Annotated in this window: 81 protein-coding genes, 1 tRNA gene and 1 pseudogene (1 of these 83 only partly in view); 39 read left to right on the forward strand and 44 right to left on the reverse strand. The window is 71.1% G+C overall.

What is annotated here, in order from left to right:
* The 3 genes from ddaH to M1L60_RS16455 all read right to left on the reverse strand — a co-directional run.
* Positions 1-463: the 5' portion of a dimethylargininase gene (gene ddaH / locus M1L60_RS16445; protein WP_253238291.1), read on the reverse strand. 344 nt of this gene lie to the left of the window's left edge; 463 of the gene's 807 nt are visible here — the first part of the coding sequence; its start codon is at positions 461-463; its stop codon lies beyond the left edge, outside the window.
* A gap of 257 nt (positions 464-720) precedes the next feature.
* A complete protein-coding gene (locus tag M1L60_RS16450; RefSeq protein ID WP_253238292.1) occupies positions 721-1389 on the reverse strand; it encodes a hypothetical protein in 669 nt (222 codons plus the stop codon).
* 119 nt (positions 1390-1508) lie between these two features.
* Entirely contained in the window at positions 1509-2117 is a 609-nt protein-coding gene (locus M1L60_RS16455; RefSeq protein WP_253238293.1) for an ATP-dependent Clp protease proteolytic subunit, read from the reverse strand.
* Between the two features lie 473 nt (positions 2118-2590).
* Here M1L60_RS16455 and M1L60_RS16460 point away from each other — a divergent pair, with 473 nt between their 5' ends.
* Positions 2591-2989 (forward strand): hypothetical protein, encoded by a 399-nt coding sequence (locus M1L60_RS16460; RefSeq protein ID WP_253238294.1) that lies wholly within the window; start codon positions 2591-2593, stop codon positions 2987-2989.
* A gap of 547 nt (positions 2990-3536) precedes the next feature.
* Here the strand turns inward: M1L60_RS16460 and M1L60_RS16465 are convergent.
* The 9 genes from M1L60_RS16465 to M1L60_RS16505 form a co-directional block, all read right to left on the reverse strand.
* The gene (locus M1L60_RS16465; RefSeq protein WP_253238365.1) at positions 3537-4931 is read right to left on the reverse strand and encodes a chitinase; all 1395 of its coding nucleotides are present in this window, start codon (positions 4929-4931) and stop codon (positions 3537-3539) included.
* Positions 4932-4978: 47 nt separating this feature from the next.
* Positions 4979-5458, reverse strand: coding sequence for a hypothetical protein (locus tag M1L60_RS16470; RefSeq protein ID WP_253238295.1), 480 nt, complete (start codon positions 5456-5458; stop codon positions 4979-4981).
* An 18-nt stretch (positions 5459-5476) separates the two neighbouring features.
* Positions 5477-5692 carry a hypothetical protein gene (locus tag M1L60_RS16475; protein WP_184955172.1) on the reverse strand — a complete coding sequence of 72 codons (216 nt, stop codon included), beginning with the start codon at positions 5690-5692 and terminating at the stop codon, positions 5477-5479.
* A 39-nt stretch (positions 5693-5731) separates the two neighbouring features.
* Positions 5732-8908, reverse strand: coding sequence for a cyclic nucleotide-binding protein (locus M1L60_RS16480; RefSeq protein ID WP_253238296.1), 3177 nt, complete (start codon positions 8906-8908; stop codon positions 5732-5734).
* 192 nt (positions 8909-9100) lie between these two features.
* Positions 9101-10609 (reverse strand): S1C family serine protease, encoded by a 1509-nt coding sequence (locus tag M1L60_RS16485; protein WP_253238297.1) that lies wholly within the window; start codon positions 10607-10609, stop codon positions 9101-9103.
* A gap of 39 nt (positions 10610-10648) precedes the next feature.
* The gene (locus M1L60_RS16490; RefSeq protein WP_253238298.1) at positions 10649-12229 is read right to left on the reverse strand and encodes a sensor histidine kinase; all 1581 of its coding nucleotides are present in this window, start codon (positions 12227-12229) and stop codon (positions 10649-10651) included.
* 13 nt (positions 12230-12242) lie between these two features.
* Positions 12243-12956, reverse strand: a complete 714-nt coding sequence (locus tag M1L60_RS16495; RefSeq protein ID WP_221375767.1) for a response regulator transcription factor — start codon at positions 12954-12956, stop codon at positions 12243-12245.
* 65 nt (positions 12957-13021) lie between these two features.
* On the reverse strand, positions 13022-13792 hold the full coding sequence (locus tag M1L60_RS16500; RefSeq protein ID WP_253238299.1) for a lysophospholipid acyltransferase family protein: 771 nt from the start codon (positions 13790-13792) through the stop codon (positions 13022-13024).
* Positions 13789-14553, reverse strand: a complete 765-nt coding sequence (locus tag M1L60_RS16505) for a GNAT family N-acetyltransferase (RefSeq protein ID WP_253238300.1) — start codon at positions 14551-14553, stop codon at positions 13789-13791. Before M1L60_RS16505 ends, M1L60_RS16500 begins: the two co-directional genes overlap by 4 nt.
* A gap of 94 nt (positions 14554-14647) precedes the next feature.
* On the opposite strand from M1L60_RS16505, the gene M1L60_RS16510 reads away from it, so the two are divergent.
* The 7 genes from M1L60_RS16510 to M1L60_RS16540 all read left to right on the forward strand — a co-directional run bounded on the left by M1L60_RS16510 (position 14648) and on the right by M1L60_RS16540 (position 24457).
* The gene (locus tag M1L60_RS16510) at positions 14648-15304 is read left to right on the forward strand and encodes a hypothetical protein (protein ID WP_253238301.1); all 657 of its coding nucleotides are present in this window, start codon (positions 14648-14650) and stop codon (positions 15302-15304) included.
* A 40-nt stretch (positions 15305-15344) separates the two neighbouring features.
* Positions 15345-16265: an ABC transporter ATP-binding protein gene (locus M1L60_RS16515; RefSeq protein WP_253238302.1), complete on the forward strand. Its 921-nt coding sequence runs from the start codon at positions 15345-15347 to the stop codon at positions 16263-16265.
* Positions 16262-17083 (forward strand): ABC transporter permease subunit, encoded by an 822-nt coding sequence (locus M1L60_RS16520; RefSeq protein ID WP_253238303.1) that lies wholly within the window; start codon positions 16262-16264, stop codon positions 17081-17083. Before M1L60_RS16515 ends, M1L60_RS16520 begins: the two co-directional genes overlap by 4 nt.
* 146 nt (positions 17084-17229) lie before the next feature.
* Entirely contained in the window at positions 17230-20967 is a 3738-nt protein-coding gene (locus tag M1L60_RS16525; protein ID WP_253238366.1) for a multifunctional oxoglutarate decarboxylase/oxoglutarate dehydrogenase thiamine pyrophosphate-binding subunit/dihydrolipoyllysine-residue succinyltransferase subunit, read from the forward strand.
* A gap of 58 nt (positions 20968-21025) precedes the next feature.
* A complete protein-coding gene (locus M1L60_RS16530; protein ID WP_253238304.1) occupies positions 21026-21202 on the forward strand; it encodes a DUF6104 family protein in 177 nt (58 codons plus the stop codon).
* Between the two features lie 70 nt (positions 21203-21272).
* Positions 21273-23345: a phosphate acetyltransferase gene (gene pta, locus M1L60_RS16535; RefSeq protein ID WP_253238305.1), complete on the forward strand. Its 2073-nt coding sequence runs from the start codon at positions 21273-21275 to the stop codon at positions 23343-23345.
* Positions 23342-24457 (forward strand): acetate/propionate family kinase, encoded by a 1116-nt coding sequence (locus M1L60_RS16540; protein WP_253238306.1) that lies wholly within the window; start codon positions 23342-23344, stop codon positions 24455-24457. Before pta ends, M1L60_RS16540 begins: the two co-directional genes overlap by 4 nt.
* 1 nt (position 24458) lies before the next feature.
* Here the strand turns inward: M1L60_RS16540 and M1L60_RS16545 are convergent, their stop codons facing one another.
* Positions 24459-24623, reverse strand: a complete 165-nt coding sequence (locus M1L60_RS16545) for a hypothetical protein (protein WP_253238307.1) — start codon at positions 24621-24623, stop codon at positions 24459-24461.
* A gap of 219 nt (positions 24624-24842) precedes the next feature.
* Here M1L60_RS16545 and M1L60_RS16550 point away from each other — a divergent pair, with 219 nt between their 5' ends.
* Both M1L60_RS16550 and M1L60_RS16555 read left to right on the forward strand, forming a co-directional pair.
* The gene (locus M1L60_RS16550; protein ID WP_253238308.1) at positions 24843-26774 is read left to right on the forward strand and encodes a WD40 repeat domain-containing protein; all 1932 of its coding nucleotides are present in this window, start codon (positions 24843-24845) and stop codon (positions 26772-26774) included.
* A 246-nt stretch (positions 26775-27020) separates the two neighbouring features.
* Positions 27021-27965: an alpha/beta hydrolase family protein gene (locus M1L60_RS16555; protein WP_438862117.1), complete on the forward strand. Its 945-nt coding sequence runs from the start codon at positions 27021-27023 to the stop codon at positions 27963-27965.
* Positions 27966-28067: 102 nt separating this feature from the next.
* Here M1L60_RS16555 and M1L60_RS16560 read toward each other — a convergent pair whose 3' ends face one another.
* From M1L60_RS16560 to M1L60_RS16570, 3 genes are all read right to left on the reverse strand, one after another.
* Complete coding sequence (locus M1L60_RS16560; RefSeq protein WP_253238310.1) at positions 28068-29018, reverse strand: zinc-binding dehydrogenase; 951 nt, start codon at positions 29016-29018, stop codon at positions 28068-28070.
* Positions 29019-29116: 98 nt separating this feature from the next.
* Positions 29117-30355, reverse strand: coding sequence for an NAD(P)-dependent malic enzyme (locus tag M1L60_RS16565; protein WP_438862118.1), 1239 nt, complete (start codon positions 30353-30355; stop codon positions 29117-29119).
* Positions 30356-30494: 139 nt separating this feature from the next.
* A complete protein-coding gene (locus tag M1L60_RS16570) occupies positions 30495-30803 on the reverse strand; it encodes a S26 family signal peptidase (protein ID WP_308208498.1) in 309 nt (102 codons plus the stop codon).
* Between the two features lie 85 nt (positions 30804-30888).
* Here M1L60_RS16570 and sodN point away from each other — a divergent pair, with 85 nt between their 5' ends.
* Positions 30889-31293, forward strand: a complete 405-nt coding sequence (gene sodN, locus M1L60_RS16575; protein ID WP_253238311.1) for a superoxide dismutase, Ni — start codon at positions 30889-30891, stop codon at positions 31291-31293.
* Positions 31294-31438: 145 nt separating this feature from the next.
* A complete protein-coding gene (locus tag M1L60_RS16580; RefSeq protein ID WP_253238369.1) occupies positions 31439-31798 on the forward strand; it encodes a trypco2 family protein in 360 nt (119 codons plus the stop codon).
* Here M1L60_RS16580 and M1L60_RS16585 read toward each other — a convergent pair.
* Positions 31795-32487: a FadR/GntR family transcriptional regulator gene (locus M1L60_RS16585; RefSeq protein WP_253238312.1), complete on the reverse strand. Its 693-nt coding sequence runs from the start codon at positions 32485-32487 to the stop codon at positions 31795-31797. The two genes, M1L60_RS16580 and M1L60_RS16585, sit on opposite strands and share 4 nt — an antisense overlap.
* 38 nt (positions 32488-32525) lie before the next feature.
* Complete coding sequence (locus M1L60_RS16590) at positions 32526-32921, reverse strand: hypothetical protein (RefSeq protein ID WP_253238313.1); 396 nt, start codon at positions 32919-32921, stop codon at positions 32526-32528.
* A 52-nt stretch (positions 32922-32973) separates the two neighbouring features.
* Between M1L60_RS16590 and M1L60_RS16595 the strand changes: the two genes are divergently transcribed.
* Both M1L60_RS16595 and M1L60_RS16600 read left to right on the forward strand, forming a co-directional pair.
* Positions 32974-33924: a diacylglycerol/lipid kinase family protein gene (locus M1L60_RS16595; protein WP_253238314.1), complete on the forward strand. Its 951-nt coding sequence runs from the start codon at positions 32974-32976 to the stop codon at positions 33922-33924.
* Positions 33925-34327: 403 nt separating this feature from the next.
* Entirely contained in the window at positions 34328-34582 is a 255-nt protein-coding gene (locus M1L60_RS16600) for a WhiB family transcriptional regulator (protein WP_221375748.1), read from the forward strand.
* Positions 34583-34932: 350 nt separating this feature from the next.
* On the opposite strand, the pseudogene M1L60_RS16605 reads toward M1L60_RS16600, so the two are convergent.
* The 9 genes and pseudogenes from M1L60_RS16605 to M1L60_RS16645 form a co-directional block, all read right to left on the reverse strand.
* Positions 34933-35673, reverse strand: a pseudogene (locus tag M1L60_RS16605) (sirohydrochlorin chelatase); the annotation flags it as partial.
* A complete protein-coding gene (locus tag M1L60_RS16610) occupies positions 35655-36422 on the reverse strand; it encodes a phosphoadenylyl-sulfate reductase (protein ID WP_253238315.1) in 768 nt (255 codons plus the stop codon). The gene M1L60_RS16610 and the pseudogene M1L60_RS16605, both read right to left, overlap by 19 nt.
* On the reverse strand, positions 36419-36577 hold the full coding sequence (locus tag M1L60_RS16615; RefSeq protein ID WP_203724670.1) for an IS1 family transposase: 159 nt from the start codon (positions 36575-36577) through the stop codon (positions 36419-36421). The genes M1L60_RS16610 and M1L60_RS16615 overlap by 4 nt, the downstream gene beginning before the upstream one ends.
* The gene (locus tag M1L60_RS16620; RefSeq protein ID WP_253238316.1) at positions 36574-38268 is read right to left on the reverse strand and encodes a nitrite/sulfite reductase; all 1695 of its coding nucleotides are present in this window, start codon (positions 38266-38268) and stop codon (positions 36574-36576) included. The genes M1L60_RS16615 and M1L60_RS16620 overlap by 4 nt, the downstream gene beginning before the upstream one ends.
* A gap of 366 nt (positions 38269-38634) precedes the next feature.
* On the reverse strand, positions 38635-38958 hold the full coding sequence (locus M1L60_RS16625) for a hypothetical protein (RefSeq protein ID WP_253238317.1): 324 nt from the start codon (positions 38956-38958) through the stop codon (positions 38635-38637).
* Between the two features lie 7 nt (positions 38959-38965).
* A complete protein-coding gene (locus M1L60_RS16630) occupies positions 38966-45634 on the reverse strand; it encodes a polymorphic toxin-type HINT domain-containing protein (RefSeq protein ID WP_253238318.1) in 6669 nt (2222 codons plus the stop codon).
* 20 nt (positions 45635-45654) lie between these two features.
* Complete coding sequence (locus M1L60_RS16635; RefSeq protein WP_253238319.1) at positions 45655-49932, reverse strand: LamG-like jellyroll fold domain-containing protein; 4278 nt, start codon at positions 49930-49932, stop codon at positions 45655-45657.
* Positions 49933-50131: 199 nt separating this feature from the next.
* Positions 50132-51682: a sensor histidine kinase gene (locus M1L60_RS16640; protein ID WP_253238320.1), complete on the reverse strand. Its 1551-nt coding sequence runs from the start codon at positions 51680-51682 to the stop codon at positions 50132-50134.
* Positions 51683-51708: 26 nt separating this feature from the next.
* On the reverse strand, positions 51709-52746 hold the full coding sequence (locus M1L60_RS16645) for an SIS domain-containing protein (RefSeq protein WP_253238370.1): 1038 nt from the start codon (positions 52744-52746) through the stop codon (positions 51709-51711).
* A 164-nt stretch (positions 52747-52910) separates the two neighbouring features.
* On the opposite strand from M1L60_RS16645, the gene M1L60_RS16650 reads away from it, so the two are divergent.
* Positions 52911-54428: a tetratricopeptide repeat protein gene (locus tag M1L60_RS16650; protein ID WP_438862119.1), complete on the forward strand. Its 1518-nt coding sequence runs from the start codon at positions 52911-52913 to the stop codon at positions 54426-54428.
* A gap of 5 nt (positions 54429-54433) precedes the next feature.
* Here M1L60_RS16650 and M1L60_RS16655 read toward each other — a convergent pair whose 3' ends face one another.
* Positions 54434-54652 carry a biotin/lipoyl-binding carrier protein gene (locus M1L60_RS16655; RefSeq protein WP_221375742.1) on the reverse strand — a complete coding sequence of 73 codons (219 nt, stop codon included), beginning with the start codon at positions 54650-54652 and terminating at the stop codon, positions 54434-54436.
* A gap of 131 nt (positions 54653-54783) precedes the next feature.
* On the opposite strand from M1L60_RS16655, the gene M1L60_RS48525 reads away from it, so the two are divergent.
* Positions 54784-54858 carry a 50S ribosomal protein bL37 gene (locus M1L60_RS48525; RefSeq protein ID WP_369752275.1) on the forward strand — a complete coding sequence of 25 codons (75 nt, stop codon included), beginning with the start codon at positions 54784-54786 and terminating at the stop codon, positions 54856-54858.
* A gap of 49 nt (positions 54859-54907) precedes the next feature.
* Here M1L60_RS48525 and rsrA read toward each other — a convergent pair whose 3' ends face one another.
* From rsrA to M1L60_RS16680, 5 genes are all read right to left on the reverse strand, one after another.
* Positions 54908-55195, reverse strand: coding sequence for a mycothiol system anti-sigma-R factor (gene rsrA / locus M1L60_RS16660; protein ID WP_253238321.1), 288 nt, complete (start codon positions 55193-55195; stop codon positions 54908-54910).
* A 6-nt stretch (positions 55196-55201) separates the two neighbouring features.
* On the reverse strand, positions 55202-55999 hold the full coding sequence (locus tag M1L60_RS16665) for a sigma-70 family RNA polymerase sigma factor (protein ID WP_285904592.1): 798 nt from the start codon (positions 55997-55999) through the stop codon (positions 55202-55204).
* A gap of 67 nt (positions 56000-56066) precedes the next feature.
* On the reverse strand, positions 56067-56669 hold the full coding sequence (locus tag M1L60_RS16670; protein ID WP_253238322.1) for an alpha/beta hydrolase family protein: 603 nt from the start codon (positions 56667-56669) through the stop codon (positions 56067-56069).
* A gap of 196 nt (positions 56670-56865) precedes the next feature.
* Positions 56866-57261 carry a WhiB family transcriptional regulator gene (locus M1L60_RS16675; protein WP_253238323.1) on the reverse strand — a complete coding sequence of 132 codons (396 nt, stop codon included), beginning with the start codon at positions 57259-57261 and terminating at the stop codon, positions 56866-56868.
* Positions 57262-57689: 428 nt separating this feature from the next.
* Complete coding sequence (locus tag M1L60_RS16680) at positions 57690-58382, reverse strand: SOS response-associated peptidase (protein ID WP_253238324.1); 693 nt, start codon at positions 58380-58382, stop codon at positions 57690-57692.
* A gap of 77 nt (positions 58383-58459) precedes the next feature.
* Between M1L60_RS16680 and aroA the strand changes: the two genes are divergently transcribed.
* The 6 genes from aroA (at position 58460) to M1L60_RS16710 (ending at position 64622) form a co-directional block, all read left to right on the forward strand.
* A complete protein-coding gene (gene aroA, locus M1L60_RS16685; protein ID WP_253238325.1) occupies positions 58460-59743 on the forward strand; it encodes a 3-phosphoshikimate 1-carboxyvinyltransferase in 1284 nt (427 codons plus the stop codon).
* Positions 59744-59745: 2 nt separating this feature from the next.
* Complete coding sequence (gene rsgA, locus M1L60_RS16690) at positions 59746-60819, forward strand: ribosome small subunit-dependent GTPase A (protein ID WP_253238372.1); 1074 nt, start codon at positions 59746-59748, stop codon at positions 60817-60819.
* A gap of 188 nt (positions 60820-61007) precedes the next feature.
* The gene (hisN, locus tag M1L60_RS16695) at positions 61008-61802 is read left to right on the forward strand and encodes a histidinol-phosphatase (protein WP_253238326.1); all 795 of its coding nucleotides are present in this window, start codon (positions 61008-61010) and stop codon (positions 61800-61802) included.
* Between the two features lie 261 nt (positions 61803-62063).
* A complete protein-coding gene (locus tag M1L60_RS16700) occupies positions 62064-62969 on the forward strand; it encodes a hypothetical protein (RefSeq protein WP_253238373.1) in 906 nt (301 codons plus the stop codon).
* A 315-nt stretch (positions 62970-63284) separates the two neighbouring features.
* Complete coding sequence (locus M1L60_RS16705; protein ID WP_253238327.1) at positions 63285-64055, forward strand: ATP-binding protein; 771 nt, start codon at positions 63285-63287, stop codon at positions 64053-64055.
* A gap of 9 nt (positions 64056-64064) precedes the next feature.
* Positions 64065-64622 (forward strand): DUF5709 domain-containing protein, encoded by a 558-nt coding sequence (locus tag M1L60_RS16710; protein ID WP_253238328.1) that lies wholly within the window; start codon positions 64065-64067, stop codon positions 64620-64622.
* A 3-nt stretch (positions 64623-64625) separates the two neighbouring features.
* Here the strand turns inward: M1L60_RS16710 and M1L60_RS16715 are convergent, their stop codons facing one another.
* Together M1L60_RS16715 and macS are read right to left on the reverse strand one after the other, a co-directional pair.
* A complete protein-coding gene (locus tag M1L60_RS16715; protein WP_253238329.1) occupies positions 64626-65279 on the reverse strand; it encodes a response regulator in 654 nt (217 codons plus the stop codon).
* Positions 65280-65284: 5 nt separating this feature from the next.
* Positions 65285-66418, reverse strand: a complete 1134-nt coding sequence (macS, locus tag M1L60_RS16720; protein WP_253238330.1) for a MacS family sensor histidine kinase — start codon at positions 66416-66418, stop codon at positions 65285-65287.
* A gap of 42 nt (positions 66419-66460) precedes the next feature.
* Between macS and M1L60_RS16725 the strand changes: the two genes are divergently transcribed.
* Together M1L60_RS16725 and M1L60_RS47840 are read left to right on the forward strand one after the other, a co-directional pair.
* Complete coding sequence (locus M1L60_RS16725; RefSeq protein WP_253238374.1) at positions 66461-66901, forward strand: ATP-binding protein; 441 nt, start codon at positions 66461-66463, stop codon at positions 66899-66901.
* A gap of 53 nt (positions 66902-66954) precedes the next feature.
* Positions 66955-67848, forward strand: coding sequence for a carbohydrate-binding protein (locus M1L60_RS47840; protein WP_253238331.1), 894 nt, complete (start codon positions 66955-66957; stop codon positions 67846-67848).
* Here the strand turns inward: M1L60_RS47840 and M1L60_RS47585 are convergent.
* Together M1L60_RS47585 and M1L60_RS16745 are read right to left on the reverse strand one after the other, a co-directional pair.
* Positions 67838-69079 (reverse strand): chitosanase, encoded by a 1242-nt coding sequence (locus M1L60_RS47585; RefSeq protein WP_274622886.1) that lies wholly within the window; start codon positions 69077-69079, stop codon positions 67838-67840. The two genes, M1L60_RS47840 and M1L60_RS47585, sit on opposite strands and share 11 nt — an antisense overlap.
* Positions 69080-69125: 46 nt before the next feature.
* The gene (locus M1L60_RS16745; protein WP_253238332.1) at positions 69126-69407 is read right to left on the reverse strand and encodes a hypothetical protein; all 282 of its coding nucleotides are present in this window, start codon (positions 69405-69407) and stop codon (positions 69126-69128) included.
* A 95-nt stretch (positions 69408-69502) separates the two neighbouring features.
* Between M1L60_RS16745 and malQ the strand changes: the two genes are divergently transcribed.
* The 3 genes from malQ (at position 69503) to M1L60_RS16760 (ending at position 71877) form a co-directional block, all read left to right on the forward strand.
* Complete coding sequence (gene malQ / locus M1L60_RS16750) at positions 69503-71452, forward strand: 4-alpha-glucanotransferase (protein WP_253238333.1); 1950 nt, start codon at positions 69503-69505, stop codon at positions 71450-71452.
* Complete coding sequence (locus M1L60_RS16755) at positions 71449-71631, forward strand: antitoxin (protein WP_253238334.1); 183 nt, start codon at positions 71449-71451, stop codon at positions 71629-71631. Before malQ ends, M1L60_RS16755 begins: the two co-directional genes overlap by 4 nt.
* Positions 71632-71694: 63 nt before the next feature.
* Positions 71695-71877 carry an antitoxin gene (locus M1L60_RS16760; RefSeq protein ID WP_253238335.1) on the forward strand — a complete coding sequence of 61 codons (183 nt, stop codon included), beginning with the start codon at positions 71695-71697 and terminating at the stop codon, positions 71875-71877.
* A gap of 36 nt (positions 71878-71913) precedes the next feature.
* Here the strand turns inward: M1L60_RS16760 and M1L60_RS16765 are convergent, their stop codons facing one another.
* The 3 genes from M1L60_RS16765 to M1L60_RS16775 are packed head-to-tail and all read right to left on the reverse strand — an operon-like array spanning position 71914 to position 74981.
* Positions 71914-72291: a hypothetical protein gene (locus M1L60_RS16765; RefSeq protein ID WP_253238336.1), complete on the reverse strand. Its 378-nt coding sequence runs from the start codon at positions 72289-72291 to the stop codon at positions 71914-71916.
* A gap of 42 nt (positions 72292-72333) precedes the next feature.
* Positions 72334-73539 (reverse strand): DUF1501 domain-containing protein, encoded by a 1206-nt coding sequence (locus tag M1L60_RS16770; protein WP_253238337.1) that lies wholly within the window; start codon positions 73537-73539, stop codon positions 72334-72336.
* A gap of 2 nt (positions 73540-73541) precedes the next feature.
* Positions 73542-74981 (reverse strand): DUF1800 domain-containing protein, encoded by a 1440-nt coding sequence (locus M1L60_RS16775; protein ID WP_253238338.1) that lies wholly within the window; start codon positions 74979-74981, stop codon positions 73542-73544.
* A gap of 83 nt (positions 74982-75064) precedes the next feature.
* Between M1L60_RS16775 and M1L60_RS16780 the strand changes: the two genes are divergently transcribed.
* Both M1L60_RS16780 and M1L60_RS16785 read left to right on the forward strand, forming a co-directional pair.
* On the forward strand, positions 75065-75916 hold the full coding sequence (locus tag M1L60_RS16780; RefSeq protein ID WP_253238339.1) for a spermidine synthase: 852 nt from the start codon (positions 75065-75067) through the stop codon (positions 75914-75916).
* A gap of 161 nt (positions 75917-76077) precedes the next feature.
* On the forward strand, positions 76078-77991 hold the full coding sequence (locus M1L60_RS16785) for a hypothetical protein (protein WP_253238340.1): 1914 nt from the start codon (positions 76078-76080) through the stop codon (positions 77989-77991).
* 43 nt (positions 77992-78034) lie between these two features.
* On the opposite strand, the gene M1L60_RS16790 is transcribed toward M1L60_RS16785, so the two are convergent.
* Together M1L60_RS16790 and M1L60_RS16795 are read right to left on the reverse strand one after the other, a co-directional pair.
* On the reverse strand, positions 78035-79285 hold the full coding sequence (locus tag M1L60_RS16790) for a TerC family protein (RefSeq protein WP_253238341.1): 1251 nt from the start codon (positions 79283-79285) through the stop codon (positions 78035-78037).
* 36 nt (positions 79286-79321) lie between these two features.
* Entirely contained in the window at positions 79322-80059 is a 738-nt protein-coding gene (locus M1L60_RS16795; RefSeq protein WP_253238342.1) for a pentapeptide repeat-containing protein, read from the reverse strand.
* A gap of 682 nt (positions 80060-80741) precedes the next feature.
* Here M1L60_RS16795 and M1L60_RS16800 point away from each other — a divergent pair.
* The gene (locus M1L60_RS16800) at positions 80742-81788 is read left to right on the forward strand and encodes a lamin tail domain-containing protein (protein ID WP_253238343.1); all 1047 of its coding nucleotides are present in this window, start codon (positions 80742-80744) and stop codon (positions 81786-81788) included.
* Positions 81789-82013: 225 nt separating this feature from the next.
* Here M1L60_RS16800 and M1L60_RS16805 read toward each other — a convergent pair whose 3' ends face one another.
* On the reverse strand, positions 82014-82565 hold the full coding sequence (locus tag M1L60_RS16805) for a TetR/AcrR family transcriptional regulator (protein WP_253238344.1): 552 nt from the start codon (positions 82563-82565) through the stop codon (positions 82014-82016).
* Between the two features lie 127 nt (positions 82566-82692).
* On the opposite strand from M1L60_RS16805, the gene M1L60_RS16810 reads away from it, so the two are divergent.
* Positions 82693-83394 carry an SDR family oxidoreductase gene (locus M1L60_RS16810; protein WP_253238345.1) on the forward strand — a complete coding sequence of 234 codons (702 nt, stop codon included), beginning with the start codon at positions 82693-82695 and terminating at the stop codon, positions 83392-83394.
* 39 nt (positions 83395-83433) lie between these two features.
* Here M1L60_RS16810 and M1L60_RS16815 read toward each other — a convergent pair whose 3' ends face one another.
* Positions 83434-86670, reverse strand: coding sequence for a S8 family peptidase (locus M1L60_RS16815; protein WP_253238346.1), 3237 nt, complete (start codon positions 86668-86670; stop codon positions 83434-83436).
* A gap of 176 nt (positions 86671-86846) precedes the next feature.
* Between M1L60_RS16815 and M1L60_RS16820 the strand changes: the two genes are divergently transcribed.
* From M1L60_RS16820 to M1L60_RS16855, 8 genes are all read left to right on the forward strand, one after another.
* Positions 86847-87767 carry an STM4015 family protein gene (locus tag M1L60_RS16820; RefSeq protein WP_253238347.1) on the forward strand — a complete coding sequence of 307 codons (921 nt, stop codon included), beginning with the start codon at positions 86847-86849 and terminating at the stop codon, positions 87765-87767.
* Positions 87764-88810, forward strand: a complete 1047-nt coding sequence (locus M1L60_RS16825) for an STM4014 family protein (protein WP_253238348.1) — start codon at positions 87764-87766, stop codon at positions 88808-88810. Before M1L60_RS16820 ends, M1L60_RS16825 begins: the two co-directional genes overlap by 4 nt.
* On the forward strand, positions 88798-89595 hold the full coding sequence (locus tag M1L60_RS16830) for an STM4013/SEN3800 family hydrolase (RefSeq protein ID WP_253238349.1): 798 nt from the start codon (positions 88798-88800) through the stop codon (positions 89593-89595). Before M1L60_RS16825 ends, M1L60_RS16830 begins: the two co-directional genes overlap by 13 nt.
* On the forward strand, positions 89592-90896 hold the full coding sequence (locus M1L60_RS16835) for an STM4012 family radical SAM protein (protein WP_253238350.1): 1305 nt from the start codon (positions 89592-89594) through the stop codon (positions 90894-90896). Before M1L60_RS16830 ends, M1L60_RS16835 begins: the two co-directional genes overlap by 4 nt.
* Positions 90886-91746: an STM4011 family radical SAM protein gene (locus M1L60_RS16840; RefSeq protein WP_253238351.1), complete on the forward strand. Its 861-nt coding sequence runs from the start codon at positions 90886-90888 to the stop codon at positions 91744-91746. The genes M1L60_RS16835 and M1L60_RS16840 overlap by 11 nt, the downstream gene beginning before the upstream one ends.
* Before the next feature lie 301 nt (positions 91747-92047).
* Positions 92048-92365, forward strand: a complete 318-nt coding sequence (locus tag M1L60_RS16845) for a DUF8820 family protein (protein ID WP_253238352.1) — start codon at positions 92048-92050, stop codon at positions 92363-92365.
* A gap of 8 nt (positions 92366-92373) precedes the next feature.
* Positions 92374-93669, forward strand: coding sequence for a DUF6745 domain-containing protein (locus M1L60_RS16850; RefSeq protein WP_253238353.1), 1296 nt, complete (start codon positions 92374-92376; stop codon positions 93667-93669).
* Between the two features lie 256 nt (positions 93670-93925).
* Positions 93926-93999, forward strand: a tRNA-Met gene (locus tag M1L60_RS16855).
* The last annotated feature ends 85 nt before the right edge of the window (positions 94000-94084 follow it).

Raw genomic sequence — 94084 nt, forward strand, 5'->3', positions numbered from 1 at the left:
CCGGGCGCCGCAGCACCTCTTGCGTCTCGGCGTGCGACGCGTGCGCGGTGCGGAAACCGGTGCCGGCCAGCAGCACGTCGCCCGCGAGCAGGATGTCGCCCTCGCCCTCGTTCGTGTGCTTGGGCTCGGTGACCTCGAAGCCCCGCTCGCGGAACCAGGCCGCGTAGGCCGGGGCCTCGTCGGCCCGCTCGGCGTCGCGGAACTGCACGGCCAGCACGCGGCCGTCGACCACGGTGGCCCCGTTGGCCGAGAAGACCATGTCGGGCAGCCCCGGCAGCGGCTCGATCAGCTCGACCGTGTGACCCAGGTCGAGGTACGTCTGGCGCAGGTTCTCCCACTGCCGCACGGCGAGCGCGTTGTCGTAGGGCGCCGTGGGATCCATCCACGGGTTGATCCGATAGGTCACCGCGAAGTGGGTGGGCCGGCACATGAGGTAGCGGCGCGGCGAAGCCGTGGTCGTCATGGCTGAAACGCTAGGCGCGGCACCCCTGCCCGGGCCGCAGTTCAACCCTGCAAGCTGCTTTCGATCATTGCGTGCTCGGGCCTCGCGGCGGAGATTCGTTGCAAACGCCTCGCGGGTGGCCTGAACCAGGCCACCCGCGAGATGAGTGTGCTGCCGGCGAACCGCCGAGCGTTGTTCCGGGGCGGGATCGGTGTGCGCCGGTCCCGGTTCCGGTCAGTGCTTCCGGCGTATCGCCGTCGGCAAATGTCTGGTACCCGTCAGAAGCGGTCGATAAACCGTGCGTCAAGCCACTCGCGAACCGTGTTTACCGGCTGAGTGTCGGTGCCGAGCCAGTTCAGCGAGCCGGTCAGCGCGAGCACACCGAGCACGATCGCGCCCAGCGAAAGGATCATGCCGAGCAGGGCGTCGGTCTTGCCGGCTACGTGGCGCTTGCCGGTGGCGTGGATGCCGCTCAGCGACAGGATGAGGGCCAGGCCGGCGACCCCGATGCCGTAACCCATGAGCGGGCCGGACAGCACGAGCAGCACGGAGGCCACACCGAGGATCAGGCCGAGCGTGGCCAGCAGGCTGGCCCGTGGCTTGGGACTGGCGGCGACCGGCTGGTCGACGGTGGCCGAACCGGTCGGGCGGGCCGGCGTCGTCGTGGACGGGGCCGGCGGAGGCGGCGGCGGGTCGTTGCGGCCCGCTTGCTTGGGCACGGGCGGCAGATCGGTCAGGGTGTCGGGCTCGCCGTGGCGGGCGCGCACGGGACCCGGGCCGGGACGCACCTCGGCCGTGTCGGGCTCGTCGCGGCTGGTACGCACGACCGGACGGACCTGGGTGGTGTTGTCCTCACGAGGCCGGGTGACCGTGCCGGTCGGAGCCGGGCGCTCGGGCGTCTCCGTGGTATCGCTCGTGGACTGGCGGGAGAACGTCGGGAGCCTCACGTCAGCACCTCCTTGACAGATTCGGGGGATGCCCTCGTGTACCCCGAACCCTCAGAAACCACACAACGGGCGCCCGGCTCTCGCCCGGCGCCCGCTGTTTGTGCTGGTCAGACTCTTACTCAGACGAGTGAGGTGGTGTTCGTGACCTGGTTGGCCTTGCTGATCACGTGGTCGACCAGGCCGTACTCGCGGGCCTGCTCGGCGGTGAACCAGCGGTCACGGTCGGAGTCGGCCTCGATCTCCTCGGGCGTGTGACCCGTGTGGAAGGCGATCCGCTCGTTCATGACGTTCTTGATGTGCAGCATGCTCTCGGCCTGGATGGCGATGTCGGCCGCGGTGCCGCCGATGCCGCCGGACAGCTGGTGCATCATGATCCGCGCGTGCGGCAGCGCGTACCGCTTGCCGGGGGTGCCGGCGCAGAGCAGGAACTGGCCCATCGAGGCCGCCATGCCCATCGCGATCGTCGCCACGTCGTTCTTGATGTACTGCATCGTGTCGTACACCGCCATGCCGGCGCTGATGGAGCCGCCGGGCGAGTTGATGTAGAGCGCGATGTCCTTCTCGCTGTCGGCCGAGGCCAGCAGCAGCATCTGGGCGCAGATGCGGTTGGTCACCTCGTCGTTGACCTCACTGCCGAGGAAGATGATCCGCTCCCGGAGCAGCCGCTCGAACACCTGGTCATCGAAGGATGCGCCACCGCCCCGCATCGTCAACTCGTCAACACTCATGACAACACCCTCTCGCATCAGCCGCGGGACGTGTCACCCGACCGGCCATTCGACGTAACCCAGTCTCCTCAGGCGGGCCCGAAGCTCCCAGCGATTCCCCTGTGGGCGAATCCGCTGACGGCGGAACCGGGCCGTGTCCCGCTCCCGACAGGTGGTATCTGAGCTCGTTCCGGCCCACCCCTACCCATCATGACCATCCTCACCCCCGGCAAACGACGCCGCGCCGTACTCCTCGTCACGTCAGCCCTGATCGCCCCTTCGACCTGCCGGCGACTACACCCTGATCAGCACCGAACAGTCCGGCTGGACGCCGGTGACCATGGACCGCTTCCTGAACCGGGTCGAAGGCACCAACCGCCTGACCGCCCTGACCGTCGACGGCGACCGAATCCTGGGAGCCCAAGAAATGTGGCAGTCCTGACCGCCGGCAGAGCGATCGAGAGTCGATCCGCGGTCGGCACTACTCTTCGCCGATGCGCTACCTCACCCGGCAGTTCGCCACTGGCGCCCTGCGCCGTGGCAACGGCATCGAGCAGTTCCTCGGCGGTGCCCACATCGACGGCGAGCTTGCCATCCGTTGGGTAGCGATCAGTCCTGGGAACAGGCAATACCGCGTCTCGCTGCACACAGTTCAGGATCCCGATGACGACCAGGTCGGTGACCTGCCCAACCTCATCTCGCTCGACCCGGTCGACGAGGCGTACGTCGGCGAAGGCCGGCAACTCGGGGTCACGGAGGACGAGACAGAAGCGATGACGCTCGCCGAGCGGTTGACCGACGCCCGCCCCGACCGCTGGGTCAACCACGCGGTGGCCGGCGAGGAATACATGGACTACGTCCGAAGCCGACGCGGCCCGGCCCAGCCGACATAGCCGACTCGATCACGCAGTTCGCGCCCGGTCGGAGGGGGAACGGCACCTCTCATGACCAGGGCCTGCGACACTGGCCGGCAGCGGTGGAGAGGGAGGCCGACGTGACGGGGCGAAGCTGGGAGCTGAAGCGGGGTGAACGATCAGTCGGGACCCTGGTGTTCGAAGGGCAGGACATGTTCTGGTCGGATTGCCGGTTGACCCAGCCGATGATCGCCGGGTTCGTGGCGGAGCAGCAGATCGAGCTTGGATTCCCCAAGTGCCGCCGGGCGAATTCCGTGGTGACGTCGACTGCGCGCCCGGCCGCACGACACGAGTTGTCAGGTTTGCGAGGGCCGCCAGCCCCACCAGTGGCGCTGAATCAGGTCGCCTACGACCACTTCGGAAGCCGGGCGATGGCGGTGTTCGGGGTTGGGCGTCACCACTTACGCAGGTCGCGGGGGTGGGGTGAGCGTTTGGGCGCGCCAGCGCCCTGCTCACCCCACCCCCGCCCTCGGCGTGAGCAGCGGTCTGTACCCACCGCCCCGCTACGACAGCCTGCTTTTGATCTTTAGGCGATGCCCTTGAGGTAGGCGCCGTTCTGGTTCTGGAATTCGTAGTTGTAGAACTTGTCCCAGTTGATCGACCAGGTCATCAGGCCGCGGAAGTTGGGGTTGGTGCCGCTGCGCAGGGTGTACGAGCCGCAGTTGATGTTGCGGATCAGGCAGTTGACGGCCTGTTGGATCGCGGAGGGGGCTACGTAGCCGTTGCCGGCGCTGACCGAGGACGGGGCGCCGAAGGCGATCTGGTCCTCGCGCAGGCCGGGGAAGACGTTGGCGGTGTTGCCGGCGACCGGGAAGCCGGCCAGCAGCATGTCGGTCATGGCGATGTGGAAGTCGGCGCCGCCCATCGAGTGGTACTGGTTGTCCAGGCCCATGATGGAGCCCGAGTTGTAGTCCTGGACGTGCAGCACGGTGATGTCGTTGCGCAGCGCGTGGATGACCGGCAGGTACGAGCCGGCGCGCGGGTCCTGGCCGCCCCAGGGGCCCGAGCCGTAGTACTGGTAGCCGAGCTGCACGAAGAATGTCTCGGGGGCCATGGTGAGCACGAAGTTCGAGCCGTAGCGGGCCTTCAGGCTTCTCAGTGCGCTGATCAAGTTGACGATGACCGGGGTGGTCGGGTTCTTGAAGTCGGTGTCACCGGTGTTGAGCGAGAGCGAGTGGCCCTCGAAGTCGACGTCGACGCCGTCCAGGCCGTACTCGTCGATGATGGCGCTGACCGAGCTGACGAACTTGTCCCGGGCGGCGGTCGTGGTCAGCTGGACCTGGCCGTTCTGGCCGCCGATCGAGAGCAGCACCTTCTTGCCGGCGTTGCGCTTGGCCCGGATCGCGGCGATGAAGTCGGCCTTGCTCTCGACGCCGGGGCACTCGGCGGCCGGGCAGAGCGTGAACCGGATGTCGCCCGAGGTCACCGTGGTCGGCTCGCCGAAGGCCAGGTTGATGATGTCCCAGTTGGCGGGGACGTCGGCCATCCGCACGTAGCCGGAGCCGTTGGCGAAGCTGGAGTGCAGGTAGCCGATGAGCGCACGCTTGGGCAGGCCGGTGTTCGGCGGCGGCGTCGTCGTGGGCGGGGGCGTCGTGGGGGGCGGGGTGGTCGGCGGCGGGGTGCTGGGCGGGGGCGTCGTGGTCGGCGGCGGGGTGGTCGGGGGTGTGGTGCCGCCGCAGACCCCGTTGTCGATCCAGACGTCCCACTGACCGCTGTGGGTCGACGGCGACTCGTTCTGCGTCCACCACTTGGCGGTGTAGTTGCGGCCGTTCTGCGAGGCGCTGTTGTCCTTGACGTAGACGGCGCTCGAGCTCCACGCCGGCGCGCAGGCGGCCGCCGCGCTGGCGCTGGAAGCGAGGTACACAGTGCCGCCACCAGCCGCAAGCACCGCGGCCATGGCGAAGATCATCGATCGGCGCATAGCCAAGTATGAATACTGTTAAGTTTATTTGTAAATAGCGTACGAGGTCAGCTGCCGGGCAGGAACTCCGCGCGGTCGAGGAAGCCGTCGCCGTCGTCGTCGAACATGCGTTTTTCGAAGACGCCGTCGCGGTCCTTGTCGTAGTCGGCGAAGTCGACGCGGTTGTCCAGGTCGACGTCGGTGCCGACGAAGTCGACGGCGCCGTCGCCGTTCACGTCGACCAGGATGTCGACGCCGCCGTCGGCTCGGCCCAGGTAGATCGCGTCCTCGTCGGTGCCGTCGCCGTCGGCGTCGACCGTGTTGTCGTAGCCCTCGGGCGGGGCCAGGCCGACCGCCGCCTCGGCGATCGTGGCGCCCACCGTGATGTCGGGCAGGCCGTCGAGGTCGGGGCGGTCACCGAAGCCGCTCTGCGCGGCGCCGGGCCCGTCCGCGGTGACGTCTTCCGCCGTGCGGTCGGCGACCATGCCGGCCACCGTGCCGAATTCCGACCACACGCCCAGATTGTTCTCGCCGTCGTGTCGAACCATGCACTGACGGTACGGCCCTCAGTCCAGTTCCGGCATCGCCACCGCGTGGGGCCGGGGCCGGCAGGTGCCGCACTGCACCGCGTCGTCGACCACCAGCGCCTCGGCCCGCCGCCTCGTCTCGGACCGGCTGACCTGCAACAGGTAGGGACCGAACCGGGCGTGTTCGGCGCAGACGCCGCGGCCGCAGAAGCGGCAGCTCGCCCGGGCCGACTCGGCGCAGAACCAGCAGAGCATCGAACCTCCTGACGAAGGACAACGGGGGTGCGCCCCCGGTCATTCGTCGTCGGTCGGGCTCGACTCCGGAATGTCGGGCGGCGGTGTCGTGGCCGGCGGGGCGGTGGTGGTCGGCGGGGGCGGCGCGGTCGTCGGGTCGGGGGTGGGCGTCGGCCGGGGCGACGGGGGCGGCGTGGTGGCCGGGGCCGTGGACGGCCGGGTCGTCGTCGGCGGCCGGAAGGTCGGCCGGGTGGTGGGGTTACGGGTCGGCTCGGTGTCGTCGTCGCCGGGGTCAGCGGTCTGTGACGGTGTGACTACACTATCGCTCGTCGGGGCCGTGGCGCTCGGGACGATCGACGGATTGATCGATTCCGAATCGGACGGTAGGGGCTCGAACGTGTCCTCGGGTTCGGGGCTGCTCGAGGCGGGCGCCTCGACCGGCTTCCCGTCGGCGCAGGCGAGCTGGCCGCCGGCGGGCTGAGCGGCCGTGCCGTCGGCGGCGACCGTGCCCCGCGCGACGGTGAGCGCTTCCGGCTCCACCGAATACCAGGCCGCGCCGTTGTTGGTGACCGAGCCGGCGCTGCGGTCGACGGTGAGCGCCAGGGGCTTGTACGCGCCACTGGTGCTGCCCGTGCCGGCCAGCAACCGTCCCGACTGCAGCGAGAGGGTGGCCCTGGGCGCCTGGTCGCGCCCGCCGCCGGTGCTGATCGTGCCCACCCCGACCCGGGTGTTCGCGCAGAGCAGCGCCGTCGCGCCGCCCGGGAAGGTCAGGGTGGCCGTGGCCCGGGGCGACACCTCGATCGTCTCGCCCTGGTCGAGGTAGCGCCGAGCGCCGTCCGCGAGGTTCTGCGGCGCGCCGTCGAGGGAAGCTGTGACCAGGCCGCCGTCGATCGTCAGCAGCACCCGGTTGGCGGGCATCTCGGCCCAGGCCGGGCCGGGGCGGAACGACAGGCCGGTGAGGAACAGGGCCGTGGTCAGCACGACGACGGTGAGCCAGGTCAGGCCCCGTTCGAAGCGCTTGTCGGCCTCGGGGTTGCCGCCGCCGTCGGGCGGGCCGGGCGGCAGGTTGAGCGGCGGGTACGAGCCACCGCCGGGGGAACCGGGTCGCAGCGCGCCCTTGCCCGAGACGACCGGCATGGGCGAGCCCGGCCGGTGGGTGGCGCCGACCAGGGGCGGCAGGTCGGAGGCGTCGGGCACGACCCACAGGCGTACGGGCGTGATGGTCTGGGCGACCATGCCGGGGCTACCGTCGCCGACCGGGCCGACCAGCGTGCCCCGGCGCAGTTCGACGCCGTCGGGCAGCGCGATCACGCCGGACTCGACGACCACGGCGTGGGTCGGTCCGGGCAGGATGACCGGCGCGCCCGGGTCGAGGTCGACCGGGTGGGCCGAGGCGATCAGGGCCAGGCGCTGGTCGACCGCGAGGCCGGCCAGCGCGGGGGTGTCGGCGAACAGCGCCTCGGCCTCGACCCGGTCGTGCGGGGGCGGGCCGGGCAGCGGCCCGACGACGGTGGCCACGGTCGCGGCCGGGATGGACAGCAGCGTGGTGCCGGCGGTGTGCCAGTCGAGCTGGGTGGACCGGCCGGTGATCGCGTTGACCAGACCGACGACGGCGCCGGGGCCGACGTGGTGGCGGATCGTGCCGGGCGGGTCGCCGGGGCGGCGCGCCTCCAGGGCGCCCTCGACGACCACGAAGACGGCCTGCTGGGCGCCGCCGGCGTCGACGATGCGGCGGCCGGTCGGCGGGTGCACCCAGCGCGCCCGGGAGGCCAGGCCCTGCAGGGCCGGCTCGGGCAGGCCGCCCAGTTCCGAGGCGCGCAGCGCGGCCAGGCGGCGAGGGCTGTCGGCCTCGCGGTCGTTCTCGGCCCGGCGCAGCCGCGAGGTGGCCCACCATTTGGTGAGCCGGCCGAGCAGGAAGTAGACGACCGGCGCGGCCAGGCCGAGCACGATCACCAGCAGCAACAGGATGCCGAGCGGGCCGTCGTGCCAGAGCCCGGTGGCCAGGCCGGAGAGCCTGTCCTCCCAGAGCCGGACGGCCACGTTGACGCCCACGGCGAGCCAGCACACAGCCAGGAAGCCGTAGAGCGCGATGAGCCGGCCCTCGCGGTCGAGGGTGCCCCAGCGCGGCGGACGGCCCCGTAGCCGCCCGCTGACCCAGGCCAACGCCCGGTTGCGGACTTGCGGCACCTCGAGCCAGTTCATCAGCAGGTACTGCCCGTCGAGCGGCAGCAGCGGGCTGAGGTGGACGAACGCGCTCAGGTAGCAGAGGAAGGCCAGCTTGAAGGCCAGGTCGGCCGCCGAGGGCAGGGCCAGGCCGGCCAGTTGGGCCAGACCGCCGAGGAACAGCGCGCTCAGCGGCCCGGCCGCCGAGACCAGGATGCGGGCGCGGCGGCCGGCCATCCAGACGTCGCTGGTGTCGACGAACAGCGAGGGCAGGCCGAACCAGACGAGGAAGCCGGCGGCCGGCACCTCACGGCCGGAGTGTTTGGCCGCCATGGCCCGGGCCCATTCGCGGACGCCGACCACGACCAGGTTGAGCAGCACGAGGGTGAGGGCGCCGGCCACGTAGGAGTCACCGGTGAGGAACAGCGAGCGGCTGCCCCGCGTCCAGGTGGCCACGAAGAGCCCGAAGCCGGCCAGCGCGAGCACGGCGGTGACGATGGCCGCGACCTTGTTGAAGAACAGCCGGCCGCCGGCCCGGTAGAGCGCGGTGACCAGGCCGTCCACGTTGACCAGGAGCATGCGGCGGCCGCGGGCGGCGGCCAGCAGCGAGTTGCCGACGCGTTCCGGCAGCGGGCGGCGGGCCAGCTCCTCCAGCGGGCGGAAGGCGTCCATCGGCAGTTCGTCGAGCATGCGGTGACCGGCCAGGTCGGCCACCACCCGGCGCACCTGGTCGGGGGCGAGCCGGCCGGCGATGCGGGCGAACTCGGCGACCAGCCGGGCCACCGTGTGCTCGCCGTCCATCAGCAGCGCGAGCTCCCACTCCTCGGGGGTGAGCCGCAGGTAGCTGGCGCGTTCACCGTCCTCGGGCGAGCGCAGCATGATGTAGTCGCCGCCGCGGGCGTCGATGAGCTGGACGTACTCGACCCCGGCGCGCAGGACGGGCCGCGCGCTCGCCGGGTTGAGCCGGTCGACGACCGCTCCCCACAGCCCGGGATCCGCCGGGCCGGACGGTTCACCCGGGGCGCGACCGGACAGCGCCTCCCAGACGTTCATCCGGTTCTCGACGTACGTCAACTGGTGCCTCTCAGTGCCGGGGGGAGCGCCGATGCGAATGGCAGATTAGGCGCTCGGGAAGCCCGATGGCGAGTCCCCCGCGGGTCTTTGCACCGTTTTGTTGGTGATTCGGCAAATGACGCCGGACAAACGTACGGCGGGTGGCGCGGCAACCCCCTTGCCGCGCCACCCGCCGTAGCGGAGGGAAAAGCTCTACTTGGCCTCGGCCAGAGTCACCGTGATCTGCTTCTTCTCGCCGTCACGGGTGTAGTCGAGGGTCATCTTCTGACCGACCGTGCCGGACTGGACCGCCGCCACCAGGTCGTCGGAGTCGCCGATGGTCTTGCCGTCGGCCGCGGTGACCACGTCGCCCTGCTGCAGGCCGGCCGCGGCGGCCGCGCTGCCGGGGGTGACGCTGCTGACCAGCGCGCCGCCGTTCTCGGCCGGGGTCACACTGACGCCCAGCGCCGGGTGGCTGACCTTCTTGCCGGCCATCAGGTCGTCGGCCACCTGCTTGGCCTTGTCGCTCGGGATCGCGAAGCCCAGGCCGATGTTGCCGGTGCTGCCCGAGGTGGCGATGGCCGAGTTGATGCCGATGACCTCGCCGTTCGTGTTGACCAGGGCGCCGCCCGAGTTGCCGGGGTTGATCGGCGCGTCGGTCTGCAGCAGGCCGGACATCGACTGGGCTCCGCCCTGCTGCTGTTGCTGCTGGTTGCCGAACGGGCTCTGCTGCTCGCCGTCCTGGCTGCCGGCCTGAATGGTGCGATCTTTGGCGCTGATGATGCCGGCGGTGACCGAGCCCTCGAGGCCGAGCGGGCTGCCGATGGCCAGCACCGTGTCGCCCACCTGCATCTTGGCGCTGCTGCCGAACGTGGCCGCCTTGAGGTCGGACAGGCCGGAGGTCTTGATGACGGCCAGGTCGGTGCGCGGGTCGGTGCCGACGATGGTGGCCTCGGCCTTCTTGCCGTCGGCGAAGATCACGGTCACCTTGTCGCCCTGGGCCGTGGCCACCACGTGGTTGTTGGTGACGACGTAGCCGTCGGTCGAGATGACCACGCCCGAGCCCTCACCGCTGCCGGTGGTGATCGAGACGACGCTGTCCTGCACGGCCTCGGCGATCTGGGCCAGCGACGAGCGGTCGACCACCCGGGTCACCGACGAGTTGCCGGTCTGCACCGAGGGGGAACTGCCGCCGTCGTTGAAGGCGAGCGCCGTGGCCGCGCCGACGCCGCCCGCGCCCAGCGCGATCAGCACGGCGGCGGCGCCGGCGACGAAGATCTTGCGGCCGCGGCCGTTGCCACGGGGCTGCTGCTGCGGGTCGACCGGGGCGGCCCAGATCGGCTGGCCGTCGGAGCCCGGAAGGGTCTGGGTGGTGCCGCCGGGCGCCCAGGCGCCGTAGCCGGCCTGCTGGCCGTACGCCTGCTGGTGGAAGCCGGGGTGCGGCTGCTGCTGGCCGTAGGCCTGGCCCTGCTGCCAGGGCGATTGCGGCTGCTGCGGCTGCCACTGCGGTGCGCCCGAGTAGGGGGTGGCGGACTGCGGAACGCCCGAATGGGGGGCGGCGGACGCCGGCGGCCCCCAGTGAGGAGCCTGCGGCGGGGCGGGCTGCGGGGCCGGCGGGACTGCCGGCTGCGCGGCGGTCGGCTCCTCAGACTGTCCCCGCTGCGGGCTGCTGCTCTCGGAGGAGGCGTCCGCGGGTCGCGGGTCGGTCTCGTTCTCGTTCATGTCCCCCACCTTGCCCCGTTGGCCTCGTACCGACCTGTGCTAGCCCTGGATGTTTTCTGAAAACCCTTTGTCGGGATTTAGCGTAGGCAAAGTGACCCGGAACGTGGCGCCCTGCCCCGGTTCGCTGATCACCTCGACGGTTCCTTGGTGCGACCGGACGATCGCGGCCACGATGGCCAGCCCCAGACCGGTGCCGGTGGCCGCCCGGTCGGTGTGCCGGGTGCGGGCCTCGTCGGCGCGGTAGAACCGCTCGAACACGTGCGCCCGCTGCTTCTCGGAGAGGCCGGGCCCGGTGTCGGACACCTCGACCACCGCCCGGTCGTCCGATTCGGCATAGAGCCGCAGCGTCACCGTCGCGTCGGGCGGGGTGTGGACCAGCGCGTTGGTCATCAGGTTGCCGATGACCTGGCGCAGCCGGGCGTCGTCACCCCAGGCCACGAGCTGTTCGGGCTGGTCGCGCACCTCGAGCTCGATCGTGCGCTCGGGGGCCGTCGCCTCGGCCGCCTGCACCGCGTCGAGGGCGAGCACGGGCAGCTCGACCGGGCCCAGGTTGAGCGGGCGCTCACGGTCGAGCCGGGCCAGCAACAGCAGGTCCTCGACGAGCAGGCCCATGCGGGCGGCCTCGTCCTCGATCCGGCGGACGAGGCGGACGACGTCCTCGGGGTCGGTCACCGCGCCCTGGCGGTAGAGCTCGGCGAAGCCGCGGATGGTCGTCAGCGGCGTACGCAATTCGTGCGAAGCATCGGCCACGAACTGCCGCATCTTGCCCTCGGAGCGCACCGCCCGGGCCTCGGAGAGCTGTGCCGCGTCGGCCGCCTCGACCGCGGCCGCCTCGGCCTCGCGCGCGGCCGACTCGCTCTGGGCGCGCGCGCTGAAGGCAGCCTCGATCTGGGCCAGCATGGCGTTGAGGGCCTTGGCCAGGCGGCCCAGCTCGGTCGTGGGCTCACCCTCACGGGCCTCGGGGTCGGGCACCCGCTGGGTCAGGTCGCCGGCCGCGATGGCGGCCGCCGTGCGTTCGATCTGCAGCAGCGGGACCAGGCTCTGGCGCACGATGGCGGCCCCGATCGAGGCCAGCGCGATCAGCACGCCCACGCCCACCAGCAGGTCGACCCAGACCATCTGGTTGACGGCCAGGCCGATCACCGACAGCTTCTCGGCGACCTGGATGACCTGGGTGTTCTCGTCGACCACGACCACCACGCGCCAGTGCACGTTGCCGCTGGGCGAGCGCACCGTGTACGGCTCGCCGAGCACGGCGTTGACCTCGTCGAGCCCCTTGACCAGCGGCGGCAGGTCTTCCGGCTTGAGCGAGCCGTCACCCACGACCGGCTGGTCGGAGCGGACGCCCCAGACCGACGAGGTGGAGACGTAGAAGTCGCCCGGCACCGGGATCTTCGAGCCGTAGCGCGCCTTGGCGATCGTCTCGGCATAGATGCTCAGCGACGTGTCGAGCCGGTCGAGCAGGTAGTTGTGCAGCGCGTACGTGCTGGCCGCGCTGATCGCGGTGAGCGCGGCGAAGACCAGGATGAGGACGGACGCCACCAGCTTGATGCGCAGCGAGACCTTGCGCAGGCTGGGTTGCGGCGGGATCGAGTTGCGAACCCGCTCGGTGAGCGTCACGGTCGCGGCCGGCTCAGACGGCGGGTTTGCGCAGCACGTAGCCGACGCCGCGGAGGGTGTGGATCAACCGCGGCTGGACGTTGTCGACCTTGCGGCGAAGGTACGAGATGTAGGACTCGACGATGTTGTCGTCACCCCGGAAGTCGTACTTCCACACGTGGTCGAGGATCTGCGCCTTGGAGAGCACCCGGTTGGCGTTGAGCATGAGGTAGCGCAGCAGCTTGAACTCGGTCGGCGAGAGCTGGACGCGCTGGCCCGCGCGGTAGACCTCGTGCGTCTCCTCGTCGAGCTCGAGGTCGGCGAAGACCAGGCGGGACGGCTCCTCGTCGCCCTGGGTGGTGCGGCGCAGCACCGCCCGGATGCGGGCGGTGAGCTCCTCGAGGCTGAACGGCTTGGTGACGTAGTCGTCGCCGCCCAGCGTGAGGCCCCGGATCTTGTCGTCGGTGCCGTCGCGGGCGGTCAGGAAGACCACGGGGGTGCGCTGGCCGCCCTCGCGCATGAGCCGGATGACCTCGAAACCGTCGAGGTCGGGCAGCATCACGTCGAGAACGACGAGGTCGGGAGTGGTGTTCTTCGCCGCGCTGACCGCCGCGCTGCCGCTCGTCGCGGTGCTCACGTCGAAGCCGGCGAAGCGGAGACTGGCGGAGAGCAGCTCGAGGATGTTCGCGTCGTCCTCGACGACGAGCAGTTTCGCCTCGCTCTGCTTGGGCTGGGTCTGAGCGGCCATGACGCCATTGTTTATCAGCGCGCTGTTGCTTGCCTGCACGCTGCCTGAAAGTTTTCTGTAAGCCGCTAGGCGGCCAGACGGTAGGCCGAGCCGCCCATCGACGCCTGGGCGGCGCGGGCCAGCAGGCGGCGGTCGGCGCCGGGTTCGGGGCGCAGAGCCGGGGCGGTGACCAGGGTCACCGTCAGCGACCGTAGCGCGGCCACCCGGCGGACCGAGTCGACCAGCGTGTCGTCGCCGATGAAGGCGGCCGCGGTCGAGTCGTAGCGGATCGAGGCCGGCACCACGGGCGCGCCCGCGTCCACCGCGGCCTGGAACAAGGCCGGACGGAAGCGGCCCTGGTTCGTACCGCAGAAGGTCGTGCCCTCAGGGAAGGCGGCGACCGTGCGGCCCGAGCGCAGCGCCGCAGCCACCTCGGCCACCGTGACCGGCAGCGACTTGGGCCGGGCCCGGTCGATGAAGATCGCGCCCGACAGCCCGGCCAGCAGCCCGATGCCCGGCCACGTACCGACCTCGCCCTTGGCCACCAGGCGGACCGGGGTGACCGCGGTCAGCACCAGGATGTCGAGCCAGGAGACGTGGTTGGCCACCAGCAGGCTGCCCGGCTTGAGGGCCGGACCGCGCCGGACGAGCCGGATGCCGAGCACGGCCAGCATCGCGCGCGCCACGCCCCGCAGGGCCAGCCCGCGCAGCACGGGCGCCAGCAGCAGGCCCCCGATAAGGACAAAAGCCAGCAGGATCATCCGCAGGGCGCCGACACCCGGGAACGCCCGGCGCCCGGCCGCCTCGCGGCAGTGCGGGCCGCAGCCGGAGACCGGCTGCCACAGCGCGGCGATCATCGGGTGGCTCCGAGGAAGTGGCGGCGGTACCGCGGGTCCAGCCGGTCCATCGAGAAGAGCACATAGAAGTCGGCGCAGTCGAACTCCGGGTCGTAAGCGGGCTCGCCGCAGACCCAGCTGCCCAGCCTCAGATAGCCCTTGAGCAGGGCCGGCGGCTGCGTCTTGGGGTCACCGACGACATCGCTCTCGGCCAGCCAGTTCCGGCGCGGTGTGACCCGCAGGGCGGGCGGGGCGAGGTGCTTGTTCTGCACCCGGGCCCAGACACCGGCCGCGGTCACGCCGCCGTCGTCCAGCGGCACCGAGGCGCAGCCACCGAGCCAGCGCAGGTTGTTCAGGTGCATGTAGCGGGCGATGCCGGCCCACATCAGGTTGATCACCGAGCCGCTGCGGTGGTCGGGATGCACGCAGGAGCGGCCGGTCTCGACCAGCTGGTCGCGCAGGGGGCGCAGCGGGCTCAGGTCGAACTCACCGTCGCCGTAGCGCCGCCCGGCCCGCTCGGCGGCCTTGGGCGGAAGCATCCGGTACGTGCCGACCACGTCGCCGGTCGCGTCGTCGCGCACGATCAGGTGGTCGCAGTAGTCGTCGAAGTCGTCGGCGTCGCGTCCGTCGGGGGTGGCGCCGGACAGCGTGGCGCCGAGTTCACCGGCGAAGACGTCGTGGCGCAACCGCTGGGCGGCGGCGACCTGACTCTGGTCCTCGGCGATGAGCAGGGAGTAGCCGCTGGTCCCGGTGGGGGCGGCGGCAGTCAGCAGAACAGCCATGTGATCTGTGTAAGGGCGACAGCTGCCGATGGAATGTCGCGCCAGGAGGCGATTCATGACCGTGAAATGAACGGCTTGTGCGAGCCTTCCGGACATGCTGATTCCCAAGGGTTTCAACGGGCCGCCGTCGACCGGGAACGGTGGGTGGTCGGCGGGGGCGTTCGCGGTCGCCGCGGGGGCCGAGGTGGGTGGGCCGGCGCTCGAGGTCACCCTGCGGGTGCCGCCGCCGCTCGAGACCGAGCTGACTTTCGCCGACGGCGCGGTGCACGACGGCGAGACGCTGGTCGCGACAGTCGCGGAAACATCAGAACCTGTTTCGTACGCTGCCTCGGTGCCCCTGCCGGAGGCGGTGCGCGCGGCCGAGGCGTACGCCGGCTTCACCCGCCATCCGTTCCCCACCTGCTACGTGTGCGGCACGGACCGGCCCGACGGTCTGCGCATCTTCCCCGGCCCGCTGCCCGACGGGCGTACGGCCGCCCCCTGGACCGTCCCGGCCGAGGTCGACCTGCCGGTGGTCTGGGCCGCGCTCGACTGTCCCGGTGGCTGGACAGCTTTGCAGAACGGGCGCACGTACGTGCTCGGCCGCATCGCCGCCACCACCACGGCACTGCCCGAACCGGGGTCGACCTGCGTGATCATGGGCGAGGCGACCGGGTTCTCGGGCCGCAAGGCGATGGTGCTCTCGACGATCTACGGGCCGGACGGCTCGCCGTTGTCCACCGCCCGGGCCACGTGGATCGCCACGACCTAGTAGGTTGTCCCTTCACCGAAACGGGGAAGGAGCTGCTCCGATGAGCGCGCCCGGCACCGACGAGATCGTGGTCGAACACCTGACAAAGCAGTACAAGAAACTGCGAGCCGTGGACGACCTCTCGTTCAAGGTCCGGTCCGGCCGGGTCACCGGCTTCCTCGGGCCCAACGGGGCCGGCAAGACGACCACGCTGCGCATGCTGCTCGGCCTGGTCACGCCGACCGCGGGCACCGCCACCTTCGGCAGCCGGAAATACACCGACCTGTCCGACCCCGTCCGCGAGGTCGGCGCGGTGCTCGAGGCGTCGAGCGCCCACCGCGGCCGCACCGGCCGCAACCACCTGCGCATGATCTGCCGCGCCGCGGGCCTGCCCGACACCCGGTCCGACGAGGTGCTCGAGATGGTCGGCCTGACCCCGGCCGCCAACCGCAAGTTCAAGGGCTACTCGCTGGGCATGCGGCAGCGGCTGGGCATCGCCGCGGCCATGCTGGGCGACCCCAAGGTGCTGATCCTCGACGAGCCGGCCAACGGCCTCGACCCCGAGGGCATCCGCTGGATGCGTGACCTGCTCAAGGCGCTCGCGTCCCAGGGCCGCACGGTGCTGGTCTCGAGCCACCTGCTGGGCGAGATGCAGCTGCTGGCCGACGACGTGGTGATCGTGGCGGCGGGCAAGCTGATCCGGCAGGGCCCGGTCGACGAGGTGCTGGGCGATCTCAGCGGTGGCGTGCAGGTGCGGGTGCGCACCCCGCAGGCCGAGGAACTGACGGCCGCGCTCTCCGAGCTCAACGCGACCGTGACCCCGGGCGCCGACGGCAGTCTGGTGGTGCACGGCGTCGAGGCGGCTGCGATCGGCCACGCCGCCTTCACGGCGCGGGTCGAACTGCACGAGTTGTCCACCGAACGCGGCGACCTCGAACAGGTCTTCCTGCAGCTGACGGCCGGAAAGGCGGGCATCCGATGAGTCTGGTCAACGCTGAGCTGTTCAAGGTCCGCACCACCTCGCTGTGGTGGATCATGGCCATCGTCCTGGTTCCCCTGTACGCGGCCAGCGTGCTGCTGAACTGGGCCAACTCCAACATCTCGGTGCCCGACGACGCCGCGGTGTCCGACACTCAGACCGCGCAGCTCGAGGCCTCGCTCGAGCCGATCAATGTCGCCACCAACCTGTACACGAGCGGTCAGTACATGGGCGTGCTGATCGTCCTGTTGCTGTCGGCGATCATCGTGACCAGTGAGTTCTTCCACCTCACGGCGACCACGACGTTCCTCACCACCCCGCGCCGCGAGTCGGTCATCCTGGCCAAGTTCGGCGCCGCCATCGTGATCGGCCTGATCGTCTGGCTGTTCACCACCGTGCTCAATCTCATCGTGGTGCCGCCGATCATGAGCGCGCTCGACCTGTCGAGCCAGCTCGGCGAGCCCGCGGTGTGGCGCGCGATCGGGCTCAACGCCCTGGCCTTCGTGCTGTGGGCGATCCTGGGCGTGGGCGCCGGCGTGCTGATCCGCAGCCAGATCGCGGCCACGCTGGTCCTGGCCATCACCTACGTGGTCGGCACCTCGGCCATCGGGCTGGTCTTCTTCCTGCTCAGCGAATACGTGGCCGAGTGGATCAACAACCTGCAGGTGCTGGTGCCGACGAGCGCGTCCCAGCTGATGATCTCGGGCACCGATCTGCCCGGCACGCCCCCGCGCTGGGTCGGCGCCGTCGTGTTGATCGGATATGCGGCGGTGACGGGCATTCTGGGCACTTGGCTGACCAAGCGCCGCGACATCAGCTAGCGGCCGTCCAACCGCCCCGCCCGCCACCCGAGACCCGACTGAAGACGACTCGCTAGGAGTCCTCTCTCACACACGGCGTAGCCTGGACGGGAGTCTTTCCCGTCCCATGTGACGCCGATCAAAAGGTGAAAGAGGCGAACACGGAAGTGTCGACCCAGCAGACTTCGCACGAGAACCCACTCGCGGATTTCGGTCCCAACGAGTGGATCGTCGACGAGATGTACCAGCGCTATCTGGCCGACCCGAACAGTGTCGACCCGGCCTGGCACGACTTCTTCGCCGATTACAAGCCCGCGATGGCCACGGGTTCGATCGTGACGCCCGACGAGGCGAAGGCCGCCAACGCCACCGCCTCGGCGGCGCGGGCCGGCACGGATGCCCCCGCGGCCTCCACGGTCGCACCGGTCAAGCCGACTGTTCCCGCTGCCAAGCCTGCCTCGCCGCAGCCCGAGGCCAAGCCGGCGCCGGCTGCCAAGCCCGCGCCGGCCGCCGCCAAGCCCGCCCCGTCCGCGAACGGGAAGGCCCCCGAGGGCGCCAAGGTCACCACGCTGCGCGGCGTCGCCGCCAAGATCGTGCAGAACATGGACGCCTCGCTCGAGGTGCCCACGGCCACCTCGGTGCGCGCGGTCCCGGCCAAGCTCATGGTCGACAACCGCATCGTGATCAACAACCACCTCGCCCGCGGGCGCGGTGGGAAGGTCAGCTTCACCCACCTGATCGGCTGGGCGCTGGTCCGCGCGGTCGTGCAGCACCGCGAGATGAACAACTCGTTCGCCGAGGTCGACGGCAAGCCGGCCCTGGTCCAGCCCGAGCACATCAACCTCGGCATCGCCATCGACCTCGCCAAGAAGGACGGCTCGCGCGCGCTCGTCGTGCCGTCGATCAAGAACTGCGAGACGATGGACTTCCGCAAGTTCTGGCAGGCCTACGAGGACGTCGTGCGTCGCGCCCGCCGCAACGAGCTGACCATGGACGACTACTCGGGCACGACGATCTCGCTGACCAACCCGGGCGGCATCGGCACGGTCCACTCGATCCCGCGTCTCATGAGCGGCCAGAGCGCGATCATCGGCGTCGGCGCCATGGAATACCCGGCCCCCTACGCCGGCATGAGCGACGAGACCCTGTCCGAGCACGGCATCAGCAAGGTCACCACGCTGACCAGCACCTACGACCACCGGGTCATCCAGGGCGCGCAGTCCGGCGAGTTCCTCAAGGCGATGCACGAGTTCCTGCTCGGCGAGCACGGGTTCTACGACGAGATCTTCACCTCGCTGCGCATCCCGTACGAGCCGGTGCGCTGGGTCCGCGACGTCGCCCGCACGTCCGAGGGCCAGATCGACAAGGCGGCCCGGGTCGTCGAGCTGATCCACGCCTACCGCGTGCGCGGCCACCTGATGGCCGACACCGACCCGCTCGAGTTCGAGATCCGCCGCCACCCCGACCTCGACGTGCTGCAGCACGGCCTGACGCTGTGGGACCTCGACCGTACGTTCCCGGTCGGGGGTTTCGCCGGCAAGCAGCGCATGAAGCTGCGCGAGGTGCTGGGCGTCCTGCGCGACACGTACTGCCGCCGCGTCGGCATCGAGTACATGCACATCCAGGGCCCGGAAGAGCGCCGCTGGATCCAGGACCGCATCGAGATCAAGTACACCAAGCCCGACTCGGACGAGCAGAAGCACATCCTCAACCGGCTGAACGCGGCCGAGGCGTTCGAGACGTTCCTGCAGACCAAGTTCGTCGGCCAGAAGCGGTTCTCGCTCGAGGGCGGCGAGTCGCTGATCCCGCTGCTCGACGCCGTGCTCGAGTCGTCGGCCGAGGCCGGTCTGGACGAGATGGTCATCGGCATGGCCCACCGCGGCCGGCTCAACGTGCTCGCGAACATCGTGGCCAAGCCGTACGAAAAGATCTTCAACGAGTTCGAGGGTCAGATGGATCCGAAGTCGGCCCACGGCTCCGGCGACGTCAAGTACCACCTGGGCCAGACCGGCAAGTACACGACGCCCGACGGCGAGCACGCCACCACCGTCAGCGTGGTGGCCAACCCGTCCCACCTCGAGGCGGTCGACCCCGTGCTCGAGGGCATCGTCCGGGCCAAGCAGGACCGGCTCGACCTCGGCCTGCACGGCTACACGGTGCTGCCGCTGCTGGTGCACGGCGACGCCGCGTTCGCCGGTCAGGGCGTGGTGGCCGAGACGCTCAACCTCTCGCAGCTGCGCGGCTACCGCACCGGCGGCACGGTCCACGTGATCGTCAACAACCAGGTCGGCTTCACCACCGCCCCGGAATACAGCCGCTCGTCGATGTACTCGACCGACGTCGCCCGCATGATCCAGGCGCCGATCTTCCACGTGAACGGCGACGACCCCGAGGCCGTCGTGCGGGTCGCGAAGCTGGCCTTCGAGTACCGCCAGGCGTTCAACAAGGACGTCGTGATCGACATGGTCTGCTACCGCCGCCGCGGTCACAACGAGGGCGACGACCCGTCGATGACCAACCCCCGGATGTACGAGATCATCGACCAGAAGCGCTCGGTGCGGAAGCTCTACACCGAGGAGCTGATCGGCCGCGGCGACATCACCGTGGACGACGCCCAGGAGCAGCTGCGCGACTACCAGTCCCAGCTCGAGCAGGTCTTCAAGGCGACCCGCGACGCGGCCGGCACCCCGCCCCGCCCCCGGGTCATCAGCGAGGAGCCCGAGCCCGAGGTCGAGACCAAGATCGACGCGGCCGCCGTGCACGCGGTCGGCCAGGCCCACGTCGACCTGCCCGAGGGCTTCACCCCGCACAAGCGGGTGCAGCAACTGCTCGAGCGCCGGGCCAAGATGAGCACCGACGGCGGCATCGACTGGGGCTTCGGCGAACTGATCGCGTTCGGCTCGCTGCTGCAGCAGGGCGTCACGGTCCGGCTGGCCGGTCAGGACTCGCGCCGGGGCACGTTCGTCTCGCGGCACGCCTCGGTCGTCGATGCCAAGACCGGCAAGGACTTCCTGCCGCTGAGCACGCTGACCACCGGCACGGCCCGTTTCTTCGTCCACGACTCGCTGCTCAGCGAGTACGCGGCGATGGGCTTCGAGTACGGCTACTCGGTCGAGAACCCCGAGGCGCTCGTGCTGTGGGAGGCTCAGTTCGGCGACTTCGTCAACGGCGCCCAGTCGATCGTGGACGAGTTCATCTCGTCCGGCGAGGTCAAGTGGGGCCAGCAGTCGTCGCTGGTGCTGCTGCTCCCGCACGGCCAGGAGGGCCAGGGTCCCGACCACTCCTCCGGCCGGCCCGAGCGGTTCCTGCAGCTGTGCGCGCAGGACAACATGCGCGTGGCCAACACGACGACCCCGGCCAACTACTTCCACCTGCTGCGCCGCCAGGCCCTGTCGACCAAGCGCAAGCCGCTGGTCGTCTTCTCGCCCAAGTCGCTGCTGCGCCACAAGCTCGCGGTGTCGTCGGTCGCCGACTTCACCGAGGGCACGTTCCAGCCGGTGATCGGCGACGCCGGCGTCAAGGGCACGCCGCTCGACGCGGGCAGCGTCAAGCGGGTCCTGCTCTGCTCGGGCAAGGTCTACTACGACCTGTTCCAGGCCCGCGCCGACCGGGGCATCACCGACACGGCGATCGTCCGGATGGAGCAGATCTACCCGCTGCCGGTGAGCGAGCTCAAGGCGGTCCTGGCCCAGTACCCGAATGCCGAGGACTTCGTCTGGGTGCAGGAGGAGCCGGCCAACCAGGGCGCCTGGTCGTTCGTCGCGCTCAACCTGCTCGAGCACCTCGAGGGGGTCCGGCTGCGGCGCATCTCGCGCCCGGCCGCGGCGGCCCCGGCCGTCGGTTCGGCCAAGATGCACGAGGCCGAGCAGGCCGCGCTGATCGAGGCCGCGCTGCCGCGTCCGTGATCGCACGTTGAGAGGGGGCGCTCCGCTGCGGCGGGGCGCCCCCTCTTACTATCCGGGCATGTACTTCACCGACCGTGGCATCGAGGAACTCGCCGACCGGCGTGGCGAGGAAAGCGTGACCCTGGAGTGGCTGGCCAACCAGCTGCGCACCTTCGTCGACCAGAACCCCGAGTTCGAGACGCCGATCGAGCGCTTCGCAACCTGGCTGGCCCGCGACGACGAGGACGAGGAATAGGGGCCTTCCGTCATCCGGAGTCAGGACTTTCGGCCCGGTAGCGGCATTCCGTGGCGGGTACGTTGAAGCCGTGGCACGAAGCGTTTATGTGGCGGGCCTCGGCCCCGGGGTCGGCAAGGGCACAGTTGCACTCGGTCTGGTCGAGCTGCTGTCGCGGCAGGTCGCGCGGATCGGGGTGTTCCGCCCGCTGGTCTCCGGCGACGGCGACGATTCCCTGCTGACCCTCCTGACCAAGCGCTATCCGGTGGTCGCGCCCTACGCGGATTCGTACGGCGTGACCATGGCCGAGGCGAGCGCGCTGGTCGCCGACGGCAAGTGGGAAGAGCTGATCTCGCGGATCGTCGAGCGCTACCGCGAGGTCGAGCGCCAGGCCGCGTCCGTGGTCGTGATCGGCAGCGACTTCACCGCCGGCGGGGCCAAGGAGCGCGACGAGATCCCGCGCGAGCTGGGCTTCAACGCCCGGCTGGCCACCGAGTTCGGCAGCGTCGTGGTGCCCGTGATCAGCGGTGACGGCCGTGGGTCGGAATCGCTGGCGGCCGCCGCCCGCAGCGCGTACCACTCGCTGGTCGACCTCGACGCCACCGTCATCGCCGTGGTCGCCAACCGGGTCGCCGAGGGCCTCGCGCCCGACCCCGGCCTGCCCGTGCCCATGTGGTCGATCCCCGCCGTGGCCGCGATCGCCGCGCCGACGGTGGCCGAGGTGGCCGCCGCGCTGGACGCCACGATCGTGTCCGGGGGCGACGGCGCGCTCGACCGGGACGTGCTCGACTACGTCGTCGGCGCCGCCCACGTGCCGGCCGTGCTCGACCACCTGACCGACGGCGCGCTGATGATCACGCCGGGCGACCGGGCCGATCTGCTGCTGGCCGCGAGCGCTGCCCACGCCGCGGGCAACGTCACGCTGTCCGGCCTGGTGCTGACGCTGAACGAGCGGCCCGACCCCCGCGTCGTACGGGTGATCGAGCGTCTCAACACCGGCCTGGCCATGCTGGTCGTGGACGCCGACAGCTACCACACGATCGCCGCCGCCTCGCACATCCAGGCCCGCCTCGGCATGGGCACCCCGCGCAAGGTCGAGGCCGCGCTGGGCGCCTTCGAGGAACACGTCGACACCGCCGAGCTGGCCCGGATGCTCGACGTCGCCCGCTCCAGCCGGGTCACGCCGCTGATGTTCGAGAACGACCTGATCGACCGGGCCCGCGCCGAGCGCCGTCACCTGGTGCTGCCCGAGGGCACCGACGAGCGCATCCTGCGGGCCACCGAGACCCTGCTGCGCCGTGGCGTCGCCGACCTCACCCTGCTCGGCGACCCCGACGAGATCAACCGCCGGGCCCGTGAGCTGGGGGTCGAGATCGGCGCGGCCCGGCTGGTCGACCCGGCCACCAGCGAGCTGCGCGACGGTTTCGCCGAGCGCTACGCCGAGCTGCGCAAGAAGCGGGGCGTCTCGCTCGACCTGGCCTACGACGTGGTCCGCGACGTCAACTACTTCGGCACGCTGATGGTGGCCGAGGGTCTGGCCGACGGCATGGTCTCGGGGGCCAACCACACGACGGCGGCCACGATCCGGCCCGCCTTCGAGATCATCAAGACCGTGCCCGGGGTGTCGGTGGCGTCCAGCGTGTTCTTCATGCTGCTGGCCGACCGGGTGCTCGTCTATGGCGACTGCGCGGTCAACCCCGACCCCGACGCCGCCCAGCTGGCCGACATCGCGCTCTCCTCGGCCGACACGGCCGCGGCCTTCGGCATCGCGCCCCGGGTGGCGATGCTGTCGTACTCGACCGGCAGCTCCGGCGCCGGGGCCGATGTGGAAAAGGTCGCCGCGGCCACCGCTCTCGTCCGCGAACGACGGCCCGACCTGCCGGTCGAGGGCCCGATCCAGTACGACGCGGCGGTCGACCCGGCCGTGGCCGCGACCAAGCTGCCCGGCAGCGACGTGGCCGGCCAGGCCACGGTGCTGATCTTCCCTGACCTCAACACCGGCAACAACACCTACAAGGCCGTGCAACGGTCGGCCGGCGCGGTCGCCGTCGGCCCGGTCATGCAGGGTCTGCGGCGGCCGGTCAACGACCTCTCCCGAGGAGCCACGGTGAAAGACATCGTCAACACGGTGGCCATCACGGCGATCCAGGCGGCCGCCCGATGAGCCGGGTCCTCGTCCTCAACAGCGGCTCGTCCTCGGTGAAGTACCGCCTCTTCGACGGCTCCGCGACCGTCGCGAAAGGCCTGGTCGAGCGGATCGGCGAGAGCGGCGGCGAGGTGAACGACCACCGGGCCGCGCTGCAGGGGATCATGGACGAGACCGACCTGTCCGGCCTGGCCGCGGTCGGTCATCGGGTGGTGCACGGCGGCCCCGACTTCACCGGCCCGACCGTCATCGACGACCGGGTCGTGGCCCAGGTCGAGACGCTGGTGCCGCTGGCCCCGCTGCACAACCCGGCCGCGCTGACCGGCATCGAGGTCGCCCGCAAGCTGCTGCCCGACGTGCCGCAGGTGGCCGTCTTCGACACGGCGTTCCACGCCACCATCCCGCCCGAGGGCGTGACCTGGGCCATCGACCGGTCGCTGGCCGAGCGGTGGCAGATCCGGCGCTACGGCTTCCACGGCACCTCCCACGCGTACGTCTCCCGCCGCACGGCCGAGGTGCTGGGCCGCGACCCGGCGTCGACCAACGTGATCACGCTGCACCTGGGCAACGGCGCCAGCGCGTGCGCGGTCGAGGGCGGCCGCAGCGTCGCCACCTCGATGGGCATGTCCCCGCTGCCCGGCCTGGTCATGGGCACCCGCAGCGGCGACATCGACCCGACGGTGATCTTCCACCTGCACCGGGTGGCCGGGCTGCCGCTCGACGAGATCGAGAACTCGCTGACCCGGCACGGCGGGCTGCTCGGCCTGAGCGGGGCCAACGACCTGCGTACGGTGCTGGAACGCCGCGCGGCGGGCGATGCCGACGCGGCCCTGGCGTTCGACGTCTACTGCCGCCGCATCCGCGAGTACGTGGGTTCGTACCTGGCCGTGCTGGGCCGGGTCGACGCGATCACGTTCACCGCGGGCGTGGGCGAGAACGCGGCCGCGGTGCGCGCCGCCTCGCTGTCGGGGCTCGAGCCGCTGGGCATCGAGATCGACCCGGAAAGAAACGAGCGCCGGGAAGAGATCATCTCTCCGCCCGGCGCCCGCATCCCCGTCTGTGTGATCCCCACCGACGAGGAGTTGGAGATCGCCGACCAGTCCCGGACGGCGTTGTCTCTCCCCCGTTGACTCAGAGAGCCAGCCAGGCGATCAGGGCGACCAGCACGACGGCGACCACGACACCGCCGACGATCAGCGGGGTCTTCGAGGCCGTCGCCGGCTCCTGCGGGGTGTTGTGAGTGAAGGCCCGAAACGCTTCGGTGTTGCCGCTCGGGTCGACGCTGTTGTCAGACATGCGCACGACCATAGCGAAACCGCGCATGTGGCGCGGCCCTCGTCCACCCTCCTACCAGGACGAACATCGCGGTCGGCGCGAATTCACCCCATCGTGGGAGCGCCGCCCGGCCCTGACCCGTCGGTACGGGCTCGTCCTTTCGGCGGAGTGCCTCTAGTTGATCTTCGATGTACGGTTCGCGCGGTCGTCGGTTCGCTGCCATCCGCGGGAGAGAAGTCAGTGCGTACGAGGAAACTGCCGGTGATCGTGCTGGCCGCCGGCGTGGCCGTGGCGGTGGGCGTCACCATCCCGGCCCTGGCCGATTCGAGCCAGGCCCTGCCGATCAGGTCGGTCGGCGACGTGGTCGTGGACGGCGCGCATCAGCGCGTGCTCGTCAGCGACCCCGCCGGCGGCAAGGTCGTCTCCACCACGTACGACGGCAAGGTCGTCGCCACCTACGAGTTGGAGAAGCCGGGGGCGCTCGCGCTCTCCGCCGACTCGAAGCAGCTGTACGCCGTCTCCAGCCCCGACAACGACGGTGCTCCCGAAGTCGCGCAGGTCGTCGTGCTCGACCCCGGCACGATGGCCGCGACCGGCACCCATTACACGGGGGTCATCGGCGCCCCGGACCTGGCCGTGGCCGCCGGCAAGCTCTGGTATGCCCAAGCCGACGGTTTCGGCGTGATCGATCCCACCGTCCCCGCCTCGAGTGCCGAGGTGAAGCCGGTCGACGGCGGGATCGGCCGGCAACCCCGGCTCGCCTTCTCCGCCGCGGCCCCGAACCTGCTGGCGGTCGCGTCGTCGACCGGCCTCACGACGTACGACGTCTCCGGCGAAACGGTCAAGCCGGTCGCGACCGTGGCGACCACGGGCGAGGTGGCCGATCTCGAGTTCTCTCCGGACGGCGAGACCATCGCCACCGTGGCCCCGGGCGAATCGGTCGTCACGCTGCGGAACATCACGAATCTGGCGGCGAAGAAGACCCTGGCCATCGAGCCGAACGCGCAGGCGGTCGACATCGCGCTCGACGGCACGGTCGCCGGGGGCAGCGTGGCCGCCGGCCGGCCCGATCTGCACATCTTCACGGCGAGCGGCGCCAAGATCCGGCCGTACGACCTGCCCGCCACCGACGAGCTGCAGCCGCGCACGGTCGCCTGGGAACCGAAGGGCTCCCGGCTCTTCGCGGTCTCGAAGAGCACCGCCGGCGAGTACACGCTGCGCACCTTCACCGAGCCCCGCAAGACCATGCCGACGCTCACCGTGACCGCCCCGGCGACGGCGCCCCGGGCCAAGCTGCTGACCATCACGGGCACGTTGAGGTCGACCGTGCCGCTGCACGCGGGCACGCCGGTGGCGGTCACCCGGCTCGATCTGACCAAGCCGGCCGGCACCGTCCTGATGACCCGCAAGATCGACGCCGGCGGCAAGTTCACGATCACCGACACCCCGTCGACCGGCGGCCCGGTCACCTATCGGCTGACCTATCGCGGCGGCGTCAACCACGCGGCCGTCACCGTGAACAAGGTGGTCCAGGTCTCCCGCGTCATGCCGGCGCTGACCCTGAACCAGCACAACAAGATCTTCAACCAGGGCGCCACGGTCACGTTCACCGCCCACCTCGGCGCAACGCACACGGGACGGACGGTCGAGCTCTGGGCCGACCCGTACGGCACCGACCAGGCTCCCCGCCTGCTCAAGCGGGGCACGGTGAACAGCAAGGGCGACCTGGCGGCGAGCCTGCGCCTGACCCGCAACACCAGCGTGACGGCCAAGTTCCCGGGCGACGCCCGCTACGCGACCCGGATCGTCAAATCGGTGGCACTGGTCAAGGTGAACATCTCGCTCACCCAGTCCAACGCCTACCGCACCGCGAAGATCGACGGCATCGACTACCTGCACTACCGGGCCAAGCGGCCGGCGATGTTCTTCACCAGCCTGACCCCGTCGGCCAACCGCAAGGTCGTGGTCGAGATCCAGACCTACACCGGCGGCGCCTGGCGCTACTGGGACACCACGCTGGTCCCGGCGGGCAACGCCACCAACACCTTCGACGGCTCGGACGACATCGGCCGCAAACTGCGCATCCGCGCCCGCTACGAGCCGAGCCGCTCGGGCGACAGCCTCAACTACCCGGCCGCCACCCCGTACATGTACTTCATCTTCACCACCTGACACCCGGCCCGGGCCTCGCGCACTTGCGTTCGTGCGAGGCCCGGCACCCACTCCAACCGCGCTTCCGCCCCTTCCTACCCGCCGCGGCGGGCTGAGCCGCAGGACGCAGCCGCTGGGCGCCGCCGACGGCGACCTCCGCTAGCTGTTGCCGGCGCCGTTCAATGCCTCGACGGTGACGCGCTGGCTGGGAGGACTGCCAGGTGCGGATCCGTGCCGTCGGGCCGGGGCCGAAGCACAATGGGACGGGTGCGTCGCCCTCCCCTCATCCCCGTACTGGCCGTTGTGGCTTCGGTGGTGTCGCTCGCCGCGTGTTCGAGCGAGCCGGCGCCCGCCCCGACGGCGACCCTGCCGCCGACGGCCGGCGTGCCTGCCCCCACCGCCCCTGGTTCGGGCGCCGCCCGGCTTCCAGGCGCTGACTCCGGCTCGGGCGCCGCAAAGCTTCCGGGCGCCGCACCGCGGCAGGCGTTCGCCGTGGAGACCCGCACCCTTCGCCTCCAGCGCGGCGCCGACCGCCCCCTGCCCACCACGGTGTGGCAGCCGAAGGGCGACGGCCCGTTCCCGCTGATCCTGTTCAGCCACGGTCTCGGCGGAAAGCCGTCCGACTACCGCAACCTGCTGACCGCCTGGGCCCGAGCCGGTTTCGTCGTGGCCGCACCGGCCTACCCGCACACCTCGGCCTCGGCCACCGACTTCAACGTCCTGGACGTGATCAACCAGCCCGCCGACGCCACCCACGTGATCACCCGAACCCTGGCCGAGCTGGGCGCCGCGGTCGACAAATCCCGGATCGCCGCCGCCGGCCACTCCGCGGGCGGCGTGACCACGATCGGCCTCTTCAGCGGCGCCCGGGACGAGCGGCTGCGGGCCGGCGTGATCCTGGCCGGCCGCCAGATCCTGCCCCAGCCGTTCACCGGCCCCGAGGCACCCCTGCTCTTCGTGCACGGCCGCCGCGACAACACCGTCACGTACGCCGACGGCCAGGCCGCCTACAGCGCAGTCCAGTGGCCCAAGGCCTTCCTGTCCGTGACCAACGGCGGCCACGTAGCCTCCGGCCGTTCCCTGGACGTGATCGCCACCACCAGCACCGACTTCTGGCGCTGGACCCTCTACGGCGACCAGCCCGCCCGCGACCGCCTCGAACCCGACGCCACCCGCGGCGGCCTGGCCACCCTGCAGGACAACCTCGGCTGACCCACCCGCAGCCGCCGGGCCACCCTTCCAGGACAGCCCAGCCGATCGACCCGCAGCCGCCTGATCGCGGTCGGCAGTCGCCGGTCGGCCCGAAGGCCGGGGTCAGTGCAGGAAGTCGATCGCCACCTTGCCGAAGATCTCGCCCGATTCGAGCCGCGCGAACGCGTCAGCGATGGCACTGAAGCCGTACGTCGAGTCGATGACCGGCCGCACGTCCTTCTCGACCAGGAAGTCGAGCAGCGCCGCCAGCTCGGGCCCGGTGCCCATCGTGCTGCCGAGCAACTCGAGCCGCATCGCGAACAAACGCCGCAGGTCAACCGTCGCGAGATGACCACCGGTCGCACCGCACACCACGATCCGGGCGCCGGGCGCGCTGCACTTCATCGAGTGCTCAAAAGTAGGAGCGCCCACCGACTCGATGACCACCTCGACCCGCTCGGGCAACCGGGCCCCTGGCTCCACAGCCGTCGCCCCCAGCGCGGCGATCCGCTCCCGCTTGCTCGCGTCGCGGCTGGTGGCGTACACCCGCTTGCCCATCGCCACCGCGAGCACCACCGCCGCCGTGGCCACCCCACCGCCGGCCCCCTGCACGAGCACCGCCGAAGCCTGCTCGACCCGCCCTCGAGTGGTCAGCATGTGAAAGGCGGTCAGCCAAGCCGTGGGTAGACAGGCCGCGTCGACGAACGACAGCCCCTCCGGCTTCGGAACGAGATTCTCCGGCGGCACGGACACCCGCTCGGCCAACGTCCCCGGAAAACGCTCGGAAAGCAGCGACAGCCCGCGCGGATCGGTCTCGTCGGCCACCACGGGATAAACGACGACCTCGTTCCCGTCCTGATCGACACCGGCCGCGTCGCATCCCAGGATCATCGGCAACCGATCGGCCCGCAGCCCCACACCACGCAGCGACCAGAGGTCGTGCTGATTGAGCGACCCGGCCCGCACATCAACCGTCACCCACCCCTCGGGCGGACTCGTCTCGGGCAGGTCAGCCACGCGCAAGGCGGAGCGGGGATCAGTCGGGTCAGCTGCGATGGCGTAGGCGGCGCGCATAGCAACTGACCATAGTGGCCGCTGCCGATCACTCGCCGGTTTTCCACACATGCAAACCGGCCCGGGGCGCGTGCCCCGGGCCGGTTCGAACGCAAACCTCAGCCAGGCAAAGCGGCCGTGCGCTGCGCCGGCGCGACCGGTGCCGACCGCCGCGCCACCCCGTCGGCCTCGGCCGCAGCAGCGACAGCAGCCGCCACCGCCGGAGCCACGCGCGGGTCGAGCGGCGACGGCACGATCGCGTCCGCGCTCAGCTCATCCGTGACGACGTCCGCGATCGCGTCGGCCGCGGCCACCTTCATGCGCTCCGTGATGGTGGTCGCCCGCACGTCCAGGGCCCCCCGGAAGATCCCCGGGAACGCCAGCACGTTGTTGATCTGGTTCGGGAAGTCGCTGCGCCCGGTGGCCACGATCGCCGCGTACTTGTGGGCGACGTCGGGGTGCACCTCGGGGGTCGGGTTGGCCATGGCGAAGATGATGCTGTCGGGGGCCATCCCGGCCACCGCGCTCTCCTCGATCTGGCCGCCCGACACACCCACCAGCACGTCCGCCCCGATGAGGGCTTCCGCGATTCCCCCCGTACGACCGGAGAAGTTGGTCGTCGCGGCCAGTTCCGCCTTGATCGGGGTGAGGTCGGTGCGGTCGGCGTGGATGATGCCGCGCGAGTCGCAGATGATGACGTTGGCCCCCTGGACGCCGGCCGCGATGAGCATCTGGGTGATGGCGACGCCGGCCGCCCCGGCCCCGCTGATGACCACGCGCAGTTCGCCCAGGTCGCGCCCGAGCAGTTTGGCCGCGTTGCGCAGCGCGGCCAGGGTGACCACCGCCGTGCCGTGCTGGTCGTCGTGGAAGACGGGGATGTCGAGTTCGGCGTCGAGCCGGCGTTCGATCTCGAAGCAGCGCGGGGCGCTGATGTCTTCGAGGTTGATGCCGCCGAACGACGGCGCCATGGCCTTGACCGCGGCCACGATGCCTTCGACGTCCTGGGTGTCGAGGCAGATCGGGATGGAGTCGACGCCGCCGAACTGCTTGAACAGGATCGACTTGCCTTCCATGACCGGCATGGCGGCCTTGGGGCCGATGTTGCCGAGCCCGAGCACGGCCGAGCCGTCGGTGACCACGGCGACGGTGTTGGCCGTCCATGTGTAGTCGGAGTAGAGCGTCTCGTCGTCGGCGATGGCTTCGCAGACCCGGGCCACGCCGGGGGTGTAGGCGAGCGAGAGGTGGTCGCGGCTGGCCAGCGGGACGGTCAGGCTGATCTCCATCTTGCCGCGTTTGTGCAGCTCGAAGACGGGATCGGCGGCCAGGGCGGGGTCGAGCTCGAAACTGAAGAAGGACACGGGGGCTCCAACCGGCATCATTGGGGTTGACAGCGAGGCGGTCACGACGGCGAGTAGGGCGGCGGACCGGAACGCGATGCGGGGATCACCCGTGGAACAGCAACCGCGAGGCGCGAGTGTGCGCCGCGGTGCTGCGACCCTAACCTAGCCGACCGAGCCGCGGGTAGTAGCGGATTAACACCGGGCCGATGACATCCGCCACCCCGTACGCCCGGCTGTCGTCCTCGATCAGCTGGTTGTCGCCCTGTATCCACCACCCGCCGTCCTGAGGCCTTACCGTGCGCTTGACGACCAGCAGGTCGGGCCGGGTGCGGAACCGCGCGACGACCACGTCACCGGTCCGGATCCGCCCACCCCGGCGCACCAGCAGGGCGTCGCCGTCGCGCAGGGTCGGCACCATGGACGGCCCCCGGACGAGCACCGCGAACAGTGGTAGTTGCCATCTCACGGCATCAGTCCTCCGTCGCGTTACCGCAGCGTTGTAAGGGGTAGTGTCAACCACGGATCATCGCAAATCTCATGGAGGAGTCCTGATGCGACTTCCGCGTTTCCTCACGCCCAAGACCGTGGTCAGCGCCCACTGCGACCTGCCGTGCGGCGTCTACGACCCGGCGCAGGCCCGGATCGAGGCCGAGTCGGTCAAGGCCATCGCCGAGAAGTACCAGGCGAACACCGACGCCGAGTTCCGCACTCGCGCCATCATCATCAAGGAGCAGCGGGCCGAGCTGGTCAAGCACCACCTGTGGGTGCTGTGGACCGATTACTTCAAGGCCCCGCACTTCGAGAAGTACCCGAACCTGCACCAGCTGTTCAACGAGGCCACCAAGCTGGCCGGCGCCGCGGGCGCCAAGGGCTCGGTCGACCCGGCCGTGGCCGACCAGCTGCTCGGCAAGATCGAGGAGATCTCCAAGATCTTCTGGGAGACCAAGCAGGCCTGAGCGAATCATCGAGCACGGCCGGTACGCCCACCGGGCGTACCGGCCGTGTCTGTTCAGCGACTAAAGTCTCCAGCGGCAGCTAGGAGGAACGGTGACTCAGGTGACGGACAGACATCCGGACCCGGCGATCGGCGATGACGTCGTGATGCTGACCGTGCCCGCCGACGGCGGTTACCTGGGGGTCCTCCGCACGGCGACGGCCGGTCTGGCCGCGCGGCTGCACTTCGCGCTCGACGAGATCGAGGATCTGCGGATCGCGGTCGACGAGGCCTGCGCGATGCTGCTGGCCATCGCGACCCGCGGCGCCGAGCTCGACTGCCGGTTCGCGGTGACCGAGGACGCGCTGACCGTCGAGGTCACGGTGACGACCGTACGCGGGGCGAAGTTGCCGGCCGAGTCGTCGTTCGCGTGGAAGGTGCTGACCGCGCTCACCACGTCGGCCGCGGCCGAGGCCACCGGGCAGCGCGCGACGATCCGCCTGGTCACCCGCCGCACCGGCAGTTAGTGCAGCACCGCGCTGATGTAGTCGAGGTGTTGCGCCGCGGCCCGGGTCGCCGACTCGGCGTCCCGCATCACCAGGCAGTCCAGGATCAGCCGGTGGTCGGCGTCGATCTGCCGCCAGTAGCCCGGGGGCAGGTTCTCGGTGACGTCCTCGCCGAACTTGGCGTGGTAGAGCGGGCGCACCACCAGTTCGAACAGCGGGTTCATGGTCGCCTTGGCCACGGCCATGTGGAAGGCCGCGTGCGCCGCCAGCATCGTCTCGAGGTCGTCGACGGCCGGGTCGAAGAACGCGCCGCGCACCTCGGCCAACTGGTCGTCGTCCCGGCGCAGCGCGGCCAGGCCGGCGGCCGGCACCTCGAGGGCCCGGCGCAGCTCGAGCAGGTCGGTCAGCCCGACCCCGGCCGAGTTCGTCAGCAGCGTGAAACCCGTGGTCATCGCCTCGGCCAGCTGCTCGGCGTCGGGGTGGGCGACGAAGCTGCCGCCGGTCACGCCGCGGGTGGTGACGATCAGGTGCTGGCTGGCCAGCAGGCGCAAGGCCTCGCGCACGGTGCTGCGGCTGACACCGGTTTTGACGCACAGCTCGGGTTCCGGCGGCAGACGCTCGCCGGGCTGGAGACGCCCCGAGGTGATGTCCGCCCGTAATTCGTCGGCCAGCAGCTGGTACGCGGGCGGGCGCACCGTTGATCCGGTCACCCCCTCAGGGTAGGCCCTGGCTCGCCGAATGAGGGCGATTAATCGATGCCGAGCGCTCTCGTGCTCGCCGGGAGCACGATCAACAGGCCCACGACCAGCCCCAACGCCATCAGCACGAGGCCCAGCCAGGACGGGCCGACCTGCAGCAGGAATCCACCGGCGGCGATGGTGAACAGCTGCACGACGATGGCCGGGCCGCGGGCGCCCCGCTGCCGCCGGCCGAGGGCGCGCGCGACGAAGAAGACGGCCGCCACGCCGAGGGCAGTGAAGACGGTCAGAGCCACCGCCATCCCGACATTGACCGACGAGCTGGTCAGATCGAGGACGATGAGGTAGATCGTGAGGCCGGCCAGCGCCGCGCACTCCAGGTAGAGCAGTCGCACCGCCCACACCAGGGTCGAGGGGTTGTCAACGACTGACTTCTCACCGGTCACTCGTGCACCATACCGACAGTCTTTCGGGCCACTCTTGGGTACAGTGCCGCGCATGCGAGCGTTACTGCTGGTCAACCCCAAGGCCACGACCACCAGCGAGCGCAGCCGAGACGTCCTGGTCCGGGCCCTGCGCAGCGCGGTCGAGCTGTCGGTGGAATACACGACCCGCCGGGGCCACGCGGCCACCCTGGCCCGGGCCGCCGCCGAGAGCGGGGTCGACGTCGTGGTCACGCTGGGCGGCGACGGCACTGTCAACGAGGCGGTCAACGGCCTGATGACCGCCGAGGCCGTGCTCAGCGGGCTGACCGGTCCCCGAGCTCAGGTGCTGCCCGCGCTGGCCGTGGTGCCGGGCGGATCGACCAATGTCTTCGCCCGCGCGCTGGGTCTGCCGCGCGACTGGGTCGAGGGGGTCAGCGTGATTCTCGAGGGCCTGCGCGACGGCCGGCACCGGGTGATCGGCCTGGGCCGGGCCGACGACCGCTACTTCACCTTCGCCGCCGGCATGGGGCTGGACGCGGCCGTGGTGCGCCGGGTCGAACAGGCACGCCTGCGGGGTCGTACGTCCACTCCCGGTCTTTACTTCCGCTCGATCGCCGGCCAGGTGCTCACCGGCGAGGACCGCAAGGCCCCGCCGCTGTCCATCGAGCGTCCCGGCGAGCCGGCCGAGCCCGATCTCGGCACGGTGATCATCCAGAACACCGCACCTTGGACCTATGTGGGTGACCGCGCCATCAATCCGAGCCCGGGGGCGTCGTTCGACCGCGGTCTCGACGTGATGGCCCTGCGCGGGCTGGCCGTCGGCCGCACCACGCGCACGCTGGCCCAGCTCGCGATGCGCAAGGGCGATCCGAGCGGCAAGCACGTCCTGCATCTGCACGACCAGGAAGAGTTCACGGTCATCGCGTCTCGGCCCCAGCCTTTCCAGTTGGACGGGGACTATCTGGGCGAGCGGCAGAAAGTGCACTTCGTGTCCGTCCCCGAAGCTTTGCGTGTGATCTGCTGACCGCTGGGTAGTCAAGCTCACGATCCGTTACAGAAACACGGTCAAAAGGTCGGCATCGGGGCCGAGACCGTACTACATTGATAGGAGCGTTGGTCAACCGGCTCTGGCGCATGCCTCAGAACCGGACATAGAGGGCGTGAGCCAGCTCACCCGGCCGGAGAAACTTCCGGCGCTACCCTTGACATCGCACGAGTTCGTGAAAGCATTCACAAGCGATAAGAAGTAACCAGTTGCTGGTTGCGCGCGTTTCCAATCCAGAAGCGCTGAGCAGCAACAGTAACTACAAAAGCTTGCTACGCACGGCGAGCAGACGGGCACTCAGACGTCAGCCGCCATCGCGCACGCATAGGTAAAGCAGTAACGCGATTCATTACCCCAGCCAGAAACAAGGAGTGTTGCCGCCATGGACTGGCGTCACGATGCGATCTGCCGCGACGAGGACCCGGAGCTCTTCTTCCCGATCGGGACGTCGGGCCCCGCGCTCCTGCAGGTCGAGCAGGCCAAGGCCGTGTGCCGGCGGTGTCCCGTGACTTCGGATTGCCTCACTTGGGCACTCGAGTCCGGACAGGACGCCGGCGTCTGGGGCGGGATGAGCGAAGACGAGCGGCGCGCAGTGAAGCGTCGTGGCGGCCTCCGGGTCGGCGCTCCTACCGCCTGAACCAATCCCCTCACAGCATTTGCGCCCCGGGCCGATCGGCACCGGGGCGTCTTGCTGTTTCCGTCCGATTACTGAGCGCGCCGAATCCTGAGAGCTTCCCGAGAGGCTCGCCGAACGCGCTAATGCGATCACGTTGGGTTTCATCGAGAATCCACGAAATGATCTCGAAATTGCGCGCCGCGACGAATGGTCCACATTCCCCTCACCGTCGGTCAGTCCTCTGCGGAGCGCGCCGGGCACACAACGGTTGGTGACGGTGCGTTGCCGAAACCCTGCTTGTGTACGCCGAGTGGCAAACAACACGTATGGCCGGCCGTAACCGGAAGCGGATCAGGCGGCGCAGGCAACGAACGCCCGGTGGCGGCCAGCACCCGCGACGCCACGAGCCGGACGAGTTCCGGCGCGTCACCCAGCGGCTCGGCCACCTGGACCGCGCCCGCGGCCTGAGCCGACCGCACGGCCACGTCGTACAGGAAACCCGGCGCCAGGAAATAGGCCGCCATACCCACCCGGGAAGCCCCCGAGGCCCGCAGACGGCGCACAGCGTCCCCGGGGTCCGGCGGGGAGGCCGAGGCATAGGCAGCCACGCACGGGACGCTCAGACGGGCGCTGAGAGCGTCCGCCGCCCGCATGATCGTTTCCCGGGCGGCCGCGACCCTCGTGCCCGCCGCGGCCAGCACGACAGCATCCAGATCACCGGCGGGCAGGCGGCGCACCAACCCGTCGATCAGCGCGGGCGCGACCGCGCTCGCCGACGTGGACGGGCCCAGGACGTCGGCCGGCGTCACTTCGACCGGCAGCGTGGCCGCGTCGTCGAGGATGGCCGGCACGTCGACCTTGCCGTGGTAGGCCGCCGTCAGCAGCAACGGCACCAGCACGGCCCGCCGCCCCGGCAGGGCCGCCAGCACGTCGAGCGGCCGCGGCCCGGCGTGGTCGAGGTACGACGCCCGTACGTCCCACGTCGGGTGGGCTCGCCCGACCGCGCGGGCCAGCGCCGCCGTCGACGCCGCGGCCCGCGGATCCCGGCTGCCGTGCGCGACGAGGACGACCGCCGGCGGCTGCGGAGCAGGCCCTAGACGTGCAGGCCGCATTCGGTCTTCTCGAACATCGCCCAGCGGCCGGCCCGCGGGTCCTCGCCGGCCTTGGTGGTGCGGGTGCACGGCCAGCAGCCGATCGACCCGTAGCCCTTCTTGAACAGCTCGTTGACCGGCACGTTCCACCGGCTGATGTACCGGTTCACGTCGGCCTCGGTCCAGGCCGCGATCGGGTTGACCTTGACCTTGCCCTTCTTGGCGTCGAACGCGACCATCGGCGTGTTGGCCCGGGTCGGCGACTCGTCGCGGCGCAGGCCGGTGGCCCAGGAGTCGTAGTCGCTGAGCGCGCGCTCGAGCGGCTCGACCTTGCGCAGGAAGCAGCATTCGTCGGGGCTGCGGGCGAACAGCCGCGGCCCGTACTCGCCGTCCTGCTGGCCGACCGTGCGGCGCGGGCGGATCGAGCGGACGTTGACGTCCATGGTGGCGGCGACGATGTCGCGCACCTTGAGCGTCTCCGGGAAGTGCAGGCCGGTGTCGAGGAACACCACGTCGACGCCGGGCGAGACCCGGGAGAAGACGTGCGCGACGACGGCGTCGGCCATCGAGCTGGTGACGCAGAACCGGTCGCCGAAGGTGTCGGTCGCCCACTTGGCGATCACCTCGGCCGGCGCGCCCTCGAGCTCGCGGCCGGCCTCACGGGCCAGCGCCTCGAGCTCGTCGCGGGAGCGCCGGGTCGGGTCCTGGGCAACCGGGGCAGCGCCGCCGAGGTTGACCAGATTCAGGGATGTAGCGGCCACGACTGTCATCGGTTGACTCCCTTGGAAAGCAGACCGTTGAACTTGACCGTGAAAACTCGGGCGCACGAGTGGCACTCCCAGGCGCCGTGCGACGCCTCGTTGGGGCGCAGGTCTTCCTCACCGCAGTACGGGCAGTACAGGGGCGCGGACCGGGCGTCGCTCATTTGAGGAGTCCCTCGTCGGCCCGCACGACCCAGTCGGCGAACGTCTCGTCCTTCGACGTGCGATCGCCGAGGTAGTTGAGGGCCAGCTTCTCGACGTACGCCGGAAGCTCTTCGGCCGTGGCCTTGAGCCCGCGCAGCTTGCGCCCGAAGCCGGCCGTCTGCCCCTGGGCCATGCCGAGCCCGCCGCCGAGGTGCACCTGGAAGCCCTCGACCTGCTGGCCGTGCTCGTTCAGCACCAGCTGGCCCTTGAGGCCGATGTCGGCCACCTGGGTGCGGGCGCAGGCGTTGGGGCAGCCGTTGATGTGGATCGAGATCTCGGCGTCGAAGTCCTTGAGCCGCTCCTCGAGCCGGGCCACCAGCTCCTCACCGCGGGCCTTGGTCTCGACGATGGCGAGCTTGCAGTACTCGATGCCGGTGCAGGCCATCGTGCCCCGCCGCCAGGCCGACGGCCGGGCCTCGAGGCCGATCCGGCGCATCCCGGCGATCAGCGGCTCGACCTTGTCGTCGGCCACGTCCAGAACCAGGAGCTTTTGGTACGCCGTGAGCCGCACCCGGTCCGAGCCGTGCGCCTCGACCAGGTCGGCCAGATCGGCCAGCTGCTGGCCCGAAGAACGGCCCACAACCGGCGCCGCGCCGACGTAATTGCGCCCGTCGATCTGCTTGTGCACTCCGATGTGGTCGATCGGCTTGGCCGGCAGCTCGGGCGCCGGACCGTCGATCAGCGCACGGCCCAGGTACTCCTTCTCGAGGATCTCGCGGAACTTGGCCACGCCCCAGTCGGCCAGCAGGAACTTCAGGCGGGCGCGGTGACGCAGCCGGCGGTAGCCGTAGTCGCGGAAGATCCCGACCACGCCCTCCCAGACGTCCGGGATGTCCTCGAGCGGCACCCACACGCCGAGCCGCTCGGCCAGGCGCGGGTTGGTCGAGAGGCCGCCGCCGACCCACAGGTCGAAGCCGGGGCCGTGCTGCGGGTGCTCCACGCCGACCAGCGAGATGTCGTTGGTCTCGTACGGCGAGTCGGCCAGCCAGCCGATCGACGACTTGAACTTGCGCGGCAGGTTGGAGTACCGCGGGTCGCCGATGTAGCGCTTGAGGATCTCGTCGATGGCCGGCGTCGCGTCGAGCACCTCGTCGACCGACACCCCGGCCACCGGCGAGCCGAGCACGATGCGCGGGCAGTCGCCGCAGGCCTCGGTGGTCTGCAGGCCGACGGCCTCGAGGCGGCGCCAGATCTCGGGCATGTCCTCGACCCGGATCCAGTGCAGCTGGATGTTCTGGCGGTCGGTGATGTCGGCCGTGTCGCGGCCGAACTCGCGGGAGATCTGCGCGATGGTCCGCAGCTGGGCCACGCTGAGCGCGCCGCCGTCGATGCGCACCCGCAGCATGAAGAACTCGTCCTCGAGCTCGTGCGGCTCGAGCACCGCCGTGCGGCCGCCGTCGATCCCCGCCTTGCGCTGGGTGTAGAGACCCCACCAGCGGAACCGGCCGCGCAGGTCCTGCGGGTCGATCGACGCGAAGCCGGCGTGGGCGTAGATGTTCTCGATGCGGTCGCGGACGTTGAGCGGGTTGTCGTCCTTCTTGATCCGCTCGTTCGGGTTCAGCGGCTCGCGGTGTCCGAGCGCCCACTGGCCCTCGCCACGCGCCTTGCGGGGGCGGGCGGTCGGCGTAGCTGGGGTGCTGCTGGGCGCCATGTCGGCGTTCCTCCGGGATTCGTGGGCGCGGAAAGACGCTCACGGCTCTCAGAAGCTCGCGACATCAGTGTCAGGAGTGGCCGGCGCGTCTCGCGCGCCCGAAAAATAAATCGGACGGCGTCAGGAAGCCGGACACATCGCGCTGCGAACACGACCGTAATCAACGTGGCGGCGAGCCACGAAGCGGCGGTTCAGAGCAGCGGTCATGTGCGCAAGCCTCTCACGCCGCGGCCTTCTGGGCCAGGCTGGTCCAGATTCCGGGAGTGTGGTACGTAGCACTTCGCAAACGCTGTGTAACAACTTTGCGCTAGGACGCACGGACGGCGCCGGGAGACCCGGCGCCGTCCGTCTATCTCTATGACCCGGTCAGGAGTCGGCGAGCGCGTTCTGCGACCGCAGCCACAGGCGGCGGTGCCACTCGTTCGCCTCGGGCGCCGGCTCGGTGCGCGGGAAGGCCGTGGGCGACGTCTCCACCAGGTGCAGCGTCGTCCAGGCCAGGCCGTAGCACTCGTCCGGGCCGAACACCGTGAGCAGCAGCTCGGCCTCTTCATCGGTCACCGGCGCCTCGATGGCCAGCAGCGCCTCCTCCAGCGCCTCCAGCACCTCGTCGCCGGCCTCGTCCTCGCCGTCGTCCTCCGGCGGCAACGGACCCAGGTCGACATAGCGCCGAACCTCGTCACGAACGGTCATGGCGTCCTCACATCAAATTCGGATGGTTGCGCCGGTAGTAGGCGATGACCAACTTGATCTGGGCGTTGAAGTGGCTCGGGTTGCCATAGACGATCCGGCCGATCACGCGATACTGCCACAGGTCCCGCGCGATGATCTGCCGGAAGGTCCGGTTCTTGTCCTCCCGCTTGGTCTTGCGCCCCTTCGACCCCCAGGTGCGGGTCTTCCGGTGGTTGGCATCGGTGACCATCACGGCCGCGTGGTCGCGGTACTTGAGACCGAACCGCTTGCCCACGGCCGCCTGCGGGATGTGGTCGGGGGTCAGGCCGTCACCGCGCCGCGACCGTCCGTCCAGGTCGCCGAACCGGCCGACCTCGCCCTCGGTCACCGCCGGGCGTACCGGCGCGCCGTTGGCACAGCGGCACGAGTCGGCGTGGGTCGGGTCGGAGCCACCGCAGTTGTGCACGAGCAACGGCGACGACCCGGACTTCACGAAGTACGTGTGGATGTCGTCGACCGTGAGGTTGTGCACTGTGGCCACCGCGGCCCAGGCGACGACCGCGATGACCGTCACCTGCGCGCCGTCCGGCCGCAGCAGCGTCATGCCGGCGTCGAGCCGGTCGGCCCGCAGCCACCGGTCGCCGGCCCAGAACGGGTGCCCGTCCGTGGCCGTGACCGCCGAGTCGGCCGTGCCGTCGCCGTCCTCGTCGACCGAGACCCGGACGAGGTTCTTCTGACCCTCGCCCTTGATCAGAGCGGTGACCGGGCGGGCGCCCGCCTCCCCCGTCTCGGGGTCGGCCGCCCAGACCTCGTCGTCGGTCTGGATGTCCTCGATCGGCTTGTACGTGCCGTCGGCCATCAGCACCGGCGTGCCCGGTACGAAGCTGTTACCGGGTTTCCACTGACAGCTCGGCCCGTCCGGCACGTCGGCCTTCTTGGCCGCGCCCCGGGCCGCGTTCTTCACCGCCCCGGCGCCGCGGGCCACGTTCTTGGCCTGCCGTACTCCCGGCACCATGCCGGCGATGCCCGAGGCACAGTCCAGCGCGGCCCCGCTGATGCAGGTCTTGGCCGTGTCGATCGCTCCCGCGACGGCCGCCACGGCACCGGCCGCAGCCGCCACCACCTGGGCCGGCGGGGGCAGCACGGCGGCCACCATGGCCACCGTCCCGGCCACCGAGGCGATGGTCCCGGCGTTGTCGACCACGGCCTTGGCCGCGGTGGTGACACCGCTGGCGACCGAGCTCGCCGCTTTCTGAACGCCGTTCTTGATCGCACCCCAGAACAGGCCGTCCGGGTCGCTGAACGTGGTCGGGTTGTTGTTGGCGTAGGCGTACGGGTGCAGACGCTGCGGATCCAGCTCGTCGATCTCGGGGTCGACCGAGAGGAAGGCGCCCAGGGCCGGGTCGTAGTAGCGGGCGCCGAGCAGGGTCAGCCCGGTCGGATCGCCGATGCCGCCGACGAAGCCCCGCTGACCGGCCGGCCATTGTGGCGTGGCCACGCTGCTGCGTGGGTTTCCGTACGGGTCGTTGTACTTGATCGTCTCGGCCCGGGTGACCGCGTTGACGGCCCAGGTGGCGGAGTCCTGCGGGTCGGCCGCCAGCCAGATGATGTCGCCCTTGCGGGTTGTGTTGTCGGTCCGGGCCGCGATCGTGTCGCCGGCGTGCTCGTAGAAGCGGGTCGCGCCGGTGCCCTGGGTGGGCGTGGTGGTGTATTCGTGCCCGTAGACGAACACCGAGGCGGCGCCGCCCGGGTCGATCCGCGCGATCCGGTTGCCGTCGACGTCGTACACCATGGTGGTGTCGCCCTCGGGCCCGCTGATCTTGGTCAGCTTGCCGTGCGGGCTCCAGCCGAACGTCTCGGTCCGGTCGCCGATCTTGCGGTATTCGAGGTTGCCGCGCTCGTCCCAGTCGTAGTGGTCGACCGACGAGCCGGTGGTGACCGTCCGGACGGCGTGGGCGGTGTCCGCCTCGTAGCCGTACTTGCTGGTCTTGCCGGCGCGGTGGTCGGTCACCGTGTCCCGCGACCCGTGCTGGTCGAAGGTCCACGACTTCCAGTACGGCGCCTTGCCCCCGATCGTGCCCGCGGCCGGCTCGCCGCACTGCTCGGCCGCCTGCGACCAGGCCCGGGTCAACCGGCGCAGGTGGTCGTAGCCGAAGCACTGCACGTCCTCGTCCCCGGCGCGGACGTTGTTCTCCGCGTCGAGCGGCCGGTTGGCCATCGAGAGCACGTTGCCGGCGTCGTCGTACGCGTACTTGACCGCGGCGACGTTGGGCACCGTGCCGTCGCGGTCGAAGTAGAACTCCGAGAGCCGCCGGGTGACGTCGTCGTAGACGTAGCTCTGGTACGCCTGCGGCTTGTCCCCCACCGGCGTGCCGAGCCAACGGTTCAGCACCTCGCCGTACGGCGAGTACGTGGCCCGGTCGACATAGGTGCGCACCGTGCCCGACGGCGAGGACGTGCCGGCCAGCTTGACGATGTTGCCCAGGTCGTCGTACGTCCGGGTGATGCCCTCCTTCTCCATCGGCCCGACCTTGGGCAGGCTGGAGCGGAACGGCAGGCCGTTGACCGTGAACGTGTGCGTGCTGACGTACGTGCCGGCCAGCGCGGTCAGCCCGGGCATGGCCGGGATGACCGACTCCTCGTCGACGATCTGGTAGGCGTCGTTGTACTCGTAGATCTCCTTGGTGAAGGAGTACCCGTTGACGATCGACGTCGACTTGGTCGGGTGCCCCTTGACCACCGAGTCGTACGTCCACACCGCGGCCCGGACGCCGTTGAAGAACCGCTCCTTCTGCCGGCCCAGGTCGTCGTACGTGGTCGAGACGATGTCGCCGGCCGCGTCGGTCGACTTGGTGACGTCGTCGGCGTTGTTGTACTCGACGAGCGTCGTGCCCTTGTCGGGATCGACCGTCTTGATCTCACGGCCACGCAGGTCGTACTCGTAGCGCCAGGTCAGCTCGCCCTTGACGACCGTCTCGAGGTCGCCGCGCGGGGTGTAGGTGTAGCGCGTGGTGTCGTACGCGCCCTCCGGACGCGGGCCGCGGAACTCCCGCTTCTCGACCACGTCACCGTCGATGTTCTCGATGGTCGCGGTGGCCGTGCCGCCCTGCGGCGGCGTGATCGCGGTCTGCCAGCCGGCCGGGTTGCCGCCGTACGTGGTGAACGTGCCCCACTTGCGGACGTTGGCCGACCAGAGCGCCTCCTCCACGACCCGGCCGAGCCGGTCGTAGCTGGACACCGTCCGGGAGCGGTCCTCGCCCGGCGTGATCTGCAGCAGCGACGTCGCGGGCTTGCCGACGGCGTAGTTCTCGTCCGACTCGAACGCGACCTGGCCCCGGTCGTCGTACCCGGTCTGGGTGACCAGGCGGGCGTCCTTGCCGTCCTTGGTCCTCTGCGAGTCCTCCTGCTTCTGCACCGAGCGGTAGAGCGAGTCGAACAGACCGATCTCGGTGATGTAGTTGCCGTTCGGGCCCAGCCGCTTGGTGGTCACCGCGAGCGGGCCGTCGGTACGGATGAGGTAGCCGAACTCCATGTTCGGGGTGGCGGTGGCCTTGGCCCGGCCCGGCAGCCAGACCTTGGTCAGCCGGCCCATGCCGTCGTGCTGCAGGTCGGTCCGCTTCAGATTGGCGTCCAGGATGGACGTCGGCTCGGCCCAGGCCGGGTTCTGGTCGGTGACCACCTTGTGCCCGAGCGGGTTGACGGTGGTGGTCTGGGTGACCGGCCCCGGCCCGGCGGGCTGGTACGTGGTGGTGGTCGTCTTGCCCAGCGCGTCGGTCTCGCTGGTCTTGCGGCCCAGCGTGTCGTAACCCGTGCGCTCGGTCGTCGTGTATTCCGGGGCGCCGTTCTTCCAGCCGTTGATGCTGTCGATCCGGGTCACCCGGCCCTTGGTCGGGGCCTCGCCATTGACGTCCGACTTGTCGTAGTAGGTCTTGACGTCGGAGATCACGTCAGCCGGTCGGGACACCGTGCCGTTGCAGGCCTTGGCGACCGTCTCCTCCCGCGAGACCAGTCCGCGCAGCCACGGGTCGCCGTTCTGGGCGTACCAGAAACGGGTGCACGTCTCGTCGCCGGTCCTTCCGGTGTCGCCGAGGTCGGCCTTGGTCTCGATCTGCCCCTCGTCGTCGTACTCGGTGCGCACCTCGGTCTGCTGCCAGGCGCCCGGCGCCAGCAGCTTGCGGGTCTTCTGCACCGACGGAGCGACGCGGAACGCCTTGTCGCTGCCCCCGGTGCGCTTGCGGACGGCGGTCTGCTTCACCGAGTACGCGGTGATCGACGCCTCGACCACGTCGTCGCCGTCGAGCTTGGCCTCCTCGAGCAGCGAGCCGGTCAGCGCCGGGTGGTCGGAGTGGGCCACCCCGGCCGAGTCGGTCACCTGCGCGCTGCGGGTCTTGTCGTCCGGCAGCGGCTGGTCGTCCAGGCCGCGGTAGAACCGCTTGCGGGTGCCCAGCTGCAGGCCCGTGCCGGACTGCCCGACCACCGAGGTGACCTGGGCGTACCCCCGCCACTGGCCGTACGTCCGGTGCTTCTTCTTGGTGAATTCGCCGTCGTCCCAGCCCCACAGCACGGCGGCGTTGCTGCCCGCGTTGGAGTAGGCGTAGCGGGTGGTGATCGGCGGCTGGTCGGCCGTCCGGTCGCTCTGGGTGATCTCGCGGACCACGTACTTGCGGAACCAGTCCCGGGTCGGCTCGAAGTAGCCGTCCGGGGTCCAGTAGACCGGGTAGCAGAGGCGGGTGTTGCTCTCGACGGCCGGCAGGTCACCGGCGTCGCAGTCCGCGTCCGAGTACGTGACGTGGATGTCCGCGCCCGACTCGGTGCGCACGTTGTCGATGCGCCACCGGCTGAACAGCCCGGCCCCGGCGATCACGTTGACCTGGTTGGCCAGCTCGACCCCGGTGAAGACGACCGGCGGGTCGACGACAGTGCTGCCCACGTGCCCGGCGTGCGTGATCGACTTGAGCCACAGCGACGCCGACTGGGCCGCCTTGGGCGCCTTGAACTCCTGGTCCAGCGTCCACGACTCGACCGGGTCGAAGTCGGCCCCACTGCGGACCTGCGTAGTGATCTTGGTGAGCCGCTTGATCGAGAAGAAGACCGGGGACAGTTTGTCGGTGCAGGGCTCGGCCGTGCACTCCTTGTCCCACGGCACGTCGGGCCAGGCCGCCTTGACCGGCTTGTCGTCCTTGTAGCACTCGTCGGCGAAGCACCGGTTGGCCGTGCTGAACACGACCCGGCCGGTCGCCGCCACGTCCGGGTACGCGGTGTTCAGGCCGTAGTCGATGCGCTCGAGGTTGCCGCCGCGGTCGAACGAGACGCGGTTGTTCTTGTCGCCGGCCGCGCCGTAGTGCCCGGTCTCCTTCTTGTAGAAGTACCGGGTCATGTTGCCGCTGACGTCGATTTCCTTGTCCAGCAGCCAGCGCCAGGCCTGCGCGCAGGACGAGTTCTTGAACTCGTCGGCGTGACAGGTCTCCCCGTTGTGGTTGCCGAAGACCGGCACGGTCCAGCGCGAGTTCGAGGTCGTGACCTCACCGGCGAAGAAGTGGCGGGTGCCGTCGGCCGTCGTGATGACCCAGCGCTCGGTCGTCGCCGAGTCCTTGCCGGCCACCGCCCCCAGCTGCTCGACCTGCCAGTTGGCGTCCTGCGCGGGCCGCCACTTACCGCTCTCGTCGTCCTTGACCAGGGTGGCGTTGGTGCCGCCGAGCGAGACCGTGATGTTCGGCGACTTGTCCTTCCAGCACTGGTCGGAGGTCTTCTTCGACTTGTTGTTGGGGTCCTTGTCGTCGACCTTGTCCAGGTCGTCGGAGCAGGTGGCGTACGTGCGCTCGACGTAACCGGGCGAGTAGTCCCAGCCATCGCCGGCCCAGGACGCCTGGTTGTTGCGGCCCGCCGTGCGCCCGTCGACCATCTGCGACGAGTAGCCCAGCGCGACCTCGGGCGTCGGTCCCTGCGTGGCCGGCAGCCGGATCGCGTTGGTGTAGTTGAAGGCGCCCGAGCTGTCACCGGCCGTCCACGAGCCGGAGGCCTGCAGGTCGCTGGCCTTGTAGTCACCCTCGCCGGACTCGGTGTCGGCGGCCAGGGCCAGGACGGCCGGTGCGGCCGCCGGCACGGCCAGCTTCGCGGTCAGGGTCGTGCCGGTCCGGGCCGCGTTCAGCGGGGTGGCGTCCTGACATTCCGTACGGGCCGGTGTGCTCGCCGCACAGGCCGGCAACTGGGCCAGGTCGAGCCGTCCGGCCCACCCGCCGCCGTACAGATCCTTGAACTCGCCGAAGTCGACGGTGGCCTCGACGTCGCCCGCCCGGTCGCCCTCGATCGCGACCACCGGGCCGCTCAGACCGAGGTCGGCCGACTGCTTCTCGGGCATCGTGTGCACCCGCACCCGGTGGGGCGCGGTCCGGCCGGGCGCGGCTTTGACGGCCACCTTGACGCCGCCGGCGCTGCCGGTGACCGCGCGGCCGGACGACCCGGCCAGCACGATCTCGGTCACCCCGGCGGCCGGCCAGCGGCCCTTCTCCGGTCCCGTCCAGCGCCCCCCGTCGGCGGGCGGCGGGACCGCCGGCACCTTCAAGGTGCCGTACTCGGTGGCGGCGACGGACTTCACGTCCCGGTCGCCATTCAGTTCCTCGGCCACCCAGTGATAGGTGAGGAACGAGGTCACCATCAGGGCTGTCGCGCCCAGGGCGAACCCACTGCTCTTTCTCATTGTCGTCTCGTCTCCGCAGATCAGGCGTGGGCGAAGGTGCCGAAGAGATCGGGGTCGACCGTCGAGGACCAGACGCGGACGTCGTCGACGACGCCACCCAGGTAGTTCGAGCGGGCCCCGCCGGTCGGGCCGGAGCACCCCACGGTCAGCGGTCCGGTGGCGGACCAGGGGGTGAACGCCACCGCGACACCCTCACCCTGCGGCTCACCGTCCACGAAGAACCTCAGCTTCCGGGCCGGCAGGTCGAACACCGCCGCGACGTGGGTCCAGGTGCCGGCGACCGGGGCGGCCAGCGACCGCACCTCCACGACCGGCGCACCGGCGACGTCGCTCTGCGGCATCACCACCCGCAGGCGGTTGGCCGAACCGAGGTGCTCGATGCGGAAGCCGGGCCCGGCCGCGCCGGACTGGGACAGCACCGTGCGGGTGCCGGTCAGGTCGTCGAGCGAGACCCAGGCCGCTACCGAGAACGAGCCGTCACTGCGGACCGGAGCCCCGGTTGTCTCGGCGCACGAGCCCTGAGCCAGGGCCAGGCCGAGCGCGCCGTTGCGGCTGGCGAACCTGTCCTGCTCCCACGTGTACGCGCCGGCCACGGACAGGTGTCGCGCGTTGCCCGACCGGTCCTCGAAGTTGGTCGGCTCGGAGGCCCGCGGTCCTTCCAAAGGCCACCAGCCCTCCGACTTGACCGGCGGGTTGGCCCCCTTGACGGCGGTCGCCTGGGCCTCGGTGAGCGCGCCGCGCCACACCTTGACGTCGGTGATCGCCCCGCGGAAGAAGTCGGCCGGGGCGCCGGCGTACTTCGCGCAGCCGAGGGTGAAGCTGCCCGGCGCGCTCCAGTTCGTACCGGTCGTACGGGCCACCGACGCCACCTTCGCGCCGTTCACGAACAGGGTCATCGTCTTGCTGGTGGCGCTGTAGGTGGCGACCAGGTGGGTCCACTGGCCGACCGTGGCCGCGAACGCCTCGGTCGTGCCGCCGGCCCACTCCGAACCGGAGGTCTCCAGGTCGGACGCCTTCATCATCAGCGACCAGAACGGCACGCCCTGGCCGTTGTTGCGGGCCCCGAGGAACCAGCCGCTGACCCGGGTGCCGTCGGTGCCGACCAGGGTCTGGTTCATCGCGCCGGCATCGTCGAGGCGGGCCCACAGGGCCAGCGAGAACGACTCGTCACTGCGGACCACGTTGTGGCCCACGGTCGCGCACCGGTCGCCGCTGACGTACCAGGCCGAGTCGGGCCGGGCGTACTGGTCGGCCGTCCACTCCATCGGCACGGTCGGCGTGGGGTCCGGGGTCGGCTCCTCGGTCGGGTCCTCCGTCGGCTCCTCGGTCTCCTCGGGTACCTCGGGGTCGCCGGTCGGGTCGGGCTCGTTCGGGTCACCGGGCTCGGTCGGCTCCGGCAGCGGCGTCTCCGACGGGTCGGGCTCGGGCGTCGGGTCGTCGGTCGGCTCGGGCTCGGGGGTCGGTGGCGGCGTGGTCGGCACGACCGGCTCGGGGACGGTCAGATCGTGCCCGTGGCCGCTCGCGTCGGCGCCGTTGCCCCGTAGCTTCCACGCGGCGGCGACACCGGCCGCGGGCAGCTCGTCGCGGGCGGCGGCGATCTGGGCCTCGCTGAGCAGGCCGCTCCAGACCGCCACGCTGTCCAGCGCGCCGATCATCGGGGCGTTGGTCACGGTGGCGTTGCCGCCACAGCCCACGAGCGTACGGGCGGCGCCCCGCCATGGCAGGGCCGTGATCGACGCCGTGGCCGCGACCACGCCGTCGACGTAAAGCCGCAGCACCTTGCCCACCGGGTCGACCGTGGCCGCCACGTGCTGCCACTGGTTCAGCAGCGGCGAGGCCGAGCCGCGGGCGATCGTCCAGGTCACCGACGTGGCGTCGGCGTTGGTGATCGCGGTTTCCCAGCGGTCGCTGTCCTTGTGGTAGGCCAGCACGAAGGCGGGCGCGTTGGTGCCGCCCACGGCCAGGATCGTGCGGTTGGCCGTCTTGTCGCCCAGCTTGACCCAAGCCGCGACCGTGAACGGGGCGTCGCTGCGGACGACCGGAACGGTGGTCGCGCAGGCGGCGCCGGTGAAGGTCAGCGCGGTGCCACCCCGGTTCTGCCGGTCAGCCGTCCAGGCCGGCGCGGTCGTCGCGGTCCACTTCAGATCCTTCTCGACGGCCTGCTCGCTGATAGCGCCCGAGTCGTCCATCGTGCCCGAGTCGTCGCGCAGATTGCTGGTCATCCGCCACACGCCCATCGGCTCGACCGGGGTGACCCGGCCGGTGAAGATGTTGTAGATCGCCCGGGTCGAGTAGTTCGCCGCGTTGTCGCGGGCCCAGACGTAGATCTGCGTGCGGCCGCTGTCGGCGGTGAAGGTGACCTCGGCCTTGTTCGAGGTGGCGGCCTTGTTCTCCGACTTGGCGTCGACCCCGATGCCGTAGTCGAAGCGCTGCACGCCGGAGAGCGCGTCGGTCGACGAGAAGACCAGGGTCACCGGCTTGCCCAGTTCGGGTGCGGGCGTACCGGCCTTGCGCTCGATCAGCGGCAGCGTCGGCGGCGTGTGGTCCTGGCGGAAGTAGCAGGTGCCGCTCCAGCCGGTCTTGTCCGTGCCGTCGGTGCCGTAGACCCGCCAGTTGTAGCTGCCGTCCTTCAGGGCCGGCGTCGTGTAGCTGGCCTCCTTGGCCGAGCCGACCGCAGCCGAGGTCCAGTCGCCGGGCGCGGTCGGGCCGTTGAGGTCGAAAACGACCCGCACCGAGTTGTCAGCGTCGGTGGCCCTGCCGTACAGGGCCGGGGTGCTGTCGTTGATCCACGGACCCGGCGAGGCGGCGCAGTTGCCACCGGGCGCGGTGCGCACGGCGACCGGCGTGGTCGGCTTCGACCGGTACTCGGCGATCAGCTTGACCTTGCCGCGCTCACCCTTGATCCAGTGCCCGCCGCTCTCGCTGGGCACCCGCAGGCCGAAGGTGATGCTGTTGTAGTCCAGGTCGGCGTGCCGCTGCACGTGGGTCTTGACGCCGCCCGCGTTGAACTTCACCCAGGCCGGCTTCTGGCCGCCGCCGCAGGCGCTGTTGACCTTCACCGTCTTGGTGTGCAGCGCCTTGTCGTGCAGCCACTTGCCCTTCATCCCGTTCCAGGTCGGGGTGTTGCCGTCGATGGCGTTGGTCTGCCACAAGGCCAGTGACTCCCCGGCGCACCAGGCGCTGTGGGTCAGGTAGGCGTCGACGCTCGGCGTGTTGATCAGGCGCTTGCCCTTGAGCGAGCTGATGTCGAACTGGAAGTGCCCGCGCCAGACGTCGGAGTAGTCCTCGAAGTTGGATCCGAGCCGGATGACCTCGCGCGGCCAGCTGTTGCCGGACACCCACTTGGTGCCGGGCCGCGACTTGTTGACCGGGATCCACTTGGCGTAGTACTTCGTGTACGTCGGGTCGATGTAGACCGGGTACGTCGCCTGCTCCGACAGCAGCTCGGCCGGGGCCCGCACGGTGAGGGTGCGGTTCGCCACCCGGACGTCCAGTTCGGACTGCTGGGCCAGATCACCCGGGCCCCGTACGGACGAGGGTTCGCCGTTGATCTGCTCGGGCCGGCTGCGCAGACCGTCCGTCGCCGGTTGCGCCCGGGTGCTGGTCGAGTCCCAGCCGGTCGCGCCGGGGGCGCCCGCGATCACCCCGGCCGGGCCTTTGACGAGTACCTCGTCGCCGGTCGCGGTGACCGTGGCCGTCCCGCCGATCGCGTACGAGGATTCGCGCACCTCGGGGTGGGCCGCGCCCACGGCCGACTTGACCACGAGCACGTGCGAGAAGCCCCCGGCCACGGCCCGTACCACGAGATCGACGTCCGGGTAGACCTCCGGATAGGTGACCGCGTCCCCGCCCACCACTCCGGCCGGCAAGGCCTCGGGCCAGGTCAGACTGAAGTCGGCGCCACCGTCGCGGTACGTCGCGAGCGGGCCCGCACCACCGGCCGAGAACGACACGTCGGCCGCGGCCCGGGGCCGGAACCGGCCGTCGCCCGACCGTTCCAGCGTGGTGTCCAGCGCGACCCAGCGGTTCCCCCGCTCGACGCGCTGCGGCTCGGCGTAGCTCTCGAGCGTGAAACTGCCGCTCGGCTGGGCCAGCACCTTGGTGCTCTCGTCGGCCTCGGCGAGCACCTCGACGGGCCGGTTGCACTGCGCGGCGAGCCGCTGGGCGGCCGCCTCGGTCTCGGCCTCGGCCGCGCACTCGGCCGGGGCGGCCGGGGCCGCCGACGGCGTCCAGGCGGTGGACAGAAAGGTGGCCAGGATCGCCAGAACCGCGCCCTGCGCGATTCGGGTAGGCGTCATCAACACTATGAAGTTCCCCCGTGAACCGATGGATCGGCTGAAAACGCGCAGGGTTCAGCGGGGTGTCACGAGTCGAGGAATCGACGCTTTTCTACCCCCGCAGTCAAGCGCGCCGCCATGACGGTAGGGGTAGGTCTAGATCTTCGTCAATACTGAAGATCGTCAAACTGTCAGGTAATGTTCACTCAGCGCTCAGCGCTCAGCGTTTGCCAAGGGGTACCACGAGCACCGCCTCGGTGCCGCCGCCGGCCCGGTTGCGCAGCTCGATGCTGCCGCGCAGCTCGCCGGTGGCCAGCGCCCGCACGATCTGCAGGCCCAGGCGGTTGGTGTCGTCGGCCCGGAAGTCGTCGGGCAGGCCCTGCCCGTTGTCGGCCACCGTGACGTGCAATTGCTTGCGGAACCGGTGCGACGAGACCACTACCTCGCCGTACTCCTCGGCCGGGGGCGCGGTGAGGTCCTCGTCGTCCTCGGGCGCCGGGAAGCCGTGCTCGACCGCGTTGATCAGCAACTCGTTGAGCACCATGACCAGCGAGGTGGCGATCTCGGCGGGCAGCACGCCGAAGGTGCCCTCGCGCCGCATCTTGACCGGGATGCTGGTTGCCGCGACCTCGGTGGCGGCGGTGGCCACCCGGTCGACGATGCTGTCGAAGTCGACTGCCTCGTCGCTCGACATCGACAGCGTCTCGTGCACCAGCGCGATCGACGCGACCCGGCGCACCGACTCCTGCAGGGCCAGCTTGGCCTCGGGCGCGTCGACCCGGCGGGCCTGCAGGCGCAGCAGCGCGGCCACGGTCTGCAGGTTGTTCTTGACCCGGTGGTGGATCTCGCGGATCGTCGCGTCCTTGGTCATCAGCGCGCGGTCCCGGCGGCGCACCTCGGTCACGTCGCGCACCAGCACCAGCGCGCCGATCGGCACCCCGGCCGGCAACAGCGGCAGGGCCCGGATCAGCACGGTCGCGCCGCGGGCCTCCATCTCCTGCCGGGGCGGGGACTCGCCGCGCAGGGCCGACAGGATGCGTTCGGACGCGTCGTTGCCCTCCAGCGGGTCGGCCGCGAGCCGGCTGGTGAGCGCGGACAACTCCTCGCCGACCAGGTGGGCGTTGAAGCCGAGCCGGCGGTAGGCCGACTGGGCGTTCGGGCTGGCGTAGGTGACCTTGCCGCCCGCGTCGAGCCGGACCAGCCCGTCGCCGACCCGCGGGGCCGAGGTGGTCTCGCCCGGGTGCCGGGGCGGCGGGAAGGTGCCGTCCGAGACCATCTGGGCCAGGTCGTCGGCGGTGGTCAGATAGTTGAGCTCGAGCTGGCTCGGGGTCCGCGCGGTGGACAGGTTGGTGTCCCGGCCGATCACGGCGATGACCTCGCTGAAGCCCTCCTCGTGGTCGTTGGGGTCGCGCAGGCGGACGGGGATGGCCTCGTGCCGGGCCGGGGTGTCGCCGTACCAGACCGGGTCGCCCTCGCGCCAGATCCGCTCCTGGGCGAACGCGATGTCGAGGTGGGCCACCTCGGGCCCGCCCACGATCTTGCCGACCTGGTCGTCCTGGTAGGCCGTGGGCGCCGTCGTCGGCCGCACCTGGGCCACGCACAGGTACTCGCGCGGCTGTCCTTCCTCCCGCTTAACCGGCACCCACATCAGCAGGTCGGCGAAGGAGAGGTCGGACAGCAGCTGCCAGTCACCGGCCAGGCGGTGCAGGTGGTCGATGTCGGCCGGCCCGAGGCCGGTGTGCTCCTCGGCCAGATCACGCAACGTTGACACGAGCCAAGCGTGCCATGCCCTTGTTACTACAGGGTGCTGGTGACCTTCTTGAGTCCACGTGGTGAGTCAGGGTCCTCACCGCGGGCCAGCGCCAGGGCGAGCGCCAGCTTCTGCAGGGGCAGGATGTCGAGCAGCGCGCTGTAGCGCTCGTCGGCCACGGCCGGCACCGACAAGCGGCCCGCGGCCCCCGGCACGTCGGTGGCGCCGATCGTCACCACGTCGGCCCGCCGCTCGCCGAGCCGGGTCACCACGTCGCGCATCGACTGGCCGCCCGGCCCGTCGCCCACCACGGCCAGCACCGGCACGTCGGGGTCGGTCATGGCCAGCGGTCCGTGCAGCAGGTCGGCGCCCGAGAACGAGAGGGCCGGCAGGTACGAGGTCTCCATGAGCTTCAGCGCGGCCTCGCGGGCGGTCGGGTAGGCGTACCCGCGCCCGGTCGTGACCAGTCGCGACGCGAACCGGTAGCGCTGGGCCAGGTCGTCCGCCATCGGGTCGGCCAGCGCGTCCTCGGCCAGCTGGGGCAGCTTGTCGAGCGCGGCCCGCTCCTCGGCCGGCAGCGTGCCGTCGCCGGACCGGATGCCCTCGATCAGGAGCAACAGGGCCAGAAGTTCCGCGGTGTACGTCTTGGTCGCCGCGACCGCCCGCTCATGGCCGGCCGCCACGTCGATCGACAGTTCGGCCGCCTGGGCCAGCGGTGATTCCGGGTTGTTTGTGACCGCGAGGGTCAGCCCGCCGGTCTCGCGGGCCACCTTCAGCACGCCGGTCAGGTCGGGCGAGCCGCCGCTCTGGCTGACCCCGATCACCAGCGTGTCGGTGAAGTCGGGCCGGGCCCCGAACAGCGTGATCGCGCTGGGCGAGGCGCTGGCCACCGGCAGCCCGAGCCGGATCTCGGTGAGGTACGCGCCGTAGAGCGCGGCGTGGTCGGACGTGCCCCGGGCCACGAAGACGACGTTGCGCGGCCGCCGGCGGGCCACCTCGGCGGCCACTTCGGCGATCAGGCCGGTGTGCTCGCCGTCGAGCAGCCGGGCGAATCCGCCCGGTTGTTCCGCGATGTCCGCGGCCATCCCCTGGCCTCGCTGTGTCACAGCTTCCTCCCTTGATGAGCATCTGCACGCGCGATTCCTGCGCAGTCTTGCAAGAATGAGCTTACAAGGTCAAGGTTTCGAGCACTAATGCGCAGCAAGCCGCCTACTGACATAAACCCTTCTTTCCCCTACTGTTCTGCATCGTGGATCTACGCCGCGCCGCCGACCGCGCACTCGAACAGGCGAGATCGGCCCTGGCGACAGAAGAGCCGGAAAAGGCCGCCGATCACATCGCCGGCGCGCTGGCCCACGCCCCCACTCTGCCCGAGGTCCACGAGGTTCTCGGCCGTCTCGCCGCACGTCCGGGCGGCGGTCTCGACCTGTTCCGGGCCGGCCCGCACACATCGCCGGGCCGGCTGGCCGCGCGTGCTCACCTGCTGGCCGCGGCCGGTCGCCCCGAGGACGGTCTGCCCCTGCTCGCCGCGGCCACCGGTCAGGCCCCCGCGGCCGACTGGGCCGGTGTGCCCTGGGTGGCCGAGCCCGCCCTCGGCGTCCGCATCGACCCCGGCCTGCTGGCCCAGGTGCTCATGCGGCTGTGCACCCGGGTCGCCGAGCCGGCGCCGCCCACCCTGCGCCCGTACCTGTCCGTCGTCCGGCACGCGCTGGCCGCCTACCCCGAGCACGCGATGCTGCTCGGCGCCGGCTCCGCGCTGGCCCGCCGGGTCGGCGAGCACGACCTGGCCGTCGACTGGGCCGCCCGCGGCGCCCGGGTCCGCCCGTCCAAGCTCGGGGAGATCTGGCTCGGGTACGCCTACCGCAGCTCCGGCCGCCTGCCCGAGGCCCTCGCAGCCCTGCGCCGGGCGGTCGCCCACGACCCCGACGACCTTTCCGTGTACGCCGACATCGCCGGCACCCTGGCCGACAACGGCCGGCTCGAGGACGCCCTGAGCTGGGTCGACCGCGCCCTCGAACGCGACCCCGAATACGACTGCGCCGTGCACACGGCCCACCGGCTGCGCCACCGCGCCGACGGCGACCTCATGCACCTGGTGCGGCTGGCCGACTACATCCGCGACCACCCGGACGAGTCGCACGAGCACACCGACCTGGCCGACTGCTGCCGCGACACGTCCTGGCTGAGCGGCGCCCCCGCGGCCGCGCCCCTGCCCCGCGGCGCCGCCCCCGTGCCCGACGAGCCCTCGGCCGAGGCCGTGCGCCGCCTGCGCCAGGTCGCCTCACTCTCGTGGGCGCACCCGCCGGCCGCCTACGACGCGGCCGTCCCGCTGATCCTGCTCACCCCGGCCGACCTGCTGGCCCTGCTCGCCCACCCGCCGGCCGACGTGGCCGCGCCCGAGATCTGGGCCTGCCTGGGTCTGTTGCACCACCGTTCCGAGGAGGCCTGGCTCGACTCGGAACGCCGGCGGATGCTGCTGGAACTGGTCGGCGGCGGCCTCGACCGGGTGACCGAGGCGGCGCTGTTCGCGCTGATCGTGGCGGCCTGGGTCGACCCGTCGGCCCGCGCCGACGTGGCTGGGGTGGTCACTACCCGGCTCACCGAGGTCACCACGCGGCCCGGGGCACGGTCGCTGGCCGAACTGGCCCTGGCCGCGCCCGGCCTCGACCAGTCGACCCGCCAGCTGGCCACGGCGATGACACGCGCGCCGGCCGTGCCGCGGCAGCGCGGGCGCAGCCGTCTGCTGCTGCGCTGGCGCCGCGGCTGAGGCTTTCAGGCCTGGATGATCGCGATCAGGTCGCCCTCTTGGACCACGTCGCCCTCGTGCACGGCCAGTTCAGCCACCGTGCCCTCGTTCTCGGCGACGACCGGGATCTCCATCTTCATCGACTCGAGGATCACCAGGGTGTCCCCCTCGGCGACGGTATCGCCGGTCGAGGCGACGACCTTCCACACGTTGGCCACCATCTCGGCCCGGATCTCGTCGGCCATCGATGAACCCTCCCTTGACGACGCTGTCGGTCGCCGTCATCAAACCACGGATTCCCGTCGGGTGAGTCCGGCGCGCGCGGAAGCGCCGACTACCATCGGCGCGGGAACACGGCACGAAGAAGGAGTCACCTATGGCGAAGAAGGCCCGCAAGAAGAAGGCTCGTAAGAAGAGCAGCGCGAACCACGGCAAGCGGCCTAACAGCTGACATGCAAGAAGGGCCCCGCCATCGGCGGGGCCCTTCTTGTTCCGCTTGCTTACAGGAGGAACTCGCGGGTCTCGACCTGCACCTCGAGCTGGTCGAGCTTCACGCGGAGCCGGTCACGCAGCTCCCGGGGCGCCTTCTCGTCGCCGCAGCAGCGGGACACCAGCGCCTTCACCTCGTGTTCGATGCCATACTCGCGCAGGCAGCCGTCGCAGTCGTCCAGGTGCTTCTGGATCAACGTCCGGCGGTCCTCGCTGCACTCCAGGTCGAGGTAGAGGTAGACCTCGCTGATCACTACCGTGCAGTCGGTCTCGTGATCCTCACCGTTCACGCCGCTCATCTCGGGTCACGCCTCCTGCGGTTCCGAAGCGGTCCGGGTGATGCCCCGGTCAGCGGCGTACTGCTCCAGGGTCTTGCGCAGGTTGCGCCGGCCGCGGTGCAGGCGGGACATGACTGTGCCGATCGGCGTGCTCATGATGTCGGCGATCTCCTTGTACGAGAAACCCTCGACATCAGCGAGGTAGACGGCCAGGCGGAAGTCCTCGGGCAGGGCCTGCAGAGCTTCCTTGATGTCACTGTCGGGCAGCCGGTCGAGCGCCTCGGTCTCGGCCGACCGCAGGCCGGCGGACGTGTGCGACTCGGATGCGGCGAGCTGCCAGTCGGTGATCTCCTCGGTCGGAGCCTGCACCGGCTGACGCTGCTTGCGCCGATACGAGTTGATATACGTGTTCGTGAGAATGCGGTACAGCCACGCCTTGAGGTTGGTGCCCTCTTCGAACTGGTGGAAGGCGGAGAACGCCTTCAAGTACGTCTCCTGCACCAGGTCCTCGGCGTCGGCCGGGTTGCGCGTCATCCGCAGGCCAGCCGCGTACAGCTGGTCCACAAAAGGCAACGCGTCCCGCTCGAAGCGCGCTCGGCGCTCCTCGGTCCGTTCTGTCTGGGCCACCCTGAGCTCTCCCCTCGACCGCCCCGCCGAGGATACGGGTAGTGCCCCTTCTGCGGCCTGGAAAACCGCCGGTGTGCTGACACTCACCGATGGCGTGACGGGCTGCTCGGCTGCGGGCCACTCGGGGGAACCCAAAAGGTTCCGCACCCGATCGACCTCCCGGCCGCCGCGCTCCAGGAACTCTGTTCCGGCTCGCACCTGTCATACCCCTTCCGACGTTCAAGCTCCCGGGGTCTACAACCATGAAGGCGCAACTTGCATTCCTTCAGCGCGCCCACCCTTGCGTACGCAACCAGGCGACCGCCAGATCGGCCGTGCCCTTGACGTCTTTGCGCAGGTCATGGGTGGCCCCCGGTCGCACCACGACCTCGACCGCCCCGGAACTCTCGGGCACCCCGAAGGCGTCCCGGTCGCCGTTGAGCACGAGCGTGGGCAGGTCGGCCGGCAGTTCATCAGCGCGGCTGCGCTCGGGCTTGCCCGGCGGGTGCAGCGGGAAGGCCAGCGCGAGAACACCGGCCGCGCCCAGCTCGACCGCCGTGCGGCAGGCCACCCGCGCGCCGCTCGACCGGCCGCCGACGATCAGAGGCTTCCGGCGTACGCCAAGAGACCGCACCACGGCGACCCAGGCCTCGTCGAGGTGACCGGCCGGGGCCGGCGCCCGCCGCCCGGCCACCCGATAGGGCTGGGTGACCAGCACGACCTGAACGCCGCCGGCCGTCGCCGCGTCGTGCACGGCGACCAGGTCCGGGGCGTCCACGTCACCGCCCGCGCCATGACCCAGCACGAGCACCGACGCCACCTTGCCCCGGGGCCGGGTCACCCGAACCCGGGCCGGCCCTCGCGGCGTCTCTATCTCCCGCTCTTCCACACCGTCATGTAACCAGTCGCAGGTTCCTCGACCCGCATGACGGCACGATTCGCTCGCCGCTCGCCGCTCGCCGCTCGACAGCCCTCGCCCGAGCCGGCTCAGCCGACGACGCCGAGCGCGCACGGCGAAAGAGCTGTGCCCGCTCGGCGGTCGACCCTGCTGTTACTCCGCGACGCTGCGGATGATCACTGTTTGGTCAGCGGCTGACCGGCGTGAGATCGAGCAACCGGCGGTCTTCCTCGTCGGTGTCGTCGTCGATCGTCTCGCCGCCCGGGCCGACGCGTTCGCGCCAGGCCACCAGCATCGCCCGGCGTTCGCGGGGCGTCGTGCCGCCCCAGACGCCGTGGCAGTCACCGACCTGCAACGCCCAGGCCAGGCACGGCCCTTGCACCGTGCACGTGCCGCAGAGCGAGACAGCACCTTCGGACGGTTCGTTCGGCGCCGGAAAAAACGTTTCCGGATCAACCGTGCGGCAGGCGCCGCGTGTGCGCCAAGCCTCGTCCGTGCGCCGCTCGTCAATGGCCTCGAGCAGCCGTGGATCACGCCGCGCGATGGCTACCTCATGTGGACGCGGCATACGAGCCCGTGTCATCAGCCCACCTCCCCCGTGGGACCGGTACTGCGTGTGGCGGACCGGCTCGCACCGTGCGAACCAGCACCACTCCGGCGCAGTTTTGTATCGCAGGGTAGGAGATCAGAACAAGGGGCTTATCTATCTTGAAACAAAGTTGCCAGTTAAAAATGCGGACAACTATTGACAAACCCAAATGTTGATCATGCGTCGTTCAGCGAATTGACAGCAAACGACGACCGCCCGCGGACGCCCCAGCCGCAAGCCGGACCCGGGACGCGCGACGTCTGTCCACAATCACCAATCGCGCTCACACCGGGCGCGTGGAACGTAGCAGAGCCCCATCCACCCCGCTGCCCCACCCGTCCACCGCGGGCGTCGCCCCCGGCCACCGCGAGCATCGCTCCTGGCCGCCGCGAGCATCGCCCCCCGGTCGCCCGGGGGCGCTGTCAGAAGAGGGTGATGGGGTCCGGGGCCGGTTCGGCCGGCGGTTCGAGCAGGTGTGGGCCGTTGTTGCGCACGTTGCCGACGTCGGGGCGGACCGGGCGTACCTCGATGGCATCCAACTCGGCCGGCGTGAGCGGTTGCAGCAGGGCGCCGGCGTCACCGCCGCCGGCCAACCAGTCGGCCCAGCGGTCGCGGGGCAGGATCAGCGGCATGCGGTCGTGCACGCGGGCCAGCCCACCCAGCGCCGCCGTGGTCAGGACGCTGCAGGTCAGCACGCCCTCGGGGCCCCAGGCCGACCACAGCCCGGCGAACGCGAGCGGCGAACCGTCGGCCGGCGTCATGTAGTAGGCCTGCTTCTGCTTGCCGTCGCGGACCCACTCGTACCAGCCGTCGGCCGGCACCAGGCAGCGGCGACGGGCGAACGACGGGGCGAAGGCCTTCGAGGTGGCGACCGTCTCGGAGCGGGCGTTGATCATGCGGGCGCCGGCCTTCAGGTCTTTGGCCCACGGCGGCACCAGGCCCCACCGCGCGGAGTCGAGCACCCGGGCCGCGTGCGACGTCGACTCGCGCACCACCGGCACGGGGTCGGTCGGGGCCACGTTCCAGCTCGGGCCCACCTGTTCGAGCACACTGACCGCCTCGAACAGGTCTTCGAGGTCGGCCTCGGTCCTGGTCGTCGCGTACCGCCCGCACATGCTCCCGAACGGTACACGCGTCCCGGCGGGCGGGAACGGTCCGCGAAATTGTCGGTGCGGCCCGGCACAATGGCCCGGTGACTGCAGAACCCCGCCCCTGGGCCGCCCCGCCCGCGTCCGGTCCGGTCAGCGCGAGCGTCCGGCTGCCGGGCTCCAAGTCGATGACGGCCCGCGCCCTGGTGCTGGCCGCGCTGGCGGCCGGCCCGTCGGTGATCGAGCGCCCGCTGCGGGCCCGCGACACCGAGCTCATGGCGGCCGGTCTGCGCGCGCTCGGCGTGGGGCTCGACACCAGCGCCGACGAGCGCTGGCTGGTCGAGCCGGGGCCGCTGCGCGGTCCGGCCCGGGTCGACGTCGGCCTGGCCGGCACGATCATGCGCTTCCTGCCGCCGGCGGCCGCGCTGGCCGAGGGCGTGGTCGAGTTCGACGGCGACCCGCACGCGCGCAACCGCCCGCTGCGCCCGATCATCGAGGCGCTGCGCTCGCTGGGTGTGTCGATCGACGCCTCGGCGATCGGCGGGTTGCCGCTCACCGTGCACGGGGCCGGGCTGGTCGAAGGGGGCGAGGCGGTCATCGACGCGTCCGCGTCCAGCCAGTTCGTCTCGGGGCTGCTGCTGTCGGCGCCGCGCTTCACCAAGGGGCTGGTGCTGCGGCACGAGGGTCCGCCCGTGCCGTCCGCGCCCCACCTGCGCATGACCACCCACATGCTGCGCGCCGCGGGCGCCGTGGTCGACGAGTCCGTGCCCGACGTCTGGGCGGTCGAGCCGGGTGAGACCTCCGGGCGTACGTGGGTGATCGAACCCGACCTGTCCGGCGCGGCCCCGTTCTTCGCCGCCGCCATGGTCACCGGGGGCAGCGTCACGCTCAGCGGCTGGCCGGCCGAGAGCTGGCAGCCCGTGGGCCGGCTGACCGAGCTGCTCACCGCGCTCGGGGCCGAGGTCATCCAGTCGGCTGACGGGCTCACCGTGCGCGGCACCGGCCGGTTGACCGGCCTCACGGCCGACCTGTCCGAGGTCAGCGAGCTCACCCCGGTCGTGGCCGCGCTCGCCGCGCTGGCCGAGGGGCCGTCCGAGCTGCGCGGGGTCGAGCACATCCGCGGCCACGAGACCGACCGCATCGCCGCCCTCGCCACCGAGTTGGGCAAGGCCGGGGCCGAGGTCACCGAGTTCCGCGACGGTCTGCGCATCGTCCCCCGGCCGCTGCACGAGGCCGAGTTCGAGACGTACGCCGACCACCGCATGGCCCACGCGGCCGCGGTTATCGGCCTCGCCGTGCCGGGTATCTCCCTCACCGACGTAGCGTGTACGTCGAAGACGTTGCCCGAGTTCCCCGAACTCTGGGCGGGACTCGTGGCGAGGAGCTAGAACTGCCGGCACGCAAGCGGGAGTACGACGAGGACGACGTACGGGTGCGGCCGGGCCGTTCGTCGCGCCCGCGCACCCGTACCCGCCCCAAGCACGACGACGCCGTCGAGGCCCTGGTGATCACCGTCGACCGGGGCCGCTACGGCTGTGTCCGCGAGGACGCCCCGCCCGACAGCCCCGTCGTCACCGCCATGCGGGCCCGCGAGCTGGGCCGCAAGTCGGTCGTCGTGGGCGACCGGGTGGCGCTGGTCGGCGACGTCTCCGGCGCGGCCGGGGCCCTGGCCCGAATAGTGCGGATCGCCGAGCGTACTTCGGTATTGCGCCGCACGGCCGACGACGACGACACGACCCCCGAGGGCCGCCTGGAACGGGTTGTGGTGGCCAACGCCGACCAACTGGTGATCGTCAGCGCGCTGTCCGACCCGCCGCCGCGCACCGGCTTCATCGACCGCTGCCTGGTCGCCGCCTACGACGCCGACATCGAGCCGCTGCTGTGCCTGACCAAGGCCGACCTGGCCGGCCCCGAAGCGGTGCTCGACTACTACGCCGAGCTAGACCTGCCGTACGTGCTGGTCCGCCCCGACAGCGACCTGAGCGACCTGCGCCAGAAACTGGCCGGCGCCATCTCGGTCATGGTCGGCCACTCCGGCGTGGGCAAGTCCACGCTGGTCAACCGCCTGGTGCCGGACGCCCTGCGGGCCGTCGGGGTGGTCAGCGCCATCGGCAAGGGCCGCCACACGTCCACGAGCGCGGTCGCGCTGCGCCTGCCCCCGGTCGGCAAGTCACGCAAAGACCCCGGCTGGATCATCGACACGCCGGGCATCCGCAGCTTCGGCCTGGCCCACGTGAGCGCCGAGAGCCTGCTGCACGGCTTCCCCGACCTGGTCGAAGGCACGATCGAAGACCAACCCAACTGCGGCCACACCGCCAACGACGTCGACTGCCGCTTGGACGCCTGGGTCGCCGAGGGCAAGGCCGACGCCCGCCGCCTGGAGTCCTACCGCCGCCTGCTGGCTTCCCGAGCCGGCGAGACGGATCAGCGCGACACACCCCCGGACGACGCACCACCCGGCTGAGAAAGCACGGCCCAAATCCAGCCGACCCCGCCCTCCCTGGGGGATCCCCCGCCGTCCATTATCCCGGCCGGTTGCGCGGTCGTGTGGGGTATCCGGGGCGCGCTGTGGATAACTCTGAACTGTGGAAAAGCGGCGACGAGGGCTCGTCCCGGCTTCGGGGGCGATCCGTAATCGGCTAGCGTTCGGGCATGGCCGGTTATGCCGATGACCTTTCGCTTGCTCACCTGCTCGCTGACACTGCCGACTCGATTTCGATGGGGCGGTTTCGGGCGCTCGACCTCAAAGTCGAGTCGAAGCCTGATCTGACGCCGGTGTCGGATGCTGACACTGCCGTTGAGCAGGCCATCCGTTCCACGCTGGCGCGGGCTCGGCCGCGGGATGGTGTGCTGGGTGAGGAGTTCGGGCTCACGCACGCGGCGGCGGGGCCGGGCAGCCGGCGGTGGGTGATCGACCCGATCGACGGGACCAAGAACTTCGTGCGCGGGGTGCCGATCTGGGGCACGTTGATCGCGCTGCTCGAGGGAGACATCCCGGTGGCGGGGCTCGTGAGCGCGCCCGCCCTGGGGCGGCGGTGGTGGGCGGCGCGCGGTCATGGCGCGTACGCGGGGAAGCATCAGCACACCGCGACGCGCATCCAGGTCTCGGGGGTCACGCGGTTGTCCGACGCGAGCCTGAGTTACGCCAGCCTGGACGGGTGGCAGCAGATCGGGCGTCTGCAGAAGATCGTCGACCTGAGTCTGGCCTCGTGGCGCAGCCGGGCCTACGGGGACTTCTACGGTTACATGTTGCTGGCCGAGGGTGCGCTCGACGCGATGGTCGAGCCCGAGCTGTCGCTGTGGGACGTGGCCGCGCTGATCCCGATCGTGCAGGAGGCGGGCGGCACCATCACCGATCTGGCGGGGCGGCCGCCGGTCGACAAGTCGTCGGTGATCGCCACCAACGGCCCGCTGCACGAAACGGTCCTGACCGCCCTGACTCGCTGACTCGACCGGCCGCCGCACGAGGGACCGCGAGCCGACGACGCGCCGCACGAGGGACCCACCAGCTGACGGCCCGCCGCACAAGAAACGCACGGGACGGGCCAGCGGCCGAGCAGCCCCGCGCGCGGGGCTGATTCTGGCATTCGGCTTGGATCGGACAAAGGGCCCGAAACCGGTAGCACTGCGTAATCCCGTGCGTACCCCGCGCCGAGAGTGTCCCCCGAACCGCTGATGCCGGGCCGAGGCTGGTCTATCGTGCGTCAGGTGGTGTCCTCGGGCTGGGTCTTCCTCGCCGCCATGATCCTGGCGTACGGGGTGGCGAACCTGCTGCAGTCAGCGGCTGCGGCGCGCACCACCGTGCACCACACCTTCGACCCCAGCCTGCTCGTGCGGCTGGCCGGGCAGCGCACCTACCTGCTCGGTCTCGGCTGCCAGGTGCTCGGGTTCGTGCTCGCCTTCCTCGCCCGCGAGGAGCTGCCGCTCTTCCTCGTGCAGGCCAGCGTGGCCGCCGGCCTGGGCGTGACCGCCGTACTCGGGGTCGTGTTCCTCAAGTGGTCGCTGCCGGCCGCCGAGATCGTGCTGCTGGGCCTGCTCATGGTCGGCATCGCGGCGCTGGTCAAATCGGCTCAGCCGGCTCATGCCCGGCCGCTGGGCGCGGCCGCCATCGCCGGCCTCACGGTGGCCCTGCTGGTCATCGGGGGTCTGGGCTTCTTCGCCGTACGCCTGCAGGGCGCCCTCGGTTCGGTCGTGCTCGGCTCGCTGGCCGGCGTGGGGTTCAGCGCCGCTGCCATCGCCGCCCGCCCGCTGGCCAACGAGAGCTCGGCCGCCGGCTTCTTCGCCAACCCGCTGCTCTATCTGCTGGTCGTGCACTCGTTGGTCGGCCAGTTGCTGCTGGGGCTGGCGATGCAGCGCGGCTCGACCACGGCCGCGGTGGCCGCCATGGACGCGGCCGGCGCCGTGCCCGCCGCCATCGTCGGCCTGCTGCTGCTCGGCGACCGCATCGAGCCCGGCAAGGAGTGGCTGGCCGGCGTCGGCTTCGTGGTGACCCTGGCCTCGGTGATCGCCCTGACCCGGTACGCCGAGCCGCAGCACCACCACGCTCCGGCCCCGCCGCCCCCGGCCCGCCGCCCGGAGCCGGCCCCGCTGCGCACCGCACCGACCACGCGCTGACGGAAGCACCGCGCCAACCACGCGCTGGCGGAAGCACCGCGCCAACCACGCGCCGCCCCGACAAGCCGCGCTGACAAAGACGGCCGAGCACGGGCCCCATTTACCGGAACGGTGTCGTTCCCGAAAGCCCGCCAGAGCAATTTCACCGCCAGGCGGCATGAGTCACCCCCGGCCGGGTATTCGCTCAGCATGCCCGTCCAGAAGTTATGTCCCGATTAGTGCGTCGATGCCCCGCCGGATACGCCCCGCCCGCCCCGGTTCCCCGGACGGGCGGGAAATGCGAAATGGGGACACGTTATGCACAATGGAGCGATCATGGCGAGCGAGGTGCGACACCGGGTGGATCGCGGGTCCGAGTACCCCTTGGTCCGGCTGACCGGGGTGCTCGACGCCGCCACCGCCCACACGGCGCGGTCGGTCCTGCTGGGCGTCCTCGCCGAGCAGCCCGAGGCGGTGCTGGTCGACGTGGGCGAGGTCGTCACCCCGTCCCCCGCGGGAGCGGCCATGCTGCGCGAGCTGCGCCGCGACACCGCCGACTGGCCGGCCGCCCATCTCGCCCTGTGCGACCCGCGCGGGGCCGCCGCCTGGCCCGACGCCGGCTGGCCGATCTGGCCCGGCCCGGACGCGGCCCGGGCCGAGCTCGGCGGACCCGACCCCGATCAGCGGCACAGCCTGGCCCTCGACCCCGTCGTGGGGGCGGCCCGCCGCTCCCGCGAGCTGATCACCGAGGCCTGCGGGCGGTGGGACCGGCAGGATCTGGCCGGCCCGGCCTGCATCGTCGTCACCGAGCTTGTCAACAACGTGGTGGTCCACGCCCGTACGCCTATGAACGTTCTGCTGGCCACCCACGGCAGCGGCATCAGCGTGGCCGTGCGCGACCATTCGACCCACAGGCCGACCTACACCGGGGGTCCGGTGCCGCCGACCGCGTACGGCGGCCGGGGCATGCTGCTGATCGATTCGGTGTCGGAACGGTGGGGCAATCTGCCGCTCGACGACGGCAAGGTGGTGTGGGCGCTGCTGTCGGCCGAGGACGGCGACGAGACGGCGGCCACGGCGGGCATGACGGGCCCCGGACGCGGGTAGATTGCGGGAATGCGAGACAACGACTACCCCGTCGAGGTGTCCGACCCGGAGGCTTCCGGCCTGCCCGACACCGCGGATGACGATTCGACCGCCTACGACCAGGTGGAAAGCAGCCGCTGGGCCGACGGCGCCGACCCGGCCGCGCTCGCGGGTGTCGGCCCGGGCGGCTCCAACCGCTTCGGCGACACCGCCGAGGAGGCGCGCGAGGGCGAGTCCCTCGACCGCCGGCTGCGCCAGGAGGAGCCCGACTTCGGCGCGGAAGACCCGCTGCCGCCGGCCCGTGACCCGATCGATGAGACGGTCGACAGCTCCGAGCAGCGCAACTTCGACGCCGATGTGTGGGGCCAGAGCCCGACCAGCGACCCGAAGTCGCAGATCTCGCTCTACGACGACGGCCAGCTCGACGACGACAACCCCGAGACGGTGGGCCGCCTGGTCGCGCCCGACGAGGGGTACGGGTTCGACGACGAGGCCGACAGCGTGGCCTACGACGCGGGCGCGGCCGGCGGCGGCGCCAGCGCCGAGGAGCTCGCCATCCACGAGACCAACGCGCCCCGCTACGAGTAGGGGCTAGTCGAGCCCCTGCTCGATGGCGTATCGGGTCAGCTCGACGCGGTTGTGCAGCTGAAGCTTGCCGAGCGTGTTCTGGACGTGGTTCTGCACCGTGCGATGGCTGAGCACGAGCCGTTCGGCGATCTGCCGGTACGACAGGCCCTTCGCGACCAGGCGCAGCACCTCGGTCTCGCGCTCGGTGAGCTTCGGCGCGTCCTCGCGCGGGTCGGCCGGTGGGGCCACCGCGAGCCGGCGGAACTCGCCCAGCACCAGCCCGGCCAGCCCCGGCGTGAAGACCGTGTCGCCGGCCGCGGTGCGGCTCACCGCGTCCAGGAACTCGGCCGGCCCGGCCGACTTGAGCAGGTAGCCGGTCGCGCCGGCCTTCATCGCGTCCAGCACGTCCTGCTGTTCGCCGCTGGCCGAGAGCATCAGGATCCGCACCCCGGGCACCTCGGTCTGCAGGCCGTTGATCACCTCGACGCCCGAGATGTCGGGCAGTTGCAGGTCGAGGACCACCACGTCGGGCCGGGCCGCGGCCGCGATACGCACCGCCTGCCGCCCCTCGCCGCTGGTGGCCACCACGTCGTAGCCGGCCGTGGTCAGGTCGCGGCTGACGCCTTCGCGCCACATCGGGTGGTCGTCGACCACCATCACCCGGATCGCAGCGCTCATGGCTGTCACGATATCGGGACCCGCGGCACGGTCATCTCGACCTCGGTGCCCTCACCCGGCGCCGAGACGATCCGGACCCGCCCGCCGAGGTCGGCCACCCGCCCCCGGATCGACTGCACGACCCCCAGCCGGCCCTGCGCCTCGGCCTGGGCCAGCCGATCGGGCTCGATGCCGCAGCCGTCGTCGCGGACGGTCACGACCACCTCGGCCGGCTCGTCCTCGACGAACAGATAGACCTTGGTGCCGGGGTCGCAGTGGCGGGCCACGTTGTCGAGGGCGGCCGCCACCGCGGCGGTCAGTTCCCGGGCCGTACGGGCCGGAAGGAGCACGGCGCCGGCCGGGCCCGAGACGGTGACGTCCGGCGACGCGTACGGCTGCAGCAGCGCCATCAGGTCGAGGTCGTCACCGATGGGGTCGCTCGCCTGCCGCCCGGCGACCAGGGTGCGCAGCGCCGCCTCCTGCTCGCCGGCCAGCCGGGCCAGTTCCCCGGCCTCGCCGTCGAGCCCGGCCCCACGCCGTTTGACCAGCGCCAGCACCTGCAGCACGGAGTCGTGGATGTCGCGGGCCAGCCGCTCCCGTTCCCGGGTGGTGGCCTCGAGTTCGATCGCCCGCTCGAGCCGCTGCTGCGCGACCTCGGCCACCCGCACCAGGTAGCCCACGGCGATCGCGGCCAGCAGCATGAGCACGGCCCCGGTGAACGCGGCCTGGTCGTAGTGGGCCCGCACGGCCAGGTCGGTGGCGCCCATGGCCAGGGCGGCCGTGATGCCCCCGCGCCGGCCGCCGGCCACGGCCCAGCACAGCACCGGGGCGACGTGCCAGGCCACGGCCAGGGTGGGCAGGCCGGACTCGAGCCCGGAGCGGCCGACGACCCAGATGCTGGCGGTCAGCGCGCCGATCGTGATCACCAGGTCGGCCGCCAGCAGCGGCGCCCGGCGGCGGGCCGGATCGGCGTACGCGTACGTGGTGAGGACCGTCCAGGCGGCCATCGCGGCCAGCACGGGCCAGGCCAGCATCGGCCGCGCGTAGGCGCTGACATTGCTCACGACCAGGAACGCGGCGTAGGTCAGGGCGGCCAGCCGATAGATCGCGATCGCTCGCCACAGCGGCGCCTGCAGACCGCTGTTCCGTGCGTCCGACATGGGCCGACCCTGCCACATCGCCGGGTCCACCGGTGGCCCGCCCTGCGGGAAGATCAGGCGTGGCCTACCGTCGGTGTCATCAGCACCAAGATTCTGCTCTCCGAGACCTTCGACCGGAACGCCATCACGGCGTTGCGGCACTCGGTCGCGTCCTGCGCCGGGGCGGCCGGTCTGGCCGGTGACCGCCTCGACGATTTCGTCGTCGCGGTCAACGAGTTGCTGACCAACGCCGTACGGCACGGCGGCGGGACGGGCCGGGTCGCCGTCTGGGCCGACGACGGTGACGTGGTGTGCGAGGTGAGCGATTCCGGGACCGGGCTCACGGCCGCACGACCCGAGCCGGCCGTGCGTCCACCGGCCGACACCCCGGGCGGCTGGGGGCTGTGGCTGGCCGAGGAACTGACCGACACGTTCGAGGTCGTGACCGGCGACAACGGCACCACGGTCCGGGTCTCCAGCCGATCTTCCTTAAGCCCGCCTTAAGTCTGTCCGACGATCTTGCGAGAACGTCTCACTTTCCGTGAAGGTCTCCTGCTGTGGAAGCACGTCATCGTTCGGGTACCTCGCGCTGGCTGATCCGGCCGCGCGCACTGCTCGCCCTCGCGGTGGCGAGCGCCGGCCTGGTCGGCGCGATCGCCGTCACCGGGCAGGGCGACGTCGCCGTGGCGGCGGAACACCGCCCGGTCTTCGACGACGACTTCAGCGGCGGGCGCGGCGCCGAGCTCGACCCGTCGAAGTGGCTGCTCGACGGCGACCCGCGTAACGCGCGCCAGGACGGCGAGGGTCGCCTGGTGGTGGACCGGCTGGTCAGCACACGGAAGGCCTTCGCCGAGCCGTTCGGGCACGCCGAGGCGCGGATCAAGGTGCGGCGCGCGGGTGGGCCGTGGCGGGCGTTCGGCGCGGTCGACAAGTTCGGCCGGGTGCTGCGCGGCGACGTCGAGACGCTCGACGAGGACGCGGACCGCACCTCGGGTCGCGAATTCCACACGTACGCCATCGACTGGACCCCGACCGAGGTCGTGTGGTCGGTCGACGGGAAGCCCGCCCTGCGCCTCACGCCGGACGAGCCCGGCCTGCCCATCGCGCTGGTGCTCAACCTGGCCACCGACGGCCGCCGCCCGGCCCGCATGGTCGTCGACTTCGTGAAGGTGACCGCCGGCGAGAAGCCGATGCCGCTGCCCACGACCCCCACCCCGTCGTCGCCGTCGCCGTCGACACCGACGGCCACCTCGACGCCGACGAAGCCCCCGGCGACGACCCCGCCTGCGACCAAGCCGGCGCCGGCTGCTTGGAAAGCCTTCACCGACTACAAGGCCGGTGACCTGGTCACCTATAAGGGCACGACCTACAAGGTGAAAGAGGCGCACACCGCGCTGCCCGGCTGGGAGCCGTCCGCGCTGCCCAACCTGTTCACGAAGGTCAGTTCGTGAGCTTGTAGCTGTCGCCGTAGACCTGCCAGGTCAGCGGCGCGGTCAGGTCGAGGTTGCTGCGACGCAGGAAGAGGCGCTGCGCGGTCTCGACCCGGCTGACGTCCTCGTGCGCGGCCTCGGTCCGCATCTCGGCCACCCGGGCGTTCAGGAAGGCGTTCAGGTACGTGGGCTCGTCGCCGCCCTGGGCCGGGGTCTTCGCCGTACGCAGAGCAGCCGTCCGGATCGCCCGGAGCCCCGACACGCCGTGCATGACCGCCGCGTCGAAGTAGGCGAACTGGCCCAGCGCCCGCAGACCGTCGTCGCGCGCGAGCCGCATCGACGGGTTGAAGTAGTACGCGTCCCGCGCCGCCTCCTGCACCCGCTGGAAGACCGGATCCCGGGCCGCCGCCCGCCACGCCGCCGGGAAGCCAGGGTCGAGACCGGCATGCGAGTCGGACCCGTTCACCGCGCGCAACGCCGGCAGATATTTCTGCAGCACGTTGCCCGGCTTGTTCTTGGCGTACGCGGTCACGACGGCCAGCATGTCGGCCGTGCCCGAGGTGAATCCGACGATGCCCGCGGTGTACCCGCGGCCGTCCTTGATGTCCTCGATGTAGCCGAACTGGCCGCGCCAGCCCAGCGTCGAGTTCTCGGCGCTGCTGATCAGGGCCAGCGCCCGTTCCTTCTTGCCGCGGTCCTCGAGCCCCGAGGCCAGTGACCCGGTGGCGGGCGCGGCGGCCGGCAGCACCCGCGAGGCCGGCCCGAACACGCGGACGTCGGACAGCCCGTACCCGCCGGTCGCCTTGGCCCGCTGGGTGGCCAGCACCCGCACGTAGCGGCCGGTGCCGTTGAGCTGCTTGAGGTCGTCCGCGCCGCCGTTGCCGGCCGTGGTCGCGTACAGGCTGAGCCAGTTCGAGCCGTCGGTCGAGACCTGCACCCGGTACGTCTTGGCGTGGGTGCCCGACCACTGCAGGCGTACCCGCTCGATGCGTTTGACCGCGCCCAGATCGATCCGCACCCACTGAGTGCCGGGCCCGGCCACGCTGACCCATCGGGTGACCGTGCTGGCGTCGTTGGCCCGGCCCGCGACCTCGGCCCCGGTGACCGACGAGGCGACGGCCGGGCGCCCCCGGCTGATGGTCACGGTGTTGTTGCCCGCGGCGGCCACGGAGATGGCGAGCGGGACGCACAGCGTCACTCCGACGCCGCCGGCGAGGGCGGCCGCCCGGACGTTGGTGGCGCGGATCCGCATCCCTCAACGCTAGGTCGCGCCCGGCCATGATCGCCGGGCTTCGGTGTTATCGGGGGTATCCGGGGTCCTGGGGATCCCTGGGCTTCTTGCGGTTGCGGGAGACCAGAACGATCACCAGAACGATCGCGGCCACCACGAACAAGCAGCACAGACCGCCGAACAGGCCGAAGAACCCGAAGCCGCCGCGGCGCCGGGACCGGGCCGCCTCGACCATCACGGAATCGAGACCAGTGCTCGCGGCCCAGGCGTGGGCCGGCACGACCAGCGTGAGCACCACACCGGTCACCGCCGCCGCGACCCGGGACCACACCTTCGATACGGAAGACATGTGTTCCATCCTGACCCACTGTCGCAAGAGGTTCTCCCGCGACTAGCCCCTAATCAGGCAGGGTATGAGCAGCGGGAGCGACGAGAGGGGACCGGATGGACGCCGATCTGGCGGCTTTGGCGACGGCACACGGGGTGGCCACCTGGTACGAGGACTGGCACCGCGAGCGCAAGGACGTCGCCGACGCGTCCGTGGTGGGCGTGCTGGGCCTGCTGGGCGTCGACGCCACCACGCCCGAGGCGATCGCCGGCGAGCTCGCCGCGGTCCGCGAGCGCGACCGGCTCGGCCGGATGCCGGGCACCCTGGTCGTCCGCCACGGGGAGTCGCGGGCGCTGCCGGGCCCGGCCACGATCGTGCTCGAGGACGGCACCGGGCGCGAGGGCGACGAGATCCCCGCCGACCTGCCGCTGGGCTGGCACACGATCGACCTGGCGGGCGAGCGGATCACCCTGATCGTGGTGCCGGGCGAACTGCCCGAGCCGCCGCAGACGTGGGGCTGGATGCTCCAGCTGTACGCGCTGCACTCGCAGCACTCGTGGGGCATGGGCGACCTCGGCGACCTGCGCGAGTTCCTCGGCAGCGCCGGCGGGCCGGGCCTGGTGCTGCTCAACCCGCTGCACGCGATCACACCGACGCTGCCCGTGCCGGCCTCGCCCTACTCGCCGTCCAGCCGCCGGTTCGCCAACCCGCTCTATCTGCGCATCGCCGACACCGCCGAGTACCGCCGGGCCGACCCGCCGCTGCGCGCGATGGTGGACGCGCTCAAGCCGGGCCCGACGGCCGACGGGCTGATCGACTACTCCGCGGTCTGGCAGGCCAAACGGGCCGCGCTCGAACTGCTGTGGCCGCTGGCGGGCGAGGTCGATCTCGACAGCGACCCCGGGCTCACCGACTACGCCCGGTTCTGCGCGCTGGCCGAGCGCCACGGCGCGAACTGGCAGGAGTGGCCGGCCGAGCTGCGCCGGCCCGACTCGCCCGCGGTCCGCGAGTTCACCGGCGACCGGGTGGCCTTCCACGCCTGGCTCCAGCGGCTGATGAACGCCCAGCTGGAGGCCGCGAACGACGCCGCCCGCCGCAGCGGCATGCCGGTCGGCGTGGTGCACGACCTGGCCGTGGGCATCGACCCGGCCGGCGCCGACGGCTGGCTGCTGCAGGACGTGCTGGCCGCGGGCGTGCACGCGGGCGCCCCGCCGGACGCGTTCAACCAGCTCGGCCAGGACTGGGGGCTGGCCGCGTGGCGGCCCGACCAGCTGATCGCGACCGGGTACGCGGCCTACCGGGACATGCTCCGGCGGATCTTCCGGCACGCCGGTGGCCTGCGGGTCGACCACGTGGCCGGGTTGTGGCGGCTGTGGTGGGTGCCGCCGGGCATGGGGCCGGCCGAGGGCACGTACGTGCACTACGACCCCGAGGCGATGCTCGGCATCCTGGCCCTGGAGGCGCAGCGGGCCGGGGCCGTGGTGATCGGCGAGGACCTGGGCACGGTGCTGCCCGAGATGACCGAGGGCCTGGAGCAGCGCAACATGCTGGGCTCGGCGGTGCTCTACTTCACCCGCGACTGGGACGACCCGGACCAGGTGTTCTATCCGCCCGCCGAATACAAGCGCAACGCCCTGGCCTCGATCTCGACCCACGACCTGCCCACGGCCAAGGGTTTCCTGACCGGCGAGCAGGTGCGGGTGCGGGCCGAGCTGGGCCAGCTGGCGGGCCCGGTCGAACAGGAGCAGCAGAACGCCGAACGCGACCGCGCGGCCCTGCTGACCGCGCTGCGGTCGGAGGGGCTGATCACCAAGGACAGCACGGACGACGAGATCGTCGTGGCGATGCACGCGTTCCTGGCCCGTACGCCGTGCCGGCTTGTCACCGCTTCGCTGTACGACGTGTTGGGGGAGCTCGCGCAGCCCAATCTTCCAGGCACTATGAACGAGTACCCGAACTGGCGGATGCCGTTGACCGCCGGTCTCGAGGACATCGCGAAGGATCCGCGCCTGCACGCGGTGGCCGCGATCCTGAGCACACGGACCGAGCGAAAGGCACAACCATGAGCTTCCTCGACAAGGCCAAGGACTTCCTGGACAAGCACGACGACAAGGTCGACCAGGCCCTCGACAAGATCGGCGACGAGGTCGACAAGCGCACCGGCCACAAGCACAGCGCGCACATCGACAAGGCCGTCGACGAGGCGCAGAAGCGCACCGGCCAGGGTGACACCACCCGCCACTGACGTTTCCGCCGGTCCCGGCCGGGAACCCATGTCTCGTACCCCTGGCTAGCGAAGGAGTTCGAGATGGGTTTCATGGACAAGGCCAAGGACTTCGCCGACAAGCACGACGAGCAGGTCGACCAGGGCATCGAGAAGGCGGGCGACCAGGTCGACCAGCGCACCGGCGACAAGTACGAGTCGCACATCGACAAGGCGCAGGACGCCGCTCAGCAGCGCACCGGCACCGGCGACACGCAGCAGCAGTAATCGGGACGACCGCCGCCGCTTCCCCGCTCGCGCAGCTCAGCTCGCGAGCGGCGGGGGCGGCGGATCGTCGTCCACGGCGAACAGCATCGGGTGCAGGGGCATGTACGCGTCCCGCTGCTTGCACAGCATCGGCGGCAGCAGGGACGAGCGGTGCTCCGGGTGCTCCGAACAGTGCCGGGTGGCCCGGTTGATGGCGTCCGAGTGGTGCCGGCCGCCGCCGTACTCGCCGCAGTTCGCGCAGTCCCAGCGCCAGAAGGCCGGCCCGTCCTCGGACGGGAACCGCCGGATCTTCAGCGGCGGGCCGGCTTCCTCCTGGGCCGCGGCCAGGATCGCGGGCATCTCGCCGGCCGGCGGGGGCGTGGTCGGTCGCTTCTGGTCGCCGATGATGTGCGCCAATACGTTGCTCGTAGACACCCGCCCAGTGTCGTACCGTCCTTTCGGCTGAAAGTGATGTTTCTACCGAAATAGCCCCAACGAGGACGGCCGGACACCCGGGAACACCGCTGCCGTGTCGCCCACCCCGCAGCGCGTACGCAGCACCTCGCCGATGACCGAGCGGTAGTCCGTGGTCACGGCCAGGTCGCCGCCGACCAGCTTGGCCGGCGCCAGCCCGGGCCAGCGGCCGTGCACCCGGCCACCCTTGACGTGCCCGCCGAGCAGGAACATCGCGTTGCCGTAGCCGTGGTCGAGCCCGGCCGAGCCGTTCTCGGCCACCCGGCGGCCGAACTCGCTGATCGTGACCAGCGTGGTCCGGGCCAGCCCGTCCGGCCCGAGGTCGGTGGCGAAGGCGGCCAGCGCGGCCGCGAAGTCGGCCAGCTGCTCGGGCATCCGGCGGTTCAGGTTCTCGTGCATGTCCCAGTCGCCGACGTCGACCGTGGCCGTGGTCAGCCCGACGTCCGACTTGATCAGCCGGGCCACGTCACGCAGCGCCCGGCCGAGCTCGGTGTCCGGGTAGGACGCGCCGTGGGCCGGGGTGTAGCCGCCGGCCTGCACAGTCTTGGCTGTGCCGAGTGCGCCGAGCAACTGGGTGGCGGCCCCGCCGAGGCCGGCCGGGGCGTCCGCCCACAGGGCCGCCATCGTGGCCGCGATCGGCTTGGTGTCGGCCTCGCCGTTGAGCACGAACGCGTCGACCGAGCTCAGGCCCACGTTCGGGGCCGGGCCGTCGAGCACCCGGGCCGGGCGGGCCGAGCCGACCGAGACCGCGCCGAACGGGTCGGTCACGCCGAGACCGCCGGCCATGCGGTCGAGCCAGCCCGTCCGCGTCGAGGTGCCGGGCGCGGCCCGCTCCAGCGCCTCCATCGCGGCGAAGTGCGAGCGGTTGGGCGCGGGCTGACCGACCGCCTGCACAGCGCCGAGCGTGCCCGCCTTCCAGAACGGCAGCAGCGGGGCCAGGGCCGGGTGCAGCCCGAAGAACCGGTCGCCGCCGATCAGCTTCGACTTCGGCACGGCGATGCCGGGCCGCGCTTTGTAGTACGCCGGGTCGCCCGCCGGCACCACGGCCGAGAGCCCGTCGAAGCCGCCCCGCAGCGAGAGCAGCACGAACACGTCACCGCCGGGCCGGGGAGCGGCCGCGAAGGCGAGCTTGGTCGAGAGCATCGCCCCGGTCAGGCCGGCCAGCGCGCCGCCGAGCAGCGTCCGTCGCTTGCACTCACAGTTCTGCATTCTCACCTCAGGGCGAAGGACGGCGAGTTCAGGAGCATCGCCATCAGGTACGGGAACTTCCAGCCCACGGCCGGGTCGGTGGCCTTCAGGGGCGAGGCCGCGGTCTTGTCGAAGAACCGGGCCAGCGCCTCCACCGACGACCGCGGCAGCGGGCCGCCGATGAGCCGGGTCGACACCGCGTCGATCAGCGCGCCGTGCGTCGCCGGCAACGGGCCCACGAACTCCCGCAAGTCCGATTCCGGGCGTACGAGCGAGGTCGGCCACCAGCCCGCGGCCAGGCTCAGGTGCAGGTTCCAGCGCACCAGCAGCCCCGACGACGAGGCCCACGCGCTCGCCACGTCCGGGTAGCCGTTGGGCGGGGCCCAGCCCAGCGGCGCCTGTCCGGCGTTGCGGCACATCGAGTACAGGCTGTCGATGGCCTTGGTGCCGGTCGGCTCGGGCCGCAGGTTCAGGGTGCGCACGGTGGCCACCACGTCCTCGAACGGCGTCCGCGTCTTGGCCCCGATCGAGGCCGCGAACTCGGGCGAGGTGAACAGGGCCCGCAGCACGGGCCCGATCGCCGTACGGTGATCCAGATAGACCTTGATCAGCCGGGTGATCAGGCTCGCGGGCGGCTGGTCGGCCACGAACCGGACGCAGAGCTTGGTCACGATCCGGCGCGCGGTCGCGGTGTGCATGGCCAGGTAGTCGAGCAGGGCCAGGGCGGCCTTCTCGCCCCCGGCGGCGGTCGCGTTCGCGTGGCGGAACCCGAGCACCTTCACGGCCCCGACCGCGTGCTTCCTGGGGTCGTACGCATAGAAGTGGGTGTCGTTGCTGACGGTCATCCCGGTGAACAGGCGAGCGGCGTTCTTGACGTCGGCCTCGGTGTAGGTGAGCCCGACCGTGTGCAGTTCCAGCAGCTCCCGTCCGTAGTTCTCGTTGGGCGCGGCCTTGGTCGACCAGCGGTTGTCCAGGTACGTGAGCATCGCCGGGTGCTTGGCCGAGGCCTTGAGCAGGTCGGCGAAGCGGCCCAGGGCGTGCCGCCGGATCACGTTCTGGTCGTAGTCGGTGCGGGTCGGCCACACGTCGCCGGTCGGGCAGGTGACGTTGAGGTGGTTCGACCAGAAGTCGGCCATCACCTCGAACAGCTGGCGCTCACTCCAGATGGCGCGGGCCACCGCGGAGTGGCTGAGCTGCCACATCGGCCGCCAGTCGTACTTCTTCAGCCGTCCCGCGGCGATGTGCCCGCGTACGCCCGAGATCGACAGCCGGGCGAACGGGAACCGGCCCATCAGCTCGTCCCCGACCGGGTCGGCGATCGACGACGGCTTGAGCTGGCGGTCGAGCCAGACGGTCGCGCCCAGGCGCCGGATCTCGGCCACCGAGGCCGGCGTGGGCCCGAAGGTCGCCCGGCGCAGCAGGTGCAGCAGCGGGTCGGCGGGCAAAAGGTCAGACGCGGTCACACCGTACGAGGTCGGCCGGGCCCCGGAACTCCGTCGCGGATCGGCGCCGATGCTCCCCGATCGCACCCGGGGATACTTGGGGGGTGGCACAGCGGAAAAGGTCGGAGCGACAGGTCGAGACGGTGGCCTCGGGGGTGGCCGAGCTGCTGCCCGACCCCGACCGGGACACGGCGTACACGTTGCTGCTCGACGGCGCCCCGCAGTCGCACGTCGACCTGGCCGACCCCACCCACCTGCAGTTCGAATACGTACGCCGGATGGCCGCGGCGATCGACCTGCTGGCCCCGGCCGGGCAGCCGCTGCGGGCGCTGCACCTGGGCGGGGGCGCGCTGACCATCCCCCGCTACCTGGCCGCCACCCGGCCCGGCTCGGCCCAGCGGGTGGTCGAGATCGACGGGCCGCTGGTCGAGTTCGTGCGCCGCGCTCTGCCGCTGCCGGCCAAGGCCAACATCCGCGTACGGGTGGGGGACGCCCGCGCCGCCGTCGAGGGCATGCGCGACGCCGGGTACGACCTGATCGTGCTCGACGTCTTCGCCGGCGCCCGCACCCCGGCCCACCTGACCTCGGTCGAGTTCACCCGCGAGCTGGCCCGGGTGCTCGACCCCGGCGGTCACCTGGTCGTCAACATCACCGACGGTCCGCCCCTGCGCCACGCCCGGGCCCAGGTCGCGACGATCCGGGCCGCCCTGCCCGAGGCCTGCCTGGTCGCCGACGCCTCGGTGCTGCGCGGCCGCCGCTTCGGCAATCTGGTCGTCATCGCCGGTCACACCCCGCCCCCGGTGGCCGGCCTGGCCCGGCGCGCGGCCGGCGACTGGTTCCCGGGCCGCCTCGAGACCGACCTCGACCGTTTCGCCGGCGGGGCCGCCCCCGTCACGGACAGTGTCGCAGTGGCCTCACCCACTCCACCCGCCGCCCTGTTCGGTAACCGTCTGTAACACCTCCTCGGCCGAAGAGGCAAGGATTTCCGGCCTGTCGTGTTGCCGTCAGGAAATCTGGTGTGATTCGCGCTTGCCGACTTGTTTGGACTTCGTCACGCGGTTGTAATCGATAGGCCGCGTGTGCCCTGGGGCGCGGCGCGTACTGGGGGGAAACGCGCATGTCCGAGCATTACTACGTGGGCGACGCGGCCTTAGCCGCGCCGCAGATCGTGCTGAGCGCCGACGAACGCGTGCTGTGGAGCGGCCGCTGCGCCGTGGCCGAGTACGCCTTCGACGTGCCCGCCTCGCTCCCGCGGTGGACCCTGCCCGAGGAGACCGAGGTCGTCATCAGCGACCAGCGGGTGCTCTACCTGGGCCCCGGCGCGGCCGAGACGGGCGAGCTGCGCTGGTCGTGGCCCCAGCACCTGCGCGTGCAGCCCGGCAGCCGCGAGACCGGGCGCCAGGCCACCGTCACCCAGATCCAGCTCGTGTGCGCGGGGCCGGGCGGCAGCTTTCCGGCGCTCGTGTTCGCCGGGGGCGACCTGGCCACGGTCCGCGACGCCGACCGGGTGGCCAACCTGCTGCGCCAGGCGATCGCCCGCCACCGGGTCGAGCACGCGGCCGAGCTGGGCATCGCTCCGCAACAGGTCCGCATGCTGTCCCGGCTGGTGATCGGGCCCGAGTTCAACAACTTCCAGGGTGGCGAGGGCCAGACGGTCTCGCTGATCGGCGCGGTTTCGGTCGAGGCTCACGCCGCGCCCAGCGCCCTCGAGCAGTACTCGACCGCGCCGTCCTCGGGTGTTTCTTCCCCTGTCACCCCTTCCTCAGCGGCCCCCTCGCCGGCCGCTCCGACTTCCGCGGCACCCTCCTCAGCTGCGCCGACCTCGGTGGCCTCTTCCTCAGGCGCGTCTTCCTCGGCCGCGTCGGTCGAGTTCGCCGCGCCCGGATATGCACCGGTGGCACCGGTCGTCGCCCCTCAGTCGCCCGCTGCGACCCAAGCGGCGTCAGTCCTGCCCTCGGCGTGGGGCGGCTCGTCGCAAGCTTCCTCGGCCCGACCGAGCTCCCCCTCAGCCACCGGCCCCGCCGCCATCCCGTCCGCGTGGGGCGGCTCGTCGTCATCCGCCGCCCGTGACAACTCCTCGCGGGCCGATGCGTCCTCAGCATGGGACAGCTCAGCGTCGCCCGCCGCTCGCCCGGCGCGGGCGGGCTCGTCGCCGTCCGTGAGCGCCCCGCCGGGGTCATCCATCCCGTCGGCCTGGCGCACCTCGCCGTCACCCGCCGGCCGTTCCGCGCGCGAGACCTCAGCGCCGACCGTCGCGGGCCCCTCCACCAGCGATGACTCTGCGCCGAAGATGCCCGTGGCCCCCTCCGCGCGGCAAGGCTCATCATCGTCCGCGCGGGAAGGCTCGTCGTCGGCCCTGTCCGCGTGGGACGGCGTGTCGCCGGCCATCTCCGCTCGCAACAGCTCGTCGTCGCCCTCGCCCGCGTCGGGCGGCTCGTCGTCAGCCTCGCCCGCGTGGGACGGCTCGTCGGCGGACGAAGTCACCGCGCCCTTGGCGCGGGACGGCTCCCCCCTCGCGTGGGACAGCGCCTCGTCGGCCATCACATCGGCCTGGGAAAACGCCCGCCCGGCCACCCCTTCGAGCTGGGACTCGCCCGCACCGGAAGCCCCCGACGCGGGCGGCCGGTCGGCCGAGCGCACCGCCCGTCTCACGCCGCAGCGGGAGGCGTGGTCGGCCCGCCCGGCCGAGGAGTCAGCCCTGCACGGCCACCCCGACCTCGACGCCCGCGCGGCCGAGCTGGCGGCCCGGGTGGCCAACCTGGTTTCCGGGGGCGCCGCCCCGCTCGGCGGCCAGCCGGTGGTCGACCCGGAGAACCAGACCAACCTTTCCGCCTACCTCGACGTCCCGCCGCCCGCGGCGCCCCGGCCGCGCGCGGCCGCGGAGAACGAGGACGAGACCAGCGGCCGGGCCGAATCGGTCCGCCGCACCGCCGCCCGGTTCGCCGGCAACGCGGCCCGAGGGCGCGGCAGCGCCCCGCGCCACGACGGCGAAGTGGGCAGCAGCGGGCGGGGCAGCCACCGCCAGGGCTGAGATAGACCGGGCCGTCTCGGGGCGGCCCGGTCTTCCGCTGCTCTTACTGTTCCGCGCTCTTCAGCGGGGACTTGTCGGCGAGCGGGCCGCCGGCCGGGACGAAGCAGGTGCCGTTGGCGACCCGTTCGTCGTGCAGCTTGTGAGCCCGGCCGAGCAGGGCCATCAGCTCGTCCTCGGCCCGGATCCGCGCCCGGTACTTCTCGGGCAGGCTCTTGAGGCGCGCCTCCTCGACCAGCAGCCGGTGGAAGATCTCGTCGCAGTAGGCCGGGTCGGTCTCGATGTCGAGGAATTCGTTCGCGTGCCGGCGGGCCGCCGCGACGTACGTCTGGGCCCGGCCCTTGGGGCTGAGCAGCGACGCCACCACGGTGACGAACAGGATGCCGATGATCAGCGAGAGCGACAGCGCGGTCGAGATCTCGACGACGTGGATCGACTCGCCGTTGTTGATGAACGGCACGTTGTTCTCGTGCATGGCGTGCAGGATCAGCTTCACGCCGATCAGGGCCAGGATCGCGGCCAGGCCGTACGAGAGGTAGACCAGCCGATCGAGCAGGCCGTCGATCAGGAAGTAGAGCTGACGCAGGCCCAGCAGCGAGAACGCGGTCGCGGTGAAGACCAGGTACACGTTCTGGGTGAGGCCGAAGATGGCCGGGATCGAGTCGAGCGCGAACAGGATGTCGGTGCCGCCGATCGCCACCATGACCAGCAGCATCGGCGTGAGGACGCGCTTGCCGTCCTCGTACGTGAAAAGCTTGTCGCCGTCGTAGTGGTCGGAGGTCCGCAGCAGCTTGCGGGCCACCCGGATCACGATGTTGTCGGGCGGCGAATCGTCGCCGTGCTGCTGGCGCAGCAGGTTGCCCGCGGTGACCAGCAGGATCAGGCCGAACAGATAGAACACCCAGGCGAACGAGTTGATCAGCGCCGAACCGAGGAAGATGAACCCCGTACGGGCCAGCAGCGACACGACGATGCCGACGAGCAACACCTTCTGCTGGTCGGCCCGCGGCACCTTGAAGCTCGAGAACAGCAGCAGGAAGACGAAGAGGTTGTCGACCGACAGCGCCTTCTCGGTGACGTAGCCCGCGAAGTACTCGGCGCCCATGTCGTTGCCGCCGAAGATCCACACCCCGACGCCGAACAGCACGGCGATCGACACGTAGACCACCGTCCAGCGGGTGGCCTCGCCGAGCGACGGGATGTGCGCCTTGCGTACGTGGAAGAAGAAGTCGTACAACAGCAGACCGACGATGCCGAGCACAGTCAGCAGCCACACCACACCCGACACATCCTGCATGCCGCTCATCGTAGGGCCGATGTGTTTCTTCGCGCTTTACGTGAGCGCGGCTCGACGTTGCGAATCGGTGAGGAAGAGCACTCCGGTCAGGTCGGCGCCCCGCAGATCCGTCCCACGCAGGTCCGCCCCCGTGAAGTCGGCCCGGCGGAGGTCGGCGTCGCGCAGGTCGGCTCCGATCAGCAGCGCCCCGCGGAAGCTGGCCCCGCGCAGGTCGGCCCCGCGCATCTTGCGGCCGATCAGCTGCGCGCCCCGGTGGTCCGGGCGTCCCTTGATCGAGGCCCGGGCCAGGTCGCTCGCCCGCTGCAGCAGCGGATTGACCCGCCGCCGCTGAGCGTCGACGTCGAGCGCTCGGAGCTCCGCCGGTGACCCGGCGGCGAGGTGGTCGATGCGGGCGAGAGCGTCCCGCAACTTCCCGTGTACGGACTGAGCCTCGGGCAACGTCAAGGCCTCGCTCACCAGCCACATCAGTTCGTGCAGCTGCCGCACGATCGGCAGGAGGCCCAGCATCTCGGGCTTGGAGTGCCAGTCACCGCCACCGAACGTCTCCTGGGTGATGCGCTGGCCCGCGCCGAAGCAGTCGAACACCACGCAGCCGTGGAAGCCGCTGGCATCCAACCGCTCGTGAATCGTGCAGCGGAAGTCGCCCCCGAGGTTGCGGCAGGGCGTCCCCGCGGGCTTGTTGATCGCGAAGTCCGACGATTTGGCGAAGGCCGGCGCGACGCAGCAGAGGGCGGCGCAGCGCGAGCAGTCGGCGTGAAGTTCCCGTTCAGGCATTTCCCCCACTGTCCCAGACCGCGCCGGGAGCCTGGCGAACCGGTCCCGGGATCGTCCGACGCCGCTGCGGTTACCGGCGAGCAACCTCGCGAATTGCCCATCTTCGGACATGAACGAAGGAAGAACGCAGACAACCGTTGTTATGCGATTCTGGCGATTCTGGTAAAGCCCTCCCCGCCGATTCTCGCGGGATCCGACTGCGACATTGGACACACTCGCCGAAACTCAACCTCACCATTCGGACTTTTAGCTTGTTAGATGGCCTTCGAAGCGCTACTTATGCAGGTCAAGGACTTGAGTGAATTGACAGGCGATCGTTACCTGACGCCACCCGGACGACGGGAATCTCATCAGGAGTAGCCGGTTGATCACATGCTGCAACCACTGCAACTCATGATCTAGCAGCGCTCGGAAAAGCAACCACATAAATCACCCGAACAGCGACGGAGGTCATCCCCGTAAAGCGCCGTGGCCGATGCCCTGACGGTCGCGGTAATTGTCTGACCGGGCCATCCTGATCTCCCCCGTTGTCACTACACTGCTGCGAATGATCTCCAGGCTCGTGACTAAGGCCGTCGTAATCGGGGTCGCGGCGACCTTTGCCATCGCTGCCCCCGCATCGGCTGCCGCCACACCTAAGCTTTCCGGACCGGCGCAGGTCGTCGGCTTCGACGAAATCACCATGACCGGCACCGCCGACCCGAACTCGACCGTCCAGCTGTGGGAAACCGCGATCGGATGGGACGACATGCAGCCCGCGAAGGACTGGACGTCGCCCGGCGAGACCGGCCCGGTGCTGGCTACCGCCGACGGGTCCGGAAACTTCTCGATCCGGCGCTTCGTCGACTCGGGCTTCCTCTTCCAGGTCCGCCAGGGAAGCGTGATCTCCAACACGATCACGGTCAAGGCGAAGCTCGCCGTCAAGTTCTGGATGCCGGACCCCCAGCCCCACGCGGTGACGGCCGGGAAGCTGACGGTGATGGGCGACGCCCTTCCCGCGCAGCCGGGCCTGCCGGTGCAGATCCAGCGGCGGCCGTTGGACGGCACCACATGGACCACGGTGCGGACCACTAAGACAGCCGGTGAAACCGCCAAATTCACCGAGACCCTCACCGGCCAGCCGGGGGGCGACCACTACTGGCGGGCCGTCTTCAGCGGCGACGACTCGCAAGGTGTCATCGGCACCACGTCGGGCGAGGTCAAGTACTGGACCCCGGGCGGCTCCACCACCACCCCGCCGACCACCACCCCGCCGACGACCCGGCCGCCGACAACTCCGCCGACGACCAAGCCGCCGACAACGCCCCCGACCACGAAGCCGCCGACAACGACCAAGCCCCCGGCGCCGGCCACCCCGGCGATCCAGTTCACCCGGATCCAGTACGACCCGCCGGGCACGGACTCGGGCAGCAACGGCAGCCTGCTCAACGAGTACTTCAAGATCACGAACATGACGAAGAAGGCCATCAACATCAACGGCTGGACCGTCCGGGACGGCAAGGGCATCGTCTACCGCTTCCCGAACATCAACATCAATGTCGGCCAGTCCTACCTGGTGCGCACGGGCAAGGGCAAGGACAGCGGCTCGTTCCGTCACTGGGGCCGCGCCGGCAAGGCGGGCTACGTCTGGGACAACCTGGGTGACATCGCCTACCTGCGCAACCCGGCCGGCGGCAACGTCGACATCTGCAAGTGGACCAAGCTGGGCCCCGGCTACACCAACTGCTGACCGGCTCCCACCGCGCGCTCTCACCTGAGGCCCGGCTTCTCCGCAACGGGGAGGCCGGGCCTTCTTATATCCCGCCCAACCCCCACGCTTCCTTGTCCACAATCCCGCCCCGTCCACAGCACCCAAGCGCGATCATGCGAACTCCCCGGATAATGACCAGCGGGGGCTCCCCCTTGGGAGGGCGGGTTCTGGCTGGTGGGCCGGCCGAGCCCGCACCACGAGCGATCAGGCGACCCCGGCCGCGTCGAGCAAGATCTCAGCCATCCGTACGGCCTGCCCGTTCACGCCGTCGCCGTGCATCACGCCCCACGCGCTCGCCCCGTCGAACGTCATGACCAGCTGCTGGGCCACCCGCTCCGGCGCCTCGGCGCCCCCCGCCACCAGTTCGCGGCGGAAGAACTCACCGAGCCCGTCCTTGAAGCGCCGCGCCACCACCCGCGCCGGATGATCGGCCGCCTTGATCTCGACCGACGTCGCCAGGAACGGGCAACCGTGAAACCCGGGCTGAGGCGCGACCTCTTCGACCACCCGGAAGACGTGCAGGATGCGCTCACGCGGCGTCCCCGACCCATCCTCAGGCAGCAACGTCGCGCTGTAACCAGGTGCGATGCGCTCCAGGCTCGCCGCCAGCACGTCGTCCTTGCTGCCGAAGAGCTGGTACATCGAGCGCTTCGACACGCCCGCCGCCTTGGTCAGCGCCTCGACCCCGACGTTGACGCCCTCGCGATAGAAGAGGTCGGCTGCGGCGTCGAGCAAGCGCTCCCGGGTGTCAGTCACGCCGACCAGACTACTCCGTCTGGAAACTGATCGGTTTTCCATGTCACATCGTCTTGCCGCGTGGAAACCGATCGGTTTACGGTCGTAGTAGAAACCGATCGGTTTCCACCGACGCGAAAGGCCCGACATGACAGCCATCAAAGACTCCGTCGTCCTCGTCACCGGCGGCAGCCGCGGCATCGGGAAGGCGCTGGTCGACGAGCTGTTCCGGCGCGGGGCGGCCAAGGTCTACGCCACGGCGCGCGACCCGCGGACCGTGACCCACCCCGACGCCGTACCGCTGAAGCTCGAGGTCACCGACGAGGCCTCAGTCGCCGACGTGGCCGCGCGGGCCTCCGACGTGACGATCCTGATCAACAACGCGGGCGCCTCGGCCGGCGCCTCGTACCTGACCTCGCCGCTGGACGAGGTGCGGCGGGACCTCGACACCAACTTCTACGGCCCGCTGCTGGTGACCCGGGCCTTCGTACCGGTGATCGAGGGCAACGGCGGCGGTCACCTGCTCAACGTGCACTCGGCCCTGTCCTGGCTGGCCGACGGCGGCCCGTACAGCGCCTCCAAGGCCGCCCTCTGGTCGCAGACCAACTCGCTGCGCCTGCAGTTGCGCCCGCGCGGCATCGTGGTCACCGGTCTGCACGTCGCCTACGTGGACACCGACATGACCGCGAAGATCGACGCCCCCAAGTCGGACGCGGGGGACGTGGCCGCGGCCGCGCTGGACGGGGTCGAGACGAACGCGTTCGAAGTGCTGGCCGACGAGGTCTCGCGCGGGGTCAAGTCGGGCCTGTCCGGCGACATCACGGTGCTGTATCCGCAGCTGGCGGCCTGACGAGCCTGGGGCGGGTGGGGGCCGCCCCAGGCTCGGGTTCTATCCGGCGTACGCGTGCATGATGGTTTGATCGATGCCGCTGCCCCCGTCGGCCTGGGCGGTCACGCGCAGCGACAGGAATCCACCGGCCGGCGGCTTCGGGAGCACCGCCTGGAAGGTCCCGCCCGACCGCTTCACGGTGACCGGTCGCCAGCTCTTACCGTCGTCGACCGAGGTTCGTACGGTGAAAGCAGTGACCCGCTGCGGCCGGAGTTCCCGCGACTGGCGCACGGTGAACGTCGCCGCCCGGCCCGTCGCGTGGTTGAGACGGTCGAGCGCCAGGTCGTAATCGACAGCGAGCAGCGGCAGCCGCGCCGTGCCCGGACCGGCCGGACCGGCTGACCGGAACGTCCACGACGTACTGGTCTTCGTCGAGATGGTCTGGATGCGGCTCATGTCCACATCGAACTGCAGCCGGTAGTCAGCGAACTCACGCGGCACCGAGAAGTCCGCCCGCGACGCCGCCTTCGAACCCACCAGTTCGCCGTTGCGATACAGCGACATCTGCCGCGTGAACAGCACCGATCCCGCGACCAGGCAGTCGGTGCGGTCGTGCAGCTCGGTCTGCGTGGTCAGGTCGAAGTGCAGGTTCCCCGACGTACGCGAGGGCGGGGCGGCACAGACCCATTCCGCGCCGTCCGGGTTGTCGTACCAGTCGGAGTGCACCGGCTGGCGGCCCCACTGCTTCTCCGTGCGACTGCCGGGGGCGTACGCCCGGGGACCTTCCTGCCCCATCTGACTGAACTGACCCTCGTCCTGCCAGAGGAAGCCGGGTGACACGTAGTCGGTGCGCACGGCCGGCAACTGGTCGGAGTAGCTGTGCGACAGCCATTCCCCCTGCGGCGTGTACCCGTAGCGGCGCATGGCCGGGATCACCTCGTACGGGAAGGTCATGACGTTGCTGTGCTGCTCGATGCGGCCGAGCTTGGCGTGCTCGGCCCGGGTGACCCGGTAGTTCTCCCCGGCCCGCAGGCCGTTCGGGTGAGCCCGCAGCAAGTCGTAGTGGTACGGGGTCGGTCGCTGCGTGGGAGAGACCAGGCTGTACGCGGTGTAGACGCGCATGGTTCCGGCCTGCGGCTTCGGGATCGGAGCGACCGAGAGACGTACGGGATCGGCGCCGAAGACCGAGAACTGCTGGACCCAGCTCAGCCCGGTCGCGGCCGTGCGGTACATCGAGACCGACGCCTCGTCGATGCGGGTCGACACTCCGTCCACAGTGGCGCTCAACGGCTCGGCCCGGGCCGGATCGGCGTTGATCCGCAGGTCGCCGCGCACGGTGATCTCGTCGTTGACCACGGTGACCCGCGAGCTCTCGTAGTCGGGCGGGTTGCTGAAGTAGCTCGTCTGCAACGCGTACCGACCGGCGGGCAGATCGGCGAAGCTCAGCGTGTCGCCGGGGTCGCCGCTGGTCCCGCGGGCGGCCACTGCCGGGTCGTCCTCGTTGATCACGCTGGCCGTGACCAGGGTCGTGCCGCCCTCGTAGGCGTCCGGAACCGGCTTGGTGGCGACGGTCAGGGTGTGGCGCGGCCCCGGGATCTCGAAGGTCACCGGGGTGCGGCTGACCAGATCCCCCTTCGGCGTACGCGCGGTGACGACGGCCTCGAAGAAGCCGGTGCGCCCACGCAGGGCCGACCGGTCGATCCGCAGCGTCGCGTTGCCCGTCCCGTTACGACCGATCTTGATCGTGGTCGTGCTCAGCGCCGCGCCACGCTCGGCCACGTCGAGCCGCAGCGTGGTGGCCTCGGTCGCCGCCCACTGCAATGACGCGCTGGTGCCGGTCGCGCCCAGGGCAACTACCGGCGTACGGCTGACCACGCTGCCCAACGCCCGCGCGGCGTCGACCCGTCCGGCGCCGGCGGTGTAGACGTTCGAGCCCGGCACCGGGTCGGTGGCGCCGATGGCGGCCGCCTTGAGCTCGGCCGCGGTCCAGCCGGGGTGACGCTGTTTGATCAGGGCGATCTCGCCGGCCACGTGGGGCGTGGCCATCGAGGTGCCGGACAGGCTGACGTAGCGCGCGTCGATCGGCGCGCCCAGCGTGGTGCCCTCGGCCCGGCCGGCCACGATGTCGACGCCCGGGGCGGTCACCTCCGGCTTGGCCGAGCGCGCGACGGTGAGCGGGCCCCGGCTGGAGAAGTCGGCGATCCGGTCTTTGGCGTCCACAGCACCGACAGTGAGCGCCGAGGCGGCGTTGCCCGGCGAGGCGACCGTGCCCGGGCCGGGACCGTCGTTGCCGGCCGCGACCACGAACAGCGCGCCGGTCGACGCGCTCAACTGGTTCAGGGACCGGGTGAGCGGGCCGTCCTCGCCCGAGAGCGAGTCGCCCAGGCTCATGCTGACCACGTCGGCCCGGGCCGCGGCCCACTCCATGCCGGCGATGACCTGCGAGTCGGAGCCGCCGCCGTGCTCGTCGAGCACCTTGCCGACCAGCAGCGTGGCGTCCGGGGCGACACCGCGCCGGGCGCCGCCCGAGGCCGCGCCGGAACCGGCCACCGTGGTTGCCACGTGGGTGCCGTGTCCATTGAGGTCGGTCGCGTCGCCGCCCTCGTCGATGAAGTCGGCCCGCTCGGCGACCCGGCCGGCCAGGTCGGGGTGGGTGAAGTCTGCGCCGGTGTCGAGCACGGCGACGCGGACCCCTCGACCGGTGAAGCCGGCCTTCCAGGCCTGCGGGGCCGAGATCTGGGCCAGGTTGGTGTCGAGGCGGCCGGAGCCGCGCAGCGGGGTGGCCCGTACGCGATGGTCGAGCCAGATCTTCTCGGCGGCGCCGCTGCTGCTCCTGCGGGCGGCCGCGTCCTGCTTCTTGGGCAGGCGCACGGCCACGGCGCCGATGCTGGGCAGGGCCTTACCGGCGATCCTGGCGTTGCCCGACGGCCGCATGATCACCGGCAGGTCGGGCGAGCGGGCGTCGTCGTACCCGTTGGCGATGAGCGTGGTGACGTCGAACAGGTCCTCGTCGTAGAGCGTGCCGATCTGCCCGGCGACCGAGGACGGGATGACGTGGACGTGCCCGTCGGGGTCGCAGCGGCGCACTATGGCGCCACTGCGGGCGGCGGGCTGCACCCGGACGCCGCCGCAGCCCGGAATGTCCGGGCTGACGGTCACGACATCACCGGTGAGCAGGGTGACGGTGTAGGGAACAGTGCCACTCGGGGCCGCTGGTGCGGCCTGCCCCGCGGTGGCGGGGACGGCGGTCAGGCCGGCCACGAGCAGGCCGGCCGCGAGCAGGCGGCGGGTCCTCACGTGCAATGGAGGCTCCTCGATGGATCTCCGCGCGGGTTGCGCGTCGGTGCGCAAGATCGTGCAACGCGGTTGCCCGAAGATCCACTGCCACCTTGTATTAATTAATGGAAAAGTAACTATCTCCGGCTCGCGGGCTTCGCCGGAAATTGTCGGAGGGCGTTGTTAGGGTTCCGCCCGTGACGATCAATGAGAAGCTCAGCACGTTCGCGGGCCTGCCGATCGTGGCCTGGGATGCCGACGAGGCGCCGGCCGATCCGACCGCCGTGGCCTGGCGCCTCGAGATGGAAGAATTCGACGCCGATGCCGCCGAGTTCGAGCGCGCCTTCGAAGAGCTGCTGAAACGCACCGGCGAGGGCGGCCCGGTGGCGCTGGTCGTCGGCGAGTGGGGCGAGGCCTACGAGCGCAGCTTCCCGGTCGATCTGATCGTGCGCAACGCTGCCCGGCTCAGCCGGCTGCGCTTCCTGTTCGCCGCCGAGCTCACCTATGAGCAGTGCGAGATCTCCTGGATCAAGCAAGACGATCTGACCCCGTTGCTCGAGGCGTTCCCGCGGCTCGAGTCCCTGTGGGTGCGCGGTGCCGACGGCCTGGTGCTGCGCCCGGTGCGCCACGAGGGCCTGCGTGAACTCGTCTTCCAGTCCGGCGGCCTCCCGGTCGACGTCGTCCGCGCCGTCGCGGCCAGTGACTTCCCCAACCTGACCCGTCTCGAGCTGTGGCTGGGCGTCGACAACTACGGCGGCGACGCCCGGGCCGACGACCTGGCCCCGATCCTGGCCGGCCGGGCCCTGCCCGCGCTCACGGCGCTCGGCCTGCGCAACGCCGAGATCGCCGACGAGGTGGCCGCGGCCCTGGCCGCCGCGCCGGTGGTGGCCCGGCTGACCGAGCTCGACCTGTCGATGGGCGCGCTGTCCGACACGGGCGGCGAGGCGCTGCTGGCCGGTCAGCCGCTCACCCACCTGAAGTCGCTCGCCCTCACCCACCACTTCCTCTCCGACGAGCTGGCCCAGCGCCTGGTCGACGAGCTGCCCGGCGTCCGGGTCGACATCGCCGACCGGCAGCAGGAAGAGGAATGGGGCCGTTACACAGCGGTCGCGGAATGACGCGGCTGGCCGTGGTCGGCAACCCGCAGAACCGCCGGGTCGGGCTCTTCGCGGCGGCGGTCGCGCGGGCCGGTCGGGCCGCGCCCGCGGTCTATCCGTGGCGGTCCGTGCTCACCGGCGGCCCGGTGCCCGGCCCGGGCGAGACCGTGCGGATCGACTCGCCGGGCGAGGACGCCGAGGTCGACCGGCTGCTGCGCGGCGCGGCCATGGTGGTCGCACCGGGCGAGATCGACGGGGGCGCGGCGGCGTACGCGGGCCTGGGGGTGGCTCTCGACCGCATCGCGGCCGGTGGCGGTCACCTGCTCAATCCGCCCGGCGACATCCTGACCATGAGCGACAAGCGCCGCTGCCATGCGCTGCTGCACGCGGCCGGCATCCCGGTTCCGCCGGCCCTGCCCGAGGTCGACGGCTACGCCGCGCTGCGGGCGGCCATGCGCGCGAGCGGGTGGTCCCGGGTCTTCGTCAAGCCGGCTCACGGGTCGTCCGCGTCCGGGGTGCTGGCGCTGGCCGTCGCCGGCGCCCGCATCCAGGCCACCACCTCGGTCGAGCTGGGCGACGACGGCCGGCTCTACAACAACCTGCGCGTGCGCCGCTACGACGACGAGGCCACGATCGCCTGCATCGTCGACCGGCTCGGCCCCGACGGCCTGCACGTCGAACGCTGGTATCCCAAGGCCGGGCTGGGCGACCGCGTGCTCGATCTGCGGGTGCTCGTGATCGCCGGGGAGCCGTCGCACGTGGTGGTACGGGCGAGCCGCACCCCGCTGACCAACCTGCACCTGGGCAACGTCCGCGGCGACGTGGCGGCCGTGCGGGCCGCGGCCGGGCCCGTCGGCTGGGCCGAGGCCATGGCGACCTGCGCCGCGGTGGCCCGGTGCTTCCCGGGCAGCCTGCACGTGGGCGTCGATCTGATGTTCCGCGCGGGCTGGCGCGGGCACGCGGTGGCCGAGGTCAACGCGTTCGGCGACCTGCTCGTGGGTCACGACACCTACGACGCCGAGGTGGCCGCGCTCGACCGCCGGGAGGCCGCGTGCGTGAGCTGATCGGCGGGCACGACCTGCTGCTCGTCACCCTCGACACGCTGCGCTACGACGTGGCCGTGGCCGAACTGGCCGCGGGCCGCACGCCGACGCTGGCCCGGGTGCTGCCGGGCGGGCAGTGGGAAAGGCGGCACACTCCGGCCAGCTTCACCTACGCGGCGCACCACGCGTTCTTCGCCGGGTTCCTGCCCACTCCGGTGACGCCCGGGCCGCACGAGCGGCTGTTCGCGGCCCGGTTCGCCGGCAGCGAGACGAGCGGCCCCTCGACGTACGTCTTCGACGCCGCCGACCTGCCGACAGCGCTGGCCGAAGAGGGCTACCACACGGTCTGCCTGGGCGGCGTCGGCTTCTTCAACCCGGGGGCGCCGCTCGGTCGCGTGCTGCCCGGCCTGTTCGCCGAGTCGCACTGGGAACCGGCCTTCGGGGTCACCGCGCCCGGTTGTCTCGGGGCTCAGATCGACCATCTGCGGGGCATCGTCGCCGGGCTGCCCGCCGACCGGCCGCTGTTCTCGTTCATCAACGTGGCCGCCCTGCACCAGCCGAACAAGCACTACCGGCCCGGCGCGACCGCCGACAGCCTGGCCAGCCACGCCGCCGCTCTGGCCTATGTGGACGGCGAGTTGGGCCGGCTGCTCGAGCTGGTGACGAGCCGGGGCCGGCCCTGCCAGGTGATCATCTGCTCCGACCACGGCACGCTCTACGGCGAGGACGGCCACGTCGGCCATCGCGTCGCCCACGAGGCGGTCTGGACCGTGCCGTACGCCGACTTCGTCGTGAGGCCACAGTGACGCTCGACCAGTCCCCCTACCAGGGCTATCTCTACGCCTACCCGCACAAGACGGCCTATCGGCAGCTGTCGCCGCGACGTCCGCTGAGCGAGGTGTGGGCCGCGGAACGGCGGGACGCGCTCTTCGGGTACGTGCATCTGCCGTTCTGCGAGATGCGGTGCGGCTTCTGCAACCTCTTCACCCGCGCCAACCCGCCCGCCGAACAGGTGACGGCCTATCTGGCCCAACTGAAACGGCAGGCCGCTGCCGTCCGGGAATCCCTGGCCGGCGACGCCTCGTTCGCGCAGCTGGCGATCGGTGGCGGCACCCCCACCTACCTCACCGCGCCCGAACTCGAGTCGCTGTTCGAGATCGTCGGGCTCGCCTTCGGCCGCGACCGCCGGCCCCTGTCGGTCGAGACGTCGCCGGCCACCGCCACGCCCGATCGGCTGGCCGTGCTGGCTGCGCACGGCACGACCCGGGTCAGCATGGGCGTGCAGAGCTTCCTCGACTCCGAGGCCCACGCCGCCGGTCGGCCCCAGCGGCTGGCCGACGTGCTCGCCGCGCTCGAGGTCATCCGGGCCGCGGAGATTCCGGTCCTCAACGTCGACCTCATCTACGGCATCGACGGGCAGACCGCGCAGACCTGGCAGCACTCGCTCGACGAGGCGTTGCGCTGGCAGCCCGAAGAGCTCTACCTCTACCCCCTGTACGTTCGTCCGCTGACCGGTCTGGGCCGGCGCGCCGGCGGTCGCGAGGGCTGGGACAGCCAGCGACAAGAGCTGTACCACCAGGCGGTCGAGGTGCTGACCGCCGCCGGTTACGAACAGCAGTCGATGCGCCAGTTCCGGCGGGCCGGGGCGCCGGCGATCGACGGCCCCGACTACTGCTGCCAGGACGACGGCATGGTCGGCCTCGGCTGCGGCGCCCGGTCGTACACGACGTCGCTGCACTACTCGTTCGACTACGCGGTCGGCGTCACCGAGGTCCGGGCCGTCATCGACGACTACCTCTCCCGTCCGCCCGGCGACTTCCGCTACGCCGAGATCGGCTTCGACCTCGACCAGACCGAACAGCGCCGCCGCTGGCTGCTGAAATCCCTGCTCCGGCGTACGGGCGTGGACGCCGACGCCTACCGCGAGCGCTTCGGCCGCGCCCACACCGACGACTTCCCCCAGCTGAAAGAGCTGGTCGACCGCGGGTGGCTGACCGACGACCACCGCTGCCTGACCGCCGCCGGGCTGGCCCGGTCCGACGCGATCGGCCCCTGGCTGGTCTCCGGCCCGGTGCGCGAGGCGATGGGCGCGTACGTTGCCCGATGACCTCTACGTCTTGTATCGCGGCCCGCTCGCGAGCTGCAACTACGACTGCCCGTACTGCCCGTTCGCCAAGCGCGTCGACCCACCCGAACTGCTGCGGGCCGACCGCGCCGACCTCGAGCGCTTCGCCGGCTGGGTCGAGGCCACCACCGACCGCCGGCTGTCGGTGCTGTTCACCCCGTGGGGCGAGGGCCTGACCCGCAGCTGGTACCGCGACACGATCGTCCGCCTCTCCCACCTGCCGCACGTGGCCCGGGTGGCGATCCAGACCAACCTGGCCGCCCGGGTCTCGTTTCTGTCCGAAGCAGACAATCGGGTGGCCGCGCTGTGGGCCACCTACCATCCCGGACAGGTCAGCCGGGATCGCTTCCTCGACCGCTGCCGCGAGCTGGACGACTTGGGCATCCGCTACTCGGTGGGCGTGGTCGGGTTGCCCGCCCACCACGACGAGGCGGTCGCGTTACGAGCGGCCCTACCCCCATCCGTGTACGTCTGGATCAACGCTGCCGAGGGCCACGTCTACACCTCGGACGAAGAGGCGCGCTGGACGGCGCTCGACCCGCGCTTCGGCGACAGCGTGCGGCCACACCCCTCGCTGGGCCTGCCCTGCCACGCCGGCGAGACAGCCATCTCGGTGCTGGGCGACGGCACCGTGCGGCGGTGCCACTTCATCCCCACGCCGTTGGGCAACCTGTACGACGACAGTTGGCGCTCGGCCCTGCGTCCGCGACCGTGCACCAACAACCTCTGCGACTGCCACATCGGCTACGTCCACCTGAAGCCGCTGGCCCTGCGCGACGTCTACACCGAGGGCCTGCTCGAACGCATCCCCGCCGCCTGGCCCACCACCTGACCACCACCAACTCGCCCTCGCCCTTCAAGGGATCGCCCACCGCCGTTCGATGGCATCGCCACCGCCGCTCAAGGGATCGCCATCGCCCGCCGAGGATCGCTGCCGCCCTCTCGAGGGGTCGCCGCAACGGTGGTCTCCGGGCGTCTTGTGGCTTGGTGTCACGGCCGCCGTCGACTCTCCTTTCCCTCGCCGCGACCGGGTCCCTGCGCCCTTCATGCAAGATCAAGATCCCGCGAATCGCCACGGAAAAATGTCGTACCCGGGCGGTACCGTTCGTGCGTTGCCGGAGCTGGGAGGCCTGATGTATCGGCAGGGAGACGTCTTGATCGTGCCCGTCACCGAGGGCGAGTTGCCGCTGTGCTCGGCCGTGCCCCGAGACCGCCGCGGCCGCATGGTGCTGGCCCGCGGCGAGGCCACCGGCCACGCTCACGTGATCGGCGGCCCCGGCCTGCGTCTGCTGGCCGACCTCGACGACCCCGACCGCATGTTCATCGACGCCCCGCAGTACGGCCGCGTCACCCACGAGGAACACGGCCCGATCTCCCTCCCCGCCGGCCACTACCGAGTGATCCGCCAACGCGAGTACGTTCCCGGCTCCTTCCGCCCCGTCGCCGACTGAGGCCCCGCATGCGCCTGACCGACCACCAGGAAGCCACCGCCGCCGCCATCGAAGACCAATGGCTGGCCGCCGCCCTGGAAACCGCCCCCGCCAACCGCCCCGCCGCCGAAGAGGGCGTCCGAGAGGCCTACCGCCAGGCCGGCCTCCCCGAGCCCGAGCAAATCTTCTGGCTCTCCTCCCCCCGGGCCGGCGCCGTGGCCGCCGCTCTCCTGTCCGGCACCCCTCCCGAGGGCCCCACATGGGTGACCGAGGTGCTGACAGCCCTGCAACAACAAGGCTTCTCCGGCCCCCTCAACTCCACCGCCGCCCGCTCCTCAGCCGACGCGGACACGTCGCTGCTGCGGCCGCAGCCAAGCAAAAACACGGATGCCGCTTCTACCTCGGCGCGACGCTTGCCGCCCGATGAAAGCGCGGGCGCCGCCACCTCACATCCATCTCCTGTGGCTGGCAGTTCGGTGCGGCGCCAGATCCGCACCGAGCCGTGGGCCGCCGCCCGCGAACGAGCCTCACAGGTGCTGGGCGTCGAAGGCTGGTCCCAACTGACCGCAGCCGCCGGCCGCCGTTCCTGGTCTCTGGTGATGGACAGAGTCGCCGGCCGCCTACGCCAACGCCTGGGCGACGACCTGATGGCCGACCTACCCACCACCCTGGGCCGAGCCGCCCGTTCCCGCCTGCTGGACGCCATCTACGGCCAGCACGACGGTGTCTGGCTGGCCACGTTCGAGGCCGCCGACCGCCTGTACCCCGGCGCCGCCCTCCTCGACAACCTCACCGGCCTGGCCACGGTCGCCCGCAACAGCGGCTGGTGGTGGGCCACCTCCCGCTACGCCATCCTGACCGACCGCCCGACCCGAATCGCCCGCGACAACGTGGGCCGACTGCACCGCGGCGAGGGCCCCGCCCTGCAATTCCCCGACGGCTACGCCCTGTGGGCCTGGCGCGGCATGCCCATCCCTACCGACCTGGCCGCGGAACTCCCCACCCTCACCGCCGACCGCATAGGCGCCGAACCCAACGCCGAGCTCCGCCGAGTCATGCTCGAACACTTCGGCTACGACCGCTACCTACGCGAGGCAGGCGCCCAGTCCTTGCACAAAGACGAAACAGGCACGCTCTGGCACCTCCCCCTCCCCGGCGACGAGCCCCTGGTCATGGTCGAGGTCGTGAACGCCACCCCCGAACCCGACGGCACCAGCCGCATCTACTGGCTCCGCGTCCCACCCACAGTCCGCACAGCCCGCGAAGGCGTCGCCTGGACCTTCGGCCTGGAAGCCACCGACTACCACCCCAAAATCCAAACCTGACCCCGCACCCCGCCGCACCCGCAACAGACGTGGGTCTGCCGCGCGGGAGCCGGCGGCGTACGCGGGGGGCTGCGGCGTCACTCCCCCGTCCGCTGAGAAGCCCTGGTGCCCGGTCCGCCCGACCGACAGCAGGCCACGGGCCCACCGCCCTGACCCACGGGCAAAACACTCTGACCTGCAGCAACTGACATTCCAAGGCGCGATTCGACCCCCTGCTGGTCGCCACCGAGGAGAAGGGGTAGGCTTTACCTACCGACGCGGGGTGGAGCAGCTCGGTAGCTCGCTGGGCTCATAACCCAGAGGTCGCAGGTTCAAATCCTGTCCCCGCTACGAGTCGAGGGGCCCTTGTCCGCGGAAAGCGCGGACCGGGGCCTCTTCGCTTATTCCTGGGGGCCGAGCCCCCAGACCCCACGTT

It is taken from the genome of Paractinoplanes aksuensis (assembly GCF_024137025.1).
Taxonomy (GTDB): domain Bacteria; phylum Actinomycetota; class Actinomycetes; order Mycobacteriales; family Micromonosporaceae; genus Actinoplanes; species Actinoplanes aksuensis.

Coding starts and splice junctions, on each gene's coding strand:
- M1L60_RS16455 (WP_253238293.1), bottom strand. CDS start 2,117: ATGAGTGTTGACGAGTTGACGATGCGGGGCGGTGGCGCATCCTTCGAT.
- M1L60_RS16460 (WP_253238294.1), top strand. CDS start 2,591: ATGCGCTACCTCACCCGGCAGTTCGCCACTGGCGCCCTGCGCCGTGGC.
- M1L60_RS16465 (WP_253238365.1), bottom strand. CDS start 4,931: ATGCGCCGATCGATGATCTTCGCCATGGCCGCGGTGCTTGCGGCTGGT.
- M1L60_RS16470 (WP_253238295.1), bottom strand. CDS start 5,458: ATGGTTCGACACGACGGCGAGAACAATCTGGGCGTGTGGTCGGAATTC.
- M1L60_RS16475 (WP_184955172.1), bottom strand. CDS start 5,692: ATGCTCTGCTGGTTCTGCGCCGAGTCGGCCCGGGCGAGCTGCCGCTTC.
- M1L60_RS16485 (WP_253238297.1), bottom strand. CDS start 10,609: ATGAACGAGAACGAGACCGACCCGCGACCCGCGGACGCCTCCTCCGAG.
- M1L60_RS16495 (WP_221375767.1), bottom strand. CDS start 12,956: ATGGCCGCTCAGACCCAGCCCAAGCAGAGCGAGGCGAAACTGCTCGTC.
- M1L60_RS16500 (WP_253238299.1), bottom strand. CDS start 13,792: ATGATCGCCGCGCTGTGGCAGCCGGTCTCCGGCTGCGGCCCGCACTGC.
- M1L60_RS16505 (WP_253238300.1), bottom strand. CDS start 14,553: ATGGCTGTTCTGCTGACTGCCGCCGCCCCCACCGGGACCAGCGGCTAC.
- M1L60_RS16510 (WP_253238301.1), top strand. CDS start 14,648: ATGCTGATTCCCAAGGGTTTCAACGGGCCGCCGTCGACCGGGAACGGT.
- M1L60_RS16515 (WP_253238302.1), top strand. CDS start 15,345: ATGAGCGCGCCCGGCACCGACGAGATCGTGGTCGAACACCTGACAAAG.
- M1L60_RS16520 (WP_253238303.1), top strand. CDS start 16,262: ATGAGTCTGGTCAACGCTGAGCTGTTCAAGGTCCGCACCACCTCGCTG.
- M1L60_RS16530 (WP_253238304.1), top strand. CDS start 21,026: ATGTACTTCACCGACCGTGGCATCGAGGAACTCGCCGACCGGCGTGGC.
- M1L60_RS16540 (WP_253238306.1), top strand. CDS start 23,342: ATGAGCCGGGTCCTCGTCCTCAACAGCGGCTCGTCCTCGGTGAAGTAC.
- M1L60_RS16545 (WP_253238307.1), bottom strand. CDS start 24,623: ATGTCTGACAACAGCGTCGACCCGAGCGGCAACACCGAAGCGTTTCGG.
- M1L60_RS16560 (WP_253238310.1), bottom strand. CDS start 29,018: ATGCGCGCCGCCTACGCCATCGCAGCTGACCCGACTGATCCCCGCTCC.
- sodN (WP_253238311.1), top strand. CDS start 30,889: ATGCGACTTCCGCGTTTCCTCACGCCCAAGACCGTGGTCAGCGCCCAC.
- M1L60_RS16580 (WP_253238369.1), top strand. CDS start 31,439: ATGCTGACCGTGCCCGCCGACGGCGGTTACCTGGGGGTCCTCCGCACG.
- M1L60_RS16595 (WP_253238314.1), top strand. CDS start 32,974: ATGCGAGCGTTACTGCTGGTCAACCCCAAGGCCACGACCACCAGCGAG.
- M1L60_RS16600 (WP_221375748.1), top strand. CDS start 34,328: ATGGACTGGCGTCACGATGCGATCTGCCGCGACGAGGACCCGGAGCTC.
- M1L60_RS16610 (WP_253238315.1), bottom strand. CDS start 36,422: ATGACAGTCGTGGCCGCTACATCCCTGAATCTGGTCAACCTCGGCGGC.
- M1L60_RS16615 (WP_203724670.1), bottom strand. CDS start 36,577: ATGAGCGACGCCCGGTCCGCGCCCCTGTACTGCCCGTACTGCGGTGAG.
- M1L60_RS16620 (WP_253238316.1), bottom strand. CDS start 38,268: ATGGCGCCCAGCAGCACCCCAGCTACGCCGACCGCCCGCCCCCGCAAG.
- M1L60_RS16625 (WP_253238317.1), bottom strand. CDS start 38,958: ATGACCGTTCGTGACGAGGTTCGGCGCTATGTCGACCTGGGTCCGTTG.
- M1L60_RS16630 (WP_253238318.1), bottom strand. CDS start 45,634: ATGAGAAAGAGCAGTGGGTTCGCCCTGGGCGCGACAGCCCTGATGGTG.
- M1L60_RS16635 (WP_253238319.1), bottom strand. CDS start 49,932: ATGACGCCTACCCGAATCGCGCAGGGCGCGGTTCTGGCGATCCTGGCC.
- M1L60_RS16645 (WP_253238370.1), bottom strand. CDS start 52,746: ATGGCCGCGGACATCGCGGAACAACCGGGCGGATTCGCCCGGCTGCTC.
- M1L60_RS16655 (WP_221375742.1), bottom strand. CDS start 54,652: ATGGCCGACGAGATCCGGGCCGAGATGGTGGCCAACGTGTGGAAGGTC.
- rsrA (WP_253238321.1), bottom strand. CDS start 55,195: ATGAGCGGCGTGAACGGTGAGGATCACGAGACCGACTGCACGGTAGTG.
- M1L60_RS16675 (WP_253238323.1), bottom strand. CDS start 57,261: ATGACACGGGCTCGTATGCCGCGTCCACATGAGGTAGCCATCGCGCGG.
- M1L60_RS16680 (WP_253238324.1), bottom strand. CDS start 58,382: ATGTGCGGGCGGTACGCGACGACCAGGACCGAGGCCGACCTCGAAGAC.
- hisN (WP_253238326.1), top strand. CDS start 61,008: ATGGCCGGTTATGCCGATGACCTTTCGCTTGCTCACCTGCTCGCTGAC.
- M1L60_RS16705 (WP_253238327.1), top strand. CDS start 63,285: ATGGCGAGCGAGGTGCGACACCGGGTGGATCGCGGGTCCGAGTACCCC.
- M1L60_RS16710 (WP_253238328.1), top strand. CDS start 64,065: ATGCGAGACAACGACTACCCCGTCGAGGTGTCCGACCCGGAGGCTTCC.
- M1L60_RS16715 (WP_253238329.1), bottom strand. CDS start 65,279: ATGAGCGCTGCGATCCGGGTGATGGTGGTCGACGACCACCCGATGTGG.
- macS (WP_253238330.1), bottom strand. CDS start 66,418: ATGTCGGACGCACGGAACAGCGGTCTGCAGGCGCCGCTGTGGCGAGCG.
- M1L60_RS47585 (WP_274622886.1), bottom strand. CDS start 69,079: ATGCGGATCCGCGCCACCAACGTCCGGGCGGCCGCCCTCGCCGGCGGC.
- M1L60_RS16745 (WP_253238332.1), bottom strand. CDS start 69,407: ATGTCTTCCGTATCGAAGGTGTGGTCCCGGGTCGCGGCGGCGGTGACC.
- malQ (WP_253238333.1), top strand. CDS start 69,503: ATGGACGCCGATCTGGCGGCTTTGGCGACGGCACACGGGGTGGCCACC.
- M1L60_RS16755 (WP_253238334.1), top strand. CDS start 71,449: ATGAGCTTCCTCGACAAGGCCAAGGACTTCCTGGACAAGCACGACGAC.
- M1L60_RS16760 (WP_253238335.1), top strand. CDS start 71,695: ATGGGTTTCATGGACAAGGCCAAGGACTTCGCCGACAAGCACGACGAG.
- M1L60_RS16770 (WP_253238337.1), bottom strand. CDS start 73,539: ATGCAGAACTGTGAGTGCAAGCGACGGACGCTGCTCGGCGGCGCGCTG.
- M1L60_RS16785 (WP_253238340.1), top strand. CDS start 76,078: ATGTCCGAGCATTACTACGTGGGCGACGCGGCCTTAGCCGCGCCGCAG.
- M1L60_RS16790 (WP_253238341.1), bottom strand. CDS start 79,285: ATGCAGGATGTGTCGGGTGTGGTGTGGCTGCTGACTGTGCTCGGCATC.
- M1L60_RS16795 (WP_253238342.1), bottom strand. CDS start 80,059: ATGCCTGAACGGGAACTTCACGCCGACTGCTCGCGCTGCGCCGCCCTC.
- M1L60_RS16800 (WP_253238343.1), top strand. CDS start 80,742: ATGACCGGCACCGCCGACCCGAACTCGACCGTCCAGCTGTGGGAAACC.
- M1L60_RS16810 (WP_253238345.1), top strand. CDS start 82,693: ATGACAGCCATCAAAGACTCCGTCGTCCTCGTCACCGGCGGCAGCCGC.
- M1L60_RS16825 (WP_253238348.1), top strand. CDS start 87,764: ATGACGCGGCTGGCCGTGGTCGGCAACCCGCAGAACCGCCGGGTCGGG.
- M1L60_RS16845 (WP_253238352.1), top strand. CDS start 92,048: ATGTATCGGCAGGGAGACGTCTTGATCGTGCCCGTCACCGAGGGCGAG.
- M1L60_RS16850 (WP_253238353.1), top strand. CDS start 92,374: ATGCGCCTGACCGACCACCAGGAAGCCACCGCCGCCGCCATCGAAGAC.